Source organism: Winogradskyella sp. (assembly GCF_003712105.1).
Taxonomy (GTDB): Bacteria; Bacteroidota; Bacteroidia; order Flavobacteriales; family Flavobacteriaceae; genus Winogradskyella.
Genome location: NZ_RHLG01000003.1, coordinates 173,014 through 288,356 on the forward strand (window position 1 = coordinate 173,014; position 115,343 = coordinate 288,356).

Here is a 115,343-nt window from a genome sequence, read left to right on the forward strand (position 1 = left end):
GATTTATTAGAGTTTGTCTCTGATGCTTCACAAAATATTTTTACTATTCCATTAGGTGCTACATTAAATGGACTTGAAATTCTGAATCATAAGTTTGATGGAAACAAACAGTCAGGACAACAAGAAAAATCTAACTTAATCAATACTGCATTTAACTATTTAAATTCCCCATATTTATGGGGTGGAAAAACACCGTTTGGTATAGACTGTTCTGGTTTTACCCAAATGGTATACAAAATAAATGGATATCAACTTAAGCGAGATGCTTCTCAACAAGCGATTCAGGGTGATGCATTGAGTTTTATAGAAGAAAGTGAACCTGGAGACCTAGCGTTTTTTGATAATGCTGATGGAGATATTATCCATGTTGGAATAATCATGGAAGACAATTATATTATTCATGCACATGGGAAAGTGAGGATAGATAGGCTAGATCACAGTGGTATTTATAATGCTGATAGAAATATACATACACACAAATTAAGGGTTATAAAAAAGATTATATAAAAAAAGCGGTTTTGTATAAAAACCGCTTTTATTTTTTTAAAAAATAAAGTTTATTAATTGCCCGCTTCCATATCAGCGATTTTCTGCTTCATTTCGTTATACTTATCAGTCATGAATGCCGTACTATATATATCCCTAAGATATTTAGCCGTCTCTATCTCTGGTTTTAATTCGAAAGCTTTTTCTACATAAGGAATAGCTTTTTTATATAATTCAAGTCGTTTTGCTCTTAATTCATCGTATCTAGCATTATCAGCAGAAGACGTTCCAAGGCTATTCATTTCTTCAACCATTGCTCTATCATCGTCTAGTATCAATGCCCCAATATTTAAGTATGGCTCTGACATTTTTGGATTAACTTTAGTTGCATTTTCAAAATAATTCATAGCCATCTCACTTTCATTAATTTCCATGGCGAAAATTCCAAAATTCATAAGATTTATGGCATCACCTTTAATTAACGAATTAGCACTTTCTAATAATGGTTTTATTTTGTCCTTTTGATTTGAAGCTAAATAGGCTTTTGCTTCTGCAATTACCAATTGGGTATCTTCTGGGTTGTATTCTTTAGCTTTAGCAATAAGTTCTAAAGCCTTATCTGCTTTCTCTTGACTAGAGTAAATCAGAGCCATATATCTTAAAATCTCACCTTGTTTCGATGGTAATTTTTTATCTTTAGGTGCAATATATTGTCTTGATTTAATTGAAGCATCTCTTAAGTCTTTACTGTTAAATATCTCCTCTTCACCAGTTTCCTTATTTGTTGCAACATATTGAACGCTTTCGCCTTTATAACCCATCTCTTGTAATTGTTTATAAAACTCAAGAGATTTATCGAATTTTTGTGCATTGAGATAAGATGAGGCTGCAGCATATAAAAATAAGGTATCTGTTTTAGACAAATTATAAGCTCTGTAAAAACTATCACCAGCTGCTTCATTATTTCCCTTTTGTGCAGCAGAATATGCAGATTGAACTACAGATTGAAAAATATTATTTTTAATGGTTAAAGCATCTTTTTTATATTTTGATTTACTTAAACTCATTAAGTTTTCTATAGCTTCCAATGCACTATCTATATCTGAATTTGCAATTGCACCATTAGAGTATAAGGACTTTGCTTTAAAAAAGTAGAATTTATCCTTCGTTTTTTCATCCATATTGGCTAGAAGCGGTTCAGCCTGAGCAACCAAACTTTTTGCCTCAGAAAAATTATTATTCTTTATAGCCTTTTCTAATGCCTTTATTTCATTCTTCTGAGAAAATGAAGTATAAGCTATGAGAACTGAGCATATTAGCGTTATAAATTTTTTCATTTTTATCAATTAATTTTTAGTTATTCTAGTTTTTGTCATTGTTAGTATCAATAGCCGTGCCATCCTGGTCAAGGTCTTGATTTTCAATAGTTTTAACGTCGTCATCAGATTCATTTTCATCTTTCATGACTTTAGCAACTGCAGCTATAGAATCGCTTCCTTTAAGATTTATCAACTTAACACCTTGCGTCGCTCTACCCATAACCCTCAAATTTGCAACCTCCATTCGAATGGCAATTCCAGACTTATTGATAATCATTAAATCATCTTCGTCAGTCACATTTTTAATGGCCACTAAGTTACCTGTTTTTTCTGTAATTGATATCGTTTTAACTCCTTTACCACCACGATTAGTAATTCTATAGTCCTCTAAACTTGATCGTTTACCATAACCGTTCTCCGATACAACAAGAATATTGCTGTCCATGTCATTAACGGCTATCATTCCGATAACTTCATCCTTTGGATGCCCAAGTGTAATACCTCGAACACCTGAAGCATTACGACCCATTGGTCGTGTTTTTGCCTCTTCAAATCGAATAGCTTTACCAGATTTTAAAGCAAGCATAACTTGGCTTTCGCCTGTTGTTAATTTCGCTTCTAAAAGTTCATCATTTTCTTTTATAGTAATGGCGTTAATGCCATTTGTTCTTGGTCGTGAATATTGCTCGAGAGATGTTTTCTTTACTTGACCATTTTTAGTAGCCATGATGACATAATGATTATTAATGTATTCCTCATCTTTTAAATCTTGAGTACATATAAATGCCATTACTTTATCATCTTGCTCGATGTTGATCAGGTTTTGGATTGCTCTACCTTTTGATGTCTTACTGCCTTCAGGAATCTCATAGACGCGCATCCAGAAACATTTACCTTTTTGAGTAAAGAATAACATGTATTGATGATTAGTTCCAACAAATAAATGCTCTAAGAAATCTTCATTACGCGTAGTAGATGCTTTCTGACCAACACCTCCTCTATTTTGAGTTTTATATTCTGTAAGAGATGTACGTTTTATATAACCTGCATGAGAAATAGTAATGACTACTTTTTCGTCAGGTATCATATCTTCTATACTTAGATCTCCACCTGCATATTCAATAGTTGAACGTCTCTCATCACCATATTTAGATTTCACTTCGAGTAGCTCTTCCTTAATGATATCCATACGACGATCTTTCTTATCTAAAATATCTTTAAGGTCTTCGATAGTTTTCATTAACTCCTCATACTCAGCTCTTAGCTTATCTTGTTCAAGACCTGTAAGCTGGCGTAAACGCATTTCTACAATCGCCTTAGCTTGTATTTCGCTCAGTTTAAAGCGTTCAATTAATTTAGCACGAGCCTCATCTGCATTAGCACTCGCTCTAATTAATGCTATAACTTCGTCTATATTATCAGAGGCAATTATTAATCCTTCAAGAATATGTGCACGCTCTTCTGCTTTTCTTAACTCATATTTAGTACGTCTTACAACAACATCATGTCTGTGGTCTACAAAATGGAGTATTAAATCCTTGAGATTTAGAAGCTCTGGACGACCATTAACAAGTGCAATATTGTTAACGCTAAACGATGATTGTAATGCAGTATATTTATAAAGCTTATTTAATACTATATTAGGAATTGCATCCCGTTTTAAAACATATACAATACGCATTCCTTTTCTGTCAGACTCATCACGTATTGTAGAAATTCCGTCTATTTTCTTATCATTAACCAAATCAGCCGTCTTTTTAATCATGTCGGCTTTATTGACTTGATAAGGTATCTCGTTAACAATTATACATTCTCTTCCATTTACTTCTTCAATGTTTGCTTTTCCTCTTAGTACAATTCTACCACGTCCTGTCTCGAAGGCTTCTTTTACTCCATCATACCCATAAATAGTTCCTCCAGTCGGAAAATCTGGAGCCTTAACATATTGCATTAACTCGTCAACCTCGATAGAATTGTTATCAATATAAGCCACCGTTCCGTCAACAACTTCACTTAAATTATGTGGAGGCATATTAGTTGCCATACCTACTGCGATACCTGATGCACCATTTACTAAAAGTCCAGGAATTCTTGTAGGTAGTACCGTTGGTTCTTGAAGTGTATCATCAAAATTTAATTTATGGTCAACAGTATCCTTGTCAATATCTGCCAACATGTCTTCAGATATTTTACGCATACGTGCTTCAGTATAACGCATCGCTGCCGGACTGTCCCCGTCAATTGAGCCGAAATTTCCTTGTCCATCAATTAACATGTAACGTAAACTCCACTCCTGCGCCATACGCACCATAGTGTCATATACTGATGTATCACCATGAGGGTGATATTTACCTAAAACTTCACCAACAATTCTTGCTGATTTTTTATGAGCGGTATTAGCCCTAACTCCGAGTTCGTGCATTCCATAAAGTACGCGTCTGTGAACAGGTTTTAAACCATCTCTCACATCTGGTAATGCACGTGACACAATGACCGACATCGAGTAATCGATGTACGCAGATTTCATTTCATCTTCAATGTTGATAGGGATTAATTTTTCGCCTTCTGCCATATTTTTTATGTTAATTTTTTACTTAATTATCGTAACGTGCTAATATAACTAATTTGTTAGGTTTAATAGTACTTTACGACATACTTTTAGGTCATTTTATTAACAATTTTAAATGGTAATTTCGTTAATAAGTATCTTACTCTAAATTTTGAATTTCGAACCTTTTTTAGTCTATTCGTTAATTTAGTATTAATAAGGTACAGTTTTTGCCCTATATGTATTTGAATTTATTATTTTTAATGCTGAACGATTACAAACATGGACGATAATTTTTCCCCAAGAGTAAAAGATGTTATCGCGTACAGCAAGGAAGAAGCTTTGCGATTAGGACACGACTTTATTGGCACTGAGCATTTAATGCTTGGATTGCTAAGAGATGGTAATGGAAAAGCTATAGATATTTTAAACTCTCTTGAAGTAGATTTAAATCATCTACGTAGAAAAGTTGAAATTCTAAGCCCTGCAAACCCTAATATTCCTGTAACATCTAACGAGAAGAAAAACCTACACTTAACTAGGCAAGCAGAGCGAGCCCTAAAAACAACATTCTTAGAAGCAAAGTTGTTTCAGAGCACATCTATTAATACGGCGCATTTACTCTTGTGTATTTTGCGTAACGAAAACGATCCAACTACCAAGCTTTTGAACAAGCTTAAGGTAGATTATGATAATGTCAAAGAAGTATTTAAATCTATGATTACAAGCGAAGATGATTTCTTAGAAGAACCAAAAGCAGAATCCTATTCTGATGACGATATGAACGAATCTGAAGAACCTGAAAAGCAAAATCCTTTCAGCGGTGCATCACAAAAAGGAAATAAAAAGTCAAAAACACCTGTTCTAGATAATTTTGGTAGAGATTTGACAGTATTAGCCGAGGAAGGAAAACTCGACCCTGTGGTTGGACGTGAAGAAGAAATACAGCGCGTTTCTCAGATTCTAAGTAGACGTAAGAAAAATAACCCGCTATTAATTGGTGAGCCAGGTGTCGGTAAATCTGCCATTGCCGAAGGATTAGCCTTACGTATTGTAAAACGAAAAGTTTCACGTACACTTTTTAACAAACGTGTAGTGACTCTTGATTTAGCAAGTTTAGTAGCAGGTACAAAATATAGAGGACAGTTTGAAGAGCGCATGAAAGCGGTTATGAATGAGCTCGAAAAGAATGATGATATTATTCTATTTATAGACGAAATTCATACTATAGTCGGCGCAGGTGGCGCAACTGGAAGCTTAGACGCCTCTAACATGTTCAAGCCCGCATTAGCAAGAGGTGAAATTCAATGTATAGGCGCTACAACTTTAGATGAATACCGTCAATATATTGAAAAAGATGGTGCTCTTGAGCGTCGTTTTCAAAAGGTATTAGTACAACCTACAAGTGTTGAACAAACTATTGAGATATTAAATAATATTAAAGGTAAATACGAGGAGCATCATAACGTTGACTACACTGATGCAGCGATTGAAGCGTGTGTTAAACTTACTAATCGTTATATGACAGAACGTTTTTTACCAGACAAAGCTATTGATGCGCTGGATGAGGCTGGTTCTCGTGTTCACATTACTAATATTGATGTTCCTAAACAAATTATAGAACTTGAGCAAAAGCTAGAGGAAGTTAGAGAAACAAAAAATAGTGTTGTTAAAAAACAGAAATACGAAGAAGCTGCTAAGCTAAGAGATGATGAAAAGCGTCTTGAAAAAGACTTAGCTTTAGCCCAAGAAAAATGGGAAGACGAAACTAAATTGCATCGACAAGTTGTTACAGAAGATAATGTTGCTGATGTAATCTCTATGATGACTGGTATTCCTGTAAATAAAATTGCTCAGACTGAAATTAATAAACTTGCTGAATTACCAAACCTTATCAAAGGTCGAGTAATTGGTCAGGATGATGCCGTTAAAAAAGTAGTTAAAGCTATACAGCGAAACAGAGCTGGATTAAAAGATCCTAATAAACCAATTGGTTCGTTTATATTCTTAGGTCAAACAGGTGTTGGTAAAACACAACTTGCTAAGGTTTTGGCTAACGAGCTTTTTGATAATGATGATGCGCTCATAAGAATAGATATGAGTGAATACATGGAGAAATTTGCAATTTCAAGATTAATTGGAGCACCTCCTGGTTATGTTGGCTATGAAGAAGGTGGGCAGCTTACTGAAAAAGTACGTCGTAAGCCTTATGCCGTAATCTTGCTTGATGAGATTGAGAAAGCACATCCGGATGTATTCAATATGCTCTTACAAGTATTGGATGATGGCTATCTAACTGACAGCTTAGGTCGCAAAATTGACTTTAGAAACACCATAATAATTATGACTTCAAATATTGGAGCTCGTAAATTAAAAGATTTTGGTACAGGTGTTGGTTTTGGAACATCTGCTAAAGAATCTCAAGCCGCAGAGCATGCAAAAGGTGTTATTGAAAATGCACTTAAAAAAGCATTCGCTCCTGAATTCCTAAATAGAATTGATGACGTTGTAGTCTTTAATACTTTAGAAAAAGAAGATATCAACAAAATTATTGATATTGAACTAGTTAAGCTTGTTAAACGCATTAAAGATTTAGGTTACGAACTTAAACTTTCAGCAAAAGCGAAAGGCTATATTGCTGATAAAGGTTTTGATTCACAATACGGCGCTAGACCATTAAAACGAGCAATTCAGAAATATATAGAAGATGCATTGGCCGAAGAGATAATTAATTCCAAAATTCAAGAAGGTGATATTATCTCTATGGATTTAGATGAGAAAAATGATGTGCTAAAAATTAAAGTAAAATCACCAGAAGAAACTAAAGAATCCTAGGCATTGAATTTGTGAAAAATATAACCGCTTCGATTGAGGCGGTTTTTTTTATTCATTTTCTAAAAGGCTCACCTTAACGCCATAATCATTCAAAAACAATTCAAAATCAGTGATATTATATTTTTTAAGAAACTTGATGCTCTTTTCAATATCATCATGCAATATCTCATCTTTCTTGATAAATGGAACTTCTTTACGATACGCCTTTAAAAACAACTCTATAAATCTAGAAGACTTCATTGGCCTTCTAAACTCAATTGCTTGCGACGCGTTAAATAACTCGATAGCTATAATGCGCTCAACATTTCTTATTAAACTATAGGCCTGCGTTGCTGCATTTGCACCCATACTAACATGGTCTTCTTGCCCATTACTAGAAACAATACTATCAATACTGGCCGGTGTTGCTAATTGTTTGTTGGCACTTACAATACTTGCAGCAGTATATTGAGGAATCATAAAGCCCGAATTAAGACCAGGATTGTCTACTAAAAATGTAGGTAAACCACGCAAACCTGATACTAATTGAAATATTCGACGTTCAGAAATGTTTCCAATTTCGGCCATGGCTATTTTTAAATAATCAAAGGCTAAGGCCAAGGGCTGACCATGAAAATTGCCTGCCGAGATTATCGAGTCCTCATCTGGAAATATATTTGGATTATCTGTTACGGAGTTAATTTCTGTAATTATCGTTTTTTCTACAAAATCAATAGTATCTTTTGTTGCACCATGAACTTGGGGTATACATCTAAAGGAATAAGGATCTTGAACATGTTCTTTCTTTCTCCTTATTAACTCACTATCTTTTAAGAACTCTGTAAATCGTCTGGCCACTTTAAGCTGACCAGCATGTGGCCTAATAATATGAACCAAATCATTAAAAGGCTCTATTCTACCATCAAAAGCCTCTAAAGATATACTAGCGACAATATCAGCTAAATAGGATGTTTTGTGAGATAATAGTAAACAATACACACCATAAGCTGTCATAAATTGTGTACCGTTTAATAGCGCAAGGCCTTCTTTGGCTTCAAGCTTAATAGGTTTCCAATTAAATTTTTTTAATACTGTCGACGTATTAATCAATCGGTTTTTGTAAGTAACTTTTCCTTTACCTATTAACGGCAGCGATAAATGTGCTAAAGGTGCCAAATCACCAGAAGCTCCTAATGAACCTTGTGTATAAACAAACGGAAGGATATCATTATTAAAAAAATCTATCAATCTATTAACAGTAGAGAGTTGCACGCCACTATGACCAAAACTCAAAGATTTAATCTTGAGTAATAACATGATTTTTACAATCCGTTCTGGCACTTTATCTCCTGTACCGCAAGCATGAGACATCACCAAATTTTCTTGCAATTTGGTAAGGTCTCTATTCGATATTTTTACATTATAAAGTGAGCCAAAACCTGTGTTTATACCATAAAAAGGTTTGTCGTTTCCTGATAACTTAGAATCCAAATACTCTTTAGATCTTTTAATAGAGGAAATGACTTCGCTTGAAAGCTTAATTTGCTTGTGATTAAAGATAATGTCATTAATATCCTTTAAAGTAAGCTTTGAAGAAGATATTGTATAGAATTTAGACATTTATATATTGATTTAGTATAACGTATTGATTGCTAGTCTTCTGCCTCTTCTTGTTGAGGCTGTTCCGGTTGTCGAAATAAATCTATGAAAGCTTCTCCTAAATAATCGATCACATGCCCAGCCATCAAACTCTGGTAACCGAAATCTTCAACTGCAATATCTGCAGATCTTCCGTGTAAATAAACGCCAAATAACGCTGCTTCGATTGGAGAGTACCCTTGACATAGTAATCCAGTAATAATGCCAGTTAACACATCACCTGAGCCAGCAGTAGCTAAGCCAGGATTCCCAGTGACATTTATATATTTTTTGGCACCATACACAGTTAAAGTATTGGCGCCTTTAATAACTAGGATGACTTTATGTTCATTCGAAAACGCAGTAGCTTTCTCAAGTTTTTCAAAATCTGAAGACCACTCACCTATTAAACGCTTTAGTTCGCCTGGATGTGGCGTTATAATAGAACTTTCAGGAAGTAACTTTAATAGTTCATTATGTTTTGAAAGAATATTTATAGCATCAGCATCAATCACCAAAGGTGTAGTATTGGTTTTTAAGAATTTCTTTAATGCGGCTACACTTTCTTTTTCTGTACCTAAACCCATACCTATAGCAATAGCTGTAGGCTCAATATCAAATTCAATATTAGTTATTTTGTCTTCATTGTCGTCAGTCATAACCATAGCTTCTGGTACACTTGTCTGAAGCGGTATATAACCACATTTAGGTACATAAGCAGTTGCAAGGCCAGAACCTGAGGCCAAAACGGCATGAGTTGTTAATTTCACCGCGCCAATCTTTCCATAGCTACCACCAATAACTAAACCATGACCAAAATCGCCTTTATGAGAAAACTTGTCTCTAGGCTTATAAAGTGGCAAAACTTCATGCTTCGATATGAGCTCTACTTCTGTATCTGTAGTCATCAAGTATTCGCGGTCAATGCCAATATCTATAACTTCCCATTGAATGGTGTATTTAGCCGTATCTGGCAAGAAAAAAACAAGCTTCGGACTTTGGAAACTTAAGGTATGATTTGCATAAACTACGCCATTAGGATCATCTAGAGGTTTATCGGTATATAATCCTGACGGAATATCTATAGATAGCGTAAATGCTCTCGAACTTTTAAAATGGGCAAATAACCTCTTAATCCAATCTTCAATAGGACGATTAAGACCTATACCGAATACGGCATCAACAATAATATCATCGTGATGAATATCTGGAAAATCGGATTCACATTTTAAGAGTTGTGGCCATTTTTTAGTGACCTCTTTAACTCTATCATAGTTAGCCAAAAAACCTTTTGAGCGACTGTTGCCACAATTTACAACATACGTCTCTACATTGTAACCATGAGTAATTAAATGCCTCGCTAACACTAAGCCATCGCCACCATTATTACCTATTCCACAGAATATATGAATTGGAACTTGTGCACCTTGCATACGCATATGTAACCAATTAAATATCTGCAAACCTGCACGTTCCATCAATTCGGTTACAGGAAGTTGCTGACGATCTATCGTTATTTTATCAGCTTCGTAAATTTGAGCTCTAGAAAAAACTTTCATAAAAAAATCATTAATATAAATCACATCTTTTTAACAATTCGATAAAAATAGAAGTAAAGACGCTATTGTATTTTTTTATAGTCGTAAAAATAATACATTTGGCGAGTAATGAATACAAAAACAAGTAGACATTAAATGCTTTATGTATTGATAGTTTAAAAATTAGTTTTACTGTCAAGACAATGGCAGTAAATAGGATTAATTAAAGTATTAAGTATCAATAATGAAAGTTTTAAAGTTTGGCGGAACGTCCGTAGGTTCAGCAGCTAATATTACTCAAGTCATCTCAATCTTAGAGAAAAAATCTCAAGATACTTCAATTGTTGCTGTAGTTTCGGCAGTTGGTGGCGTCACTGATAAGCTGTTAAAAGCAGGTGACTTAGCTATAAAAAAGGATGAGGCCTATCTTCAAGTTTTTGAAGACATTCAAAATATACATATCGAATTAGTCAACACGCTAATTCTAGAAGATAACAATGAGATTATTGCGAAAATTGAATCCAAGTTATCAGAGCTTAAAAGTTTACTTGAAGGCTTATTTCTACTTAATGATCTCACTCCTAAAATTTCTGATAAGCTTGTAAGCTTCGGAGAATTGTTGTCATCATATATCATTGCTGAGTGCATGGCATCAAAGCAAATGAATGTTACAAGAAAAAACAGCCAAGAGCTTATTGTAACAAATAACAATCATGGCAATGCTCAAGTTAAAAAAGATATCACAAGAGCTAATATCAAAGCCTATTTTGATAAATCAGACGCATTAATTACCATTTTACCTGGGTTTGTGGCCAATTCTGAAGATGGTGAACAAACCACTTTAGGTCGCGGTGGTTCTGACTTTACAGCAGCTATCGTAGCAGCGGCTTTAAATGCTGAAGTATTAGAAATTTGGACAGATGTTAGCGGTATGTTTACTGCTAACCCTAAAATAGTGAAACAAGCCAAGCCTATAGAACGGCTGTCATTTCAAGAAGCATTAGAGTTATCGCATTTTGGAGCAAAAGTATTGTATCCGCCAACAGTTCAGCCAGTACTTGAAGCAAAAATTCCGATGCTTATTAAAAACACATTGCGACCTGATGATGAAGGCACACGTATTTCTAATGAATCTGAAGTATCTATAAAAAATCCTGTAAGAGGAATTACACATATTAATGATATTGCATTACTTACGCTTCAAGGGCCGAGTATGGTTGGAATTCCAGGCTTTTCAAAACGTCTTTTTGAAACCCTAGCCAGTGAAAAAATAAATGTGATTTTCATTACTCAGGCATCATCAGAGCATGCGATATGTTTCGGAATAAATTCAGAAGACGCTAAACTAGCTGAAACCATTATTAACGAAGCTTTTGAATACGAAATAACACTCAAAAAAATAGAGCCAATTGTTGTAGAAACTGGTCTTTCTATCATTGCTGTTATCGGTGACAACATGAAAAACTACCAAGGCATTAGTGGTAGAATGTTTAGAACACTTGGGAAAAATAATATCAATGTAAGAGCCATTGCACAAGGTGCTTCAGAGCGTAACATATCGGCTGTAATTAATGAAAATGATGTCAAAAAAGCATTGAATTCATTACACGAGCGCTTTTTTGAGGTAGAGGCAAAACAGCTTAACGTATTCATCGTTGGTGTTGGTAATGTTGGCGAGCGTCTAATCGACCAGATTGAACAGCAACACGAGTTTCTTAAAGAAAAGCTCCAGATAGATGTACGCATTATTGGTATGGCTAACTCACGTAAAATGGTTTTTAAGGAAGATGGTATTCCATTAGAAAATTGGCCTTCAGCATTTGATTTTGCTCAACAATCAAATCTAGAAGGATTTTTTAATAAGGTTATAGAACTCAATTTACGTAACAGTATTTTTGTAGATATTACAGCTCACGAAGTGGTTTCAGATTGGTATGCTGCTTATTTGAAAAATAGTATTTCGGTAGTTGCTTGTAATAAAATTGCATGTTCTGGACCATATGATGTTTATGAAAACCTGCACAATTTAGCTCTTAGTTATAATGCTTCATTTCTTTATGAAACCAATGTTGGCGCAGGTTTACCAATAATTAATACATTAAATAATTTAGTAGCTTCAGGTGATAAAGTCACAAGCATACAGGCTGTATTATCTGGTAGTTTAAATTTTGTCTTTAATAATTTTGGCGACCACACTAATTTCCATGATACCGTTAAGCGTGCTCAATTTGAAGGCTATACTGAACCAGACCCTAGAATTGATTTAAGTGGCATAGATGTCGCCCGAAAAATATTAATTCTTGCTCGTGAAAACGGCGGAAAAATGGAAATTGATGATATCGAAAATGAGTCATTCTTAACCAAAGCTAATCTTGAAGCCGAGACCGTTGATGATTTTTACGAGTCTTTAAAAGAAGATGAAGCACATTTTCAAGATATATATGCGTCTGCAAAAGCGAACGATTGCCAATTAAAATATGTCGCTGAGTTTAAAGACGGAAAGGCCAAGGTTGGTCTTAGAGAAATACCTATAGGTCATCCATTCTATAATCTTGAAGGCAAAGACAATATTGTAATGTTTTACACAGAGCGATACCCAGAACAACCACTTATAGTAAAAGGCGCTGGTGCTGGCGCTGATGTAACAGCATCGGGATTGTTTGCGGATATTATCAAAATTGGAAACAGATAGTATGAAAAAGTTAATTGTTTTATTACTACTCTCAAGTATTAGTCTTAATGCCCAAAAGCCAGACTATAGTCAACTTACTAAAAAGGAAAAGCTATATTTTTTAAATGGGTATGGATACATTAAATTAAAAGATGGAGATACCATTTTTGGTGTTGCAAAAAGAGTAAAAGGCAAAAGAAAACTCAATAATTTAAATTTCAAAAAAGTAGAATTTTTTCCAAGGAGCCTTAAAGTTGTTTACCCAAGAAAACTAGAAAAATATAGTTATTTGGATGAAATTCCAATTTCTGAAATAGAGATGTTTTACAAAGTTGCTGTTCCTGGAGAATATTACTACGTTAGAGAGCTTAAAAAAAACACCTTAATTCTTAATAAGGTTACAGATGGTGATGTAGTAACATACAGCAGAGATATTTATAAAAGTTCTCAGTTATTTGATGCTATTGCTGGAGGAAACCCTATTAATACACCATTTAATGGTTTTAGTAAATCCACATCAGAAATTTATTTTGAAGGCGAAAACGGTAAACTAATTGAAATTATAGGGACAGATGAATACGGGTTCACGGACAAGAAAGATATCAGAAAACATTTTATCGATTTCTTTAAGGATGAATATGAGTTAGAGGTATTAGAAAAAGTAAAACCTAGGTATAAAAAGATAATAGAATTTGTTGAAAAACATAACAAACTAAAGTCTAAAAAATAAGTAGCAGTTATGCTCGATAAAATAAAACTATTTGCGCCTGCAACAGTGGCTAATGTTTCCTGCGGTTTTGATGTGTTGGGCTTTTGCTTAGATACGGTTGGTGACGAAATGGTAGTGCATAAAACTCAAGAAAAAGGGATTCGTATTACCAAAATTGAAGGCAGTGAATTACCACTAGAAGTCGAGAAAAACGTAGCCGGTGTATCGGCATTGGCTATGTACAATGCTTTGCAACCAGATTGCGGTTTTGAGATTGAAATCTATAAAAAAATAAAACCTGGTAGTGGTATTGGCAGTAGTTCAGCAAGTGCCGCAGGTAGTGTTTTTGGCATCAATGCACTACTAGGATATCCCTTAAATAAGTCGGAGCTAACGAAATATGCCATTAAAGGAGAAGCATTGGCGAGCCAATGTGAACACGCAGATAATATAGCACCAACAATTTTTGGTGGTTTTACATTAGTGAGAAGTGTTGCACCAGTAGATATATTGCAATTGCCAACTCCTGAAGAATTATACGCTACAATTATACATCCACAAATTGAAATTAAAACGTCCGAAGCACGTGCAATTTTACCAAAAACTGTTGCTCTAGATGGTGCAATTACGCAATGGTCTAATGTAGGAAGTTTAGTGCATGCTTTGCATACTAGCGATTACGACTTACTAAATAAAGCACTTAAGGACGTTATTGTTGAGCCACATAGAAAACAATTAATCCCGCATTTTGATGCGGTTAGAACAGCTGCTTTAAGCGCTGGTGCGTTGGGTTGTGGTATATCGGGTTCAGGACCTTCTATTTTTATGTTGAGTAAAGGAAAATCAACTGCAGAAAATGTAGAAAAAGCCATCGCAGATTGCTATCAAGATACTAGCATACCCTTCAATACATTTGTTTCAAAAATTAATACTCAAGGCATTAAAGTTATCTAAATGAACTACTATTCATTACATAAAAAAGCACCGCACACAACTTTCGAAGATGCCGTTGTTAGAGGCTTGGCTCCGGATAAAGGTTTATATTTTCCGGAAGAGATTACAGCTTTACCCAAATCATTTTTTGATACAATTGAAAATAAATCTAATACTGAAATTGCTTTTGAAGCCATCAAACAATTCGTTGGTGATGACATACCAGAACATGATTTAAAGCAAATTGTTGAAGACACTTTGTGCTTTGACTTTCCTGTGGTAACGTTAAACGATTCCATATCAACATTAGAGCTTTTTCATGGACCAACCATGGCATTCAAAGATGTTGGCGCACGTTTTATGGCACGATGCCTAGGGTATTTCAATAAAAATAATTCACGAAAAGTCACAGTTTTAGTTGCTACATCTGGAGACACTGGTGGCGCTGTAGCCAATGGATTTTTGGGCGTTAAGGGTGTGGACGTTGTTATCCTCTATCCTAGCGGAAAAGTAAGTGATATACAGGAAAAGCAATTAACAACACTGGGGCAAAACATTACTGCTCTTGAAGTTGATGGTGTTTTTGATGATTGCCAAGATATGGTAAAACGTGCCTTTGTCGATGAAGAACTTACATCGCATATGCAATTGACGTCTGCAAACTCTATAAACATTGCAAGATGGTTACCACAACTCTTCTATTTTATGTTTACATACAAACAGTTGAAGAGCACATACAATGACATTACATTCTCAGTACCTAGTGGTAATTTTGGGAATATTTGCGCAGGTATGGTTGCACAGAAATTAGGCTTGCCAATTAGTCATTTTATTGCATCTAACAATGCGAATAACGTGGTTACAAATTACCTTAATACCGAAGAGTATTCGCCAAAAACTTCTGTTCAGACTATAAGTAATGCCATGGATGTTGGTAATCCAAGTAATTTTATAAGAATCCAAGAGCTTTACAATTCGGACTTTGAGACTTTAAAATCTAATTTGTCATCTTACAGTTTTAGTGATGCTGAAACCCGTGAAGCACTTTTAGAAATTTATAGCACCTATAATTACATTGCTGATCCACATGGCGCAGTTGGTTACTTGGGAGCCAAAGCGCATTTACAAGATCGACCTGACGAGCATGTAGTTTTCTTAGAAACCGCACACCCTACAAAATTTTTAGATGTAGTAGAAGATGTCATCGAGACTAAAGTTGCACTACCCGAGCAAATACAATCTGTAATTGATAAAGAAAAAATATCAATTAAAATATCAGATTATGAGTCATTCAAGGAGTTGCTGCTTCAGCGTTAAGCCATATAATGCTATTGATCGAATACTTGATTTTCATTTTCAATGTTCAAAATCAAATGTCATTAAAATGTCACCTTGAGCGCATTCGAAAGGGTTTCTAGATCCAACTATACTTATAGGTTTCGACTGCGCTCAACCTGACACATGACTTAGTTGTGTTATAATGAATGTTGAAAAGAATATTTATCCTAAACTAAGGTTACCTCCTTTATTGCTTTTTTGCCTTTCGGCTACCTTCGTACATCTCGTATTTTACCAAACGTGATTCTAGCTTAGCATTAAAGACTTTAATCTTTCGCGAAGGTCGTAATCCTACAAACTTTAAAGCTTCAAGATTTGAGGTTACTAACCAGGCATTTGTATTAGGATAACCATGCTTCAGCGTTGTGCCAATGTTTCCGTAGAACTCAGATACATTAAGATTTTCTAAACGCTCGCCATATGGTGGATTAAAGACCATATGCAATTTATCAGTTCCCGCTTTTTGAGTTTTAAAGAAATCTTCATGCTGAATATGGATAAACTCGTCTAAGTGCGCATTTTTAATATTTTCTTTGGCTTTTCGAACTGCAGAAGGCGATTTATCATAACCAATAATTTTATGATGGAAATCTCTAGTTTTCTTCAGCAATGATTCTTCTATTTTTTCAAATAAATCCACATCCCAATCTTCCCAACGCTCAAAGGCAAATTCCTTACGCATTAAATTAGGCGGAATATTACAGGCAATCATGGCTGCTTCGGCCAATATAGTTCCACTACCACACATGGGATCCATAAAATCTGTTTGGCCATCCCAACCGCTCATTAAAATAAGCCCTGCAGCTAACACCTCATTAATTGGAGCAATATTAGTGGCGATTTTATAACCGCGTCTATGCAGTGATTCGCCTGATGTATCCAAAGAAATTGTACAACGCTGGCGATCGATATGTACATTGATTTTTAAATCAGGAAAACGCAAATCTATGTCGGGACGTTTCCCTGATTGCTCTCGGTAACGGTCAACAATAGCGTCTTTGGTTTTAAGCGCTGTGTATTGTGAGTGTGTAAAAATACTATGATGCACCGTAGCATCAACAGCTAAAGAGCCTTCAGGTTTTAAATAATTTTCCCATTTAATAGCTTTTACGCCATTGTATAAATCTTGTTCTTTAGTTACACGGAACGACTTAATAGGTTTCAATATTTTAATAGCTGTGCGTAATCCGAGATTAGCCTTGTACATAAAGCCTTTATCGCCAACAAAAGTGACAACGCGCACCCCTTTTTCCACGTCCATTGCACCCATTTGTTTCAGCTCATTGGCTAAAACATCTTCAAAACCAAATAAGGTTTTGGCTACCATCTTGAAATTATTGTCCATATATCCCGTCTAACAGGTGACAAAAATACAGTATTTTTGCATAGTCGAATTCTAAAAAAAGATTCTAGTTGTAGGAAGAAATGCATATGACAAAAACCGCAGAAAAATGGTACGCTTCTTGGTTTGACACACCATACTATCATATTCTTTATAAGGATAGGGATTATACTGAAGCACAGAGCTTTATGGATAATCTTACCAACTATCTTAATTTACCAGAACACGGTAAAATTTTAGACCTTGCCTGCGGCAAAGGTAGACATTCCATTTACCTAAATACATTAGGCTACGATGTAACTGGTGTAGATTTATCTGAGCAGAGTATTGCCTATGCCAAACAGTTTGAAAACGACACATTGAAGTTCGATGTCCATGATATGACCAAACCTTATGCTGATACTTTTGATGCCGTTTTTAACCTTTTTACGAGCTTTGGTTATTTTGAAGATGACGAATGTAACCTGCGCACCATAAAAGCCATTAAAGAAGAGCTTAATGAATTTGGTTTTGGTGTTATTGATTTTTTGAATTCTGAATACATCATTGATAATTTGGTGCCCGAAAACACCAAAACTGTTGAAGGCATCAGCTTTTTACAAAAACGCCATGTCGATAATGGATACATTGTAAAAGACATTTCGTTTACTCATGATGGTAGAGATTATAACTTTCAAGAACGTGTAAAAGCATTTAATTTAAGTGATTTTGAAGCGCTTTTCGCAAAAGCTGGCGTGCATCTGTTAGATGTATTTGGCGATTATAAACTTAGAAAGTACCATCCTAAAACCTCAGAGCGTTTAATACTTATTTTTAAGTAAACAACTAACAAAGCACAAAGTGCAAAAAGATTAAAATTTCTAAATACATTTGTAGCGTTTTAATTTTGCTCAACACGTAAACCAGTTGCATGAATAAATATCTGTTTCCACTTTATGCTATTATTATTGGAGTTGCCATTGCTTTTGTAACAAAAAACAAAAAGCTAAAAAGTACCAAACTCCTACTCTCTTTTAGTGGGGCATTTTTATTAGCCTTAACCCTATTTGATTTATTACCTGAAGTGTACGAGCAACTCAACGCAAAGCGCATTGGCTTGCTAATTATGTGTGGTATACTGCTGCAGATCATTTTGGAGTTTTTCTCAAAAGGTGCAGAGCATGGCCATGTGCATGTTAATGATAAGGATAAACGTTTTCCCTGGTTATTATTTATAAGTCTTTGTATTCATAGCTTTTTAGAAGGATTTCCAATCCACCAGCATAACGATATGGTGTTTGGTGTCTTTGTACACAAAATCCCAATTGCAGCACTGCTAACAGCATTTCTATTACAATCTGGTTATACAAAAACAAAGTCACTGAGTTTTTTATTTGTTTTTGCGGCCATGACACCATTAGGTACGCTAATCTCTAACACCACCAATATATCAAGTGATTATCTACTTAGTATTAATGCCATAGTGATTGGTATTTTTCTTCATATTTCTACTACGATTTTGTTTGAAAGTAGCGAAGGTCACAAGTTTAATCTCACCAAGCTTATTGCTATTTGTTTAGGGATTTTAATAGCATACATATTGTAAATGTTTAGCAAGGAAGACAGCCGAAAATTACGTGAAGAATTCTGGATAAGCTTTGGCAAATCCTTTCCCAGAAAATGGGTGTTGTACAATACCAAGATTAAAGGATTGTCTTTTAAATTTTACTTTGATACTAAAAAAGCATTTATAGCCTTAGACTTAGAAGACGATTTAGAACAGCGCATTAACTGCTGGGAAAAATTAGTGGCGTTAAAAACCATTTTACATACGGAGTACTTACCAGATGCCATTTACGAAGAAGAATACTATTTAGACAATGGCAAAGAGATCTCAAGGATTTATGTGCCTTTAGACGGTAAAGTCTCTATCCATAACAAAAACAGCTGGCAACAGGTTATGGAATTCTTTAATGTCAACATGCTACTTTTTGAAACCTTTTTTGAGGAGTATAAGGATGTGATAAAGGCATAGTTACGCTACACATTTGTTAGAAAATGGAGTTGGATTGCGACATATACAAGAATTGTTGGGTCATGCCAAGCCAGAAACTACTATGATATACACTCAGGTAGCGCGTAAGGATTTATTAGAAATTAAGAGTCCGTTGGATACAGCTATACAGCAATTAGGTGAAATTGATAAAGAGGAACAAAAATTCCTATTATCCGACAATGAACCTTAAAAAAATGTATTTTTATCCTCATATAACGAGTTACCACACATTTGAGAAATGACTAAAAATCAACGAAAAATCTTCTATCCCACAATATTCTTTCTTGGTGCGATTTTAATGATTTTTCAAGTAGAAATTTATCGGAATACAATAATTGATTTGATTATACCATTTGGGATAGTAATAATAATCGGACTTTTAGCTTTTATACTTGATTTCAAAAAATACAAGATGACTTATGAATATAGCGGAATTGGACTATACCTATATTCAACAATAAATTATTTAATCGGATTTGGATTTATTGCCTGCTCAACTTTTATGCTTTCCAACTATTATTTTGCTGATAAAAAAGTAGAAACGCAATCATATGAAATTCTTAATCGCACCTATATTCAGGGAACTAAAAAATCTGGTTTGTCTGAAAAACAACCAGTATTTAAAATTAAATATAATAGCGATTACAAAGAATTGGTGTTCGCTTCCAAGTATTATGAAACAATGGACTATTACAATATTGTCGAATTTGATATACGAAAAGGTTTTTTTGGATTTGACATTTTAGAAAATAAAAAATTGAAATAAAAAACGTGTGGTAACAATGTATAACCGCAATTACGGCGGATTCGACTATGCTTCGACTACGCTCAGCACAGGCTAAAGCGAATCCACTCGGAATTGCGAGCGTCAGTGCTTAACCGAAAAATAGTAATTTAAAACCCGTAACTGACGGTTATACGAGACCGTTGTAACACATTTAAAAAAACCAACATTGCCTAAAATAAATAGACTGAATGGATTGCCGAATACTATAACTCAACAGTTTTTTAGTACGACTTTTTATTATAGTAAAGGATATATGGCTGATTGGGTTTTCAATGCTGCATCTGAAAAAAATGTAAGTGAATTAACAATTGACTTTTGGAATAATACAATAACACCAAATGAACTCGAAATAAAACCAATCTTAAGTCAATTACCACGATTAAAACAGACTGTGCATAAAACATTAAAGAGTCAAAGTTTTGAACCTGACTTTATATCTAAAGGCTTTATGACAGTAAAAATGGGTAAGACTGGATATCGATATTTGTATTGTAAAACCATATTAATTGACAAGAATGGAACTGAACATATTGGGAAAGAATATACGGAATCTGTTTACGAAGACGACTTTAAAGTTTTTAGTACTAAAAAACAATATTCTGAGTCTATTAAAGACAATTTTAAAACATCTAATAAAAGTATACTTGAACGAATTAAAAATCTATTCAAATAAAAAACGTGTTACAACACGGTGAATAAAACATAGCTAATAAGTGCTTAACCGAAAGGTTTGTGTATATTTAGAAAGTCCGCCAAATTTTTAATTTGGCTTTTAAAAAGAGAAAATTAAAAACAAAATATAAAAATTCGGCTCTGTGTTAATCTGAAAAGCTCGTGTCTTTTTGCACGCTACGTTTCATACACAAACCGTTGGCATTAATTAGATTAAAGAATGGAAATAACACAATTACTTGATAAACTTGAATTTGAACCAAGCGAAAAATATGAGTCTGAATCAATAGAGTTTAAGAACTATTCTTCTGAACAAGCCCTTCATAATTCTAAAGACCTAGCAGAAGAAATTTCAGCTATAGCTAATAAAAAAGGAGGTAAAATAATAGTTGGTGTAATTGATAGTTCAAATGTATCAAACCAATTATGGAACACACAATTAAATGGATTTGTACCAGTTGATTTAGATACAACAAAAGAAAGATTACAAGGAAAATTAAATCCTAGAATTCCATTGAACTTAAGTGAACATAATCATCGTTCAAAGAATTATTTGGTAATTGAGGTACCCAACATAAATCATACACTTGTATCAACAAGTTCAGGAAAAGTCTGTATTAGGCATGGAAAATCTAGTTATCCTGCACCACCTGATGAAATTGCAGAACTTGTAAAGAATTTGCAATCTTATGACTGGAGCTCGCAAGAAATTCAGGGTAACCCAAGGGATTACTTGAATGAAATTGCATTGGAAGAAGCTAAAAATGATTTATGCATTAGAAGAGAGATAGACACAGATTCTTTATCTGACGAAAACTTTCTTGAATCAATCGGAGCCACAAAAAATGGAGTTTTAAACTATGGCGGGTTGCTTTTTCTGGGAAAAGAAAACTTCATAAAAGAAATATTAGGAACTTACGAAAGTAGATTTTCTTGGAAGACTAATGATGGCCAGTTAAAAATTAATGATGTTTGGAGTGATTGTATCTGGAATACAATTATTAGAGCTAAAGAGCACTTTAGACAATGTAATTCATCGATTGTAATTGATTACAAAAAAAATGATTACAAATTATGGACATTAGATGATGTAGCATTCCATGAGGCATATTTAAATTCTATTGTCCATAGAGACTATTCTATGGATGGTATGAACATCGTTAATTTTAAGGGTAATGAAATAACAATAACAAATCCAGGAACATTTTACGGAGGAGTTAATAGTGATAACATTTCATACCATGAACCTCGACACAGAAATAAAACTCTTGCAAAAATTCTAATGGATTTTCAGTTGGTCGATAGAGCTGGTATGGGAGTCTTAAGAATGGGATTAAATTCATTGAAATACGGCAGGGAGTTTCCTGTATTTAAAGAGAATTTAGGAAATATTGAAGTTACAATGGCAGCTGAATATTTTAAAAGTGGAGTTTTTATTCTAACTCAATCTCGAATTCCTAAATGTGGTTTAACAGAACTTTATATTTTGAATAACTTATATAAGACGGGAAAAGCTGATTTAAGTGAAATCGAAACAGATTTATCCAAAATTGTCCCTAACACTTGGAAATCAATTCAAACCGCATTAAATAGAGAGGAAATGAAGACTTATCTTGTATTAAAAGGAAATAACGATGGAATATTTGTTTGTCCACATGAAATGATTCAGGATTTGTTCGAAGTCGAAAAAACGCCAAGAGCTTCTACTAATAGCCAAAAACACATAAAATTATACAAGTTTCTTAAATCATATGGTGCAGCATCAAATGAAGAGATAATGAAACATTTGGGTTTTGCATCACCTGCATCCACGTATCAATTTTTAAAAAAGTTAAAGTATGTTCAAAACACTGGTAAGAGTAGAAAAAGTAGATGGAAACTAAAAAATAACTAATGCCAACATTGGCTATAAGTAATTGCTTGTTCTTGCCTACTTCTGAAAATACTCACGGGTGCTCAGTTTGGTGTGTACTTGTGAAAATTAGTGCTAACTCACACAACTACTCATAGCCCAACCGTTGCCTTAATACCGGAAAACACACTACCTAAATGATAAATAAGTTTCTAAATGCTAAACATTGGCAATTATTTACCCTAATGTTTGGAATACCGATTTTATTGCAAATAGTGATAATGATATCAGTTTTTTCAAATACTGATTTGACTGGACCTGAACCATATGGAGTTTTGAATCTTATGAAAGTATTTCCAATTATAATGATCCTTTATGTTGGACTTTTTTTTGGCTGGTTTTGGTCAATTGGAATTGGATTACAGAAATACATTCCGACTGATATTAAAATGAAAATTAAAAAGTTTAAAATATTCTTCTTTATTCCTCTAATTTATATTCTTTTCCTAATAGCTATAATCGGAACTTCATTTTACGGAGTTTCATCTGGGAATAATGCTGTGGGTGGAATTGTTGGAAAGATGTTATTTATTGTTATACCGATGCATTTATTTTCAATGTTCTGTACTTTCTATTTATTGTATTTTACTTCAAAAACAATAAAAACGACCGAATTGGAACGGAACGTTACCTTTAGCGACTTTATTGGAGAATTTTTTATGATTTGGTTCTTTCCTATTGGAATTTGGTTTATACAACCAAGAATAAATAAAATAATTAATGAAAAAACAATAACTTAAACCCATAACTGTTGGTTATACGGGACCGTTGGTAATAATTATGAAAAACCTGTTTTTCAATATTTTTTTAGCTTTGGCAATTGTCTTACTTTCCTCATGCAAAGACAATAAAAAAAGCTCAGCCGAATTAGGGGTAAATAAACTATCTGGTCAAAAATTAGACTCAATAGCAAACCTTCTCGAAATTGTATATGTCGACGACCAACATTTGAGACAAGGTTATCAGAATATTGAAAAAGAATTCGGACGAGATTCGAAACAGATAAAAGAATTTTGGGATGAGCAGAGCAAATTAGACTCGATTAATCTTGAAAAAGTTACTGCGATTATTGAGCATTTTGGGTGGCTTGGAGCAGACGAAATTGGACAAGATGCTAATTCAGCTTTATTTCTTGTAATACAGCATTCCGATTTAAATACTCAAATGAAATATTTACCTATTTTGAAAAAAGCTACAGAAAGTGGAAAGGCATCTACAATTGACTATGCTTTACTCAAAGACCGAGTACTAATAAGGCAAGGTGAAAAACAAATTTATGGAACTCAATTAAGTTGGGATTCTGAAATGAAAGAATATTATGTAGCTTCAATGATTGAGCCCGAAAAAATTAATGACAGGCGTGCATCTGTTGGACTTGGAACAATCCAGGAATATATTGAATATTGGAATTTGGAATGGGACTTGAAAAAATATAAAAAACGGATTGAACGAATTGAAAACAAGAAAAAATAACAAACGCCAACAAGCTAAAAACACTCGGAATTGCTTATCACAGTTCCAAACCGAATAACAATTACATAAAACCCGTAACTTCGGTTATACGAGACCGTTGTGTACAATGATTAAAACTCAATGAAGCAACCATTCAAAATCTTATCTCTTTTTCTAGTAGTCTTCTTATCCTGTTCCGAGGATAAAAAACTTACTAACAACCATGAAGAACAATTTACTTCAGAGCTTACAGAATTAAGAGACTATTTTAAAATCCCAGGACTTGCAGTTTCTATTGACAAGAATGGAGAAAATGTTTATCGGAACTATTTTGGAGTAGCAGATATAGAACAATCAACCGAATTAGATGCTACAACTTTATTCCCAATTGCTTCAATAACAAAGGTGTTTTCTGGAGTTCTCATCATGAAACTTGTTGATCAACATAAGCTTTCACTTGACGACCCAATCAATAAATTCTTACCAAAACCAATACTTGGTGATTCAATTTTGGTAAAACACGTTTTATCGCATACTTCACAAGGTAATGTTGGAAAGGATTTTTATTATAGCTCTAGATTTGGACTTCTAACTAACGTAATAGAAAAAGCATCAGGAACCTCATTTGCGGAATTGATGCAAAAGGAAATACTTACACCACTAAAACTTAAAAACACATTTTTACTAAGAGACTCTACCCAAATAAAAAGGATTGCAACACCCTACATTTTGGATAATGGCACAGAAACTGGTTTCATTGATTTCGGCTATTCTACTTCGGCCGGACTTGTTTCAAATCTGGAAGATTTATCAACTTTTAATGCGGCATTGGATGGTAATGCCATTATCAATAAGGCCACAAAAGATGTAATGTTTTCGTCCTTTAAAAAAGGGTTACCATATGGATACGGGATTTTCTATCAGCAATTTAATGACTTAAATATCGTTTGGGCTTATGGTCAATACGATTGCTACTCTAGCCTATTATTAAAAATTCCTTCTGAAAATATTACGCTAACCCTTCTTGCTAATAATAGCTTATTAAGTGACCCAGCTCGACTTATCAATGGAGATGTAACATCATCATTATTAGCACTTAGTTTTCTTAAAAATTATGTATTAGAATTAAATGAAATGCCTCTACTTGAACAACCTGATGCAATCTCCAAACCGCTTTCGAGTGTCGATTTTTACAGAAAAAAAATATTGGCGCAAGCACTTGCAGAATCGTATATGGCAAGGTTTGATCCTGAAAAATTAAAAACAAGTACAAAACTATTGAATCACATTTTTGCCGAATACCCAAACTACTTGGAGTATGCGGATTTAAATGTATTGCATAATCTCTCATTTTTAAAGGATGTCGCCTTCTATATGGAACTTGGTGAGTTTAATGAGTTTGATGAACATATTGAAAAAATTGGAAAAATGCTCCTAGTCAAAGCGCCGAATAATCCTTATGTAAATTCTTATTTAGGAACATTTTATGCAAGAAACGGAAATAAAGAAAAAGCCAAATACTACTTTAACACTATCGTAAACGCTAAGAATTTTTCTAAAAACTGGTATACGAATGAAGCGCAACAATGGTTAAGTGAAAATGAATAACGATCAGTAACGACAGCTCTAATTCATTGTGGTTTTTCCTTACAGCAAAACCATAGCGCATTGCCTTTGATTTTCGATTTGTAAAATCAGTGGTAATCCGTATATATTTCTCTTCTATTTGCTATCTTAGGGACGACACTACAAACCTTCTACAGATAAATTACATAAAGAATTAAAAGTTATGATCAAAGGACTTTATGAAACCCATTTGTATGTTGAGAATTTAGAAAAATCAATTGAATTTTACACTAATGTTCTTGGTCTAAAACAATGTCGCTTTAATGCAGAACGCAGAACAGCTTTTTTCTGGATTGGAAATGACAAACAAGCTATGCTTGGGCTTTGGGAAAGACCAAAAGAAGACATCGATTTAAGACATTTTGCTTTTGAATGCGACCCCGAATGGATACTAAATGAATCTGTTGAGTTTTTAAAATCTCACAACCTAAACTTTTGGAATTTTCTACAAGACGATAATAAAAACCCTATGGTATTTTGTTGGATGCCAGCTGTTTCTATTTATTTTAGTGATCCCGATGGCCACTATCTTGAATTCATCGGAATTTTACCAGGAACAACCAAGCCTAATGAAGAAAAAAGAGTGGTTACATATGACGAATGGCTAAAACTAAAAGACAACTAAACAACATTAACTATGGATACAATTAACTGGCTTTCAATGATACTTTCCACTATAACACCTTTGGTTATAGGGGTTGCGTACTTTCATAAAAACTTATTTGGCAAAGTGCTGACAGATACAATAGGTGTTTCAGATAAAAAACCGAATACCATTGTACTTATTATTGTAGCGCTTATACTTTCATTTTTTCTGTCGTTTTTCTTATTGAATTTTAACAACAGTGGCATCAATCAAGAAGGCGATTTTGATACATTTGGTCATGGTGTATGGCATGGCGTATTTGTTGCAATAACCGTAGTGTCTCCAATTGTTTTTATTACGGGATTATTTAGTCGTCAACGCTTAAAACCATTGTTGATTATTGCTTTGTATTGGATCATAACACTGGCATTAATGGGTGGAATTATAGATGCCATGAACCATTGGGAAAATGTTTTAATCTGAAAATAATGGCAAATTGGTAGTGTTAGAATTTGAGTTTATAATTGTGGTGAATACAGAAAAGCTATTCTATGTCTAGAAAATCCTTTAAAGAATTTAATAAGAGAGGTTTCGAAATATGTACTACATCTATTGATACAATAAGAGATTGCTGATTAATGTAATTGATGTAACCTATTCATTAGCTAAATTTTAAGGATTAAATAAAATTACTACTCTATTACTATTATCAATCAAATGACGTTATAGTTTATATTGAATTTCCTACAATTTTCCTTTATTTTGTTATATTCGTTTTTCATTAAAACCAATTCAAACAAAACACAATTGCCATACCAAAGTATAATTAAGTCATTAAAATTGAACCTTGTTTCACTATGCTTTCTCGGTCTAGGATTTATAACTCATGGGCAAATTACGTTATCAAATAATGTTGGTAATGTTCCTATAGATACGGGCATGTTTTCTTGCGAAGAGGACGAAACATGGATGAAAGTATTTGACCTCTCAGAATTTGGTATTGATACTAATGAAGAATTTGTGATAACTTCTGGAGAGATTGGATTAGTAGAATCTAATCCAGGTGCAACACTACAATACCGAATATACAGTATTGACAATGATTTCCCGAATTATCCATTCTCAATATATCCACCTACCTTATTAGGTACACGTGGTATTGGAACAGCACCAACCATTAATGGCACACCACAGATCGTTCAAACTAATTTTGATGAACCTATTATTGTGCCTGCAGGTGTTGAAAAGATTCTTGTCACAGTAGAAAAGTATGCTAGTGTTAGTGATCCTGAATCTGCGTTGGTTATAATAGCCGGTACGGCACAAGACAATGGTGTATCTTACTATTATGGTTGTGATGAAAGTTTTGGCATTACACCAACCACAGAATTGCCAAATCCACAACCTGATGCAAATTTTTTCATCAACGTTACTGGAGAAGTATTTAATGAGTTTAGTACTGGAGCAACCACTCGACTTTCTCATAATACCTGTGGTGACATAGTAAAGACCAGTATTTTTTCTTGCTCGGCATCTTTTCTTTATTGGTCAAGAGCTTTTACACTGGCAGATTTTGGAATTTCTACAAATGAAGAATTTGTAATTAACTCAGGTCGAGTTGCAATAAATAATACAGGTTGGTTACCAGAAATAAATTTTAGCATTTACGCCATTGATGAAAATTTTCCCGCATCATTTTCTGAAGCTGATTTAATTGGCCGAAGTCAATATCAACGACTTAATCCTAGTATTGGCAATCATCCTCAAATTATTGAAGTTGTTTTTGATACACCAATTATAGTACCACCAAATGTAGAGCGAATTTTAGTTGAAGTGCACAAAGGTGTTGTCTCTGGCGATGCTTTAGCATTTATAGGAGGAACAACAATTGTCAATGATGTATCCTGGCAGCGAGGTTGTATTATAAATGCAACACCTGTAAATGGATTTGTTACAGCAACCGATATGGGCTATCCTGATGCCAATTTTTATATAAATGTTACTGGGAATGTAAATCATGTAAGCAATAATTTTGGCATGTCAATTTCTAATATTTGCTCGGAATTTTTAAAGGAGTTTAGTATAGATAATAGTACTAATATTAGCTCTGTAATATGGGATTTTGGTGATCCTGCTTCTGGTCTTGATAACTCTTCAACTGACCTTTCGCCTTTTCATGATTTTTCTGCGGATGGTACATATACAATTACTGCCACTGTAACGGCGTTAAACGGCAATGTTGAAATTCTCACAGAGACTATAGATGTTGTTGAACCTCCTAATGCATATGGTATTGCAAATATAACTGCGTGTGAGGATTCACCTAACTCTGGTATTTCTTCAACCTTTGATCTAAGTCATGTTGAAGCTCAAGTTCTTGGTGGTCAGACCGATAAAGTAGTCACCTATGTAGATGGTAGTGGCAATGAATATGATGTTTTACCTAATCCTTTTACAAATACGGTTAATGGAATAGAAACAATTACAGTAACGGTTGCACACGATGACAATCAATGCTGTGTCTCCGAAACTTCATTTGATTTAATTGTAAATCCACAACCTACTATTGTAAGCATTGATGATTTAACTAATTGTGATGCAAATTCTGATGGTATTGCTACTTTCGATATCAGTCATATACCTATTGAAGTAATTAATGGCCAATCTAATATTATCGTAACTCTTTTTAATAGCAATAATATTGAAATTCCAGCATCAGATTATACAAATTTTGAAAATATTGTTGCCAATCAAGATTCGATAATAGCAGTAGCAACAAATACCATAACCAATTGTAGTACCCAAGTTGATATTAACTTAATTGTAAATGCCAATCCAATTGCAAATCCAGTGCAACCACTTTTTGGTTGTGACGATAACAATGATGGAATTTCTGAATATTTCGATACATCAAACATAGAAAATCAGGTTCTTGGCAGTCAAAGCGGTTTAAGTGTTAGTTATTTTGATCAAAACGGGAACCAACTGCCAAGTCCATTACCAAATCCTTATACCAATACAACAACATTTAATGAATCTATAACAATAAGAGTTACCAATAGCATAAACTGTTTTGAGGAAACAACCTTAGTATTAGAAACGGTAACACAACCTTCAATAAATCAACCTAATAATTTATATGCTTGCGATATAGGAGATGGTTTTGCCCTATTCGACACATCAACTTTAGAAGAGCAAATAATTGGAAATCAATCCGGTCTTAATATACAATATTTTGATAGTAATAATAATCCGCTACCAAGTCCTTTACCTGCAGATTTTCAGAATACAACACCATTTTCTCAAACCATCTTAGTTAGAGTTGAAGATGCATCAAATCCTATTTGTTTTTCGGAAACATCATTCGATGTTGTGGTCAATAGATTGCCAGAAATTTCGTTGAATGAGGAATACTTTATCTGTAATCTAGAACCCTCAATAAATTTAGATGTTGCTACTGGTTTTGATAGGTACGAATGGGTTTTCGAAGATGGCACATTGGTTTCTAACACTTCCGATGCTGAGTTAATTGATGAAGGCAATTATTCACTAACTGTATACGAAAATCAGAATGGAATTGAATGTGATAATACATTTCAATTTAGGCTTATTAGATCAATATTACCACAAATTCAAGTTGTTAACTTTGGGGAACTTGGATCTAATTTTATTGAAATAATTGCAGTTGGCGATGGCAATTTTGAATATTCAATTGATGGTCTTAATTTTCAAAACAGTAATTATTTTCCTAATGTGCAAGGCGGAATTTACACAGTATTTGTTAGAGATAAATTTGGGTGCGGAAATGATTCTCAACAAGTTGTAGTTGTAGACTATCCAAAATTCTTTACTCCAAATAATGATGGAAATCATGATTATTGGCAAATTAAGGGTATTCAAAATTTACCTAATGCTATTACAAGTATTTTTGATAGGTATGGTAAATTACTTCTACAGATATCATCACATAGTCCAGGTTGGAATGGACAATATAATGGTAAACCTATGAACTCTGATGATTATTGGTTTGTAACAGACTTAGGTGATGGTCGGATTGTTTCAGGACATTTCGCTCTAAAGCGCTAAAAATTCAATGAAAATAAAGATAATGTAATAAGAAATCGCACAATAAATAATTTGCTTTTCATCCTATAGTAATCATTGTCTGACAAATAATATGTACTAAAGTATTGTCATTTTTTATGAATATTCTAAAACTACTAATTGCGATATGCAGTGTCCTTTTTCTTCTGGTTGGCTTTGATAAGTTTGTGCCATTAATGGAACCTCAGTGTTCTTTAAAAGGGCAGATTTCTCCAATTCTTTGGCGATTACTTGGCGGCCTACAACTAGCAGCTGGTATCCTTATTTGGTCTTCAAAACTAAGGAAGTATGTGGCAGGGTTCTTTATACCTGTTTTAATATTCTTTACAGCTTATCATCTCAAAGCGGATACTTACGACATTGGAGGTTCTATTTTTATGGCTATATTGTTAGGGATAATACTTTGGAATCCAGAGTTTTTAAAAGTAAAAAAGACATAGACTTGAATAATTAATTAAATCAATCATTATGAAGGTAACAGCCGAAAAAAATGAAAAAGTTGCAAATATGATATTTGCATCCATTTATCCTCTTTACTGGAATAGATTAGAGAAAAATGGCAGAACAAGAGAAGAGTTTCACCAAGTATTAGAATGGTTCACAGGTTATGATGAAGACAAATTGCAAGCACTAATAGATGAAAAGGTGACTTTTGGTACATTCTTTCAAAATGCCAAAATACATCCAAATGCACATATGATTAAAGGTGTGGTTTGTGGTTATCGTATCGAAGAAATAGAAGATGAATTTGAAGTATACAAACAATGTCGACAAATGGAAAAGCTAATTGACGAGTTGGCTAAAGGCCGCAAAATGGAGAAGATTCTACGTAAAGTATAATAATTACTTCAGTTAATAATCCCCAGAATTAAACCTTTAATCATTAGCATAGTCTTAAGAAAAAAACTAACTATGAAAACAAAGCTCCTAACCTACTTTTGTACTATTATCGTTATAACATCATGCAGCGATGACGATGCAACACTCATACCTACAAATTCACAAGACCCATTAATAGAATTAGAATTCGTAAATCCACCAATTGATCTTCAAGGTGCACAAGCGCAATTTGCTTTTAATATTCCTTATGACCAATATGACGACACTGTATTTGACGTGTTCTTACCAACGAGCTCCACGCCTACCGGTTTGGTGATTTTTATCCATGGTGGCGGTTTTACTGGTGGCGATAAAGGATTCATATACAACGCTAATTTTGAAGATGACATTGTAGAATTATTAAACACAGGCATTGCAGTAGCAACCATTAATTACAGAGTAATTGTTCCTGGAGATACTGAAGGCGTTATAAAAAGTTTAAACGACTCCAAAAGAGCGTTACAATACATAAGATATATTCATAACGAACTAAATATTGATAAAGACAAAATAGTACTATTTGGTTCTTCTGCCGGTGCTTCTACAGCGTTATGGTTAGCCACTAATGATGATTTAAGGGATCTAAATAGTGCTGATCTAATATTGCATGAAAGCAGTCGTGTCAAGGGTATTGCCCTAAATGCTACCCAATCAAGTTTGGATATCGAAACAAGATGGCTTGGTGATGTCTTTGGAGAATTTGGGACGTCATTAGATGATATTATTGAAGAATACGGAGAACAAACTGTTTATAACTTTTATGGTGTAAGTAGCCAAGAAGAATACGATACTCCAGAAATTGAAACCTATCGCCAACAAGTAGATATGCTTTCATTATTATCTTCCGATGACCCTGAAATATGGGTAACAAACACTGGTGGTCATAATAATGAGCCTATGACAACTGGCAGTTTTAATCATCACCCATTTCATGCACGAGAAATAAAGGAATTTGCAGACGCTGCCGGTGTAGCTAACGTAGCTAACTACGGAAATCCTGTATTGTTCAACAATACTGATGGTGAAGACTTTATAGCGTTTTTAATACGTAAAATCAACGAATAGCGCTAGTTTAAATTTCTTAACAGTGAATTAGCTGATAGTTTCAAGCGTTTTCATATTTTTATGATGATAACAAAATCATGAAAAAGATTTCTGTTATGATCTTAATATCGCTAATGAAAAAGACAATTTTTACACTCATTTTTAGTTGTGTGTTCATCGGAAATGTTCAGGCACAGTTTGGTCGCCGTGAGCTAAAGAAAGACTTATCAAGAGAGTATTTTGTAAAACTTATTTACCACTCAATGAACGATAGCGTTGTGGCTGGTTATGGTTTCCCAGATCCAACGTCTAGTAAACATATTGTATTTACGAAAGAACGCCCCACAGAAGAGACTACCAGAGATTGGAAACAGGTAAAGGTGAAATACGCAGAGTTGTATTACAATAAACTCATTATGCTAACGCGCGGTGTCACCCATAACGTTAAATATTCTACAGACAAAACCTTTTTGAAAGACACACTACGTGTATACTTTTTAAAAAATAAAGGTGGTGGCGTTGCTAACGGTTTACAAGCCCTACGCTATGAGAATGACAATGTTCGCCTATTTGAAGATATTTTATGGGAAGGTTATTATCCGCAAAGCGAGCTTATATATATACAAAGCAAAGCGTCTGATCCACTTAATAGCGATATCAGTTTACTAAATTATAATTCTCACAAGGGATTTAAACGCTCGGCAAAACGTGCATTTAAAGGTTGTCCTAAACTGCTTGAAAAGATTAATGAAGGCGCATATTTCCCGAAATATGGTAAACATTTACGAAACCTAGCAGATGATTATGAGTCGTTGTGTATAGAAAATTGACACTTTTCTACATTATAAATAACCTCTAAAAATGGAACTAACTAAAGACATACGAGAATATATAGATCGCAGTATACTCTGTTGGTTAGCCACGGCTTCCGAGAATGGTGTGCCTAATGTTTCTCCTAAAGAAATATTTAGTTATTACAAATCTGATAAAATTATAATTGCAAATATTGCATCTCCACAATCCTTACAGAATATAAATGTCAATAATAATATTTGTTTGAGTTTTATTGATATTCTGATACAAAAAGGGTTTCAGATTAAAGGAACGGCCAGAATTGTAAGAAACAATGATTCAGAATTCTCTTTGATGGAAAGCATTTTGACAAAGATAACACTAGGCAAATTTCCATTTACTTCTATTACTGAAATTACTATGGAAAGTGTAAAACCTATTGTTGCACCTAGGTATATACTTTACCCAGAAACAACCGAAGACGAACAAATCAAAAGTGCAAAAAAAGCTTATGGTTTCTGATTAATAAACCTATCTTATCTGATTCTTACTTAGATGCAGGATATATTATAATTACAGCAGATATAAAAAGTGCTTAATAAGATGTATATTTAAATACAAGAAACACTGATGAAAGCATACTTCTTATTACTACTGACGCTTTTAAGCATCACATCTTTTTCCCAAAACGTAGTTGAGCATTACCAGCCGCTAAAAAAAGAGATGTTAAGAATAGGAACAGGCGCAAATGACTTTATGCCATACATTCAAAGTGGTTATACTTTAATGCTTCCAGATCAAAAAGTAATTAAAGGTGTGCTCATTTTTCTTGAGGATTCTGGTTATGACAAAAAGAACAAAAGTGCAAAGCAGTTATATCCACAAGCTTCAGAAAAAGGATTTGCTGTATTGTCCGTTTCAACCGAAATTCCTTTTGACTTCTACTTTACTGAAGCATCGATGAATTCAACTCACAAGTTGATTCAAGAAGCATTTAAAACATATAATTTACCGAATGATAATGTCTTTTTATTAGGTGCTAGTTTAGTTGGTCATAGAGCGTTACAATACATTAAACACTTTAAAGATGATGCATTTCAACTTAATATAAAAGGGATAGTTATATGTAATTTTACTCTTGATTTTACAAGAAAATGGCATCAACATCAACGCGATATAAAAATCAATCGTATTAACCTTTGGGAGCCAAAATTTATAAATTATATGTTAGAAACATATCTAAAAGGCACACCCAAAACTGCTCCTGAGAATTATCATAACTTTTCACCTTACAGTTATTTTGATGAAGAGAATAGAAACATAAAAATCTATAAAGATTACGCTGTAAGAGCTTATATAGAACCTTCAATAAAATATAGACTCACTAAATATTATAGAACCTTATATGAAAATAACGCAACTGATATGGTTGGGTTTTTAGCAGAGCTGCAACTGGTAGGCAATGAAAATACAGACCTAATTGTTTTGCGACCAGAAGACAATTCATCTCAAAACAAGAATGCGCAAGCCACATGGGATGCCATTAATAAGGATGAACTGATGGATTGGATTAATCTACAGTCGCAATAAGAATCCACCGAACGTATTCTAAATAAAAAGACTAACTTTATAACTATATCTCAGTTAATCTCTCACTTTATTTAATAATTCATTAATTAGAAATGCATAAATATTATAAACTAAAATCCATTGGTATAATTGTCATAATCTCTGTTATCCTAACGGGATTTTCTTCTAATATAAAATTATTAGACACAACTCCTAAAGTACCAGAAATGGTAGAAATAAGAGGTGGCACATTTACTATGGGTCAAAATGATGGCGAAGGTGATGAAAAACCAGAACATCTTGTTGAAATAAGTGATTTTTACATCGCTAAATACGAAATTACGGTAGCAGAGTATAAAGCGTTTTGTATAGCTACAAAAAGAGAAATGCCTAAAAAACCAGAATGGGGTTGGATTGATAATCATCCGATTATAAATACATCTTGGAATGATGCAACTGCATATATAAAATGGTTGAATAAAGAAATGAATGAAACCTACAGATTACCTACGGAAGCAGAATTTGAATATGTGATACGAAATGGTGGCGAAAAAGGCGTATTTCCTTGGGGAAATGGAAATCCAACTAACGAAAACTTAGCAGATGAAGCATTTAAATCAAAAACATCACGAACTAATATTTGGGAAGGTCATAATGATGGTTTTGCTTATACAGCACCTGTTGGCTCGTACGAGCCAAATAAACTAGGTGTTTATGACATCAATGGAAATATTTGGGAATGGTGTAGCGATTGGTATGACGCATATACAAGTAAAAAAAGCAGTAACCCAAAAGGTGCAAAAATTAGCAAAAATAAAGTAGGTCGTGGCGGAAGCTATAATGCCGATCCCTGGCATTCACGTTCTGCTAGTAGAGCTTTTGTTGAGCCTACATTTAAGAGACCTGGATTCAGACTTGCAAAAGATAAATAACCATTAGAGAACATATAAAATGGCTGGATTAATTACCAAAGAAACCAATAGAAGTGTTTCTGCATTTATTGATAGCATCGATAACCAATCGAAAAGAAACGACAGCTATGCACTTCTTGAACTCATAAGTTCGGTTACTGGATACGAACCAAAAATCTGGGGTAATGAAAAAGTTCCTGATTTTTTAATTGGCTTTGGTAAATACAAATACAAGCGTAAGTCTGGTAAGGAAGAATTTGAATGGTTTAACATTGGTTTTGCCCCACGAACATCTAAATTGACGGTCTATTTAACCTTCGATATTAATCAAGAAGAAGAACTGCTCCAAAACCTTGGTAAATGCAAATGGGGAAAAGGATGTCTATATATCAATAAGCTAGCCGATGTTGATCTCAATGTTTTAAAACAACTTGTTGATAAGAGCAAAGACTCTAAATGGCATTAACATTCGAGCATTTTTACTAACTTTATTGAAACCGATATTATTTTAAATTGTACTTCAATTTAATTAATGAGCTAACTTCAATTATACTAAGACATGAAATCTTCATCCCTTACTCTCATTGTCATTGGCTTTGTACTATTTGGTTGTACCTCTAAAGAGACGATTACTAATCCTCCAGAATTGTTGCGTTTCGAAACAATCAATTATTATAAATTCCCAAAAGGTAATGACGCCAAGCCTTTTAAATACAGACTCACCTATTATTTTGATAATGGAATACCTCATCGTTGGATAGAGCTAGATTCACTTAAAAAAGTCACAACAGAATATATCTATGAGTATGATGAAAATTGGAAACATATTGGTGCTAAATATCGTGAAGATGGTGAAATGGATTATGATATTGAGAACGTAAGATTTATTGACGATAGAACACAAGTGACAGAATGGTTAGATTCTCTGGGGCAAGTATATTATACAATGACAGATTTTTTAAACGAAGATGGAAAAACCATTAGAGCAGAGTTTAAAGGTGATAAAGTACATGGCTATGATTCTACGTTATATAACTTAAATGGAGATCCAAAACGAATATTTTTCACTAATACAAAGGGTAAAGTATTCAATGATAGACATTTTGAGTACGATTCCATTAATGATAGTAGCGATTGGGTTACCCGTCGTAAAATAATGCAAGATACTGTTAGAGAAGTTCAGAGTAGAGCCTTGTTTTACAATTCAAAATTTACTGCGGCTGACAGTATTTATTATCCAAACATATTATCTACAAAAGTATGGTCGGAGAATGTTTTTAGCTTTACAGAAGATGAAAAAATCGTATTCCAAACAAAAACAAAAGACTGGAATATTCAATATGGTTTTTTAAGCAAAACACGCAGCAATCTATTTTATAAAACAGAAAAAATTAATCTCCTAGACAGTATATATAATGGAGCGATTTCGCCTTCCGGTGCTAAAATAATCTATTCAAAAAAGGAAAACGATATAGAGAATATTTGGCTTACCGTAAAAACCGGTAACAATTGGTCAACACCTATTAATCTTTCTGAGAACTCTAATATAACTGGTGGTTATTTTTATTGGTTATCTGATAACGAACTTTGCTTCTACGTAAATGATAATAATGGTGATATTGTGCAAGCACAACTCAATGAAAATGTGCTTAAAATTACAGATAGGTTTGACACATTAAATACTTTGGATGCTACTGAATTCAGTCCATATATGGACAAAGAAATGAAGTTCATCATCTTTACAAGATATTTAGAAACTGATACTTCTCAGCAGGGATTCTTTATAAGTTATAATAACGGTAGTAAAACAAAACCGAAATGGTCTTTACCAGAAAAGATAGAAGCACTACCCTACGGATGGAATGCTTATTTAGTAAACAACAACAGACAATTTTTATATACCAACGGTGAAGATATCAAGAGCATATCTGCTGAAGACCTTAATTTAAAATTATGACATATAAATCACTCTTATATATTACACTAGTACTACTGTTGCAAAACGCATTGCAGGCTCAAGATGATTCATCTAAGATTTTTGAATCCCTTAATGGCTGCTGGCAAGGCGCATTTATAAAAAACAATAGCTACCAAAAGTTTGATATTCAGTTTTTAAAAAAAGACGATGAGATGCTATCACTTCAAATAATAGAAGAATGGCATCCGCAATTTGGTGAGTTTCTTCTACCGATTGAAATCGATTCTCTTGGCAATATTAAGTTTAATACTGGTCATGGTAAAGCGATTATGCGTCTAGACCAAAAGTCACTCGAGCTAACAGGTGCATTAGAAAATACAATCCCTTTAATATATGTACATCTAAAAAAGGTTCCTAATCCTCCTGCAAAAACTTATACAACCGAAGCTGTAACCATTAAAAATGGTGAAATCGAATTATTTGGGCATTTGCATAAGCCCATGGCTGAGAGTAAAACTGCAATGATTCTTGTTGGAGGTCGCGGTTGCTATGCTGGTTCTACCAAATATGATTTATATGCTAAACTTTTAAGGTCATATGGCATATCGGTTCTGGTGTTTAATAAACGTGGTACTGGTAAATCTAATGGTGATTGTAACACTGCGACTATTACCGATCTAGCTAGTGATGTTATTGCTTGCAAAAAGTATCTTGAAAAACATAATAATAAGTTTGACAATATTGGAATTCTTGGCAGTAGTGCTGGCGGTTGGGTAATGAATAAAGCCCAAGAAGATGGCGCTGATTTTGATTTTATGATTGCTGTTGTTGGGCCATCAACATCTGTTAAAGATCAACAATTACAGTCCATGAAATATGGATTAGACTTTTATAAACTTTCAGATGAAGCTAAAAAAAGTATAACTGAATATACGAGCTTAATGTTTGATGCTAAACCAACGGTTGATAATTACGATCGTTTTAAAATATTATTAGACAAAAGCAAAAATGAAGGTTGGAATGAGCTACTTGATGATACAGATGTACCTAGTAGTTATCAAGCTATTGATAGTTTGTGGGTAAGACGACACAACTATGATCCAAAAAATGTATTACAAAACTTCAACAATCCATATTTAGCTATTTTCGGTGAAATAGATTGGATTGTACCTTACAAAGAAAATGTAAAAACACTTAAAGACTATTTCTCTAATGGTAGACAAAATCTGTTAGAGGTTATGGTTGCATATGATGCAGAACATGGTACCGAAACTAAAGGTAAATATGTAACACTAGAAGGCAATACATCTTACTGGCGTTTCTTCAGGATTTCTCCTAGTGTTCAGATTACAATTATTGACTTTCTTACAAAACATAACTTAATTTCAAAAAATGAATAATCTTAAAACATTAAAGGGTGTCGCTGTGTTATGCATAGCTTTACTAACGTCTTGCAACCAAAATAAAGGTATTAAAGCTGAAGAGGTTTCGGTTCTAGACAATATTAAAATAGAACGGATAAGAGTGTACAATGGCAACAAAGACAGTACTTCGTTATCAAGCTATATTATCAAAGAATTTGATTCATTAGGTACCGAGACAAAATCCACATATTACAATGCAGATGATTCAGTGATGATGCAATTTAATAATGAGTATACCAATGGTAACAAAACAAAAATAAATTGGATAAATAAAACCAATAAATTAGTGAGATATGTCACAATGGAATATGATGGAAATGGCAAGATTATTAAAAGTGAATCTTACAAACCATCAGGCGATTTTATTGAAGGCTATATGCACAAATGGAAAGACAACAATAAAATTGAAGAAAAAGGACCAATTACAGATTCTGTTTTTAAACCAAACTCTATTTATACTTACAATCAATACGATGAGTTTACTTCGCTTGTGGAATACGATGAAAATGATAGTCTTTATGGCACTTTTACATGGAAGTATATAAAGCTAAACCCAGATAAGGAATGGACAGAGCGTCAAATGTATTTTAATGACACGCTTGTACGTATTGAAAAACGCTATCTAACTTATCAATAAAAACCAATTGTATGTTATTAGTTATTGGTAAATTCCGCTTCAAAATTTATCATTCCTGTTTATGACATTAAACGTAGATTCAAATATTGAATTAAGAGAAATACAATTATCAGACGCTAGTATAATTTTCAACACCATTGATAACCAGAGAACGTATTTGGGAGAATGGTTGCCTTTTGTAGCAACTACAACTGGTATAAATGATATTGAAGCGTTTATTAATTCTGTTTTAAATCCAACACAAGACAAATGCGATTACACATTTACAATTAGTTACAATACCAATTTTGCCGGAATTATATCTCTAAAAGATACCGATATGCAAAACAAGAAAACCGAAATTGGGTATTGGCTTTCTCAAGATTTTCAGGGAAAAGGTATCGTGTCAAAATCTGTTGAAACATTATGCGATTTTGCCTTTAATGAAATGCACTTAAATAGAATTCAAATTAAATGTGCTGTTGAAAATGTAAAGAGTAAGCAAATTCCTGAGCGGTTAGGATTTCAATTTGAGGGCATAGAACGTGATGGTGAGTTACTTACTGGTAATAGATATACAGACTTAGCTGTTTACAGTAAACTTAGTAATGACAGATAGAATATTAGTCATATTTAAATATAAATTTTAAGTGTGATGTAACATTTTCTGATTTCTGCATCTAAAGGAAAATCAAAATTTAGAAATCATGAAAAAAATCGCATTCCTTATTGTTATAACTTTCGTCTCGTTTCAGGTCGATGCCAATACTACAGAAGCAATACATGTTGAAGTAAAGGGTTCTGGCGAACCAATTTTATTAATTCCAGGATTTACAGTACCAGGAAGTATCTGGAATCCCTTAGTAGAAAACTTAAAAAACAGGTATGAGTGCCACATCATTACTTTAGCGGGTTTCGATAATAAAGCACCTATAGAATTTCCTTGGCTACCTAAAGTAAATCAGTCTATTGAAGACTATATAAATAACAATAATCTAGAACATCTTACGGTTATTGGACATAGCCTAGGTGGAACAATAGCCACTTGGCTGGCAAGTAGAGATAATACAAAAGTGTCTAAAATAATAGTTGTTGATGGGTTACCTGCTGCAGGCGCTTTGATGATTCCAAACTTCAATCCAGATAATTTAGTTTACAATAGTCCATATAATAATCAGCAGCTAGCCATGGATAAAAGTGAATTTGAACACATGGCAACTACTATGTCAAAAAATATGAGCACTAATGAACAGGCCCAAGAAAAAATAAAACAATGGATTGTTAAAGCAGACCGTAAAACTTATGTATATGGTTATACAGATTATCTTAAATTAGACATGAGAGACGATTTGAATAAAATTACTATACCAGTTACTATAATTGCTGCAACAAACCCCTATGGTAAAGCAATGGTAACACAGACTTATAAATCACAATATTCTAATTTAAAGGAATACAATCTAATTTTTGCGGAAGATGCAGCGCATTTTATCATGTTAGACAAACCAAAATGGTTTATTGAACAAATAAATGAGATTTTATCATTACAAGAATGACCATAGAAAACGACTTTACTGAGATTTATAACAGGTACTCAGACAAAATTCTCAGACTATGCTTAGGATATGCCAATGGCGATGAAGATTTGGCTAAAGAATGGTTACAGGAAACATTCATAAAAGTTTGGAAGCATAGAAAATCATTCAAAGGACATTCTTCCATAGATACTTGGATATATAGAATTGCAGTAAATACGTGCTTAAGTGATTTACGGCAACGAAAAAAAATGATCTCAATAGATAAGGAGTTGGGAAATGCATATGAATCTGATGAACCAAAAAAAGAAACAGAATTAAAAATTAAAAAAATGTATCACTGTATCGATAAGTTGACACCCCAAAATAAAGGACTTATTCTTTTAGAATTAGAAAATATTCCACAAACAACAATAGCCCAAACCCATGGCCTTGCACATGGTACACTAAGAACACGCTTAAGCAGAATTAGAAAATCACTTTTAAAATGTATTACTAATGGAAAATAATCTATTAAACGAATTATGGGATAATCAGGGATTAGACATTAGCAAACCTGAAGCGCTAGACATCATCTCTAAAGCAAAAAAACAACGACAAGGACAATACATTGGGATAGCAGTCATGGCTACTACTGTGTTAGTATTAATAGCGTATATTATTTATGTTGGCATGAAACGATGGAATGACTTCAATTTAGGACTAACCTTAATGATTTCCAGCCTTTTATTCAGGATTATTATAGAATTTATGTCATTGCATGTTAAAGAGAAGAAGCTAATTTCATTAGATAGTAAAACATATCGTAACTATCTCAAATTACATTATAAGCGTCGCTTTTACATTCATTTTGTAGTTACGCCGTTGTGTTTTCTAGTCTATATTTTCGGAATGAGTAAACTCTTTCCATACTTTAAGTCTTATTTTTCTGAATCTGTTTACACCTATTTTTTAATCTCTGGTATACTTTCCATATTATTTATTTCAGGTATTGTAATTAAAGGTATTATTGAAGAGTTGCGCTATTTTAAAGATTTAAATAACAACTAATTAAAAATTAATTCTATCGCTGTATTGAAAGTTTTATTTTGTAATATCGACATAAGCATCACTAAATAAAATCAATACAAAATGAAATATTTTAAACTCATAATCAGAATCGCAATAGCAGTAATACTAATACAAACGTTACGCTTTAAGTTTACTGCGCATCCAGATAGTGTATACATCTTTACAGAGGTTGGCTTGGAGCCATATGGCAGAATTGGTATTGGCATTCTTGAGCTTATTGCCGGCATATTATTACTAATTCCAAGAACTGTATGGTTTGGCGCATTAATGGTCATAGGAATTATCGGAGGTGCAATTATGATGCATCTTACGCAACTTGGTATTGAGGTTAAAGGAGATGGCGGAATATTATTCTACACTGCTGTTGTTACATTTATATTAGCCCTTATTACATTATGGTTTTATCGAAAAGATATACCATTCATTAACAAGAAATAACAAAGACTAGCATCTATTTTAGTTTTTTTGATTAATTTGAAGTCTAACTTCTAAATCAATCTTAATCATGAAAGTAGGTGCTTTTTCTATTAGTCTAAGTGTTAAAGATATACACGTTTCAAAAGAGTTTTACGAGAATCTAGGATTTACAGTTTTTGCCGGAAACATAGAACACAATTATTTAATACTAAAAAATGAAGATGCTATAGTTGGTCTTTTTCAAGGTATGTTTGAAGGTAATATTATAACCTTTAATCCAGGTTGGAATCAAAATGCTGAAAACTTAGAGCAATACGATGATGTTAGGGCTATTCAGAAACATCTAAAAACTTCTGGAGTTAAATTGATTAAAGAAGCGGATGAAAACACCACAGGGCCAGAGAGTATTACTATGCTTGACCCAGATGGCAATACCATTCTTATAGATCAGCATGTTTAAGTTATATAAGCTAAAAAAAGTATCTTTAGCAAAATTGCGTTAACTTATATGCTTCAGAGAATAAAAATTCTTACTGTTTATTTTACGCTTTGTTTCCTTTTTATAGGAACCAGACCGCTAATAGCTCAAAAAAAATCTACAAAAATTGAAATTCCATGTTCTAATTACATGAGTGATCAGAACCATTACAGGGCTTTCGAAAGTGGTACTTCTAGAAATCTTTCTATGGCTAGGTCAAAGGCTCGAATTCAAGCACAAAATTTGCTAGCTAGTTTAGTTAAGTCAGATATCTCTTCACGTACTGAATTAACCGAGGATAGTTTTAATCAATCTATAGTTTCTAAAGTTCAGGAAGAATTACGCGGCATGTCTGTGGTCTGCCAGGAATTTACACAAAACGAAAAAGGTGAATATAACGCTTATATTGCTGTGGAACTTCCTAAGGAAAACTTATATAAAGACTTAGACAGCTATTTTACCAAAAAGGACAATACAATTAAAAAGGTAGTTCATAATAATGCGTCTAGTAATAATGAGAAGTTAAGAGGCTCAGATGCTGTTAGTACGACTAACACTGTACCTACCGAAATTGGGACCTATCATGCTTTATTAATTGGCATAGAGGATTACGACGATACTAAGATTACTAATCTAGATCAACCTGTAGATGATACCCAGCAATTATATGATGTTCTTACCAAAAACTATGCGTTTAATTCTAAAAACGTAGTTGTATTAAAGAACCCCTCTAAAATTGGTATTACTAACGAATTAGATAAGCTAGCTAATACATTAAATAAAAATGATAATCTTCTAATCTTCTATGCTGGTCATGGCTTTTGGGATGAAAACTTTGAGCAAGGTTATTGGTTACCATCAGATGCTAAAAAACAAATGCGTGGTTCTTACATATCTAATAGTACAATTAGAGATTACATGAAAGGTATACCATCGCAACATATTCTTTTAATTACAGATGCATGCTTCTCGGGCAGCATTTTTAAAAGTCGTGCAGCATTTTCTGATGAAGATACCGCTATAGCTCAGCTATACAATGCCCCAAGCAGAGTGGCGATAACTAGTGGTACATTAACTGAGGTTCCAGATAAAAGTGTATTTCTAGATTATTTAGTAAAGCAGCTCAAACAAAATGAGCAGCAGTATCTTTCTGCTGAGCAATTATTTTCTAAATTTAAAATTGCTGTAATGAATAATAGTCGCACTAAACAAATCCCACAATACGGTAAAGTTTATAATGCAGGTGATGAAGGTGGCGATTTTATATTTATTAAAAACTAATACTCTACCTCTGCTTTAAATGACATGAAGGTATATCATCAAAAAGTGGCAAATAGCTCCTGCTAATACGAAGAAATGCCATATCACATGATGATATGGAATTTTGTGGATTGCATAAAATACAATGCCAACAGTATAGAAAAAACCTCCAGCAAACAACCAGTATAATCCATTTGGATGTATCAAGTCTGATAAGGTAGAATAATCGAAAACAATGAGCCAGCCCATTACCAGATATAGTAATGTTGAAAACGCCTCAAAACGTCCAGTAAAAAACAGCTTTAACACTAAACCGAAGCAAGCAATTCCCCAAACCGCATAGAACAATTCCCATCCTAAACTATAAGGCAAAAGAATTAATAAAACTGGTGTATAAGTACCAGCAATAAGAAGATATATACTTACATGATCTACAATCCTAAATCTTCTTTTAAGTTTTGGGTTTAAAACAGAATGATAAAGTGTTGAAGCCAAAAATAGGATGATGATTGAAAGGCCATACACAATAACGCTGAAAAGATGCCAAGGTTTAGCCATATCTACGCGTAGTATAAGCAATACCAATCCTATAATTCCAAGTATTGCACCAATACCATGAGACCAAGCATTTAATAGCTCTTCACGTTTTGTTTGTACACTCATTGCTTATTGGCAACAGATTTAGAATTAACCCATTTATCTGTTAAGTCGTAATAGTCTATTTCAAAAGCAGGTGCTTGGCGCTCAAGAACACCATTCTGGAACGCTCTGAGTAGAATATCTTCAATAAGAAAGTCTTCTTCGACTTCGAGAGGTTCGTATTCGCGCTTTAGAGAAATATCGAACAAGCTAGCTGTATTATTAAACCAAAAGGCACGCCAACCATTGCGTAGTTCTTTTATTAATTGAAATGCTGTCTTTCCTGTTTGCCTATGAATTAATTTTATTAGTATCTGGCCTTCAGTTTTTGTGAGTTTTTTCAATTCAGCAGAGAACTCTCCTTCGATATATTTCTGAATTCGCTTGGCATATTTCTTTTTCTGACGCTTTTTAGGCAATTCATCCAAACGTTTTCTTAGTTCGGTTAAACGTTCAGAAGCCAACTTGGCATAAGGATACACCTTTTTAGTTTTTCGCTTTAATATATAATATCGAATGCGTTCATCTCTTGTAGCCAATTTCATTCTAGGCATTACCAAAACCTCTTCTAAATCAATGAAACGTCTTGGTATAGAATCGCCCTCAATAATCAAATATTTTTCCGCAATAGAATCTGTTTCAATAGGCTGTATTTGTGCCATAATGAACAACGGGAAGCAAACAAAAAGTAACGTTAATTGTCTCATAATTGTCTTAGCAACTAAAACCATTCCAAAAAGAAGATTTAGAGCTATTCAAAATTAATAATTATAGATACTATAACCTTATATTTAGTATTAATATTGTTATTTTTAAACAAATTTTTAAACAAATGGCGAAACGCAAAATAATTAATAAAAAGTCGATGGACTTTTTAGCAAAATATCTTAATAATGCATCACCTACTGGTTACGAATGGGAAGGACAAAAATTGTGGATGGATTATCTAAAGCCTTATGTCGATGAATTTATCACAGATACTTACGGTACAGCAGTAGCAGTAATTAACCCTAAAGCTAAGTATAAGGTTGTCATTGAAGGACATGCAGATGAGATTTCGTGGTATGTTAACTATATATCTGATAAAGGTTTGCTATATGTGATAAGAAATGGTGGAAGCGACCACCAAATAGCACCTAGTAAAGTTGTAAACATACATACCAAAAAAGGTATTGTAAAAGGTGTGTTTGGATGGCCAGCGATACATACGCGTAGTCGTGCAAAAGAAGTACCACCAAAGCCAGATAATATCTGTATAGACATAGGTGCAAAAAATAAGGCTGAAGTTGAAAAAATGGGCGTACATGTAGGGTGTGTCATTACATATCCTGACGAGTTTCATGTACTCAACAAAGATAAATTTGTGTGCCGTGCATTAGATAATCGTATGGGTGGCTTTATGATTGCTGAAGTAGCGCGTTTACTTCATGAAAATAAAAAAGAATTACCTTTTGGCTTATATATTACCAATTCAGTGCAGGAAGAAATTGGTTTACGTGGTGCAGAAATGATTACAGAAACCATTAAACCAAATGTGGCTATTGTAACAGACGTGACCCACGATACAACGACACCAATGATTGACCCTAAAAAACAAGGATTAGCAGAAATTGGTAAAGGTCCTGTTGTTGCTTATGCTCCTGCGGTGCAGCAAAAACTTAGAGATTTGATAACTGATACAGCTGAAGAAAAGAAAATTCCATTTCAGCGGGCTGCATTATCTAGAGCTACAGGTACAGACACCGATGCTTTTGCTTATAGTAATGGTGGTGTAGCTTCTGCGTTAATCTCATTACCGTTAAGATATATGCATACTACAGTTGAAATGGTTCACAAAGATGATGTAGAAAATGTAATACGCTTAATTTACGAAACATTGCTGAAGATCGAAGACGGCGAAACATTTAGCTATTTTAAATAAAAATTGAATTTAAAGCTATCTGTCTGATAGCTTTTTTTTATGACATACTATGCTTAAACCTGCTAAAGAATTATTTAATCTTCCCGAAGATATTGTATATCTAAATACCGCAAGCTTCTCACCTGCTTTTCAATCTGTTGAAACTGCTGGTATTGAAGCCGTAAAACGAAAAAGTAATCCACAACTAAAACCTTCTTCCGATTTATTTGAACCTGTTACCAGGTTAAGAAAGCTTTTTGCGACTATTATTGATGAGGACGATTATAATCGTGTGGTGACAATTCCTTCTGTATCTTATGGCATGGCAAACGTTGCTAACAATATTTCATTAAAAGCTAATGATGAAATTGTAATTGTTGAAGAGCAATTTCCGAGCAATTATTATGCTTGGGAAGAAATTGCTAATACTTATAACGCTAAAATTGTAACCGTAAAACAGCCTGAAGCTCCAGAAGATTGGAATGCCAATATTCTAAGCGCAATTAACCCAAAAACTGCTTTAGTCGCTATTGGACAAATACACTGGGCTAACGGAATTATTTTCGATTTAAAAGCTATCCGACAAGCGACATTAAAATACAACGCATTATTTGTAATTGATGGGAGTCAATCTATAGGTGCACTACCCTTTTCTGTTAAAGACATACAACCAGATGCCTTAGTTTGCGCTGGCTACAAATGGCTATTTGGCCCTTATGGTTGTGCTTACGCCTATTACGGGCCCTATTTTGACAATGGCAAACCAATAGAACAGAATTGGACCAATAGACTCAATAGCGAATATTTGGCTGGACTAACAAAATATGAATCCAATTATAAACCTAAAGCTAGCAGATATGCTGTAGGTGAAAGTGGCAGCTTTATTTATGTTAAAATGCAAACTGCAGCACTTAATGAGATTTCTAAAATTGATCCTATTTACTTACAAGAGTATTGCAATAGCATAAGTGAAGATAGTCTCGAAAAATTGAATGGTTTTGGTTTTGAGAGTAGTGATAAGTCTTTAAGAGCGAAGCATTTGTTTGGTATTAAAATTCCTGAGCACATTAATAAAGATGAGTTGAAAGCTAAGCTAGAAGCTAATCATATTTACTTGTCTTTTCGAGGAGACTATATGCGCGTGTCGTGCCACATATTTAATACAAAAGCAGATTTTGATGTATTGTATGATATCTTAAAGCGGAGTGTTAATGGATGAATTAATAGACATAGTTGATTCTCAAGGTAAACCAACTGGTACAATAGCTTTAAAGTCTGAAGCCCATAAAAACGGTTTGTACCATAATACCATTCATCTGTGGTTATTTACTGAAAACGGTGAAATAGTATTACAACAACGCTCCAAAAAGAAAAAGATATATCCATTATTATGGGATGTCTCAGTAGCAGGACACATCGATGCTGGTGAATCTTTTGAAACTGCTGCTATTAGAGAATGTCAAGAAGAAATCGGATTAGATTTGACCGAAAGTGAACTGATTAAAATTGGAACGCATTTACACGAATCAATTTATGATGATGGAAAGGTCAAAGATTTTGAGTTCCATCAAATCTATATTGCCAAGCTTAATAAAGAATTAAATAGTTTAAAACCCCAACCAGATGAGGTCGAAGCCTTAAAATTGGTTACTTTTAATGAGTTTGAAAATTTATTAGAGTCTAGTGAAAATAATTCGCACTTTATAGCTTCTAATACATCATATTATCAGTTTGTTTTGAATACAATTAAATCTCAGATCCAATAATGCAATTATTACTCTTAGCTGTAGCTCCTGTATTAGCCATAATCACATATATCTATGTTCAGGATAAATATGAAAAAGAGCCTATTGGCCTATTAGTAAAAAGCTTTTTGTTAGGGGCGTTTATAAGTATTCTTATCGTACTCATACTTTACGTTTTTACTGGTAATCTTATTCCGTTAACAGATAAGTTCAGTATTTGGCAGCAATTTGTTCAAGCATTTATAGTGGTTGCATTAGCCGAAGAGTTCAGTAAATATATCATTGTGCGCTACTATGCTCAACCCAAAAAAGATTTTAATGAACCCTATGATGGCATTGTGTATGCTGTTATGGTTTCCATGGGGTTTGCATGTACAGAAAATATCATGTATGTTTTAGAAGGTGGGTTTAGCACGGCTATATTACGTGCATTTACAGCTGTCCCTGCACATGCAACTTTTGGCATTCTGATGGGATATTACATGGGCAAAGCAAAGTTTTCGAATAACAAAGCCAAGTTAAATCTTACTGGACTTTTACTAGCAACCATATTCCATGGTGCTTACGATTTCTTTTTGTTTATCAACTTTATACCAGGGATATCTATTGGTGCATTTATTTCTTTGATTGTTGGTATTGTACTTTCAAGAAAAGCTATTAAAAATCATCAACGGGATTCGAAATTCAAAGACAAATAATCTTAATTTATTTTGATAGTATTAGCACTAGTAATAGAACTGCTATAACTAAGATACTTGAGAATAAGAACACAATTCGTTTTACTAATAATTTTGAATTTTCCATATAAGGAGATAAATATTTTAACTCAGACAATCTGTACACTGACCTTTTAAGAGTATATCAGCAGTATAAATATTTCTATTTTCGAAGTTTGGAATTGAGATATTAACCTCTAAGCATTCAACTTTTCCACAGTCTTTACATTCAAAATGTGGATGCACATCATTATGATGACCTGATGAACATTGATGACATTTAGCATACCATTTTAATCCATTTGTGCCTGAAAACGAATGTATTGTACCTTCATTTTCAAGACGTTCCAAAATCCTATATACTGTGGTCTTATTCATATCACCTTTAAGTTCTTCTACCAAATCAACAACAGAAAGTGCAGCATCGCGGTTCTCAAATATTGATAAAATAATACTTAAAGATTTTGTTTTTCTCTTAATACTCATAAAACAAATTTAATGCAACAAGTATGCAATAACAAATTTTATAATATATTTGCAACCAAGTTGCATTAACGATTGATAGTTGTCGTTAATAGTATTGTTAAAAATGGCGGGTATACTTAAATGTAATAGAGTTGATATTACTTATTTGGTTTTGTTAAAATTTTGCCCGCCATTATTTATTTAAAAATCATTAATGATAGCTTTAAATTCAACTTTTCGTAAGAACAATTCAGATTATATTGGAGCTATAGCAAGTACATTATGCTTAATCCATTGCTTAGCTACTCCATTTATTTTTTTAGCACATAGTTCAGTGCATCATAACCACGGACATGCGTCCCCATTATGGTGGAAAGCTTTTGATGTCGTATTTGTCTGTATTTCATTTATTGCTGTGTTTTGGTCAACGAGGCACAGTACTAATAAGAATATAAAATATGCACTTTGGGCGAGTTGGTTTGTACTATGTTTTATAATCATGAATGAACATTTTAGCATCCTAGCAATACCAGAAAGTGCAATTTATATACCAGCTATTGCTTTAGTTATTTTGCACTTATACAATAAAAAATATTGTCAATGTAATGATGAATCTTGCTGTACAAGTAAATTATAATTCTTTTAAAGATTGAATAGCTTTAATTGCATTTGTTAGTAAACAGCATTTAAAAGTAAATTGATTCCAAGGGAAATCAATTTTGAAGTGTTTAATTAAAAATTAAACGATTTGTTTTAGAAAACCCACCATAAATTATGGTGGGTTTTTATAATTAATGTTCTTCTTAATCAAGTAAACGCCTATGATAATTAATTTGTCCAAGATGATATGCAAGGTGCGATTTAAGATGTAGCAAAAAATACGCAGTGGTCATATAATCCTCAAACGGATTCCTTCTGTATTCTTTTTGTAAATCTTCGTCAGACAGTTTATTAAGTGTATTTGCAATCATTGTTTTTGTATCGTCTAACATCGCAATGATGTCATTAACTGGAACATCTTTTTGCGAAAACTCTAAATCGCGTTGTCTTATATAACCAGTATTACCTAGTGTAGCACCAATAAAATGGTTAAGATTACCTACTAAATGAAGTGCTAAATTACCTGAGCAATTACTCACAGATTTATCAACTTTCCAAATAACAGTTTCGTTATTATAAGCGTTTAATTCTTTTTTTACAGCATCTAAATCTCTGTGAAATAGTTTAATTAATGACTGAACCATGGTTAGGATTTAATTTAAGTATTGTGATATTCATAAAAGGAATTCGGTTCAATAAAAATAGCTAATATTTACAGTATTTTTGCACCATGAATAGACAAAAGCGTTCTCAAGGAGAATTTGTGATTTTAATGGCAGCACTTATGTCTATTGTAGCGCTATCTATAGACGCCGTTTTACCTGCTTTACCTGAGATAGGCGATTTTTTAAGCGTAAAAAACGCCGAAGAGACTCCCAAAATAATCACTACTATTTTTTTAGGTCTTGGTATTGGGCAACTTCTTTTTGGCCCATTATCAGATAGTTTTGGGCGTAAACCAATAGTATATGTTGGGTTTATAGTTTTTGTAATTGCTTCTATAATATGTATTACCACAAAGAATTTTGAAATGATGCTATTTGGCCGTATACTGCAGGGTATCGGCTTAGCTTCCCCAAGAACCATGTGTATCGCCATGGTTAGAGATTCTTATAGTGGCGATTATATGGCAAAAATTCTATCTATAGTCGTAATGGTATTCATTTTAGTACCAGTAGTTGCCCCAACGCTTGGACAGTTTTTAATGCAGCATTACCAGTGGAAATCTATATTTACCTTTAATCTTGTCTTTGGTGTTTTAGTCATATTATGGTTTTGGTTACGACAAACCGAAACATTAAAACCTCAATACAAAATACCTTATCGCTTATCAATTTTTAAAGATGGAACCATTGCGTTTTTCAAAATAAAACCAGCGGTAATCTACACGATACTTTCAGGGTTAATTACGGGTTCATTTATGGTGTATTTGAGTACATCACAACGCATATTTGAACGCCAATACGATATGGCTGACGAGTTTCCTTTAATTTTTGCCAGTCTAGCTATATCTGTTGGGCTTGCCACTTTTTTAAACAGTCAACTTGTTGTAAAATATGGTATGAAGCGAATTGTGCATATTTCAATGTTAAGTTTTATAATAATATCGCTTGTGTTCTTACTGCTATACAATGGAGACAAGCCAAGTATAGCAGTACTAATTGGATTTTTTGCAATTCAATTTTTTACAATCGGATTTTTGTTTGGAAATCTAAGAGCATTGGCAATGGAACCAATGGGGCATATTGCTGGCATAGGTTCTGCACTCAATGGGTTTATATCTACAGTTATGGCAGTACCCATTGCAGATTATATTGGCAAATATGTAACTGATTCAGTAACGCCTTTATTTTCTGGCTTTTTAGTTTGTGGTCTTTTGTCTCTAGCTTTATTTTACACGCTAAGAAAAAATGTACCAGTATCGGTGAATGCCTAAAAAATCTCTAAACTTCCTTTACCTTCTCTCACTATAAGTGGTTCGCTTAGAGATAAGTCTATCACTGTTGAGGCTTCGTTATCACCAAAGCCACCATCGATTACAACATCTACAATACCTTGCCACTTCTCGTAAATTAATTCAGGATCAGTAGTATATTCTAAAATATCATCATCGTCTCGTATAGATGTAGAAACAATTGGGTTATCTAATGCCGAAACTAATTCGAGAATTATATTATTATCTGGCACGCGAATACCAACAGTCTTACGCTTTTTAAAAGGGTTTGGTAAGTTTTTAGAACCTGGAAGAATAAAGGTATAAGCACCAGGTAATGCACGCTTTAATATTTTAAAGGTTGAAGAATCAATTTGCTTAACATAATCACTGAGATTACTTAAGTCTTTACATATAAAAGAAAAATTAGACTTTTCTAATTTAATTCCTTTTAGTTTGGCAATACGTTCTAAAGCTTTAATATTTGTGATATCACAGCCGAGACCATAAACTGTGTCAGTAGGATAAATTACCAAACCACCTCTTTTAAGCACATCAACAACTTTCTGAATAGCTCGAGGGTTTGGATTTTCGGGGTATATTTTTATGAATTCTGCCATATATTAAAAGTGCAATTAAAAGATTTATTTCAACATTTAAATAACCTTTATGTTAAAAAACACTTATAGTGCCTTAGTTCTGTAACATTGTATTGTAATTTTAAGTCTATAGTTATATATCAATCAATTTATTTTATGACTTCATCAATCAAAATCATCCTTTTTGCATTACTATCCATTAATGTATATGCAAATACATCAAAACCACCTATTAAATTCTTGAAGGCAGAATTTATTAATGAGAATACAACCCGAATTCCATTTAAAGTTATTGACCAACTCATAGTTGTAGAAGCTGAGTTATTAGATCAAAAAGGGAATTTTATAATAGACACAGGTTCTGAAACACTCATTTTAAATAGTGCCCATTTTAAATCTAGTAAACTATCTCAGAAAGACAGTGAACAAACATTTGGTGTGAATAGTAATATCTATGACACCAAAAGGAAGTTTTTAAAGGTATTTCACCTTAACGAGGTTAGCTTAGATAAAATTAATGCTGATGTCATTGACCTTTCGCATTTTGAAAAAGTAAAACGCATAGATCTATTAGGAATCATAGGCTTTAATGTATTGAAAGATTTTGAAATTTTTATTGACACCTATCTTAATCAGATAACCCTTTCAAAAATTGATAAACAAGGAGATAAAATATCAAAAAAGGTTTATGCAGAAAAAATAATAGACAGTGTAAATTTTAAACTTAAAAAGCATGCTATAGTCCTAGATGCCTACGTGGATAAGCATAAGGTTAAATTTGGACTTGACTCAGGTGCAGAATTCAATCAGATTAATAAGAGTTTAAATTCAAAAATTTTAAAGTATTTTTATCCTAATAAACCTGTTAAACTCTACGGTGCAAGTGGAAAAAATAAATCGATAATGGCAGGGAAATTGCACAGAGTAAAATTAAACAACGCTATATACTTTGGTCCTATGAAAACCGTATTAGCAAATCTAAATACCATGAGTGAGGCCTTTGGCACAAAACTAGATGGCATATTAGGTTTTGAGTTTTTTGCACAGAAGAGAACAATAATAAATTATAAAAAACAAAAATTATATTTCATTGATAATCCAATTATAAGACATTGAATTTTAAAACAAAACATATTGTCCTTTCTATAATACTATGTTTTATTAGCGCCATTGGGATTTCTCAAAAGCAATCCATGATGGGTTATAAAATTATTGGTAATGACATCATTTTTGTATTTGATGTTGACGACTATCCTAATATTAAAAATAATGGAGAAAGGATAAAGGATGTTTATGTAGCTGGCGAGTTTAATGATTGGGCTCCAGATAAATGGAAGATGAAAAAAACCAGTGATTCTGTTTACGAATTAAAAATGGAATTATCTGATTTTACTGATGATTTTGATTGGGAGTTTAAGTTTGTTGTTAATGGTATTCATTGGGCTGAGCCATCAGGAGATTTTAAAAATAGTGTTGAAGCTCTTAACAAATACGGAGAACCCTTAATGGTATACAACCTTAAAATGTATACTGCTTTTGCTACCAAGTATGGTAATGTAAAATTTAAACTAAAAGGCTACGAAGATGCTGATAAAGTGATTATAAGTGGCACATTTAATCGCTGGGACGAAACAGGTTTTAAAATGAATAAAACTAACTATGGCTGGGAAGTTACACTACAGCTTCGTCCTGATATATATGAGTATAAATTTATCGTTGATGGCGATTGGATAGAAGACCCAAATAATCCGTCAAAAACAAGCAATAAATTTGGTGGCTATAACTCTCTTATAGATGTGCAAAAGATAGTTAGTTTTCAACTAAGTGATTTTAAAGATGCCAAAGAAGTGGTACTTTCTGGAGATTTTAATGATTGGTCTGAAGACCTATTTAAAATGGAAAAAACCGATAAAGGCTGGATTTATAAATTAAGACTGGCTGGTGGTAAATACCATTATAAATTTATTGTCGATGGTAAATGGATAACAGATCCATATAATAGCGTCTTAGAATATGATGGCAATGGTAATATTAATTCAGTTTGCATGGTAAAATAGTTCTAATAGACTATTGCATTCCATAGGTCTTTTTTACTGCACTTATAACATCGTCATTTCCTAAGGCAATTAAAATTCCAAAATTTAGTGTATTAAATCGTCCTTTCTCAAAAAAGTTGTTTAAAGAATCTGGTGTGCTAATATCAGAGTTAACTTTATTAAAGCCGTATTCACTAAATACAGAAATATTCTTAGAAACTTCATAGGTTAAATAAAAACTTAATACTTGTAAATCACCTGTATCACTAAACTCAAAATCACCGCCAATTTTATTTCTAAATCTAACAGATCCAAACCCATAATTAATGCCTAGTTTCACCTTATTTAATGGTAAAAATTCGTAACCAAAATTAAAGGTGTGAGCCGTCGCTCTACTACTATTAAAATTTCCTATTACAGAGGTATCTTCAACATCAAAAACACTATGATTATAAGCATAGCCAACGTATAACTGTTTATATACAAACACCTTTGTTTTGAAAACAAATCCATATTCACCATCATAACCTTGTCCAATATAATTATTACCTGTAGTCATAGGTAGTTGATAACTCAGAGACCATGATACTGATTTCTGTCTAGCCTTGTTATATAGAAAGTTGAAGTTTGAAATACTATCAGTAGCTGAGCTCTTCAACTCTTCTTGTGAATAGGCTGAAGTAAAAACAAGCAGAACAACTAAAATTCTAATAAGTAAATTCAAACGCATAGTTTTCATTATTTATGTTCAATATTTGGCTCATTTCAACTCCATTATTAATGGTGTATCTAAATTCAACTTCAGAGCCTAACTGTGTTGAGAATGAACTACTAAAATCTGGATTATCATCACCTAACATGCTACCAGAAGTAGCCATATCATAACACTGGCTCGCATTTTCATTAATTACCCCATCAACAAATACTTCGGCACATTGGGATGATATATAGTTAAAGCTAAAATCAATAGTGTTTCCATCTCCACTGACACGAGTTAAATCATAGCTGAAATTGCTCAATTCAATCAAAGTCACAGTATCTAAATCAAAGATAAAATCTTGTGGTATAAAAGTTTGTGTATTAGTTGAATAGGAGTAATCAGAATAGGAATTGTCTAACTGTATAGTCACTTCAAAAGACTCGTTATATCCAAAGAGAGAGGTGATATTGAATTCGCCGTTATCATCAGTTAAGCCATCTCCAATTAAAAATGTACTGGCTGCAAATGAAGATCCGGTGGTTTTTACTTCAACTAAAGCATTTGACAAAGGATTCCCAAATTGGTCTACTACTCTACCTTGGATTATGACTCTTGTATTGTCTGCTATAATTGTATCATCACAAGATAATAATAAACAGCATAAAATTATACCACTAAATGGGACTAAAAAACGAAAGTTCATCATGCAACAGGTTTAATCACTAGATGCATGTTAAATAAAAAGGTTGCGTATTGTTTTAAGAAATCACCTCCAATTTTGCAAAACGTAGTAACAACTTCTTGACAGCACCACTTTCAAACTTTATTTCTGCTTTTAAGTCACTGCCTTTGCCTTCAATTTTCAGGACTTCTCCTCTACCAAAACGCTGATGATTAACAATATTGCCAACTGTAAGTTTACTGTCAAACAGATTAGTACTGGAGCTACTTTTTTCAATTGGTTTTAGTTTTTTAGGTGTGCTAATCTTAAAGTTCTCTGGTTTTTTTCGTTGTTCTTTTCTTTTAAAAGTTGGCGTTTGTTTTGGCTTACCAAATCGTATATTATTTGGCTCTATATCACCAAAAATGGAAGCATCAAGCATTGGGTTAAAACGTTGTTCTTCAAAAGGTGTAATAACATCAAGATATTGGTCATCTATTTCTTCGATAAAACGGCTTGGATCGGCATCTATCAATTTTCCCCAGCGATAACGCGAAATGGTATAGGTAAGATAAGCTTGCTTTTCTGCTCTCGTTAATGCTACATAAAATAAGCGGCGCTCTTCTTCAAGTTCGCTTCGCGTATTCATGCTCATGGCACTAGGAAATAAATCTTCTTCCATACCCACAATAAATACATGTGGAAACTCAAGACCCTTAGCTAAGTGTATCGTCATTAACGCCACATGGTTTGGGTCACCTTTATCTGCATCCAAATCGGTTGCAAGCGCTACATCTTCTAAAAATTCTGCAAGTGAAGCCGTACTATCTGCAATCTCTTTTTGACCTTCAACAAAATCTCGAATACCGTTCAATAGCTCCTCTATATTTTCCATTTTAGCAACACCTTCAGGTGTGCCATCTTTATTAAACTCCTTAATTAATCCTGTAACTTTAACCACATGCTCAGCTAATTCAAAAGCATCCGCATTGGTATTCATAACCTGAAAGCTTTCAATCATGGTTACAAAATCTTTGAGCTTGGTTCTTGTACCAGCATTGAGATTAATTTCAAGATGATCCATCGCCTTTATAACATCAAAAATGGATTTACCATAACCACTAGCTGCAACTATTAATTTATCGATTGTTGTTTGACCAATTCCTCTTGCAGGAAAATTAATAATACGTTTTAAAGCTTCTTCATCAGCAGGATTAATAATTAAACGTAAATATGATAAGACATCTTTAATCTCTTTACGTTGGTAGAACGATAAGCCACCATAAATACGATACTTTATATCTCGTTTTCGTAAAGCATCTTCAATGGCACGCGATTGTGCATTGGTACGATATAAAACAGCAAAATCACTATTTTTAAGTTGTTGCTGCATTTTGGCTTCAAAAATGGTACTAGCGACATAGTTGCCTTCACGCCCATCATTTTCAAGACGGTTTACCTTAATTTTTGGACCTTCTTCATTTGCAGTCCAAACAACTTTATCAAGCTTACTCTGGTTTTTATCTATTACTGAATTAGCGGCTTGAACAATATTCTTTGTAGAACGGTAATTTTGTTCTAGCCTAAAGACCTTAACGTCGTCGTAATCGCGTTGGAAATTCAGTATGTTATTAATATTCGCACCACGGAATGCATAAATACTTTGTGCATCGTCACCTACCACACAAATATTCTGAAATCTATCTGATAAAGCTCTTACAATTAAATACTGAGAGTGGTTTGTATCCTGATACTCATCTACCAATATATATCTAAAACGGTCTTGATACTTAGCCAATACATCCGGAAAACGCGTTAATAACTCATTGGTTTTGAGCAATAAATCATCAAAATCCATAGCGCCCGCCTTAAAACAACGCTCAACATATTCTTTATAAATCTCACCCATTTTTGGTCGTCTCGCAGCAGCATCAGCTTCAACAAGCTCAGGATTATTATAATAGGCCTTTACGGTAATAAGACTGTTTTTATATGATGAAATACGAGATCTAATCTGCTTGTATTTGTATATATCTTTATCAAGCTTCATTTCCTTGATTATAGATGAAATTAATCGATCAGAATCTTGAGTATCATATATGGTAAAATTACTCGGGTAACCCAAACGGTCAGCTTCAATACGTAAAATCTTAGCAAATACTGAGTGAAAAGTTCCCATCCATAGGTTTTTAGCTTCACTATCACCTACAATATCAGCAATACGGCCTTTCATTTCACGAGCCGCTTTGTTAGTAAATGTCAGTGCTAAAATGTTAAATGGGTCAACACCTTGACTCATTAAATATGCTATACGAAATGTCAACACACGTGTTTTTCCAGAACCCGCACCGGCAATAACTATCATTGGGCCATCTTTTTGCAAAGTTGGCGCAAGCTGTGCATCATTAAGTTGACTTAAATACTTGTCCAAATGAGTAATAATTTTGAGCTGTGAAATTAATGAAAGCTTTAATTTTAATGCATTGCTTTTATTAATAATTATAAACAACCAAATACTATTTCTTTACAATTTGTTACTTTCGACAATCACACCATTAATCTAGTTAACCTTAGATGAAGAAATTCTTTCTTTTTCTTTCTTTAATTTATTCTTTACATAGCTATTGTCAATCGCTTGTTCAATATCAAAAAAGAACATTATCACGAGATGATGGTTTAACTCTTGATAAGGTGAATACTATGTGTCAAGACAATGATGGTTTCTTGTGGCTCGGTGGAATTGATAATGATGTCAGAACCATAATCTCCAGTAACAAAGAATTAAGCTTATTACGTTTTGACGGTAATACATTTCATAATATAACCATACCAAACTTATCCAAATCCACAAATACTGTAGTACAATTATACAAGAGAAACGATGGTAAAATCATAATTACTTTCAATGAGGATTCCAAAGAGAAAATAATGCTTTTTGACCCATATAGCATTCAATTTGAAACGTTAAAAATAAATGCAAATTCGTTTTCTAAAGTATTTAGTTATAATGAAAAAGATTATACACTCACTCAAAACGAAAAACAATTAACCCTCAATGAAATTACAGAAAGTTTCGAGCTTAATCCTGTATTTAGTTTTTATTATAATGTACCTCAGAGATTCTCACTAGATAGCTCCACCGAACTAATTTGTAATAGCAACTATTGTCTTATTGGTGATGATAACTTCCCAATAATTATTACAGATTGGAATGGCAATATCATCAAGCAATATAGTAATGATACTTTTGGAAGAAGTAGAGATCTCAATAAAAAGAAGTTTTGGATAGCAGAGGCATTTAAATACAAAGCAAAAAACTATGTAATTATGGATTCTGAAGACCAATTGCATACTCTAAATTTTAAAGCTCTTGAGGTTAAACCTACTGCCAAGACTATAAATCTAAAGGACGCTTTAAAAACTTTTCAAGACAAAAAAGGGAACCATATTATCTTATCGGCAAAGGACAATTCAATTGTTTTTCAGAGTATAGAAGATGATTCGCTTGTTACTATGTGTACGGATAACACATTGAAGAACACAACTGTAATTGAAGCTTTTTCTAGTGATTTAGATAATGAACTTTGGCTATACTACAATGACAATCTGCATCATTATACATTTAGTAATAATTCAGTGTTTAACTACTTAAAAGAGTATGAAATTCGAGCCATTAAACAGAAAGACTCAAAAAATATAATCGTTTCGACCGAACGTAATGGTTGGTTTAACCTAAATACCCAAACCTATAAAACAAACCCTATTACAATTACAGAAGGTGGCAAAAGGTTTTTACCTTCTTCAAGAAATATTATAATCAGAGATAGTGTTATTTGGAGCCATAGCTTTGGTAATATCATAAAATTAAACCCAAAGAATAATACGACGAAGTCGTTTAGACACTACCCTATTAAAAATATAAAAACACTTAACGATAGCGTATTGGTTTATGCAACTGCAGGTTATAGTTTAATGCAATTTAATACCAATACTGAAAAGCATTCTGCACTATTGGCTACTGACAGCTTGGTGGTTTTTGATATTGTTATTAAAGACAATCTTATTTTGGGTGCTACAGATAAAGGTATTCTGAAATATGATATCAACAATAAGTCGAGTAAACTGTACAATAATCTTAAAGATAATTTTGTCTTTATGTGTACTGAAGATGACAAAGGGAATCCTTTATTTGGTACAAGAAGCGGTTATGTCTATATGTATATATCAGAAAATGAATCATTTAAAACTGTATATGAAGACGAATTAAACGCTGGTATAGCAGGTGTAATTATCGACAGAGATACTTGGTGGGTCAATACCTTTAATGGTGTAGTAGCTTTCAATACAGAAAAAAATAGCACATATAGATTTTCAGAAAAAGATGGATTTACCCATAATGAGGGTAATCGTTATAGCGCACTTAAAACTAATGAAGGTATCTTTTTTGGTACCCTAAAAGGACTGAATTTTTTTAATCCTGAAAAGTTAAAGCCTCGTGAAGATAATGCAGAGCTCACTTTAATAAAGGCCAATTTTTTCAATAAAAGCACAGGAGAATATGATGATATTTATAGTAGAGCCTTTTTAGATAATTATGAAACTATTGAATTACCGCCAGAGAATCGAGCTTTGGAATTAAACTTTGCACTTAAAAGTAACACTGGTTTAAACAACGAATATTTCTACAGGTATAGGCTTAATGATAACAAATGGATTGAGTTGAAAAACCAAAATTTTATTCAATTTCCCAATCTCGAAGCTGGTAATTATAGTTTAGAAATTGAAGCCTTAAATTTCTCGAAAGAGAAAGTAGGTACGTCCTTAATTATACCAATAAAAAGCAAAGCTTTTTTCTATAAAACGTGGTGGTTTGTTACGTCTTTAAGTCTTATCGTTATTGGTGTTTTACTCTATTTTTTAAGACAATTTCAATTACGTAAACGGCTTCAAGATCAGTTTGCATTAGATTTAATAAAATCTCAAGAAGTCGAACGTAAACGTATTGCCAGAGAATTACACGATAGTGTTAGTCAGCAATTAACATTAATTAAAAGAAAAGCCCAAAGTAGTGAACAGCTAGAAATATCGGATTTAACCAATAATACACTCGAAGAAGTACGTCATATTTCACGTGGGCTTTTTCCGCCATTACTAAAACAGCTTGGTTTTACTGAAAGTGTTGAGCAACTTGCAATAGATATTGATGAAAACAATGACCTATTTGTATCAACCGATATTGAGAACATAGACAATAACTTAACTGATGAAAATGCTTTGCACTTGTACCGTTTTGTTCAGGAGTGTATTAATAACATCTTAAAACATGCAGATGCTAAAGCATTATCTATCACTATCGAAAAAGAAAAAGATGCTATTTTAGTGTTGATTAAAGATAACGGAAAAGGGTTTGATGTCACCTCAGCTAAAAACAAAAACAGCTTAGGCTTAAAAACACTAGAAGAACGCATTAAAATCTTAAACGGAGAATTACTAATTGATAGTAAACTAACAGAAGGTACAACGACCAAAGCTAAAATTCGCTTGTCATAGCAATGAATAGAGACATAAAAATATTAGTAGCCGATGACCATCCAATGCTTTTAAAAGGGCTTAAGGACGAGTTAGTTAATAACAATTATAAGAATATCACAACTGCTTCTAATGGTGCTGAAGCTTTAGAAAAACTGGCTTCCGACACTCATGAAATTGCAATTTTAGATATTGAAATGCCTCTATTAACTGGCTTTGAAGTGATTAATAAATGTCAAGAAAAAGACCTGAATACTAAATTTATCATTCTCACTTCACACAAAGAAAGTCGCTATATTTTCAAGGCTAAGTCTCTAAATATATCTGGTTACTTACTTAAAGACGAACCGTTTTCTGAGATACAAAAATGCATTTACAAAGTGCTTGATGGTGAAAATTATTACAGTTCTACTTTTAATGATGTATTTCAATCTCAAATATCTCCAGAACTACAGAAGATAAAATTACTTTCACCTTCTGAGCGCACTATTGTAAGACTCATTGCAAACGAAAAGTCTTCAAAAGAGATTTCTGAAACTCTTCTAATATCTGTGAGAACAGTACAAAAACACCGCGCTAATATTATAAAAAAATTGAGTCTCAGTTCAGACCAAGATGCACTAACCAATTGGGTTTCGCAAAACAAAGCGCTTATTTCTTCATTATAATTACTACGTAGGCCTACGTATTTTTTGACACTCATGCGTATTGTACCAAATCACCTATGAGTATAACTTGTGCTCATAATCAACTATACATGAGTTAATATTCAAAAACTACACCCAATGAGAACAAAACTACTTCTGCTTTTTGTGTTTTTAATTTCTTTTTTCGCTTATTCTCAAACCACGTATACCTTTGATGGTTCTTCGTCCGGTAATTGGTCAGATGTAAATAACTGGTCGCCATCATATCCTGGGTCAACAATTCTAGCAGGTGATACGGTAAACTTAGATGCAAGTGTTGGTGTGGACTTATTGCTGACTAATAATGGTATTATAAATATTAATAATGGACTTAGCATTGTGGCCGGTTATGGAATTGTAAATAATAGCACTGGTGCCATAAATAACTATGGTGACTTATATGTGCAAATAACAAGTTATATTACAAACAATGGACTAATCCTAAATGAAGATTTTATGTATTTCGAAGATCTCTCTTGGATTGATCTTAATGCTACATCTACACTTATAGATAATGGAACAATAGATTTTTATACAGCAATAAACGATAATTACGTAACTAATTTTGGTACGGTTGGAGGCTCAAACAATTATATTGATCCAAGTAGTTTTTCTAACAATGGTACACTTTCACCAGGAAATCCGATTGGGGTTTATAACATTCAAACCAATGTAAATTTATTTACAAGTTCCAATTTAGATATTGAAATTGGTGGAACAACAGCCGGAACTGAATATGACCAATTACTTGGAAACCCGTTTATTAGTGGTATTGGAATTTCTGGAACTTTAAATGTCATTCTGCAAAACGGTTTTGAGCCCCAAGTGGGAGACAGTTTCACCATAATTTCTGCTGCGAGTGTAGGAGGAAACTTTACGACAACAAATCTACCTTCTTTACCAGTAGATAGGCAATGGTCCATAAATTATTTATCTAACTCTGTAGAACTCGAAGTTGAATCGACCGCAGCCACAGCATTCAATTTTGATGGTTTAGATGACTATGCTGCTGCCACAAATCCATCAATATTGGATATTACAAGTGGTACCGTAGAAATGCGTATTAAACCCGAAACTAAAGCAACACCACAAACTATTTTGGGTTATCGTAGTAGTGATGGATCAAGTACTAAGTACTTATTTAATTTATTAGGCAATCTAACTGGTATTGGCTTTTGGAATGGAGCGTCATACCAAACCATATCATACACCTTTAATCCTGGCGAGTGGTACAATATTGTCATTACGGATGATGACACAGGAAGTTCAACAGTTTATGTTAATGGAGTATCGATAGGCGCATTCCCTACAGAATTTGGAACTGCTTCTGGCTCCAACCTAAACTTATATGTAGGTGTAGATTTTCCATTAAACGAATACTTTCTAGGTGATATTGGTGATATACGTATTTGGAATACCGTTAAACCTGGAGGAACAGGTATATGTAGCAATATGCCCAATGGTAGTGATTTGTTAGCATATTATGATTTTAATCAAGGTATTGAGAACAGTGATAATTCAGCTATTACTACTATAAATGATAGCTCAGGTAATTCTAATAACCTGTCATTAATCAATACTACATTAAGCGGGTTAACAAGTAATTGGATAGACTCAGATAATGCCAGCTTTGCAGATACAGTAGCGCCGATTGCAGCGGCACAAAACATAACTGCATCTCTAGACGCCAATGGACAAATTGTAATTGACCCACTTTTAGTAGACAATGGTTCTACTGATAATTGCGGAATAGTTAGTTATACGCTGAGTCAAGACACTTTTACTTGTGATGATTTAGAGTTTGAAGGCTTTTCGAGTCAAGCTTTAGATTTAGATGGTACATTCCAATATGCCGAAATACCATTTACACCTGAGCTTAATTTACAAAATTCATGGACGCTTGAAGGTTGGATATACCCTACAGGATTTAATCCTGGCGGTGATGTCGTCATTGATAAATATTCTGGCACCTCATTCTTTGATGAGTATAGTATATTTCATTTTGGTGGTAATTATTTTGCTGAAGTAACTACCAGTGATGGAAATTTTGCTGTTAATGGTGGTCCGGTAACGCTAAACCAATGGACACATATTGCTGGTGTTTATGATCAAGTTAACGGTACATTATCAATATATATTAATGGCGTGCTTCAAAACACGGCCACTGGTATAACTGGAAGTTCTCTAAGTACAACCAACAAGACTATTTTAGGTGGAGTTGATTGGGGTAATGCAACCTTTACAGGAACTATAGACGAACTTCGTATTTGGGACAGAGCACTTACTGCTCAAGAAATTGCAGACCAACGCAGTCTAATATTAAGTAGTGATGAGGCAAATTTGGTAGGTTATTTCCGCATCGAACAAGGACCAGGAAATAATACATTATTAGATAGCTCTCCAAATAATAATACAGCAAGCTTCTTTAATCTAGATGCAAATTCAGATTGGAATACTATTAATACAGCAACAGTTTCTGGAGAAACAGGTGTACTTCCTGTTTTATTAACAGTTACAGATGCTAATGGCAATGCTGATTTAGCACCGGCTCAAATCACTATAATAGATAATGCAGGACCAAACGTTATAACACAAGATATTACCTTAAATATAGCTTGTGGAGCATCAGTTTCTATAACTGAAAACGATATCAGCAATAGCATAACAGATAATTGTCAAATTGCTTCTATATCAATAGATAATGATACTTTTGATGGTAGTATGATAGGTACAAATACAGTGACATTAACTGTAACGGATACCTCAGGCAATACGACTTCAGAAACCGCCATAGTAAATGTTGTTAACACAACCCCAATAATTTACGTAGACCAAAACGCCACAGGTAGTGGCGATGGTACTACTTGGGCAAATGCATTTAATACCATTCAAGAGGCAATACATTTAATTAATAACACCTGTACGACTGTTGATGAAATACACATTGCAGAAGGCAGCTATCTCGAAGGTTCTCAATTAAATATAAATAAGGCCATGACAATTAAAGGTAGCTATCCTTCTGGTGGTGGCATACAGGATTTCGAAAACAATCCAACCATGATTGATGGTAATGAAATACACCGTGTTATAAATGCATCTCATACTACAGGTATATTATTTTTAGAAGGTATTACCGTACAAAATGGTAGAGTGTCTGACGATGGAGGCGGTATTTATACTTCTGGAGATTTAGATTTGAATAATGTAAAGATTTTAAATAATAAAGCAGAATCTACAATTTTTTCATCTACTATCAACGTTACGACTAATGGCGGTGGTATTTATGCTAATCAAGCTAATATTACATTAAATAATAGCACCGTAAACAGTAATATGATTTCATCATTAAGTGGTGATGCCAGCCCATTTGCCTATGGTGGTGGCATTTATATTACAAATGGAGATATTACGTTGACAAATAGTACCGTAAATGATAATACGGTTTTTTGTAATAATAGTTCTTCATTTATTCCACAAAGAAGCTATTCATATGGTGGTGGAATATATTCAGTTATAGGGAATACTACATTAATTTCTTCATCTGTAAACAACAATAGTATTATCAATGACACCTACACTGTGGCTGAAGAGGTTGGTGCAGGCGCTGCAGGAATTTACAATCAACTTGGAAATACTACATTACTTAATAGTACCATTAACAATAATACTATTACTACTAATAATAGTCTAGCGTCGTCAAGTAATGCAACAGGTTGTGGCATCCGTGCAGATGTTATTGAGTTGATAAATGCTACACTTAGCAATAATACGATTACAACCCATAGCCAGAATAATGGAAGGATTGAAGGTGGCGCGATATATGTTACACAATCTATCACTATGACTAATAGCTTACTCAGCAACAATCGTATTTCTGGTCCTAGCTCTAGTTCATCAATACAGGGAGGCGCTATATTTCCTTTTAGTTTTAGCTCAGCTGTTTCTGTTTCTTCATCTAATAGTATACTTTGGAATAATGAAAAATCTACGGATAATGGCAATACCTTTAGTTCTAGTGAGTATGAAGGTAGTGGCACTTTTGCCTTTAACCACAGTTTAGTAACCAATCAAAATCCAACAGGTACAAATAACATTGATGCTACATCACCAAGTTTTGACCCATTATTTGTAGATAGTGCAAACGGAGATTTTAGACTTCAAAGTGGTTCTCCACTTATTGATGCCGGTAATGATAGTTATTTACCTCAAGATACTTTTGATGTCGATAACGACGGAGATACAACAGAGACATTACCTCTAGATTTAGATGGTGAGCTTAGAATTTCTGGTTCATTCGTTGATATGGGAGCGTATGAGTTTCAGAATACCACTTTAGGTATAGATGACATTAGTATTTCAAAATATAGTGTCTACCCTAACCCAACAAACCAAATACTCAATATTGAAGGTTTAAAGACTTCTGAGAACCTTGAAATCTATAACATATCAGGACAAAAGCTATTAACCCGAACTATTGATTTAAATAAAAATACAATTGATGTTTCACAATTATCGGCAGGTATCTATTTCCTTAAGATTACTAATGAAAGCATGAAGTTTATAAAATATTAAAAATGCTTGCTCTACTTGCGGCTCTATAATTGACACAATTGTTTCGGGGGAAACAAATTATATATTTGTTAGTGGGTCGCAAGTAAAGTAGGCAATTAACAATATTAAAATCTGTATAAAATGAAAACAAAACTACTCCTCCTTTTTATTTTATGCGTAGCAAGCATAAACGCACAGACAACTTTTACATATACTGGTACTGGTAATTGGACAGACCAAGCCAACTGGTCACCAAGCTATCCTGGAGATACAGCGTATGATAATTCTACACTCACCTTTAATATTCAGGGTGATTGTACCATTTTAATAAACTCTGGTGTTGGCACTATATCAGCAACATTAAATATTAGTGGACGGTTGTATATAAATACAAGTGTACCTTATGGATTTGCAGGTGCTAATTTGGACAATGGCACACTTGAGTTTGAAAACCTTGGTGACCTTCTTATTGGTCCGCCAGTTAGTTACACGATTACTGGTTCAGGTATTTTAAAACATAATGATCTTGCCTCTATTACAGGATTTTGTGTTATTCAGCCCGGTACTGCGACTAGTTCAGGAACAATAACTTTTGAAGGCTATTGGGATATAGATGGCGGATTTGTAGATATAGACGTATTCTCAGATACTGATTATGATCGCATTTTTGCTAATGATTTAAATATAGGTAGTAGTGTACTAACTATTATTGAACAAAATGGCTTCTTTCCTACATCATCAAATACAGAATTAGAGCCGCTAATAAGTACAGGAACTTCAGTTTTCACCTTCACAGTATTTAATTATAACGTCACTAATGGTTATCAACCGGTATATGATTATATAGCTGGTGACCCTACAGTCCGTATAACCTTTACAGATATTGAAGCACCAATTCTTAGTTGCATTGGCGACCAAAATGTTAATGCAGATTGTTCAGTTTTCTATCAACTACCTGATTACAGTTCCATCATTGGAGTATCGGATAACGATGAATTCTCAAACTTAACATTTACGCAGACTCCGCTAAATGGATTAGGAGCAACAGATGGAACAGAAGTTACTCTTACGGTTACAGATACAGGTGGAAATTCGGACTCGTGCTCATTTACGCTTAATATTACAAATCAAACATTAGCTAATGACGATGTAGACGATATTGTCAGTAGAAATATTTCTTTGTTTCCAAATCCTTCTAGTGGTCAATTTTTATTAAAAAACACCTCCGGATTAAACCTTATAAAAGCAGATCTTATCGATGTAAAAGGTGCAAAAGTCCATACAATAGACCTATCTACATATGTTGATACACATCATATAGACTTAACTGCATTAAATCCAGCTATTTACTTTTTTAAGATTTATACAGCTGATGGTGTAGCAACTAAAAAAATAATCATAGAATAGTTGTATAACATATAAGAAATCAAGACCATCCTTAAAGACATAAAGGATGGTTTTCTTTTTTTAAATATCTTAGTGAAAATTTTACAATTCCTATGAAAAAAATACTGGCACTACTCCTATTTGCTTCAATTAGCATTTCGGGACAAAACTCTATAGAAAAAGATATTATTGATATTGAAGACAAACTCATCGAATGGCGAAGAGACATTCACCAAAACCCCGAACTATCTAACCAAGAATTTAAAACTGCAGAAAAAATTGCAGCGCATTTAAGGTCTTTAGGAATAGAAGTTGAAACCGGTGTTGCTATTACCGGAGTTGTGGGTATACTTAAAGGGGATTTACCAGGAAAGGTGGTGGCTCTAAGAGCAGATATTGATGCCTTACCTGTTACAGAACGTAACGATTTACCATTTAAATCTACTGTAAAAACCACGTTTTTAGGTACAGAAACTGGTGTTATGCATGCCTGCGGCCATGATACGCATACCGCCATATTAATGGCAACTGCGGAGATATTATCAAAGCATAAAGATAAAATAAGAGGAACAGTAAAATTTATTTTTCAACCTGCTGAAGAAGGTCCACCACCAGGTGAAGAAGGCGGAGCTAAACTCATGATTAAAGAAGGTGTTTTAGAAAACCCAAAAGTTGATGCCATATTTGGATTACATATTAATGCAGGGACACCAGTCGGAACTTTAAAATACAAAAAAGGTGGTGTAATGGCATCTGTAGAGCGCTTTGTCATTGATGTTAAAGGGAAGCAAACACATGGCTCACAACCATGGTCTGGCGTTGACCCAATTCTTATTTCAGCAAAAATTATAGACGGTTTACAAACCATTATTAGTCGTGAAGCAAAACTTACCGAAGAAGCTGCTGTAATTACTGTTGGTAAAATTACTGCCGGAACACGATTTAATATTATTCCTGAAAGTGCTGAATTGATCGGAACCGTAAGAACACTAGACCCAGAAATGCGAAGTATGATTGAACGTCGCATGAAAGAAATGGTGTCTACTATAGCTAAGGCATATGGTGGTGAAGCAACCATTACATTCAGAAATCAAACGTCGATCACTTATAATGATCCGGAATTAACTGATAGAATGCTGCCTTCACTAAGAAAAGTTGCAGGTGACAAAAATGTTGTGCTAATGAAAGCTACTACTGGCGGTGAAGATTTCTCCTATTTTCAAGAAGTGGTGCCAGGGTTATACTTCTTCCTAGGCGGCATGTCTCCTGAAGACGAATCTAAAGGTGCATTTCCACATCATACTCCAGATTTTATAATAGATGAAAGCGGTATGCTACTAGGCGTAGAAGCTTTTACACAATTGGTTTTCGATTACTTGAACGAATAATATGGCATCGATACTCGAATTTTTAGGTCAAATCCCTTGGTGGCTTTGGATTATTATTGCTCTTGGATTAGTAGCATTGCGTGATGTTCTTCAGCACAGACATACTATTAGCCACAACTTCCCTATTGTTGGGCATCTACGTTATTGGTTAGAAAGTATTGGTCCAGAAATGCGTCAATATTTTGTTGCAAATAACAGAGAAGAATTACCATTTAATCGTATTGAACGAGGTTGGATCTACGCTTCGGCGAAAAAGGAAAACAATTACGAGGGTTTTGGCACAGATAGAGATATATATGCGCATCAGCATATTTTTATCAATAATGCCATGATGCCTTATAAAATTGCTGAACATCATCCTAATGCGATAGATAAGTCTTTTTTACCGTGTGCAAAAGTTATGGGTGCTTACAATAAGCGTAAGCGACCTTATCGTCCAGCATCGATTATCAATATCTCTGCAATGAGTTTTGGTTCGTTATCAGCTAAGGCTGTAGAATCCTTAAATAAAGGCGTTAAAATTGCTGGTGCTTACCACAATACTGGTGAAGGTGGTTTATCTCCTTATCATAGCAATGGTGGTGATGTGGTGTTCCATTTTGGTACTGGCTATTTTGGTGTTAGGTCTAAAGATGGCGGCTTTTCCATGGAAAAGATGGTAAAACTTGTGGAAGATAATCCATTTATAAGAGCAATAGAAGTAAAGCTTTCTCAAGGTGCAAAACCTGGAAAAGGCGGCGTGCTTCCCGGAAAAAAGATTACTAAAGAAATTGCTGAAATACGTGGTGTTGAAGTTGGGAAAACCGTTTTATCTCCACCAAATCACAAAGCATTTTCTAATGTGCCTGAGCTTGTTGATTTTATAGAGAACATTGCAAAAGCGACTGGCTTACCTGTTGGCATAAAGGCCGCAATTGGTAAGTTAGATCAATGGGAAGAATTAGCGCAAATAATGAAAACTGAAAATCGTGGACCAGATTTTATTGCTGTAGATGGTGGCGAAGGCGGCACAGGTGCAGCACCTCCCAGTTTTGCGGATCACGTATCCTTACCTTGGATTTATGGGTTTAGTGATATTTATAAACTTTTCCAAAAACATAAAATTGAAGATCGTGTCGTATGGATTGGTAGCGGAAAGCTTGGATTTCCTGCAAAAGCAGCAATGGCATTTGCTATGGGTGTCGACTGTATTAATGTGGCACGTGAAGCCATGATGAGTATTGGTTGTATCCAAGCTCAGGTTTGCCACACTAACCGCTGTCCTGCGGGTATTGCCACTCAAAACAAATGGTTGCAAAATGGTATAAATATTCCTTTAAAGTCCGAACGACTAGCACAATACTTTAGTACCTTTAAAAAGGAATTGATTGAGATTACGCATGCTGCAGGTTATGAGCATCCATGCGAGTTTAAAATGAATGATATCGAAATGAATGTTGATGACCACAATCTTACGAAAGAGTTTGATAATACATTTGGTTACAATAAAACACCTGTAGGTTTTAATGGCATGCAAGATTTGAAAGATTGTATGCACCTAGGTGGAAAAGTCAATACTGAAGCCATATCCTAATTGCACAACTCCCTAAAACAATGTATGTTTGTTAAAAACCTAATATTATGACCTCAGATACTATCCTACAACTATTTCTTAGTTTATTGCCTACACTAATTGTTGCGGCTATAGCATATTATTTTTTTAAAGGACTAGTAGATAATGAAGATAAAAGACGTCGATTTCTACTTCAAAAAAGCATGCAAAAAGAATCGCTTCCAATACGCTTACAAGCCTATGAGCGCATGGCGTTATTCTTAGAACGTATCTCACCAAACAAATTACTTATAAGAGTATCTCCAATAACCTCAAATAAAGAAAGTTACGAATCTTTACTTATATCAACAATTGAACAAGAATTTGAGCATAATTTATCACAACAAATCTATATAAGTGACAAGTGCTGGAACATTATTAATGCAGCAAAAAATGCTACTATTCAATTAATACGTAAAGCAAGTATGAGTGAAAAAACAGATACTGCTAATAAATTACGTGAAGTCGTTTTAAATGGTCTCATGGAACGTGAAGCACCAAGTAACACAGCGTTATCGTTTATTAAAAATGAAGTTAGTGAATTGTGGTAACTAGCTATGCTTTTGTTCAGCATAATCATAACCTTGTTGCCACCATTTTTCCATTAAACGCTTACTGAAAATCAAGGAATTTTCTGTTAGCGAAGTTGGCGTGTAGTATAGATTTAACTTAACATTATTAGCCTTAGCAGCCAGTTTGCCAATCTCAATATCATTACGCTCTACCTGATCTAATAAGTGCCCAAATAAATTCAGCATTAAAGAAAACGGATTCTTACCTAAAACCTTCTGCTTATCCATGTTTTCAGCTTCTAAAACAATAGCATCTACCTCGGTTGCACCACGTGCAATTGCTTCACGAATTGGAATTACACTACCTAAACCACCATCAGCATATTCATGCCCATCAACCACAGCTAAGGACATAAACGGAATATAGTTGCAAGAAATCCATATCCAATTACAAAACTCTTCGTAAGTACATTCATTGATTGACTTATACTCTACCCTATTCATAGATAGATTTGCAACAGTGACCACAACATCGTGTCTCAGTGTTTTTATCAGTTTATATTCATCTTCCGTGAAGTTCCTTCTTATATTGCGCTTAAGTGCTTTACTTTCACCAAAAGTGCGCTTTCGCTTAATAAATTGCCACAAGGAATTCACAAAGTCTATTGACACAAACTCTCTATCACCTTTTTTACGTTGTACAAATGGACTTACACTAAAAATATCATGCTGTTGCACATTAGTGAATATATCGTACAACTTGCCTAATCTACCGCATGCTAAATGCGGCACCAACAAACTTCCTGTAGATGTCCCTAAAAACATATCGTACTCACGATACTCACGCTCAATAAGATATTGTGCAACACCGCCAGCAAAAGAGCCTTTGCTTCCACCTCCAGATATGACCAATGCTCGCATGTATTAATTCTGATTTAGTTTTTCTAACATCGCTTTAGAAAATTTAACCATTCGCCAATTATGATGTTTTGTTGTTTCTCTAAGATTGTTCTGACAATTTACCTCGCAAGCGCCAATTAAATTTAAATATTCAAATGCCTTCATACGCAATTCAAAATGCTGCTGCGGATCTGTATAGCTCATTAATTCCTTCAAATATTCGTCATTCTTATCAGATTCATACTCAAGTGTATTTAAAGCTAAAACCAACCATAATAAGCGCACGTTCTTGTCATTAAACCCAATTACAGATTTTGTTTTATTGAGATATTTTGAACGCTCTAAAGGAAAATTCACCCATAAGTTATATAAGGCGCTTTCTATAGTAAGATAGGATTTATCGTCGAGCAAGATCTCATATTTACCTTTTAAAGCTTCAGGAATTTTAGTGAGGTATTGAGCAATTGCTTGTCTAACCTTCAAAGACTCATTAAATGTTTCTTTTGATACTAAATCTGGACGTTGACCAATGACCTTTATTTTAGCTTCATCTGACGCGTAGTACTTTAAATAATTACTGCATTTAGAGCTATTTGTCTCGCAGTCAACCATGATGTATTCATTAATAAAAATCGATTGTCGTTTCAATATCTCTATAGCGTCCTCAAACGGAAATGCTTTATCTACAATCCACTTTGCAACAAAATCATCCAAAGGTTTCTCGTAAAGCGTTTCAACTTCAGATATAAAATCAGAAGTTTCCACATTAGTAAATTGATGCTTGTCAAGGTAATTTTTTACAGCAGTTCTAAAAACGATGCTACCGACTTTATCTCTTAAAGCATGCAAGACCCAAGTACCACGCTGATAAAACGTTAGGCTACTGGACTTAGGATTTAAAAGCGATGTGCCATTACCAGCCAAATCTTGCCTAGCGAGCTCTTGAGCGGAATTATACAGATTAAACATGTAATAATCTTCACCAAACACTTCTTTCTCAGCTAATAAAGCATAATACGTCGCAAAACCTTCTTGCAACCAATGATGCTCGCCTGAGGTTGCTGTAACCAAATCTCCAAACCACTGATGCGCCAACTCGTGCGCATTAACATTTACATAGTTTTTATCATTAAAGCCAGTAGAATCCACCATAAACGCATCAGAAAAAATGGTAAGACTTGTATTTTCCATACCGGCATACAGAAAATCATGCACCGGTACTTGCTTGTAGTTTTGCCATGGATACGGAAAACCAATTTCGTCTTCCAGAAAATCGAACATTAGTTTGGTATAACGATAGGTAGGCTCTATTTTAAGGGAATCTTCTGGATAGTAATAATATTCTAAAGGAATACCACTTTTTGAGGTCTCCACTTTTTTATCATAATCACCAACAACCAAAGCCACAAGATAGCTTGACATTGGCTTTTTCATTTTATAATACCACCTTTTGTATTTATAAAAACTCTCAACATCTGTTAAAGCACCATTAGAAATGACCTTAAGACTATCTTTAGACAAAATTTGCAATTCAAATATAATTTTGTCATTAACATCATCTATGCTAGGCAGCCAGTTACTGGTATACTTGCCTTGACCTTGCGTCCAGATTTGTGGCCCTTTTTTTCTTTTTAAAAAGTATAGTGCTTTTTTTGGATCGACTTTGTAGTTAATAAACAATTTATATTCTTTGTCTTTAGCAAAATTGTGCTTTACCCATATTTTGTTTTCATCTTGAGTAAAATCAACCTCTATTAGCGGGCTATCCTTTAAATAGAGATCTCGCAACTTCATATTCTTAGCATCAATAAAAATCGAATCTGTCGGCTTAATAATCTTGAAGGTAATAGTTTCATAACCATATACTCGTGATGAATCAATAAAAAAAGAAATATCAGCTTCTATCTTCTTAAAATCCACATAATCCGTTTGTTGTGCCGAAACTAGGACACCACAAAAAAAGTAAAACACTAACCACAATCGCTTCATATGGTAAATCTACACAAGGACATTGCCAAAATGCAAATCTTAAGACATTTCTTTTCTAGAAAATAAGTTAAATTCGCTTTTATGAGTGTTAATCTTCAAACTCCAATAGATTATTTAAAAGGCGTTGGCACAAATCGTGCAGATTTATTGCGCTCAGAACTTGGTATCAGTACGTATCAAGATCTCATCAACTTATTCCCAAACAGATATATAGACCGTACGCGCTATTATAAAGTCAATGAATTACGGCGCGACATAGCCGAAGTCCAGGTCATTGGTACAATTATAAACTTTAAAGAAGTAGCACAAAAAAGAGGCAAACGTCTTGTTGCAGAATTTAAAGACGATACAGGAATTATGGAATTGGTATGGTTTCGTGGGCAAAAATGGATTAGAGATAGCCTTAAAATAGGTCAAAATTATGTCATTTTTGGACGCATTAATTGGTTTAACGGCAAGTTTAGCATGCCACATCCTGAAATGGAATTGCAAGCTGAGCATGAAAAAAACTTGCGCACTGCAATGCAAGCCATATACCCATCGACTGAAAAATTAACAAATAAAGGCATAACCAATAGAGTGATTTCTAAAATCATGCAACAACTTTTTTTAGAAACCAAAGGCCAGTTTTATGAAACCTTATCCGATTCTGTTATTGAAGAATTGAAACTCATTTCAAAATCTGACGCGTTATTCAATGTGCATTTTCCTAAAAATGCAGAGCTGCTTTCACGTTCAAGATTCAGGTTAAAATTTGAAGAATTATTCTACATACAATTGCAATTAATTCTGAAAAATTTAATTCATAAATCAAAAATTAAAGGTCTGGTTTTTGACAAAGTAGGTGACTATTTCAATTCGTTTTTTAAAGACCATTTACCATTTGAATTAACCAACGCACAGAAACGTGTCTTGAAAGAAATTAGAGCAGATTTAGGTAGTAATGCACAAATGAATCGGCTTTTGCAAGGCGATGTAGGTTCTGGGAAGACCATAGTTGCCTTCATGTCAATGTTAATGGGGCTTGACAACGGTTTTCAATGTTGTTTAATGGCTCCGACTGAAATTTTGTCAGTTCAGCACTATATTGGATTATCAGAATTGTGTAATAGATTGAATATCAGTATTTCATTATTAACTGGATCAACTAAAACTTCAATGCGTAAAGAAATTCATGCACATCTCGAAAATGGGCAATTACAGATACTAGTTGGCACTCATGCACTTCTCGAGGATAAGGTGAAATTCAAAAATTTAGGGCTTGCAATTATAGACGAACAACACCGTTTTGGAGTGGCGCAAAGAAGTAAATTATGGAAAAAAGGCCCATCTCAATCTTCCCAAAGGGAAGAAGCAAAACTAATACTAGATAGGTATAAAACAGCTCGTCCATCGACTTACAGTTTGATGAAAGAATTACAACAAGAAAATAAAAAAAATAGCACCAAAGCTGAGCAAATATTGTGGGAATCATTAAGAGGAAAAAAAATAGGTTATAAATTTAGGAGGCAACATATCATTGATGAGTTTATTGTTGATTTTGTTTGCTTGGAAAAAAGCCTAGTTATTGAAATAGATGGTGGCTATCATAACAGAAAAGAACAACAAGAAATTGATGAAATACGTACATTTATATTAAAAGATTTAGGTTTTACTGTAATCCGGTTTAAAAATGAGGAAGTAATAGGCGATATTGATTCAGTAATAAACACAATTTTATCTAAACTGAAAAGTTTCTCCTCTGGAGAGATTAGAGAGGCTTTACCTCCACACATACTTGTGATGACCGCTACTCCAATTCCGAGAACCTTAGCCATGTCTGTTTATGGCGACCTTGATATTTCGGTCATAGACGAATTACCTGCAGGAAGAAAACCGATTAAAACGGTCCACCGGTATGATAATAATCGTCTTAAGGTTTTTCGATTTATAAGAGACGAAATTGGCAAAGGACGACAAATCTATGTTGTGTATCCGCTTATTCAGGAAAGTGAAAAAATGGATTATAAAGATTTAATGGATGGCTTTGAGAGTATTTCGAGAGAATTTCCTATGCCTGATTATCAAATTTCGATTGTTCATGGTAAAATGAAACCCGCTGATAAAGATTATGAGATGCAACGCTTTGTTGAAGGGAAAACACAAATAATGGTAGCCACGACCGTCATAGAAGTTGGTGTTAACGTGCCTAATGCATCAGTAATGATTATAGAAAGTGCTGAACGTTTTGGATTATCGCAGCTCCATCAATTACGAGGTCGCGTTGGTCGTGGAGCTGAACAGAGCTATTGCATTTTAATGACAAGCCACAAATTGAGCAACGAGAGCAAAACACGACTTGAAACCATGGTACGCACTAATGATGGCTTTGAAATTGCAGAAGTAGATTTACGACTTCGTGGACCAGGTGATGTTATGGGAACACAGCAAAGTGGTGTTTTAAACCTTAGAATTGCTGATGTTGTAAAGGATAAGGCTATTTTACAGCAAGCTAGATACTATGCCAAACAGGTTTTAAAACTCGACCCATCATTAAGTTTACCCGAACACAAGGCTATTCTTCACACGTATAAACAGATGAGTAAGTACAAGAATATTTGGAACTATATAAGTTAGTGAACCTAAAATCCTGAAACGAGTTCAGGATGATGATAAATAAAAAAAAGGCCTAGCCACCAACCACTACTAGGCCTCCAAAACATAAAAAATTCGTGTTTTGATGATGATTAATTACTTAGAATTAAGCTCTTTTAAACCTTTTTCAATACTAGCTTTTACGCGATCGTTTGGATTTAATGACAATGCTTTGGTGTAATGTTTCTTAGCAGATTTCACGTCACCTTTAGCCTTGTAACCGTCGGCTAAGCTACTATGCCAATTCGCGTTCTTAGAATCGCTCTCAACGTTGGTTTTGAAATATTTTATAGCTCTATCGTAATCCTCTGCTCTAATCATAGCATAACCCATACGGTTTATTTGCCCAGGATTTGCAAGACCTAAAGCCTCGTCCATTGTGGTGCCAAAGCCTTCAGCATCACCTTTCTTTTGAAGTATTTGAGCCTTTATAGCTAAACCGTTGAAAGTTTTTTGACTAAAAAACTGACCATCAAGCGCCGCATTTACCCACTGTAATGCTTCGTCTAAATCACCATCGTTATTTAAAGCAAAGTTTGCTGCTTGCTCCCAATTTTGTCTTGAGAAGCCTTTTTGCCCTTTAAATTGAGAACGTATATCAGACAATACAATATCAGTAACATCTACTTCAATTTTAAAAGGAAATGCTTTTTTCTCCCATTTTAAAGCTGCTGTTGTCGAGTTTTTATCAACTGCATCAAATGAAAAGGTCAATAATTCAGTAAATGCATTATCTGCAATAACTATATCTGCAGTAAGTACATCATTTTTTGGCTCGTAGAAATAGCTTCCCCAAGCATCTTTATCTGTAGATAAAATTAGCGTAGCATTGTTAGCATCTTTTACATTAAGATGTAAACCATAAGTACCAGCAGCAACAGCTTTTCCTTGGATTTTTACATCATGCGTAAAACTAATTGTTGTGTTTTCGTTAGCACCTGCTCGCCATGGTGCTGCCTTCGATGTTCCAAATCCTAGATTTGTTAATCCGTATGGTACAAGTTTACCCCAAATCTCACGGTCGTTTACACTTGGTCTAGAATAGGTAATGGTAATATCGGTAGTTCCTACACGTTGCATTACAGATGCCATTTGGCTTCCTCGCGGTGTGTTTAGTTGCGCGTTAACAGTTATTGTAGCTAATAACAGAAATGCAAAAAGAAAAGTAAGTCGGTTTTTCATTTTATTTTGATTGTTTAATTAGTACCACCAAATTAGAATCAATAATACCAACATGCTGTTATGGAGATGTTAAAGAACTCTGTACAATTGTTAATTAACGTATTATTAAGAGAAACTCTTTTAAGGCAAACTAATGAGATTGTTTTAGTATTTTTAGTTGCGATATTGACGTGTATATAATGAACAACAATCTACTCACTAAACTTGGTCAGAAATTTACCGATGCATTTACCAAATACATGCCTAGTGCTTATGTATTTGCCTTATTATTAACACTAATTACAGGCATATGTGCACTTACACTTACCGATAGCAAACCCATTGTAGTATTAGAAGGTTGGTACAATGGCTTTTGGAACCTACTCTCGTTTGGGATGCAAATTGTATTAATCATTATTACAGCCTATTGCATTGCACAATCATCACCTGTTAAAAAGGCCATTGACAAACTGGCATTATACATAAAGACACCAACGCAAGTGTATTTAATTGTAATTGCTTTAGGCGCTTTATTGTCCTTAATAAGCTTTGGTATGGTTGTGATCACAGCCATTTTAGGTCGTGAGTTAGCATTAAAAGTAAAAGGAGTCCACTACCCTTTTTTAGTAGCTTGTGTGTACTTTTCATTTAATGGTTGGGTTTGTGGATTCTCAAGTACAATTGCTTTGCTTTTAAACACAGAGAATAATTTTTTAATTCAAGATGGAATTCTGAACGGCACTTTACCCACAAGCTTTACACTTGGATCATCATTGAACTTAATAATGATTGCACTTTTTGTAATTGTAGCACCATTAATCATTTATGTATTGATTCCAAAATCCTCCGAAGGTAAAGAATTAAGTGATTTAGTTGATGAATCAGAAATGAATGATATTTCTGTGAAAGAAGAAGCTTTATCTTACAAATTACCATTTAAAGCAATGTCTGACGCGCTTAACAATGCTGGATGGTTACAGGTTATTGTTTCATTAGCGGGAATCTCATATATAGTATATTATTTCATTAAAAATGATTTTGTGACTAGCCTTAATTTAAACATTGTAATATTTACTTTTTTAATGGCTGGTATGCTACTACACATTACACCTATGCGCTATAGTATTGCTATGAAACGTGCGAGTAGTAATATCTCTGGCATCTTGTTTCAATATCCGTTTTACGCTGGTATTATGGGTATAATGTTAGCATCAGGTTTAGGTACAAAAATTAGTGAAGCTTTAGTCACTATTGCCACGCCTGAAAATTATGCCTTTATCTCTTATCTAACTGGTGGTGTTGTTAACTTTGCCATACCATCTGCTGGTGGCGAGTTTGCTGTGATTGGACCAAGTATTATTAATATGGTACAAGAGCTTGGCACTAACCTATCCCCTAACGAAGTTACCGCCATGACAGCAAGAGCTTCAATGTCTGTGGCGTATGGTGAGAGTTTAAGTAACTTATTACAACCCTTCTTTTTACTTATTGTTTTCCCTGTAATGGGCAAAGGCATTAAAATACAAGCACGCGATGTGGTTGGCTATTTGTTTATACCTTTTGTAATTATGTTTGTATTACAAGTAATATTAGTGACGTATGTGCCGATATAAAAAAGTCTAATAATAATACTTTGCCAGAATTTACTATCTTTCACTTACGGCAGAAAAGTTAGCTAGACATTTCCTCTAACTGACTATATAACTGCCTACTAAATCAATATGAATCCCGATCAAAAAACACGCTTAAGAGACAAACTATTCCGTCACCTAGATGGCATCGTTATATGTCCAACAGCTTATACTCTAAAAAAACACGGCGTAACCGATTACCTATTACAACAAAATAACGTAGCACTAAATGAGTTGACAGAAAAATTCAACGCTAATGAAGGCTATTTAAATGTAGCTTTAAGAGGATTATGCTCTCAAGGCTGGTTAACACAACATATTGATAATAGTACGGACACCATTAGCTATGAAACCAATGCCTCGTCGGAAATTGCATTTAATTATTTTGATCTCTTTAAAGATGTTTCAGACTTAATGAAAATGTCTGAGAATTATCATCCTCGAAAGTTTGAAATCGAGCCTTTTTTGAAATTGGAAAGTATCTACAAAACATACAGAACCAATTATGGTCTCAAACTGTCAACAGAAGATTCTCGAAGACAAATTGAAGAACAAATCTTAACACATATTGAAGGTGTAATTGTTGGACCAACCCTAGTGAATTTGGGTATTACGGGTATGTTTCATAAGTACTTTATGGAAGCACGATTTAGACCTGAAGAATTCCATAAAAATCATGAAGAGTTTGACCGACTTCTAGGCATATTAACTGAGCTTGGTTGGTTCGATAAAAAAAATGGCACTTATGCCTTTACAGAAACCGGATTATTTTTTGCTAAAAGAGCATCAGCCTATGGTGTTACCGTGTCCTATATTCCTACGCTCAGAAAATTAGACGACCTCATTTTTGGAGATCCGTTAATTCTTAAAAATACAAGTGGCTCTGAAGAGCAGCACGTAGATAGAGAAATGAATATTTGGGGAAGTGGCGGAGCGCACAGCTCTTACTTTAAAGTAGTTGACAAAATTATCATTGACATTTTCAACAAGCCAATCGAAGAGCAACCACAAGGCATTCTTGATATGGGTTGTGGTAATGGTGCATTTCTTCAGCATTTGTTTTCAGTGATAGAAAATCAGACGTACAGAGGTACTATTTTAGATGAACATCCTTTGATGTTGATAGGCGTAGACTATAATGAAGCTGCTTTGAAGGTGTCAAAGGCTAACCTCATTATGGCAGACATTTGGGCAAAAATAGTTTGGGGCGATATCGGAAATCCTGATCTTTTGGCCCATGACTTAAAAGAAAAATACGATATAGCCTTAGGTGAATTACTCAACGTAAGAACTTTTTTAGACCATAATAGAATTTGGAAAGCTCCTGAAACCAAATCCTCAAGAGTAAGTACATCTTCTGGTGCATTTGCTTACCAAGGTCAACGGATTGGTAATAATTTGGTTGCTGAATCATTAAAAGAACACATAAAAAAGTGGACACCTTATGTAGAAAAGTTTGGCTTGTTGCTTATTGAGCTACACACCGTAAAACCAGAACTAGTTGCGCAAAACATAGGGAAAACTGCTGCAACTGCTTACGACTTAACGCACGGATATTCTGACCAATATATACTTGAGATAGATGAATACTTAGATGTCATTCAAGAAGCTGGTTTGGTACCGGATATGGAGCAGTTTAGAAAATTCCCTGATACTGAATTTGCCACCGTTTCTATTAGTTTACTGAAATCGAAAAGCACACATTGAAAACCAAATTTCTTATAGCACTACTCACAATTCTAACCTTGAATTCGTGCTTTGTATTCGATAATGATTCTGATAAAATTATAGGTAATTACGAAGTCTCGTGGATTGATACTCCTAAAACTCGTGCAGTTTGCGAACGATTTAGTTCCACCGGTTGTTCAGTTCTTGTTAGTGAATATGTATATGCTGTTGGTCATAACTCAGAGTTTATAATTGTGAAGCAGCACCCAACTAGCGGTTTTGAAAATAACTATGAAATCGATACAACAAAAACGAATTATTTTATCCTAGATATTAGAGAAGAAAGCAAAGTTATTGGTCCAATGACTAGATTGGATTTTGATAAAAAAGTCTTAGAATTGAATATTAGTAATATTGCATTCGACCAGATTTATCCTAAGAATTTGTGACAACCAAAACTATATTAAATGAAAAAGTTAGTAGAACCTTTACTCTATATAATAGGCTTTGCATTAATAATACAACTACTAATTAGGCTTAAGTATGCACCTCTTGTTTTACTTAGTGTTGTTGATGAAGGCATTACTATTTGGCAACGATTGTACTTATTAGGGTTAATAACGTTATGGGTAATTCTCTTTATTATGGCTATATTACTACTAAGAAACGCCACGAGGATAGGGATTAAATTCTATGATAACATCAAAAAATAGATAAAACTCAAAATAACTAAAAAACTACTCAGGCTCTCCTAAAAAGCATGGGAAGACATCATTGCTTTAATTATCAACCTCTTAAACAATTATCAAAAATTCTTCCTAAAAGTTTTTAAAAAAACATACTAATTAGTATGTTTGTGGTATGAGTAAAGCCCAAAATACCAGGTTGCATATACTTAATAAGTCCTTTGATTTAATCTATGTCAATGGATATCAAGCTACAAGCGTAGATAAAATCATTGAGACTACGCAAGTCACTAAAGGTGCATTTTATTATCATTTTAAAGATAAAGAAGACATGGGCTTAGCTATGATAGACGATGTTTTACTACCAAGACTTAATAGAATATTAATTAACCCCTTAAGCGATGAAGGTCATCCATTAGATAGGATATATAACAGTATAAAGACAAATCTTTTAACAGGGAAAGATTTTGATCCACGTTATGGATGTCCTATGAATAACTTAATACAAGAGATGAGCCCAATTAGTTCTGGCTTTAAAACAAAGCTTAAAAAAGTAATCAATCATTGGCGAGAAGCATTAATAAGTGTACTAGATGAAGCTAAAAATGCCGGTCAATTAAACTCGAATATAGAACCAAATGATGTGGCTAATTTTATTATTGTTGGCTATGAAGGCTTAAGAGCAACAGGAAAACTAGAAACTAATATGAACTTATATAAATCCTATATAAGACAATTAAAATTTTATCTCGACAACCTTAAATAATTTTTTTTAACCAAAAACATACTGATTAGTATGTTTTAAATTAATAATAACTAATAATAATTTTTAAATCAGAATTTATGGAATCAATTTTTTATCAAAACACAACCTATTGGGTCATCTTTGTTGACATCGTTGCAGCTTTAGGAACATTATGGCTGTTTAAAACAGGTAGGGCAAAACAAAGTACACTATTAACGGTAGGTATAGTTTTCATCGTATCTATCGCAGTTATGCATTGGTTATTTGGTGGTCAAAACCTTTTACCAGCTGATCTACCAGGATGGATTTTTTATATAATTATACTAGGTGGTGCTTTAACTATAGTGGCTTTACTTGACATCACTTCAAAACCCATAATGGATAATTTATCCCAAGAGCATTTACAAATTGTACAAGGATTAAGAGTCTTTGTCGGAGGTGGCTTTCTTATGGAAGGTGTGGTCAATGTCATACCAGGTTGGTTTAGCATCTTAGATGGTTACTTCCATATAGCATCGGGGTTTTTAGCTTTATTAGCTGCGATTGCTTTTTTAAAAAATTGGAAAGACAATAAAACATTATTGTGGATAGCTAATATTGTTGGTCTTACAGATATCATTGTAATAGTTACCGGAATTTGCTTCTTGGTTTGGAGTGATTTAGGACCATTTCATAATATGAATTATGTGGTTTTTGGAGCTGGCCCTATATTATTGTGGCTACATTTTAATTCAATAAAAAAGCTACTAAGCAAATGAGATTATTAATCATTCTATTGCTAAGTATTTTATGGCATACAACTATGGAAGCACAAAAAAGAGAAACATTTTTATACGATTTAGAACTCATTGAGAAGTTTAAAACTAAATCACAATGGACAGATAAGGAACATGAGATACAAAAAGCGCATGTGAACTATCTCGATAGTTTAACCAACTCAAGAAAGATCTTTTTAGCTGGTATAAAAGAGCAAGGACTAAAACATCACACGGGTTTAGTAATCTTGAATGTAAGCAATTACGAAGAGGCTTTTAAGATTGTACAAAATGACCCATCAATTAAAACAGGAATGATGGTTGGACATATAAAGAAAATAAATATTTACTTCTTAATGCCAGAATAAAGCTGATAAAACCATCAGTAAAACAATAGCGATTTGGGTGTTTACTCAAAGCGCTTTTTGTTTTAATTATATTATATTGTTATATAAAATTTAAAGCATGAAACGTTCACCAAAAGCAGATGCCATTTTTTCTCAAATTAACCAAGATACCAAACTTGGAGACCTACGAAAAATAGCTAAAGACATAAAAAAAGACCATAATTTAGCTATGGAACTTTGGTCAACCGGACATTTTTTACCACGACAATTAGCGATTCTCATCATGGACAAAAAGTTGTTAAATCAAGACGTCATTAATCAACTAGATAATGATATCCAGAATCATGGTTTTGAAGAACGCAACCATTTAATAGATTGGTTAATGGCTAACCAATTAACAAAGGATAAAAAAATAGTTACATTAATAGAATCTTGGGAAGATAGCTCGTCATCACTTCAAAGACGTGTATTTTGGTACTATCAAGCTAGATTACGTTGGATGGGAAATACCAATCATTCAAATACAGAATATCTACTCTCTTCTATCGAAAAAAACTTAATGACAGAACAGCCCGAAGTACAATGGGCTATGAATTATACTGCTGGTCAAATTGGTAAGTGGCAAGAAGAACATCGTAAAAGATGTATTTCTATTGGCGAATCTACCAAGCTATATAAAGACGAAATTGTTGCTAAAAACTGTACACCTAGCTATTTGCCTGAATTTATACGAATTGAAGTCGAAAAATTGAATAAATAAACTGTTGTTTTACACTGAAAAACAGCCAATATCATGACGCCAAACAACATAATATTCGCAGATCTATCAACATATACTCCTAAAAAGAGTATGGCGTTTTATGAGCATACTTTTAAATGGAATTACTATGAGAGTAATGACTATTATGTTGCATACCTAGGAAACACACAAGTAACAGGTTTATACGAAACACCTGATAAGTTTCAACAAATGGGAATGCCGCATTTTTGGATGATGTATATACAAGTATCAAATGTTGATGCTACCATAAGATTAGCAAAACAATTTGGAGCTATCATAGAAATGAGTTACGAGCTCATTGGTTTTGGCAAAGTTGCATTGTTACGAGACCCATTAGGTGCTGGTTTTACGATTTATGAAGGAGATAAGCTCAATAACACACGAACAAAAAACACAAAAAACACCCTTGTATGGAACGAGCTGCATGTCTCAAATGCTAATGCCGTAATTCCATTTTACGAAGGCATTTTTAATTGGAAAATCACAGAAACTCAAGATGGCTTATATCCGATTTTAAATCAAGAGCAAGAGCATATCGCTGATATTTTAGAAATCTCAAATCAATACAAAGGAAAATATGAATATTGGGTCTGTACTTTTGGAGTTGAAAGTTTAGAAACTACTAAGAATCTAATCTTAGAAAATGACGGCAACCTAATTAATCAAGAAGGCAGCAGAGCACTATTTACCGATAATTCCGGTGAAGCCTTTTTCTATATCCAAGAGGTTTAGAAAGTCTATTCTGCTAATAACTCAGCTACAAAACTTTCAAAATCGTTTTTAAACTCAATATATTTTTCACCCGTAGCTGGTCCGTTAAAACCCGTATGTATTTTACGTACGTTTCCTTTTTTATCTATAAAAATTGAAGTCGGATAAGACAAGACATGATTAAGCATTGGAAGCTTTTCTTGTGCTTTGGCTTTATCACCTGTACCATATTGAGCTAAAAGTACCGGGTATTCTATGCCTATTTTAGTTTTTAGACGCTTAATTCGGTCAAAAGCTATGGTTTCAGTCTTTGCATATTCAAAGGCTAAGGCTATAATTTCAAAATCTTTGTTGGTATTTGCCTTATAAAAATCCGTGTAGTATTTGCTTTCATCCAAGCAATTTGGACACCAAGTTCCCATAATTTGTACTACTATCACTTTATCTTTAAAACGTTCGTCGGTAAGACTCACAGGGTTTCCATCAGCATCAGGAAACGTAAAATCTATACGGTCGTAACCTTCTTTTAAATAGGTTAAACTTTCAGCATCTGGTAATTCGTAATTAGGGTTGCGTTTTGCAACAAAAGGTTCTTTCCAATGATTACCGGAATAAAACTGACCTTCCATTGTAGAGTCAGATACTTTTGCAGTAAATAAAAAAGCGTGTGCGCCATCAAAAGTAGATAGCTTCATAACATCGCCATCCATAACACCTTCTAAATAACGATAATCGCCAGTCGTAGTTCTGAATGTGCCGTAAACAAAATGGTCAACTTGAGTGAAAATACCTTTGGCAATATATTCATCTTCTTCAACACCTTGACTAAATACAGCCTCCCAAACACCTTCAACAGATTGTGTTGCTGGCACTAATTTAGGCTCTGGAAAACGCACATCGTTATTATATTCTGCTCTAAAAGGCACTACTCTATCTCGGCTTTCATTTACAAATGTTCCTGTAAGATTATCATCTTCAAAAACAGCTGCGATATAACCTTCAAATACTGGTGCTTGGATAAATACAGAATCGTTGCGGTACGTAACCTCATCTACTTCAATAATTTCTTCAGCATTAAATATGTTTAAAGTCGTTGCTGAATTTACCTCAAACAAAAAGGGTAATTCCTTATTATCCTTCAGCTCCAAAACAGCTCTATAAGTCCCATTTTTAAGGGTTTTTACTGTACTTTCATTTTTACATGACGCTAATAATAACACTAAGGTAAGTCCTAATAAATATCGCATTGAAATAGATTTTTAATAATGTTCGAAATAACAACAAATACCTTACATAAAAAAGCAAAGACTCAATTTCGTTAAGCGACAACTATTATTATCTTTGTGGCTTCATTGAATTGAGATTATGAAGATATCTTACAACTGGTTAAAGCAGTTTATAAATATAGATTGGGAAGCCGATAAAACTGGCGAATTATTGACTGACCTTGGATTAGAAATTGAAGGTATAGAAGCATACGAGTCCGTAAAAGGTGGACTTAAAGGTATTGTTGTTGGTAAAGTAATTACTTGTGAGCAACACCCAAATGCCGATCGATTAAAAGTTACTACTGTAGATATTGGTGGTGATGCGCCAGTGCAAATAGTTTGTGGAGCACCTAATGTTGCAGCTGGTCAAAAAGTTCCTGTAGCGACGATTGGTACTACACTATATACAGCTGAAGGAGAAGCTTGGAAGATTAAAAAAGGTAAAATTCGTGGTGAGGAAAGCCATGGTATGATTTGCGCTGAAGACGAACTTGGTCTTGGCGAATCGCACGATGGAATAATGGTTTTGGATTCCAAAATTAAAGTAGGCACACCTGCAGCCGATATTTTTAATATTGAGAATGATAGTGTTTTCGAAATTGGATTAACACCAAACCGCGCTGATGCTATGAGTCATTATGGCGTAGCACGTGACCTCAAAGCTGGATTACTTCAAAAAGATTTACAGCTAGAATTAATAACGCCTTCTGTTAGCTCATATCATGTTGATGCACGTTCGCTTAAAATTGATGTTGATGTTCAGGATAAAGACAAATGTCCGCGATATTGTGGTGTAACTATTAGTGGTATTAAAGTAGAACCTTCACCTAGCTGGTTACAGAATAGATTAAAGGCTATTGGATTATCGCCAATAAACAATATTGTTGATATTACTAACTATGTATTACATGAGTTAGGACAGCCTTTACATGCATTTGACGCTAATAAAGTTTCAGGTAATAAAGTAGAAGTTAAAACCTGTAAAGCAGGAACCAAGTTTACAACACTTGATGAAGTAGAACGCGAATTGCATGAAGAAGATTTAATGATCTGTGATGGCGAAAAACCAATGTGTATTGCTGGTGTTTTTGGCGGAATCCATTCAGGTGTTAGTGAAGCTACCACAAGTATCTTTTTAGAAAGTGCGTATTTCGATCCTGTAAGTGTTCGTAAAACTGCAAAACGTCACGGTCTAAACACTGATGCGTCGTTCCGATTTGAGCGTGGTATTGACCCAAACATTACAGAATATGCCTTAAAACGTGCAGCTTTACTTATAACTGAGATTGCCGGTGGTGAAATATCTAGCGATATTTCTGACACATATCCTAATAAAATAAAAGATTTTGAAGTTAGGTTAAGCTTTGATAATGCCAAAAAATTAATTGGTGAAGAAATTCCTAGAGAAACGATTAAAAGTATTCTTACATCTCTAGAGATTAAAGTTAATAATGTTACTGAAACAGGCTTAGGACTTACGGTACCAGCATACAGAAATGATGTGCAGCGAGAGGCAGATATTATTGAAGAAATCCTAAGAGTTTATGGGTACAATAATATTGGTACTACTACCAAACTTAATGCTTCAATCTCTAACTCTTCACGTTTTGAAGATTATAAATTGCAAAATGTAATTGGTAATCAATTAGTAGCTCAAGGTTTTTACGAAATTATGGCAAATTCATTAACTATTGCCAAGTATACTGAGTTAAGTGAACAGCTAAATAATGACCATAATGTCGAAATGCTTAATCCATTAAGTAACGATTTGGGTGTTATGCGTCAATCGTTATTATTCTCTGGTTTAGAAGCAATTGCACATAATATTAACCGAAAACAAAACGATTTAAAACTGTTTGAATTCGGAAAAACATACCATGCCTTCCCTGAAAATAGAGAAGAATACAAACATCTGTCTTTATTTGTTACTGGTAATACCACTAAAGAAAACTGGAAGTCTGGAGCATCTCCGAGTGATTTCTTCTTTATGAAAGGTATTATCGAAGCTATTCTAGATAGGCTAGGTTTAAATCGATTAAAATCTTCACCTATTAAAACGGATGTGTTAAGTGAAGGTATGAGTCTGTCTTTAGGAAAGAAAAAATTGGTAGACTTCGGTTTAGTAAAGAAATCCGTATTAAAGCATTTTGGTATTTCTCAGAATGTTTTGTTTGCAGATTTTAACTGGGATAATGTGTTGGAGATGGCTAAACACAATAGCATTAAGTTTAAAGCCATCCCAAAATATCCTGAAGTACGTCGTGACTTTGCGTTATTGTTAGATAAGTCTGTTGCTTTTGAAGATATCTATACTATTGCTAAACAAACAGAAAGGCAATTACTGAAAAATGTAAACCTTTTTGATGTATACGAAGGTAAAAACCTTCCTGAAGGCAAAAAGAGTTATGCTGTTAGTTTTACATTGCAAGATGAACACAAAACGCTAACTGATAAGCAAATTGACAAAATTATGTCTAAATTACAATCGAATTTTGAATCTAAACTTGGAGCTGAACTTAGATAATATTATGAACTACAGACTTATTTTATGTATCGGTATTTTTATTATAGGAATAAATAAGTCTGGCTCACAAGAGCTAACAGTAAAAAAAGATTCAGTCGTACCTATGACGGTATGGGAAATGGCAAAGTACGATACGCGCTATACTCTAAAAAGTGTTGGACATGCCTTTACAAGACCCTTACATTGGAAAGGAAAAGACTTTGCGAAGTTTGGAGGCCTAATTGGTGGTACGGTATTGCTTAGTGTTGCAGACGAACCTATTCGTGATTTTGTTCAAAATCAAAAAAGTGATTTTCCAAGAGCTGTAAGAGATTTTGGTTGGTACTTTGGTAGCCCTCAAAATTATTTCATGGCAAATGCAGGTTTGTATGGCTTTGGGCTTTTTACAAAAAATGAAAAAATACGTAAGACGAGTGTTTTAATTATTTCATCCTCAATAACGACAGGTTTAATACAAACAATTACCAAAAACGCAATTGGTCGTGCTAGACCAGATCATAGAGATGATCCTTATGCGTTTTCATCTTTTGCAAATGATGCTGGTTTTAGATCTTTCCCATCAGGGCATACGGTATTATCAGTAACTATGGCGCACTCAATTGCCAAGCAATTTGAAAACCCATGGGTAAAAGCTGGTATTTATACTATTGGAGCCATTCCTCCTATTTCGAGAATGATTGATGATGCCCATTGGTTTACGGATATCGCTTTTAGTGCTGTATTAAGTATTGTTGTTGTTGATGCTATCGATAAATTTCTATTTCAAGAAGAAGCATACGACTATCCAAAACGCCAAAAACAAATCTCTTGGAATCTTAGATTTTCAGCTAACCAAATAGGATTTGTTGGTACGTTTTAGATTGCTGTTATTTATCATTTTATTTACACTTTAACTACGCTATATTTTTTACTTTTACATTAATTAAAGAAAACACAATGGCAAATATTACATTAGGCGGAAATCCAGCAACTACAGTTGGTAATTTACCAGAGAAAGGAACAAAAGCACCAGATTTTAAATTGACCACTACAGATTTATCAGACAAAACATTAGCCGATTATTCGGGTTCTAGATTAATACTTAACATCTTTCCCAGTGTAGACACAGGTGTTTGCGCACAATCTGTAAGAACGTTTAATGAAAAAGCCAGTAGCCTAGAAAACACAAAAGTGCTTTGTATTTCTAAAGATTTACCATTTGCAATGGCACGTTTTTGTGGAGCTGAAGGTTTAGATGACGTAGTAAATCTATCAGATTATAAAACTGGAGATTTTGGTAATACATACGGCGTAGCTTTTAAGGATAGTGCTTTCGAAACCTTATTATCACGTTCTATTGTTGTTGTGGATACAGATGGGACTATAGTACATACAGAACAAGTTTCTGAAACAGGTGAAGAGCCAAACTATCAGGCAGCTCTAGACGCATTAAATTAATTTATGCCCAATCCTAAAAAAGAACCGTTTGCTGTAAATCGTCTTAAAAGTGTTGGTTATGCTTTTAAAGGTTTATTGCTTCTTATTAGGACTGAAAACAGCATTAAACTTCAACTATTTATAGCAATTGCAGTAACTATTGCTGGCTTCTATTTTAATATTTCAACAACTGAATGGCTCATTCAACTTGTAATGATAGCTCTAGTCATGAGTGTTGAAGGTGTAAATACTGCTATTGAATATATTTCAGATTTTATACATCCAGACCATCATCCAAAAATTGGCCATATTAAAGATATTGGTGCAGGTGCCGTCTTAATTGCATCTATTCTTGCCATAATTGTAGCGGGTATCATTTATATACCTAAGGTATTTACAATTTGAAAGTTATATGACAACCCAGAACTTATTAGATACCACAAATCATAGACCATGGGATATACCTAACAAGAGCTGGAAATTTTATCAAGAATGGAATAATGTACTATTTCTTCATTATCAAGTAGACTTGGCTGAGTTAAAAAAGTTTGTTCCAAAAGAATTAGAAATTGATCTTTTTAATGGCGAACCTTGGGTTTCAGTAGTTGCATTTACAATGGAGAAGATAAGACCTAAAAACTTACCTTCTTTTAAGCTTATCTCGAATTTTCACGAAATAAATATTCGCACTTACATTAAATCTAATAATAAAACAGGAGTTTATTTTTTGAGTATAGAAGGTGGAAAACGTTTATCCTGTAAAATTGCAAAGGGAGTTTCAAAACTTCCATATCGATTTTCAAAAATTATGCGGACCAACAAAAAGTATCAATCAAAAAATATAGAATATAATGACAGTCTTGATATAGAATATTTAATTGGAAAGGAGTTAAAAGAAAAAACAGATTTAGATATATGGTTAACTGAAAGATATGCACTTTTCCAAGACACAAACAAATCGATTAATGAATTTGACATCCATCATTTGGAATGGTCTATTAATGACATTAGTTTGGAAAAACTGGATTTGAGCTATCCAAGATTTAAAGATTTAATTCGCTCACAACCAGTTAAAACGCATTACTCAAAAGGAGTAAAAGTAATAGCTTGGGGGAAAGTTAAAAATATAAAAGCCAGCAATATCAATCTACATGAGTAATAATCGCTTAAAAGAGAAGACAAATCTTAGCAACGGCAATTTGATGTTAATAACCCTTTAGTATAAATACCAAAACCGCTAGGATAAACGTTACTTATTTGTATTTTTGATTGAGTTAAAAGATTTTATTTTTTAAACGATATAAGTATACTGAATTCAGTTAATGGCAAAGAAAGCAACCAAGAAAAAAGCATCAACGAAACGTAAAACAAAACGACTTTCATTTAAACTTTCAAATCAGCAAAAGCTAATATTTGGGAGTCTTCTTATCATTCTTGGTGTTTTACTATTTATATCATTCGTTTCATTTTTATTTAACGGAAAAGAAGATCAAAGTATTCTTTCTGAGTTTCCTTCAAGACAAGTTGAAGCAAAAAATTGGGCCAGCCAGTTTGGTGCCAAATTAAGTGAGTGGTTTATTCTAAAAGGTTTTGGATTACCGTCATTTATATTTTCTGGCTTGTTATTTCTTTCAGGAGTATATGTGACGCTGAACTTAAAGTTGTCAAAGCTACGTAAGCACTGGATTTGGGGAACATTAATCGTGATATGGCTATCTATTTTCTTCGGGTTTTTTACTCATAAATATGATATTCTTGGTGGTGTTATAGGTTATGAAATGAACCATTTCTTTCAAGATTATATTGGTAAAATAGGCACTGCTCTCCTACTCGCTTTTGGTTTAATTGTGTATTTGGCTATTAGATTTAATGTTACTGGAGATACATTAGTAAGCCTCTTTAAAAGAGCCAAAGAAGATATAGCTTCAGATTTTGAAACGCCTGATAACCAAACTGAAGAAGACAAAGTTGTTCCTATAGATAATAGTTTATCTGAAGAAGCAGAATCTATAAAGTCTGCTTTTGAAATTCCACTTGAAAACCTAGAGCCTACAATTGCTAATCATTCAGAAATTACAAAAGAAAGTAAGCCGAAAGTTAAAACCGAAGATGCTCCGGAAATGGAAGTCATCATTAAAGAACCTGAGCAAGAGGTTGAAATGAAGGTTGAAGTTTCTAAAGAAGAAAAATCTGAAACAGATAATCTAGCTGATAAACTTGTTGAAGACTTTGGGCAATTTGACCCAACGTTAGAGCTAAGTAATTTTCAGTTTCCAACTTTAGATTTACTTAAAAAATACGACAATGAAGGTATTTCTATAAATCAAGAGGAATTAGAAGAAAACAAAAACCGAATTGTAGAAACCCTAAACAATTATAAAATTGGTATCACAAGTATTTCTGCTACCATTGGACCAACGGTAACACTTTACGAAATTGTACCAGAAGCTGGAATTCGTATTTCAAAAATTAAAAACCTTGAAGATGATATTGCACTATCGCTATCAGCTCTTGGTATTCGAATTATAGCACCAATTCCTGGAAAAGGAACAATTGGTATTGAGGTACCTAATAAAAAGTCGACTATTGTGTCTATGCATTCTGCTATTGCATCAAAGAAGTTCCAAACTTCAGAAATGCAATTACCCATAGCATTGGGAAAAACCATTAGTAACGAAACTATGGTTGTTGACTTGGCCAAAATGCCTCATTTACTTATGGCTGGTGCTACAGGGCAAGGTAAGTCGGTAGGTTTAAATGCGGTGTTAACTTCATTACTTTACAAAAAACACCCTGCAGAAGTTAAGTTTGTATTAGTAGACCCCAAAAAAGTTGAACTCACACTTTTTAATAAAATTGAACGTCATTATTTAGCCAAACTTCCAGATAGTGAAGAAGCTATTATTACAGATAATACTAAAGTGATTAATACATTAAACTCACTTTGTATTGAAATGGATAATCGCTACGAGTTGCTTAAAAATGCATTTTGTAGAAACATAGCCGAATACAATAAGAAGTTTAAAGAACGTAAACTCAATCCTAATGATGGGCATCAATTTTTACCATACATTGTTTTAGTCGTTGACGAGTTTGCAGATTTAATAATGACTGCTGGTAAAGAAGTTGAAACTCCTATTGCACGTTTAGCACAATTGGCTCGTGCCATTGGTATACATTTAATTATAGCTACTCAACGTCCATCTGTTAATGTTATTACTGGTATTATTAAAGCAAACTTCCCTGCACGTATTGCTTTTAGAGTCACTTCAAAAATCGATTCTCGTACCATTTTAGATGGTCCTGGAGCAGACCAACTTATTGGTCGTGGAGATATGTTATATACACAAGGAAATGATTTAATACGTATACAATGTGCGTTTGTTGACACACCAGAAGTTGAACGGATAACTGAATTTATTGGGTCACAGAAAGCCTATCCGGATGCCTATTTATTACCAGAATATGTTGGCGGCGACGATGGCACAACTCTTGATATAGATATAGCAGATAGAGATAAATTGTTTAAAGAAGCTGCTGAAATTATTGTCACAGCACAACAAGGTTCTGCTTCATTGCTTCAACGTAAACTAAAGTTAGGTTACAACCGAGCAGGAAGACTTATAGATCAGTTAGAGGCAGCCGGTATTGTTGGAGGCTTCGAAGGTAGTAAAGCAAGACAAGTACTTGTGCCAGATTTATTGGCTCTTGAACAATTATTAGAAAACGAAAAAAATAACTGAATTAAACGATGAAAAAATTAGCAATTCTATTAGCCCTTTTTATAACTACTGGAATAGTTGCTCAAGACAAAGCAGAAACTTTATTAAATGAAGTAAGTGCAAAGGTGAAATCTTACGACAACATCAGTGTAAATTTTAAATACGTACTTAACAATGTGAGTGAAAATATCACTCAAGAGACTAAAGGTGATGTAGTTATCCAAGGCGAAAAGTATGTTTTAAATGTTCTTGGCGTGACAAGAATATACGATGGTAAAACCTTATATAATATTAGTCCAGAGGACGAAGAAGTTACAATTTCTTCAGAAAACACTGATGATGAAGGCACTATAACACCAAGTAAAATGTTATCATTCTACGAAGAAGGCTACAGTTACAAAATGGATATAGTTCAGAATATAAAAGGTAGAAAAATTCAATATGTAAAATTGATACCCATAGATAGTGGTGCCGAAATTAAACATGTGCTATTAGGAATCGATGCTAAAACCAAACACATTTATAATCTTATCGAAGTTGGAAAAAACGGAACTAAAACAACGTTAACCGTTAATTCTTTCAAAACAAATCAAGCTTTGCCAAAAACACTGTTTACTTTTGACGAAGCTAAATACGAAGACTACTATATCAACAAAATTGATTAAGGTTGAAAATTTTAGATAGGTATATACTGGTCACCTTCTTAAGAACATTTGTGAGCATATTTATAATATTTATGTTCATTTTTGTTTTACAAGGCCTATGGTTATATATCTCCGAGCTCGCAGGAAAAGATTTAGATTTTATTACGACGCTCAAATTCATATTCTTTTATTCACCAAAATTAATACCTCTAGTTGTACCTCTTACAGTTTTACTATCGTCCATTATGGTTTTTGGGAATTTTGCTGAAAACTATGAGTTTGCTGCAATGAAATCAACGGGTATTTCCTTGCAACGTGCCATGCGAAGTTTAAGCATATTCATAGTTGCCTTGGGGTTTGCCTGTTTTTTCTTTGCCAATAATGTAATTCCTTGGGGTGAATATAATTTTTATAACCTGAGACGAAACATTGCAAAGGTAAAACCTGCTTTAGCTATTGCAGAAGGTCAGTTTAATGATATTGGAAATATCAATATAAAAGTTGATAAAAAAAGTGGAGATCGCGGTCAATATTTAGAAAAGGTAATTATTCATCAGAAAAAATCCGTTAAACGAGGAAATTACACGGTTATCGTTGCAGAGAATGGTGAACTTAAAAGTGATGAGGATTCTAATATTCTTGAGCTTGAGCTCACAAATGGTAATTATTACGATGAGCTAGTATCTAGGGATATAAGAAAATTTAATAAGCGTAAGCCACATGCACAAAGTCAATTTAAAACATATACCATTAATATAGATTTAGGAAAACTGAATTCTATAGATATGGACGAGAAAAACACCGACGATCGTTTTTCTATGCAAGATGTAAGCGATTTAAATTATACCATAGACAGCCTATTTAAAGAGCGTGAAAAAGATTATAAAACATTATCTACTAGTTTGTATAATCGAAGTACTTATGCTAATCTTAAAACAGATATCAAAGCAGAAAACGACAGTGTATATAACACAGATTTGTTAGACATGTTTAACACCAAGTCTAAAATTCAGATTTTAGGTTTAGCGCTAAATACGGCGAATAGTACTACACAAATCATAAAGACTAACAAACGAACATTCGATGCAAAAACAGGCAATAGAAACCGACATATTTTAGCTTTACACGAAAAATATGCTTTAGGTTTTGCTTGTGTTATTCTCTTTTTTGTAGGTGCGCCACTTGGTGCTTTGATTAGAAAAGGCGGAATTGGATTGCCCATGGTAATAGCCATATTATTATTCCTTACCTATCATTTTATTGGTATTTTCTTGAAGAACAATGCCAAATCAGATGCGTTAAACCCAATATTAGCCACATGGTTGTCTACCTTAATTATGCTACCATTAAGTGTGTATTTGACGTATAGAGCTACTAATGATAGAGGATTAATAAATCTAGATGTAATTACAGTACCTTTAAAGAAACTCTTTACCTTCAAATCCAAATCCCAAATTAATGAAATTAAGAATGTTCAGTCTTACAGTTACTATAATAAACATTCAATAGAAGAGCTTATTCAAGTAGTGAAACATCAAAATGAATTTGATTTAGATAAGAAGCCAAAACAAATTGCACTTCAGCATTTATCAGATAGAGGTATTCAGTTGGTAGACATGGAAAATCAAGGTTTAGATATTCCAATAAATATAAAAATTGCTAAAACTGAATTGAAAGATTATATCGATTATTCTACAACAAGCTTAGTCACATATTCTATAGGAGCAATTACCTTAATACTTCATTTTGTATTTAAAAATAATAAACTACCAGAACTTGCAGAGATTGTAAAGACCTTAAGTTTTATTTCATTTGGAATTTTTATTCTCTATGTTATTGTTTCAACATTCTACTATACCAAATTCTACACATCTATTGGCCAAAGTAAAAAGCGTGTAAATCCATTGGTGATTCTTTTAGGGCTTCCATTCTACCCTTTCAAGTATTATTTCCTTAAAGTAAAAACCAAAGAAGACTTCCATTTAAGTTGTCTTGAGGAAATAAAATAAGCGTATCTTTGCCGATATAAATTTTAAGTCATGATAACTGAGACTGTGAGTACAAAAATTAGCCTAAATACCATCCAAGAAGCCATTGAAGACATTAAGCAAGGCAAGATAATTATAGTGGTAGATGATGAGAATAGAGAGAATGAAGGCGATTTTTTAGCTGCAGCTGAGGCTGTTACTCCAGAGATGATAAACTTCATGGCTACTCATGGTCGTGGCCTAATCTGTGCGCCATTAACTGAACAACGTTGCAAGGATTTGGAGCTTAACATGATGGTTAGTAATAATACTGACCCGATGGAAACGGCTTTTACAGTATCTGTGGATTTAAGAGGAAATGGTGTAACTACTGGTATTTCTGCTAGCGACCGTGCCAAAACCATCAAAGCCTTAGTTGATAAAAATACAAGAGCGTTTGAGTTAGCGCGTCCAGGACATATTTTTCCATTAGTTGCAAAAGAAGGCGGTGTTTTAAGACGTACCGGACATACTGAAGCTGCTATAGATTTTGCACGCTTAGCTGGTTTTGAACCTGCTGGTTGTATCGTTGAAATTATGAACGAAGACGGTACAATGGCGCGTTTACCTCAATTGGCTGAAGTTGCTAAACGTTTTAATCTTAAAATTGTATCTATTGAAGATCTTGTGGCTTATCGAATGGAGCACGACTCTTTAATTGAAAAGAAAAAAGATTTTGATATAGAAACGCGTTTTGGAAAGTTTAGGCTCCGAGCGTATGAGCAAACCACAAATCACCAAATACATCTTGCACTTACTAAAGGTAGCTGGAATGCTAACGAACCTGTACTTACAAGAGTAAATTCTACCTTAGTAAATAATGATATTTTAGGCACACTTACTAATAATGCAGATAAGAAACTTGATGATATGTTTCAAGCTATCAACAAAGTAGGAAAGGGTGCTATATTGTTTATAAATCAACGTGTGGAGTCTATGAATCTTCTGAATAGGTTAACGATTCTTAAAGAGACTCAAAAGCCAAATACGGTAACAAAAGCTCCAAACATTAAAATGGATAATAAAGACTTTGGTATCGGTGCTCAAATTCTACATGATTTAAATATCTCTAAACTCTCATTAATGACCAATAGCGAACAAAAGCCTCGTGTAGGTATGATTGGCTATGGACTAGAGATTGTCGAAACCGTAAATTATTAATTGATAACCATTTTTTTAGTGGTAGATTTTCCTTGGCTATATATTTTCAAGATATAAATTCCATTAGCTAAATTTGAAACATCTACAGATCTAAAGTTAGAAGATATAGTGTTAATCTTTTGACCAAAAGTATTGTATACCTCAACATAATCTAAATCTATATTTGATACAATCTGAATCTTATCATTTGCTGGATTAGGAAATACTCTAACTTCGCTTATGTCAAAATCATCAGTGCTAAGACTGGCATTTTGATATACTCTAACATAGTCAATAACCATATTACTTTCAGTGAATGTTGGGTCAATTGTACCTGCAAAACCACCCATTGCAACATTTAATAAAATAAACTGGTCTTCATCAAAGGGCCAGGTACTCGCATTTTTTACGGCAGGATTATAAGTATAGAAACCAACACCATCAATCATAAAAGTGATTTGATTAGGTGACCAGTTCATAGAATACACATGGAAATTATTAGCAACGTCGGTCAATGTAAATGACTGTGTATTAACCGTATTACCAGAACTTGAAGGTGTATGTATTGCACTACTAACATGATTAGTAGCTCCTAATCCATGCTCCATAACATCAAGCTCGCCACAAGCTGGCCAAGTTGTATCTCCAAATAAAGGTTGCCAATATGTACCAACCTCATTGATGTTTTTACCTAAAGTCCAAATAGCAGGCCAAGTACCATCTCCAGCAGGTAGTTTAGCTCTAACATCTATTCTTCCATAAGTGAAAGCGAACTTAGAATTCAATCTAGCCGATGTATAATCTAATGTAACACCATCTTGCTCATAGCCTAATTCTTTTTTGGCTACAATATTTAAAAATCCATCTTCAATGTAAGAGTTATCAATTCTATCTGTATAATGTTGCTGTTCACCATTAAACCATTGCCCACCATTAGGTCCAATCACTTGGTGATGCCATTTGGTGTCGTCTATTGGGTTGTTTCCTGAGCTACTATCAAACTCATCAGACCAAACCAAATCATCATAAATAACATCTAATGCGTGAGGATCTGTAGCTACCGAACCATCATTAATATCATCTATACGAAAGGCTCCAGGAATTGAACTTCCATCATCAATTCTGATTACTAATCGGCTATACGTTCCACTTCCGCCAACTGTAGAGAAATCGAACGACAAATCAGACCAATTATTTTGATTTGATGAAGCTACTGCGCTTACTTCTACATCAGCATTAGTTCCATTTTCTAAACGAACAACAATAGTATGCGAATTAGGATCGAAGGCATAAAAGCGTAGCGTAATTACATCTTCAGCATCCAAATCGATAGGACTACTTAAATCTATAAAATGTCCCTGTGAACCTGTTGAAGCGGAACGGAAAAATTCTCCTGTAAGATTGCTTGCATCAGTTGGAGAAGGCACAATAGTAAACGTACTTCCACCCCAAACACTAAAATTATCTGAACTATCCGAAAAATCAATTGGAGTTTGTTGGGATATTAATGCTAAAGAAAGACAACAAAAAAGTAGCGTAATTATATGCTTCATAGTAATTAATTTTTCCAAAAATAGATTACAAACCTATTAGACACAATTATATGACCTATACAAGAACACTACGGACGAAAAATTAACTATTTAAACATTCCTTGATTAATGTCACCATTTTAGACGCTCTAGCTTCTACTTCTGCTTCAGTCCATGACAATTTTATAAGGCAAGAAATATTACGACCAATGTAATGATCGGATTGAGAAAAATCTGTATTTGAAAGCTTATCGAGAGCATTCTTGATTTCGTTAGTCAACGGATATAATGACTTAGCTTCTTTTAAATGATGCCATTTACGGATATAGTGCCAATTATTATCATAATAATTCCAGCAGGCATCTATTCCATGTTTACCGAATGTATCTATGACTTTTCGAGCAGTTTCTAAATCAGGTAAAAAGAAATTGAGAAAAGCACAACTCTCTATTCCACCTTCGGGCACTGCTCTAAACTCAACCTCATTAATCTCAGAAAGTTTGTTTCTAATTATATCAAAGTTTTGCCTTTGGATTCTTAAAAATTCAGGAAGACGTTTTACTTGTGCTAATCCAACAGCAGCATGAAGCTCAGAAATCCTAAAATTATAACCCAGAAAAGGATGTGTTTCTGCTCCTCTATCATTTCCAATATGATCATGACCGTGATCACTATAGTGGTCTGCATTAATATAATATGCCTCATTATTGGTAATTACAGCACCACCTTCACCACAAGTTATCGTTTTTACAAAATCAAAAGAAAAACAACCTAGGTCAGCAATACTGCCAAGAGGCTTTCCTTTATAAGTACCGCCAATGGCCTGACAAGCATCTTCTATAAAAATTAAGTTATGTGCATCACAAATAGCGCTTAAAGCGTCCATATTGGCCATGCTACCACACATTTGCACAACCATTACCGCTTTTGTTTTTGATGTTATAGCAGCTTCTACAGCTTTTGGACATAGCGTTAATGTATCATCTATGTCTACTAACACAGGAATCGCCCCTAGCATCATTATAGCTTCAAAACTCGCCACAAAAGTAAACGTAGGCATAATAACCTCGTCACCAGCACCAACACCTGCTGAGGCAAGCGCTACTGAAACTGCAGCTGTACCACTTGATACCATTTGTACGTAATTAGTATTGAATGTGTGTTGTAATTCGGATTCAAGCTCTTTGGCTTTCCAATGCCCTTTACGCATCCCATCAAAGCCATAGCGCATTAAAACACCATTATCTAGAACATCATTAACACTTTGGCGCTCTGCGTCTCCAAACAATTCAAATCCTGGCATTTACTTGAGCGCTTTAAGTTGTTCAAAAAATAATGTTATATCGCTATCGCTAAACGAAGTCATCAAAGGAAGTGATTTGCCTTCTTTAGATAGAGATGCACTAATTGAAGGATAAATATTTTCAGGATTAAAAGCTCTTACAGGGCGCTTATTAATAGCGGCTTCTTCAGTACCCAAAGTATTCTTATCTACATTTAGTATAACTATATCCTTATTAAAAGTTTTCAGACCATCAGATTTAAGAATTTCGTTCTTGATTTTTCTTTCAAGTTTAGAATTTTCTCCATCATAAAAATAAATTAGCATGATGTAGTCTCCAGAGTTATAGAGTTCTAAAGCATCAATGTAATTTGTTGTGCTACTTATCTTTTGCGAAAAACTAGAAATTGTAAAAAATCCAAAAATAAGAATGCAAATAGCCTGTTTCATAACTAAAATTTTACCTAACAAATATACTATTTTGAACGTTACCCAAATGTGATTATTATAACTCAATAACGGTTTGATTCAATTGTTTTCTAACCTTTTTAAGATTAGCAAACATATCGTCTTCTGCTCTATAGCCTACTGGTAAAAGAAGTACAGATTTTAATCCATAACTTCCTAAATCTAATACTCTATCTATTTCTTGTGGCAAGAAACCTTCCATAGGACAACTATCTATCTCTTCAATAGCGCAAACAGTCATTAAGTTACCCAATGCTATATATGCTTGACGTTTAGCCCAATCTTCTTTAGTAGCTTCAGGCATATTACTTATTGTGTTTTTTAATTGCGCTTTAAATGGGTCTAAAATAGTGTCAGGAGTATTTCTTATATGCTTAACATTGGTAAAATGTTCTTCGATATCATCGGTGTCAATTTCATCTTGGATACATAATATTAATAAATGTGAAGCATCAAGCACCTGATGTTGTCCATAAGAATATTCAACTAACTGTGCCCTAACTGTCTTATCCTTTACTACAACTAGTTTTAACGTTTGGAGTCCGTATGATAATGCAGTTAAGTTAAAGGCGTTTTTTAGGAGCTCTAATTTCTCAACAGGTAATATTTTAGTCGAATCGAATTTCTTTGTTGCGTAACGCCAATTTAGCTGCTTTAAAATATCCATAGTGTTTTTTTTGCAAAGATAAGGATTGGTTTAGACACTATTAAACTAAAAAGTTTCAGCTCTAATTGAAGAATTTTTCATGGATAATACCGTATAGTTTCACAACCCTCTTACAGCTTTTTGCAAATGATATAGTCTCAAAATCAAAAAAACCACTCAAGTAAACTTGGTGGTTTTTTATCTTCAAGCCCAGCGCTTGTTTGCGGAGAAAGAGGGTTTTGAACCTTTTACTTCTTATTATTTCCAATTTTAATTAAAATACTAATTATCAATACATTGTTAAAAAGTGTTTATAACTATTTATAATTAAAATACTATTATATCATAACTTTACTGTCAACGATTCTGTCAACTTAAAGTGAAGTTATGAGAAGTACATTTAACATTAAAGAACCCAATAAAGACAAGGAATCCCTGATTTTATTTTCTGCATATTTTAAGGATGAAGGACGCAAATTTGTCTACTCTACCGGTGAAGTCATCCATCCTGATGAATGGGATTTTGAAAATAGACAACCCAAACACCTAAATGGTAGAACGGAAAAAGCCAATCAGCATAGAGGAATAAAGCGACAATTAGACCGTTATTCCAATTTTTTCTCCGACACTATTCAAAACTACAAACTCGCCAATAGAGAAATCATTATTGCTGATATTAGAGCTGATTTTAATACTGAGTTTAAAAGAACAAAATCAATAGCAAGTAAATTCTTTGAGGTTTACAATCTATTCCTTAATGATAAGAAATCTGATTATTCAGAGGATGCAAATTCCCAAACCACTATTAAACGATATGAGTATAACAGGAAATTGCTTTTCAATTTTCAGGAATACCGAAATAAGAAGATTCACTTCAACCAAATAAATAAATCATTCTACAACGACTTTATTAATTACAGTGTTAAAGTAAAAGAACATTCCTCAAACACATTAAGACGAAATGTTGGTTTGTTTAAAACATTCCTTTATTGGGCGTTAGATAATGGCTACACATTCAAAACAGATTTCCAAAAGTTCAAAGCACCTAAAGCACAGCAGACTGATGAGGTGGCATTAACCTTAGAACAAGTACAAGAAGTATTTGAATATGATTTTAGCAGAAACGAGAGATTAGAAAAAGTGAGAGACTTATTTGTTTTTGGATGTGCAACTGGTATGAGATATAGTAATTACTCTAAAGTATCTAAGAAAGATATTCAAAATGGTGTAATTAAGGTTAGAGATGAAAAGAACAATTATAAGACTTTGGAAATTCCGTTAAACGATTTTTCTATGTTTGTCTTAAAAAAATACAATTATCAACTACCTAAAATATCCAATCAAAGATTCAATGACTACATCAAAGAGGTTTTCAAAACCATTGGATATACTGATAATGTCAAAAAGACAATGAAAGTCGGAAAAGACATTATTGAGCAAATTAATCCACTATACGAGCGTATATCTTCACATACTGCGAGAAGAAGTTTTATTACTATTATGAAGAATAAAAAAATTCCGGACAAAGTAATAATGAGTTATACAGGACATAGAAGTTTAGAAGTTTTCAACAAGTATTACAAGCCAAATGATGAAGATAGAAAGGATTTTATGCAAACCGTTTGGAAAATTGAAGATGTTCAATTAAAAAAAGTTAACTAAATGAAGCAGAATATTGGTATAGAAATAAACATGAAAGACAATGAACGCATTGTTATGATTGAGCCTGAACCAAAGTTGAAAGAGTTTTTAAAAACTCAAACCGAAAAAAATCACACATACTATTTAACAAAATTTATTGGTGGAGAAAAAAACTACCAAATTGCTTACAAAGCTGTTGAAGATGCTATGGAAAAATCTTTACCAGATGATATTAAAGATAGATGCTCATATTGTAAAGGTGAAGGTGATGAAGTTGGTGATAAGGCTTGTGGTAAATACATTTTGCAAATGCAATTAACATTCATGATAGCATCTTCTGAGTTCATTAATCTGATATTTAGAAATAGATTTATTTATGATGATAAACCAAAACTTCAAAAATTAACAATTAAGTTTTTTGATTGCTTAAAATTTATTAAGAATGAAGGTAAGATGTATTTTGAATTGGATAAGATGTGTAGATATACTTTAAGCTCCGGTTTTCTTACCCTATCACAAATGTTTGCAAAATCTGATACATTAAAAAGTTATCAAATAATCAATAATACTCTAAATGATATTCATGAGAAAGAGGTACAAAATAAAGTTCTACAAAATAAAGATGAAGACTATTTAGATTTACAAAAAGAGTTCTTTGAAGGTAAATTAAGATACTACAGAGAGAAAATCTTCATCGAAGAAAAAGAACAGCCTAAAAGACTAAAGAAAAAAGGGAAGGGTAAATCCACATCTATACCTCAATACGCATTATACTATTACTACTTACAACAAAGTGGTGATTTTGGATATTTTGAAAATCATCCAAATGGTAAGTTAAGAGCAATAGATAAACTAATTGAGAAAGAAGACCTAAAAACAACCACAAAGTATTTCCAAAAAGTCTATAACAAATTAGCCCATTACGCCACAAATAGAATTGCCAAAAATCAAGTAGCAAATATTGATTTTGTTGCAAATACAATGTTAATTGGATTCCCTAAGGCTAAAAAAATCGCATTAATAGAACTGCAAGAAGCCAAAACAAAGCTTAGGTAACTATAAGAGGTAACGGTTACTTAGTGGTTACCCCTTCAAACTAAATATATGTTTGTAACAAATACAAGATAGATTTGTTATGAGCAACCCATTTGAAACAATCAATCAAAGATTGTCAAACATCGAAAGTCTACTCTTAGAGCTTAAGCATAAACCAATAGAGGAAGAGAAAGACGAAAACCTAACTGTAAAAGAAACAGCAGAACTTCTAAAAGTTTCAGAACAGTCCATTCATAATTACATAAAACGTGGGTATATCAACGCAAAAAAAGTCGGTAGAATATTACTGATTAAGCGGAGTGATATTGATGACTCATTGCAAGAAGTAAAGTCTCTTAAATACAAACGATTCTAAACTATAATCACATGTGTTCAGAAAAGTTCGGGAAGGAGGAAATCTATACATTAGTAGAAAGTAGGACAAACAAAGTAGGACAAAACAATATAATTGTTAATGGTGAAGGCTCAGACCTGAGCAAAAGAGATGCCCTAAAAGGAAGAGCAAAACGCAAAACAATTACACAAATCACGATGCTTAAACTCATTGAAGTCGCTCAGAAGGAAGGTGAGCCGGAATTGGAAAAATCATATTGGAACACCTATTACTGTCAACAAAATCTATTTACAGCTGATGGTAGACTTTACGGCAAATATTGTAAAAACAGATTTTGCACTTTATGTTGTAGTATTAGAAAAGCTAAAATGATTAATAAATATCATCCGGTTTTAAAAGAATGGAAAGAGCCATATTTCTTAACACTCACTGTAAAATCCTGTAAAGCTCAAAAACTTTCTCTTTACATAAAGAAATTCATTCAGGGATTTCAACGAATAACCGAAAAACATCGTAAACGGTATCATAGAGGAAAAGGTAAAAAACTTGTTGGTATTAGATCCTTAGAGTGTAATTTCAATCCGGTTCGAAAAACCTACAATCCTCACTTCCATGTTATCACAAAAGACAAAGAAACTGCTGAGGTACTTCTTTCAGAGTGGCTAAAATTATGGACACCAAAATTCGCCAAAAGACTCGCTCAAAATATTCAAAAAGTTGATAACTTAGAATCAGGACTCATCGAAATTATTAAGTATGGAAGCAAAATATTCACTGAACCGGATTTAAAGAATAGGAAAGATAAAAAAGATACAGCTCAGATATACGTCAAAGCCTTAAATACAATCCTCACAGCTATGAAAGGGAAACGTATATTTGACCGCTTCGGATTCAATCTTCCCAAATCAGAAAATAGTACTCAGATACCTGCCAAATTGCTCTCTGATTATAATGAATGGGAATATGATATAAATTTAGCTGATTGGATAAATACTTCAACAGGTGAAAAACTTTGTAGTTATGAGATAACTTCTCATTTAAAGTCTATTCTAGAAAATAATTTTAATTCTTATTTACGTTAGTTAGTCCTATATATTTCTCATTCCAAAACTCAATAAACATTATCAACGAAAAATTAAGCCAAAATAATTTCTGATTATAAAACGTAAATAGAGAGACGGAAACATTTAGTTAAACTTTTTCAATATATTTAATATCATGAAAATATAGTAAATGAAAGAACTACCAATAATTTATTTAGATACAAAGGTTCATAAAGGAGAATCGAAACTATTAATTAAGTTTCAGTATAATGAATACCTAATAGCATGCATAAGAAAAATAGACTCTGCGAAATGGAGTCGCTCTTTAAAATCATGGTACTTAGATGATTCATACGAAAATTTGATTTTAATCATTAATACATTTAAAAACATTACGGAAGTTGATAAAAGTAAAGTATCAAAAAGAAAAGCATTCAAAAGAGTGTTAACTGAAAACCAAAAAAATATACTCAACAACTTCTATCTATATCTAAAAGGAAAAAGATATAGTAAAAGTACTATTCAAACCTACACTTTCTTTGTGGCTGACTTCATTAACTTTCATGCAAACACAGAACTTGAAGCACTTACAAATAGAGATGTTGAACTTTTTATTGAAAAGGTATTTATCGAAAGAAATTATTCTATAAGCTCACAAAGGCAATTTATAAGCGCTTTAAAGTTATTCATTTTATTTTGTCCGACTACAAAAATCAATAGCTTAAAACTTGAGAGACCAAAGAAATCAAGAAATCTCCCAAATGTTTTATCTCAAGAAGAGGTATTAGAGATAATTAGATGCACTAAGAATATAAAACACAAAGCTATTTTAGCACTAATCTATTCATGTGGTTTAAGAATTAGCGAACTAATAAATTTGGAGTTAATTAATTTCAATATAGATAGAAAGCAATTAAGAATAATAAAAAGTAAAGGAAGGAAAGATAGATATGTAAGCTTAGCAGATAGCTTTCTTCCTCTATTATCAAATTATTATTACACATACAAACCGAAAAGATACTTTGTTGAAGGGAAAGAAGGAAATAAATACAGTGCGGAAAGTGTAAGGCAATTTTTAAGAAAAAGTACATTAAAGGCAGGGATAAAAAGAAATGTTACACCCCATACATTAAGGCATAGTTATGCTACTCATTTACTAGAAAATGGTGTAGATATAAGATATATCCAATCACTTTTGGGTCATGCAAAACCAGAAACTACAATGATTTATACTCATGTAAAACGTAAAGACTTAATGGAAATTCAGAATCCTTTAGATGTAGCATTGCAAAAATTAAATCATATCAATAAATACACACAAAAACTTTTATTATCCCCTGAAATCTAACTTTTAATCAATATATTTAGTTTTGATATAACACGTTAGCTGTAATTAAAACCAACCTATGAACCAACATTATGTTCCACGAGTTCATTTAAAGTTCTTTGCTGAAAAAGTAAAGAATGAATATTTGGTTGATGTTTATGAAAAAGAAACAAAAAGAAGGTTTAAGACAAATATTAAAAATATCTGCTCGGAAAACCATTTTTACACATTGGATGAAAATCAAACAGTAGCCAATGATGTATTAGCAATCGAAAACATATATGCAAATCATCTCGAACCTATCTATAGAACTGCTTATGATTTATTAACAGACGTTAGAATCAACAAAATTACTCATAAGCAACATAATGAAATATTGATTGGAATATTTCAAATGTATATGAGAAATCCTCGATTACTGAAAAATATGATTGTATACCATTCTCAAGAAATAGAAAAGGCTTTTGAGAATGCTAAATCGATAGGAAGTAAAGGACTAACATACTTAAATGAAGATTTTAGCTTTAGAGAATATTCATTAAATGATATTACAAATTTCATAAAAGAAAAGATTACCAAAGATTATAAAGAAAAACACATTCTTGGAACAAAAGAGATCTGTATGGCTCACATAGAAGCCAAATATGAGGTCTTGGAGATTATTGATGACGGAGAGTTCATCACAGGAGACAATCCACTAATTTATGAAGACCAAGTTACCAAAAATGAACACCCACTTTTAAAATCAAAAGAGTTTACATTACCGTTAAATAAAAAATTTGCAGTCAGAATTTTCCACGACAACACCAAAAGGTTGAATTATATTTATCGACAAAGAATACCACACGGAAATGCAGGCACAATAAACGACAGTATTTTAAAATTAAGTAACCGATTTATTATCGGAACGAATTATGCTTTTGATGAGTTGTTTAAAATCAAAAAATATTTAGACGACACTTCAATAGAATTAAAAATGGATGCAGTCAAACAAATCGTTACTAAAATTAAACCTGATAAAGAAAACATAGAACTTCATAAATTAATGAAAGTCTATCTCGACAAGTATCAAAAAGATGGATTAAGTAAAATTGAAGAATACGAATTCTTTATGAAAATAAAGAAAATGTCGGCTGAATGGAAAAAAAACAGATTAAAATAACTACAGCTAACAATGGCTATAAGTAATTGCTTGTTTTCGCCTACTTCTGAAAATCCTCGCGGATTTTCAGTTTGGTGTGTACTTGCAAAGTTAAGTACAAACCCACGCAACTACTCATAGCCTAACCGTTAGCTAACATTTGAAAATGAACAAACCGATAATAATCTTGCTTCTGATTTTAACGATAGTTGGTTGCGAAAAAAAGACTGAATCCAAAATTGATAAAATTGAGTTTCAAAATAAAACGTTCAATCTTATCTCAGAATCTGAACCAGACACACTTTTTATTGAATTTAAAGATTCAACACATCAAATATTTGGAAATTTATGGCAAGGGAAAATTCCTTGGAGAATCTCAAACTATAATGACTCAAACTTTTTAGTTCTTGACAATAGAGTAATCGGAATTAAAAAGTCAAGTGAGGGCATTTTTGATTGTACTTACATAGGATTAAGGGACAACTCGTTCGAATTGGCAGAAAGAAAACCAAAATGGAATAAAGAGCTACTAAACGGAACTTGGGTTGAAAAAGAACTATTTGAATATCACTCAAACGATAGCATTCCCAAGCCACCACCAATTGCTGCACCACCTGGATTTTCGGAAAGTGATTTACAATATCCACCTTTGTATAAAATAAATGGTGATTCCATTAATTTAGCTTACGATTATCATAAATCAAAGTCACAACTTGAAATAAATAATACAGGTGAGTTCTTAAAAATGCGTTTAGAAAATTTTGATTTAGGTCTTGGAGTAAAAGAAAGTTTCTGGAGAATAAAATTTCTGTCTGATAGTTTAATGATAATTGACAAAACCGCAGAGAATACTCTTGAATTCGGAAAAGAAACAAAATTGAATAATATTAAACTGATAAAAAAACGTTAGCTAACAACGGCTATAGTTCATTACGGCTGAAATTCCTAATCGGAATTTCGAGCCTTTTTGCTAAATTTATGGTTACGGCGGAATGATACTCGCGTACCATTCCGTAACGAAACCATAGCCAAGACCGTTAGCAGCACTTAAACGAACATTGGGAATATTTAGCTTCACAAGGAAAAAACGATTGGAATCATCACCTAAAAAGATAATAAAGCGAATGATTGACTACATTCCTGAATTCTATAAAAACCATAGACAATTTCAAAACAGTATTGAATTTTATGGAACAAATGAATTTGGGCTTGCTTTGGAAAGTCTTGTTGAACTAGCAGATGAAACCGATCACTATTTTTCAGAAGAATTCTGGACTGAATTAGGTAAAGCAGCCAATATAATGGGAATGGACAAAGTTAGTTCTTATTGTAAAAAGCAGTCGAAAAAGACTTTAGCAGGTTTGGACTACAAGTTACCTTTTGGTTGGACAACCTATAAAGTCAGTGAAAATAATTTTCAAGTACATATTTCCGAAAAGCTAAATGAGGAATGGAAAACGGAACGAAGAAAAAAAGACGGAATTGAAAAATTGCTGACTGAAAACGGAATACATTTCTCGAATAAAGGAAGAAATGGATATATCTATTTTGTAGAAAATGGAAAACTATTAGAATTTGAGTGGGAATTAGAGGTAGGTGGAATAAGATTATGGTTTGAGGCTGAAAATCATTGGTGCTTACCTGCCAAATTGGATTTAAAGAAAGAGGATAAATCAAGAATTAAACAACTGATTATTGATTGGGCTGAACGAAATAATGAGAAAATTGAATTTGACTAAAAGCAGCTGCTAACAATGGCTATAATTCATTGTGGTTTTGTGCCACATAAAAATAAAAGTATTAATCAACGGCTGATTTCTAAGCGGAATAATCCTGCGGATGATTCCACAACGAAATCATAGCCGAGACCGTTGTGCCTAATTGAAAAAATGATTGCTGATATAAATAAAGCTTGGAATTGGAAAGGATTTAATGCCATTGAAATTATTCGTACAAATGATTTCGGAAATATAATTTTCAAAACAGATAAGAACGAATATTGGAGAATCTGCCCTGAAGAAGTGACTTGTTTAAAAATAGCGGAAAATCAATCCGATTTTGAGCATTTATTGGCTGATTCAGAGTTTATTGAAGATTGGGAAATGGCAAATATTATTGAATCAGCAAAATCAGTAATAGGCGAATTACAAGCAGATGAAAAATACTGTCTTAAAATGCCAGCTCTGGTAAGCGGACAATATGAAAAATCGAATTATGGAAAAGTGCCATTCAAGGAATTAATTTTATTTTCTGGAAGTTTAGGAAAACAAACGGAAAACTTGAAAGATGGACAAAAAGTGAAATTCAAATTCAAGGAATAGAAGCATTAATGGAAGAAGTCAAACAAAAGAAAATTTTATTCAAATATCATAGCAATGTTTTGGACGAGTTGACTGTGGAAACAATGTGGGCAGAGGAAATTGACAAAGAAAATGGAATCTACAAACTGGATAACATCCCGTTTTATGGACCACTCATTGCGACTGATGATGAATTTTATGCAGAATTTGACGAATCGGAACAAATGCTGACTTATCAGAAGACAACAAAGCACTCTGGGAACTCAATTGTTTTAGTCATAATTACTCAAGACGGATTTAACAAAGAAATTATACGAGACCGATTTAAGGAATTGAATTGTACATCTGAGGGACTGAACGACTCGTATTTTTCAATGGAGATTTTAAAAGACGTAAATTATTCTGGAATCAAGAAAATTTTGTCGAAATATGAGAATGATGGAATTTTAGAATATGCCGAACCTTGTCTTTCGGAAAAACATCAAGAGGATTTAAGAAACAACTAGGCACAACAACGTATATAAAAAATACGCCACCTTTCGCTATATTTGCGTACTCACCTATTTTAAAAATAATTAATCACGGCTGAAAAAACCGTCTGCCAAAAAAGACGTACTTTTCATATACAAAACCGTTGTGTGTCATTTCCAGAACTCACGCAAACTGAATAAAAGTGAAAAAAGTACTGATTAATATACTAATGATTCTAATTCTGGTTTTGCTTTACTGTTGTAAAAGCAAAGTAGAGATAATTGAGAAAAATAATCTGGACATAATTGCTGGACAACGAATTGGAGAATACTCATTGTCAATGACAAAAAACCAACTTGATGAAATTGATGATGCTAAATTGGATACATTACACATATTCTACATCTATACATTACCGAACATTAAAATATGGTATGATTTCAAAAAAAAACGAACCGACCAAATTTGTGCTAACAATAATTATACTGGTAAATTCAAAAAGATTATTGGAATTAATGACAGTATCTTGAATTTGGAAAAAATCGATAAATATTACTATTGGGAAGATGAAGAAGTTTATCAATTTAAATCTGTAAAAGGTATAAGTTTTAATGTTCCTGATGAACAATTAGAAATTGATAAAAAAGAACAAACTATTGAATATATCTGTATTTATAGAGATTAAAAAACGCCACACAACAAGGTATAACCGCAATTACAGCGTACTGACTGTAAACGTCAGCACACTCGGAATTGCTTCCGTCAGTACCAAACCAAATAAAACGTAAATTTATCCGTAACTGACGGTTATACGAGACCGTTGTACCTAATTTAAAAAATGAATAAAATTCCATTCATACTTTTCCTTCTCATAACTGCAGTTGGGTATTCTCAACATGACCAAGAATTTGAACCAACTTTCTATTCAGAAATTGCCGAGCGAGTAGCACCTAGAAATTATTACAGCGTGAAATTTGGAAATCCAGCCGAAGTAATTGTTAATGACACAATTTTTTTGGCGAATTCTGAAACTTGGATTGAAAAAAATATCTACAGTTTTAAATCTGGAAGGGAAATGTTAGTAAAGAAATATCGAGATAATGAACTAATTGCTGACGAAATAATTGAATTAGATTCTAACAATAGAATTCTAAACTATGAAGGAAATTTAAAATATGAAGGCGGTAAATGGTATATAACTAAAGTCAAATATCAATATCAAGAAAACAAAAAGATAAAGGAAAAAATAAATGATTCTGGAGAGACTTATTTGAGATATACTGTAAAATATGACAGCCTGAAAAACCCAATTGAAATTGAGCATACAATTGTTGGACCAGACCATACTAGACTTCAAACTGTAAATTATGATTATCCAAATAGTAAGTTCATTCTAATGGACTTTAATTACCAAGGTCGATTAGAAGAAGAAATAAAAGGGAATATAAATTCGGATTATGTTCTTGAAAAAAATGAAAATGGAGACATTACCAAACTGTATTGGATTTTGACTGACAAAACAGAACCTTTTATTCACGAAATAGATTATGAATATGATGAAAAAGGGAATTGGATTAAATTAATCAAAAACGTTATAAGTCCTGATGGCACGAAAAAACCATATTACAGAACTTATAGGGAAATTAAATATAAAAACTAGGTACAACAATGGCTATAAGTAATTGCTTGGGTTGGTAAGTGCTACTCGGAAAATTCTCCGAATTTTCCTCACTTAGTGCCTTTTTGCTATCTTTAAATCCTTAAGCAACTACTCATAGCCGAACCGTTGTGGTTTATTATCTTGATATAGTATGCCCTGATAATAGAAAACTGATGGAACTAATAATTAGATAATTTCAATTAAAAATGAATGAACTGATCGGATTAAAAAACATGAAAAGTTTAGATTCGGTAGACGCTTTGAAGAAAGAACTTTTATTGTTTGATAAGATATTAATCGTTGGTTTAAAGGAGTATAATGATGTTTTTCAAAAAAATGAAATTACTTCTCAAAATGAGTTACTAGAAAATAGAGACTCATTTGCACTAAACGATTTAATTATTTTAAATAGTTACGTTGGGATGTACAACTTAGTTAACTCACCTAGCGGATGTCCCGGTTATAAGCCAAAATTTACCACAGAGGAAAGTACGTTTTTTAATCAAAACTTTGATTTTCTTCTTGAAAAAGGAAAAATCATTATTGACTATAATGAAATTAGCGATAAGAATAAACAATCTGAAGCTAATGAGAATATAACTCCTTCGCTTGAAAGGAAATTGAATGCCGATTTAAGCTACGATGTGTTGTTTAACATGTGCCTTGATCTAAAGGCAAGAATAATAGCCGCTTCTTGTGATAATAGTAAGTTTACTGCGATCCCTTATGAAACTTCTATATATTCTATAGATGAAATCACAAATACTAAGGCTGATGTTTATAGCCTATTGCTAGAAGACTTCCCTATTATTGAAACTGATCAAATAGCTTGGGAGCAAATTTTCGATTTTAAAAGTGATCCTGATGTTTATAATGCTATCTGGAGTCTTAGAAATTGGATATCGAGTATATCAAGAACAAATAGACAGCCGAATGAAATTGAAGAAGAATACAGAGATTTAAAATATCAGTATGAAAAAGCAATTAACCTGCATAAGCTAAAAAATAGTAGCAATGCATTTCAGACCACTATTCAAACTAGCGCTGAGTTAGTAGAAAATCTTGCTAAACTGAATTTCAAAAAAGCAACCGATGTATTCTTTCAATTTAGAAAACAGAAAATTGCTTTAATGGAAGTAGAACTAAAAAGTAAAGGAAATCAGCTTTCATATCTGTATAAACTGAAAACCAAGTTCAATTAAAACTAATTATCAATAAGAATAAAAAAACAAACCACAACAATGTATATAAAAAATAGGCGAAATGGCGATACTATCTAATATTTTGCTTCTAATCAAACTTTGTGTTCAACCGAAAGTTTATTGTTTAGAAATCGCCTACTTTTAATATACTGAACGTTGTGGTTAATGTCCAAAAAATCTCGTGAATGAACAAAACCGTATTTGAAATTACACAAATGGACTGTCCTTCAGAGGAGAATTTAATCCGAATGAAACTAGATGGTATTTCAAGTATTGCAAATTTGGACTTCGATATACCGAATCGTAAACTAATCGTTCATCACACTGGAGATCTTGACCTGATCGAAAGGTCAGTTCTTGAACTAAAATTAGGTGGAAAAAAAATATCTACAGAATTATCTGATCAAACAGAATTTAATGAAAAAACTGA

At 33.5% G+C, this 115,343-nt stretch carries 105 protein-coding genes and 1 pseudogene (2 of these 106 only partly in view); 85 read left to right on the top strand and 21 right to left on the bottom strand.

Annotation, left to right across the window (positions count from 1 at the left end):
* Window positions 1–507 carry the 3' portion of a C40 family peptidase gene (locus ED556_RS08680; protein WP_296322261.1) on the top strand. 243 nt of this gene lie to the left of the window's left edge, so only the last 507 of its 750 coding nucleotides appear in the window; its start codon lies beyond the left edge, outside the window; it ends in the stop codon at window positions 505–507.
* A gap of 53 nt (window positions 508–560) precedes the next feature.
* On the opposite strand, the gene ED556_RS08685 is transcribed toward ED556_RS08680, so the two are convergent.
* The gene (locus tag ED556_RS08685; protein WP_296322263.1) at window positions 561–1,823 is read right to left on the bottom strand and encodes a hypothetical protein; all 1,263 of its coding nucleotides are present in this window, start codon (window positions 1,821–1,823) and stop codon (window positions 561–563) included.
* Between the two features lie 25 nt (window positions 1,824–1,848).
* Window positions 1,849–4,377, bottom strand: a complete 2,529-nt coding sequence (gyrA, locus tag ED556_RS08690; protein WP_296322266.1) for a DNA gyrase subunit A — start codon at window positions 4,375–4,377, stop codon at window positions 1,849–1,851.
* 258 nt (window positions 4,378–4,635) lie between these two features.
* On the opposite strand from gyrA, the gene ED556_RS08695 reads away from it, so the two are divergent.
* Complete coding sequence (locus ED556_RS08695) at window positions 4,636–7,188, top strand: ATP-dependent Clp protease ATP-binding subunit (RefSeq protein ID WP_296322269.1); 2,553 nt, start codon at window positions 4,636–4,638, stop codon at window positions 7,186–7,188.
* Window positions 7,189–7,236: 48 nt separating this feature from the next.
* On the opposite strand, the gene hutH is transcribed toward ED556_RS08695, so the two are convergent.
* Together hutH and ED556_RS08705 are read right to left on the bottom strand one after the other, a co-directional pair.
* A complete protein-coding gene (gene hutH / locus ED556_RS08700; RefSeq protein WP_296322272.1) occupies window positions 7,237–8,787 on the bottom strand; it encodes a histidine ammonia-lyase in 1,551 nt (516 codons plus the stop codon).
* Window positions 8,788–8,819: 32 nt separating this feature from the next.
* Entirely contained in the window at window positions 8,820–10,364 is a 1,545-nt protein-coding gene (locus tag ED556_RS08705; protein WP_296322276.1) for an NAD(P)H-hydrate dehydratase, read from the bottom strand.
* Window positions 10,365–10,587: 223 nt separating this feature from the next.
* Between ED556_RS08705 and thrA the strand changes: the two genes are divergently transcribed.
* The 4 genes from thrA to thrC are packed head-to-tail and all read left to right on the top strand — an operon-like array spanning window position 10,588 to window position 15,973.
* Window positions 10,588–13,035, top strand: coding sequence for a bifunctional aspartate kinase/homoserine dehydrogenase I (gene thrA / locus ED556_RS08710; RefSeq protein WP_296322278.1), 2,448 nt, complete (start codon window positions 10,588–10,590; stop codon window positions 13,033–13,035).
* A gap of 1 nt (window position 13,036) precedes the next feature.
* Window positions 13,037–13,744, top strand: a complete 708-nt coding sequence (locus ED556_RS08715; protein ID WP_296322281.1) for a hypothetical protein — start codon at window positions 13,037–13,039, stop codon at window positions 13,742–13,744.
* 9 nt (window positions 13,745–13,753) lie between these two features.
* Window positions 13,754–14,677, top strand: coding sequence for a homoserine kinase (locus ED556_RS08720; protein ID WP_296322283.1), 924 nt, complete (start codon window positions 13,754–13,756; stop codon window positions 14,675–14,677).
* Complete coding sequence (thrC, locus tag ED556_RS08725) at window positions 14,678–15,973, top strand: threonine synthase (protein ID WP_296322285.1); 1,296 nt, start codon at window positions 14,678–14,680, stop codon at window positions 15,971–15,973. It begins immediately after the preceding gene.
* A 208-nt stretch (window positions 15,974–16,181) separates the two neighbouring features.
* On the opposite strand, the gene ED556_RS08730 is transcribed toward thrC, so the two are convergent.
* Window positions 16,182–17,339 carry a THUMP domain-containing protein gene (locus tag ED556_RS08730; RefSeq protein WP_296322287.1) on the bottom strand — a complete coding sequence of 386 codons (1,158 nt, stop codon included), beginning with the start codon at window positions 17,337–17,339 and terminating at the stop codon, window positions 16,182–16,184.
* Between the two features lie 86 nt (window positions 17,340–17,425).
* Here ED556_RS08730 and ED556_RS08735 point away from each other — a divergent pair, with 86 nt between their 5' ends.
* From ED556_RS08735 to ED556_RS08885, 31 genes and pseudogenes are all read left to right on the top strand, one after another.
* Window positions 17,426–18,157, top strand: coding sequence for a class I SAM-dependent methyltransferase (locus tag ED556_RS08735; RefSeq protein ID WP_296322289.1), 732 nt, complete (start codon window positions 17,426–17,428; stop codon window positions 18,155–18,157).
* 89 nt (window positions 18,158–18,246) lie between these two features.
* Entirely contained in the window at window positions 18,247–18,921 is a 675-nt protein-coding gene (locus ED556_RS08740) for a ZIP family metal transporter (RefSeq protein ID WP_296322291.1), read from the top strand.
* Window positions 18,922–19,350, top strand: coding sequence for a DUF4268 domain-containing protein (locus ED556_RS08745; RefSeq protein ID WP_296322293.1), 429 nt, complete (start codon window positions 18,922–18,924; stop codon window positions 19,348–19,350).
* A pseudogene (locus ED556_RS08750) lies at window positions 19,343–19,561 on the top strand (tyrosine-type recombinase/integrase); the annotation flags it as partial. The gene ED556_RS08745 and the pseudogene ED556_RS08750, both read left to right, overlap by 8 nt.
* Window positions 19,562–19,609: 48 nt before the next feature.
* On the top strand, window positions 19,610–20,137 hold the full coding sequence (locus tag ED556_RS08755) for a hypothetical protein (RefSeq protein ID WP_296322296.1): 528 nt from the start codon (window positions 19,610–19,612) through the stop codon (window positions 20,135–20,137).
* A 274-nt stretch (window positions 20,138–20,411) separates the two neighbouring features.
* Complete coding sequence (locus ED556_RS08760) at window positions 20,412–20,831, top strand: hypothetical protein (RefSeq protein WP_296322299.1); 420 nt, start codon at window positions 20,412–20,414, stop codon at window positions 20,829–20,831.
* A gap of 219 nt (window positions 20,832–21,050) precedes the next feature.
* On the top strand, window positions 21,051–22,724 hold the full coding sequence (locus tag ED556_RS08765) for an RNA-binding domain-containing protein (protein WP_296322302.1): 1,674 nt from the start codon (window positions 21,051–21,053) through the stop codon (window positions 22,722–22,724).
* A gap of 155 nt (window positions 22,725–22,879) precedes the next feature.
* Entirely contained in the window at window positions 22,880–23,482 is a 603-nt protein-coding gene (locus ED556_RS08770) for a hypothetical protein (RefSeq protein WP_296322304.1), read from the top strand.
* A gap of 40 nt (window positions 23,483–23,522) precedes the next feature.
* On the top strand, window positions 23,523–24,215 hold the full coding sequence (locus ED556_RS08775) for a DUF6624 domain-containing protein (RefSeq protein WP_296322307.1): 693 nt from the start codon (window positions 23,523–23,525) through the stop codon (window positions 24,213–24,215).
* A gap of 120 nt (window positions 24,216–24,335) precedes the next feature.
* Window positions 24,336–25,802 (top strand): serine hydrolase domain-containing protein, encoded by a 1,467-nt coding sequence (locus ED556_RS08780; RefSeq protein WP_296322310.1) that lies wholly within the window; start codon window positions 24,336–24,338, stop codon window positions 25,800–25,802.
* A gap of 181 nt (window positions 25,803–25,983) precedes the next feature.
* Window positions 25,984–26,445 carry a VOC family protein gene (locus tag ED556_RS08785; protein ID WP_296322313.1) on the top strand — a complete coding sequence of 154 codons (462 nt, stop codon included), beginning with the start codon at window positions 25,984–25,986 and terminating at the stop codon, window positions 26,443–26,445.
* 12 nt (window positions 26,446–26,457) lie between these two features.
* On the top strand, window positions 26,458–26,889 hold the full coding sequence (locus ED556_RS08790) for a DUF1761 domain-containing protein (RefSeq protein WP_296322316.1): 432 nt from the start codon (window positions 26,458–26,460) through the stop codon (window positions 26,887–26,889).
* A gap of 357 nt (window positions 26,890–27,246) precedes the next feature.
* The gene (locus tag ED556_RS08795) at window positions 27,247–30,492 is read left to right on the top strand and encodes a T9SS type B sorting domain-containing protein (RefSeq protein WP_296322318.1); all 3,246 of its coding nucleotides are present in this window, start codon (window positions 27,247–27,249) and stop codon (window positions 30,490–30,492) included.
* Between the two features lie 116 nt (window positions 30,493–30,608).
* Entirely contained in the window at window positions 30,609–30,950 is a 342-nt protein-coding gene (locus ED556_RS08800; RefSeq protein ID WP_296322320.1) for a hypothetical protein, read from the top strand.
* 28 nt (window positions 30,951–30,978) lie between these two features.
* Entirely contained in the window at window positions 30,979–31,350 is a 372-nt protein-coding gene (locus ED556_RS08805) for a DUF2200 domain-containing protein (protein WP_296322322.1), read from the top strand.
* A 72-nt stretch (window positions 31,351–31,422) separates the two neighbouring features.
* Window positions 31,423–32,454, top strand: coding sequence for an alpha/beta hydrolase fold domain-containing protein (locus ED556_RS08810; RefSeq protein WP_296322324.1), 1,032 nt, complete (start codon window positions 31,423–31,425; stop codon window positions 32,452–32,454).
* Between the two features lie 77 nt (window positions 32,455–32,531).
* A complete protein-coding gene (locus ED556_RS08815) occupies window positions 32,532–33,263 on the top strand; it encodes a hypothetical protein (protein ID WP_296322327.1) in 732 nt (243 codons plus the stop codon).
* Between the two features lie 31 nt (window positions 33,264–33,294).
* The gene (locus tag ED556_RS08820) at window positions 33,295–33,747 is read left to right on the top strand and encodes a pyridoxamine 5'-phosphate oxidase family protein (protein WP_296322332.1); all 453 of its coding nucleotides are present in this window, start codon (window positions 33,295–33,297) and stop codon (window positions 33,745–33,747) included.
* A 108-nt stretch (window positions 33,748–33,855) separates the two neighbouring features.
* A complete protein-coding gene (locus ED556_RS08825; protein ID WP_296322335.1) occupies window positions 33,856–34,815 on the top strand; it encodes a hypothetical protein in 960 nt (319 codons plus the stop codon).
* A 92-nt stretch (window positions 34,816–34,907) separates the two neighbouring features.
* The gene (locus tag ED556_RS08830) at window positions 34,908–35,726 is read left to right on the top strand and encodes an SUMF1/EgtB/PvdO family nonheme iron enzyme (protein ID WP_296322339.1); all 819 of its coding nucleotides are present in this window, start codon (window positions 34,908–34,910) and stop codon (window positions 35,724–35,726) included.
* A gap of 19 nt (window positions 35,727–35,745) precedes the next feature.
* Window positions 35,746–36,171, top strand: coding sequence for a DUF1801 domain-containing protein (locus ED556_RS08835; RefSeq protein ID WP_296322342.1), 426 nt, complete (start codon window positions 35,746–35,748; stop codon window positions 36,169–36,171).
* 93 nt (window positions 36,172–36,264) lie between these two features.
* Window positions 36,265–37,662 (top strand): hypothetical protein, encoded by a 1,398-nt coding sequence (locus ED556_RS08840; protein WP_296322347.1) that lies wholly within the window; start codon window positions 36,265–36,267, stop codon window positions 37,660–37,662.
* Window positions 37,659–39,023, top strand: a complete 1,365-nt coding sequence (locus ED556_RS08845) for an alpha/beta hydrolase (protein ID WP_296322350.1) — start codon at window positions 37,659–37,661, stop codon at window positions 39,021–39,023. Before ED556_RS08840 ends, ED556_RS08845 begins: the two co-directional genes overlap by 4 nt.
* Window positions 39,016–39,684 (top strand): hypothetical protein, encoded by a 669-nt coding sequence (locus ED556_RS08850; protein WP_296322353.1) that lies wholly within the window; start codon window positions 39,016–39,018, stop codon window positions 39,682–39,684. The genes ED556_RS08845 and ED556_RS08850 overlap by 8 nt, the downstream gene beginning before the upstream one ends.
* 61 nt (window positions 39,685–39,745) lie before the next feature.
* Window positions 39,746–40,282 carry a GNAT family protein gene (locus tag ED556_RS08855; protein WP_296322356.1) on the top strand — a complete coding sequence of 179 codons (537 nt, stop codon included), beginning with the start codon at window positions 39,746–39,748 and terminating at the stop codon, window positions 40,280–40,282.
* A gap of 88 nt (window positions 40,283–40,370) precedes the next feature.
* Window positions 40,371–41,219: an alpha/beta hydrolase gene (locus ED556_RS08860; RefSeq protein ID WP_296322359.1), complete on the top strand. Its 849-nt coding sequence runs from the start codon at window positions 40,371–40,373 to the stop codon at window positions 41,217–41,219.
* Window positions 41,216–41,707, top strand: coding sequence for an RNA polymerase sigma factor (locus tag ED556_RS08865; RefSeq protein ID WP_296322362.1), 492 nt, complete (start codon window positions 41,216–41,218; stop codon window positions 41,705–41,707). Before ED556_RS08860 ends, ED556_RS08865 begins: the two co-directional genes overlap by 4 nt.
* Complete coding sequence (locus ED556_RS08870; RefSeq protein ID WP_296322365.1) at window positions 41,697–42,248, top strand: hypothetical protein; 552 nt, start codon at window positions 41,697–41,699, stop codon at window positions 42,246–42,248. The genes ED556_RS08865 and ED556_RS08870 overlap by 11 nt, the downstream gene beginning before the upstream one ends.
* Before the next feature lie 81 nt (window positions 42,249–42,329).
* Window positions 42,330–42,707, top strand: a complete 378-nt coding sequence (locus ED556_RS08875) for a DoxX family protein (RefSeq protein ID WP_296322367.1) — start codon at window positions 42,330–42,332, stop codon at window positions 42,705–42,707.
* Between the two features lie 67 nt (window positions 42,708–42,774).
* On the top strand, window positions 42,775–43,146 hold the full coding sequence (locus tag ED556_RS08880) for a VOC family protein (RefSeq protein WP_296322369.1): 372 nt from the start codon (window positions 42,775–42,777) through the stop codon (window positions 43,144–43,146).
* A 48-nt stretch (window positions 43,147–43,194) separates the two neighbouring features.
* Complete coding sequence (locus ED556_RS08885; RefSeq protein WP_296322371.1) at window positions 43,195–44,445, top strand: caspase family protein; 1,251 nt, start codon at window positions 43,195–43,197, stop codon at window positions 44,443–44,445.
* A 15-nt stretch (window positions 44,446–44,460) separates the two neighbouring features.
* Here ED556_RS08885 and ED556_RS08890 read toward each other — a convergent pair whose 3' ends face one another.
* Together ED556_RS08890 and ED556_RS08895 are read right to left on the bottom strand one after the other, a co-directional pair.
* Entirely contained in the window at window positions 44,461–45,087 is a 627-nt protein-coding gene (locus ED556_RS08890) for a hemolysin III family protein (protein WP_296322373.1), read from the bottom strand.
* Window positions 45,084–45,725 (bottom strand): DUF4294 domain-containing protein, encoded by a 642-nt coding sequence (locus ED556_RS08895; RefSeq protein WP_296322376.1) that lies wholly within the window; start codon window positions 45,723–45,725, stop codon window positions 45,084–45,086. Before ED556_RS08895 ends, ED556_RS08890 begins: the two co-directional genes overlap by 4 nt.
* 170 nt (window positions 45,726–45,895) lie before the next feature.
* Here ED556_RS08895 and ED556_RS08900 point away from each other — a divergent pair, with 170 nt between their 5' ends.
* Genes ED556_RS08900 through ED556_RS08915 form a run of 4 tightly spaced genes read left to right on the top strand, consistent with a single transcriptional unit; the run spans window position 45,896 to window position 49,406 of the window.
* Window positions 45,896–46,984 carry a M42 family metallopeptidase gene (locus ED556_RS08900; protein ID WP_296322379.1) on the top strand — a complete coding sequence of 363 codons (1,089 nt, stop codon included), beginning with the start codon at window positions 45,896–45,898 and terminating at the stop codon, window positions 46,982–46,984.
* A 49-nt stretch (window positions 46,985–47,033) separates the two neighbouring features.
* A complete protein-coding gene (locus tag ED556_RS08905; protein ID WP_296322382.1) occupies window positions 47,034–48,182 on the top strand; it encodes an aminotransferase class V-fold PLP-dependent enzyme in 1,149 nt (382 codons plus the stop codon).
* Window positions 48,175–48,729, top strand: a complete 555-nt coding sequence (locus tag ED556_RS08910) for an NUDIX domain-containing protein (protein ID WP_296322385.1) — start codon at window positions 48,175–48,177, stop codon at window positions 48,727–48,729. Before ED556_RS08905 ends, ED556_RS08910 begins: the two co-directional genes overlap by 8 nt.
* Window positions 48,729–49,406 carry a PrsW family glutamic-type intramembrane protease gene (locus tag ED556_RS08915; RefSeq protein ID WP_296322388.1) on the top strand — a complete coding sequence of 226 codons (678 nt, stop codon included), beginning with the start codon at window positions 48,729–48,731 and terminating at the stop codon, window positions 49,404–49,406. The genes ED556_RS08910 and ED556_RS08915 overlap by 1 nt, the downstream gene beginning before the upstream one ends.
* Window positions 49,407–49,529: 123 nt before the next feature.
* On the opposite strand, the gene ED556_RS08920 is transcribed toward ED556_RS08915, so the two are convergent.
* Window positions 49,530–49,910: a transcriptional repressor gene (locus ED556_RS08920; RefSeq protein ID WP_296322390.1), complete on the bottom strand. Its 381-nt coding sequence runs from the start codon at window positions 49,908–49,910 to the stop codon at window positions 49,530–49,532.
* Window positions 49,911–50,103: 193 nt separating this feature from the next.
* On the opposite strand from ED556_RS08920, the gene ED556_RS08925 reads away from it, so the two are divergent.
* Window positions 50,104–50,526, top strand: a complete 423-nt coding sequence (locus tag ED556_RS08925; protein ID WP_296322394.1) for a MerC domain-containing protein — start codon at window positions 50,104–50,106, stop codon at window positions 50,524–50,526.
* A gap of 166 nt (window positions 50,527–50,692) precedes the next feature.
* Here the strand turns inward: ED556_RS08925 and ED556_RS08930 are convergent, their stop codons facing one another.
* Complete coding sequence (locus tag ED556_RS08930) at window positions 50,693–51,133, bottom strand: DinB family protein (RefSeq protein ID WP_296322396.1); 441 nt, start codon at window positions 51,131–51,133, stop codon at window positions 50,693–50,695.
* A gap of 86 nt (window positions 51,134–51,219) precedes the next feature.
* On the opposite strand from ED556_RS08930, the gene ED556_RS08935 reads away from it, so the two are divergent.
* Window positions 51,220–52,425 carry a multidrug effflux MFS transporter gene (locus tag ED556_RS08935; RefSeq protein ID WP_296322398.1) on the top strand — a complete coding sequence of 402 codons (1,206 nt, stop codon included), beginning with the start codon at window positions 51,220–51,222 and terminating at the stop codon, window positions 52,423–52,425.
* Here the strand turns inward: ED556_RS08935 and ED556_RS08940 are convergent.
* Window positions 52,422–53,042 (bottom strand): L-threonylcarbamoyladenylate synthase, encoded by a 621-nt coding sequence (locus tag ED556_RS08940; protein ID WP_296322401.1) that lies wholly within the window; start codon window positions 53,040–53,042, stop codon window positions 52,422–52,424. The two genes, ED556_RS08935 and ED556_RS08940, sit on opposite strands and share 4 nt — an antisense overlap.
* Window positions 53,043–53,177: 135 nt before the next feature.
* Between ED556_RS08940 and ED556_RS08945 the strand changes: the two genes are divergently transcribed.
* Both ED556_RS08945 and ED556_RS08950 read left to right on the top strand, forming a co-directional pair.
* On the top strand, window positions 53,178–54,137 hold the full coding sequence (locus tag ED556_RS08945) for an aspartyl protease family protein (protein WP_296322403.1): 960 nt from the start codon (window positions 53,178–53,180) through the stop codon (window positions 54,135–54,137).
* Window positions 54,138–54,217: 80 nt separating this feature from the next.
* The gene (locus ED556_RS08950) at window positions 54,218–55,078 is read left to right on the top strand and encodes a hypothetical protein (RefSeq protein ID WP_296322406.1); all 861 of its coding nucleotides are present in this window, start codon (window positions 54,218–54,220) and stop codon (window positions 55,076–55,078) included.
* 10 nt (window positions 55,079–55,088) lie between these two features.
* Here the strand turns inward: ED556_RS08950 and ED556_RS08955 are convergent, their stop codons facing one another.
* The 3 genes from ED556_RS08955 to ED556_RS08965 are packed head-to-tail and all read right to left on the bottom strand — an operon-like array spanning window position 55,089 to window position 58,849.
* Window positions 55,089–55,796, bottom strand: a complete 708-nt coding sequence (locus ED556_RS08955; protein ID WP_296322409.1) for a hypothetical protein — start codon at window positions 55,794–55,796, stop codon at window positions 55,089–55,091.
* Window positions 55,765–56,460 (bottom strand): carboxypeptidase-like regulatory domain-containing protein, encoded by a 696-nt coding sequence (locus ED556_RS08960; RefSeq protein ID WP_296322411.1) that lies wholly within the window; start codon window positions 56,458–56,460, stop codon window positions 55,765–55,767. Before ED556_RS08960 ends, ED556_RS08955 begins: the two co-directional genes overlap by 32 nt.
* Window positions 56,461–56,515: 55 nt before the next feature.
* Window positions 56,516–58,849, bottom strand: a complete 2,334-nt coding sequence (locus ED556_RS08965) for an ATP-dependent helicase (RefSeq protein WP_296322413.1) — start codon at window positions 58,847–58,849, stop codon at window positions 56,516–56,518.
* Between the two features lie 143 nt (window positions 58,850–58,992).
* Here ED556_RS08965 and ED556_RS08970 point away from each other — a divergent pair, with 143 nt between their 5' ends.
* The 7 genes from ED556_RS08970 to ED556_RS09000 all read left to right on the top strand — a co-directional run bounded on the left by ED556_RS08970 (window position 58,993) and on the right by ED556_RS09000 (window position 72,100).
* Window positions 58,993–61,968: a histidine kinase gene (locus ED556_RS08970; protein WP_296322416.1), complete on the top strand. Its 2,976-nt coding sequence runs from the start codon at window positions 58,993–58,995 to the stop codon at window positions 61,966–61,968.
* A 2-nt stretch (window positions 61,969–61,970) separates the two neighbouring features.
* A complete protein-coding gene (locus tag ED556_RS08975) occupies window positions 61,971–62,615 on the top strand; it encodes a response regulator transcription factor (RefSeq protein ID WP_296322419.1) in 645 nt (214 codons plus the stop codon).
* 117 nt (window positions 62,616–62,732) lie between these two features.
* Window positions 62,733–67,205 carry a LamG-like jellyroll fold domain-containing protein gene (locus ED556_RS08980; RefSeq protein WP_296322421.1) on the top strand — a complete coding sequence of 1,491 codons (4,473 nt, stop codon included), beginning with the start codon at window positions 62,733–62,735 and terminating at the stop codon, window positions 67,203–67,205.
* A gap of 120 nt (window positions 67,206–67,325) precedes the next feature.
* Window positions 67,326–68,591, top strand: a complete 1,266-nt coding sequence (locus ED556_RS08985; protein ID WP_296322424.1) for a T9SS type A sorting domain-containing protein — start codon at window positions 67,326–67,328, stop codon at window positions 68,589–68,591.
* A gap of 92 nt (window positions 68,592–68,683) precedes the next feature.
* Window positions 68,684–69,958, top strand: coding sequence for a M20 family metallopeptidase (locus ED556_RS08990; RefSeq protein ID WP_296322426.1), 1,275 nt, complete (start codon window positions 68,684–68,686; stop codon window positions 69,956–69,958).
* Window position 69,959: 1 nt separating this feature from the next.
* On the top strand, window positions 69,960–71,531 hold the full coding sequence (locus tag ED556_RS08995) for an FMN-binding glutamate synthase family protein (protein WP_296322429.1): 1,572 nt from the start codon (window positions 69,960–69,962) through the stop codon (window positions 71,529–71,531).
* A gap of 47 nt (window positions 71,532–71,578) precedes the next feature.
* Entirely contained in the window at window positions 71,579–72,100 is a 522-nt protein-coding gene (locus ED556_RS09000; RefSeq protein ID WP_296322431.1) for a hypothetical protein, read from the top strand.
* Here the strand turns inward: ED556_RS09000 and ED556_RS09005 are convergent, their stop codons facing one another.
* Window positions 72,101–72,982, bottom strand: a complete 882-nt coding sequence (locus ED556_RS09005) for a patatin-like phospholipase family protein (RefSeq protein WP_296322436.1) — start codon at window positions 72,980–72,982, stop codon at window positions 72,101–72,103.
* Between the two features lie 3 nt (window positions 72,983–72,985).
* Window positions 72,986–74,950 (bottom strand): M1 family metallopeptidase, encoded by a 1,965-nt coding sequence (locus ED556_RS09010; RefSeq protein WP_296322439.1) that lies wholly within the window; start codon window positions 74,948–74,950, stop codon window positions 72,986–72,988.
* 81 nt (window positions 74,951–75,031) lie between these two features.
* Between ED556_RS09010 and ED556_RS09015 the strand changes: the two genes are divergently transcribed.
* Complete coding sequence (locus ED556_RS09015) at window positions 75,032–77,566, top strand: DUF559 domain-containing protein (protein WP_296322442.1); 2,535 nt, start codon at window positions 75,032–75,034, stop codon at window positions 77,564–77,566.
* A gap of 114 nt (window positions 77,567–77,680) precedes the next feature.
* On the opposite strand, the gene ED556_RS09020 is transcribed toward ED556_RS09015, so the two are convergent.
* Complete coding sequence (locus ED556_RS09020) at window positions 77,681–78,766, bottom strand: DUF2911 domain-containing protein (RefSeq protein WP_296322445.1); 1,086 nt, start codon at window positions 78,764–78,766, stop codon at window positions 77,681–77,683.
* A gap of 179 nt (window positions 78,767–78,945) precedes the next feature.
* Between ED556_RS09020 and ED556_RS09025 the strand changes: the two genes are divergently transcribed.
* The 9 genes from ED556_RS09025 to ED556_RS09065 all read left to right on the top strand — a co-directional run bounded on the left by ED556_RS09025 (window position 78,946) and on the right by ED556_RS09065 (window position 86,090).
* Complete coding sequence (locus ED556_RS09025; RefSeq protein WP_296322448.1) at window positions 78,946–80,358, top strand: TIGR00366 family protein; 1,413 nt, start codon at window positions 78,946–78,948, stop codon at window positions 80,356–80,358.
* 108 nt (window positions 80,359–80,466) lie between these two features.
* On the top strand, window positions 80,467–82,083 hold the full coding sequence (locus tag ED556_RS09030; protein ID WP_296322451.1) for a class I SAM-dependent methyltransferase: 1,617 nt from the start codon (window positions 80,467–80,469) through the stop codon (window positions 82,081–82,083).
* Window positions 82,080–82,493, top strand: a complete 414-nt coding sequence (locus ED556_RS09035) for a DUF3997 domain-containing protein (RefSeq protein ID WP_296322454.1) — start codon at window positions 82,080–82,082, stop codon at window positions 82,491–82,493. The genes ED556_RS09030 and ED556_RS09035 overlap by 4 nt, the downstream gene beginning before the upstream one ends.
* A gap of 18 nt (window positions 82,494–82,511) precedes the next feature.
* A complete protein-coding gene (locus tag ED556_RS09040) occupies window positions 82,512–82,757 on the top strand; it encodes a hypothetical protein (protein ID WP_296322457.1) in 246 nt (81 codons plus the stop codon).
* Window positions 82,758–82,905: 148 nt separating this feature from the next.
* Window positions 82,906–83,496, top strand: coding sequence for a TetR/AcrR family transcriptional regulator (locus tag ED556_RS09045; RefSeq protein ID WP_296322460.1), 591 nt, complete (start codon window positions 82,906–82,908; stop codon window positions 83,494–83,496).
* A gap of 77 nt (window positions 83,497–83,573) precedes the next feature.
* Window positions 83,574–84,233 (top strand): hypothetical protein, encoded by a 660-nt coding sequence (locus tag ED556_RS09050; RefSeq protein ID WP_296322463.1) that lies wholly within the window; start codon window positions 83,574–83,576, stop codon window positions 84,231–84,233.
* Window positions 84,230–84,598 (top strand): YciI family protein, encoded by a 369-nt coding sequence (locus ED556_RS09055; protein WP_296322465.1) that lies wholly within the window; start codon window positions 84,230–84,232, stop codon window positions 84,596–84,598. The genes ED556_RS09050 and ED556_RS09055 overlap by 4 nt, the downstream gene beginning before the upstream one ends.
* A 97-nt stretch (window positions 84,599–84,695) precedes the next feature.
* The gene (locus ED556_RS09060) at window positions 84,696–85,337 is read left to right on the top strand and encodes a DNA alkylation repair protein (protein WP_296322468.1); all 642 of its coding nucleotides are present in this window, start codon (window positions 84,696–84,698) and stop codon (window positions 85,335–85,337) included.
* A gap of 33 nt (window positions 85,338–85,370) precedes the next feature.
* Window positions 85,371–86,090, top strand: coding sequence for a VOC family protein (locus ED556_RS09065; protein WP_296322471.1), 720 nt, complete (start codon window positions 85,371–85,373; stop codon window positions 86,088–86,090).
* Between the two features lie 5 nt (window positions 86,091–86,095).
* On the opposite strand, the gene ED556_RS09070 is transcribed toward ED556_RS09065, so the two are convergent.
* Window positions 86,096–87,316: a TlpA disulfide reductase family protein gene (locus ED556_RS09070; protein ID WP_296322474.1), complete on the bottom strand. Its 1,221-nt coding sequence runs from the start codon at window positions 87,314–87,316 to the stop codon at window positions 86,096–86,098.
* Window positions 87,317–87,434: 118 nt separating this feature from the next.
* On the opposite strand from ED556_RS09070, the gene pheT reads away from it, so the two are divergent.
* The 9 genes from pheT to ribB all read left to right on the top strand — a co-directional run bounded on the left by pheT (window position 87,435) and on the right by ribB (window position 98,831).
* A complete protein-coding gene (gene pheT / locus ED556_RS09075; protein ID WP_296322477.1) occupies window positions 87,435–89,861 on the top strand; it encodes a phenylalanine--tRNA ligase subunit beta in 2,427 nt (808 codons plus the stop codon).
* A 4-nt stretch (window positions 89,862–89,865) separates the two neighbouring features.
* Window positions 89,866–90,720 (top strand): phosphatase PAP2 family protein, encoded by an 855-nt coding sequence (locus ED556_RS09080; protein ID WP_296322480.1) that lies wholly within the window; start codon window positions 89,866–89,868, stop codon window positions 90,718–90,720.
* Window positions 90,721–90,797: 77 nt separating this feature from the next.
* Complete coding sequence (gene tpx, locus ED556_RS09085) at window positions 90,798–91,298, top strand: thiol peroxidase (protein ID WP_296322482.1); 501 nt, start codon at window positions 90,798–90,800, stop codon at window positions 91,296–91,298.
* Between the two features lie 3 nt (window positions 91,299–91,301).
* On the top strand, window positions 91,302–91,682 hold the full coding sequence (locus tag ED556_RS09090; protein ID WP_296322484.1) for a diacylglycerol kinase family protein: 381 nt from the start codon (window positions 91,302–91,304) through the stop codon (window positions 91,680–91,682).
* 7 nt (window positions 91,683–91,689) lie between these two features.
* Window positions 91,690–92,436, top strand: coding sequence for a DUF2071 domain-containing protein (locus ED556_RS09095; protein ID WP_296322487.1), 747 nt, complete (start codon window positions 91,690–91,692; stop codon window positions 92,434–92,436).
* A 163-nt stretch (window positions 92,437–92,599) separates the two neighbouring features.
* On the top strand, window positions 92,600–95,020 hold the full coding sequence (locus tag ED556_RS09100) for a DNA translocase FtsK (protein WP_296322491.1): 2,421 nt from the start codon (window positions 92,600–92,602) through the stop codon (window positions 95,018–95,020).
* A gap of 8 nt (window positions 95,021–95,028) precedes the next feature.
* Window positions 95,029–95,664 (top strand): outer membrane lipoprotein carrier protein LolA, encoded by a 636-nt coding sequence (locus ED556_RS09105; protein ID WP_296322494.1) that lies wholly within the window; start codon window positions 95,029–95,031, stop codon window positions 95,662–95,664.
* Between the two features lie 2 nt (window positions 95,665–95,666).
* A complete protein-coding gene (locus ED556_RS09110; protein ID WP_296322497.1) occupies window positions 95,667–97,652 on the top strand; it encodes an LptF/LptG family permease in 1,986 nt (661 codons plus the stop codon).
* Between the two features lie 30 nt (window positions 97,653–97,682).
* Complete coding sequence (ribB, locus tag ED556_RS09115) at window positions 97,683–98,831, top strand: 3,4-dihydroxy-2-butanone-4-phosphate synthase (protein WP_296322502.1); 1,149 nt, start codon at window positions 97,683–97,685, stop codon at window positions 98,829–98,831.
* Here ribB and ED556_RS09120 read toward each other — a convergent pair.
* From ED556_RS09120 to ED556_RS09135, 4 genes are all read right to left on the bottom strand, one after another.
* On the bottom strand, window positions 98,828–100,363 hold the full coding sequence (locus ED556_RS09120; RefSeq protein ID WP_296322504.1) for a family 16 glycosylhydrolase: 1,536 nt from the start codon (window positions 100,361–100,363) through the stop codon (window positions 98,828–98,830). The genes ribB and ED556_RS09120 overlap by 4 nt on opposite strands.
* Window positions 100,364–100,445: 82 nt before the next feature.
* Entirely contained in the window at window positions 100,446–101,645 is a 1,200-nt protein-coding gene (locus ED556_RS09125) for a DegT/DnrJ/EryC1/StrS family aminotransferase (protein ID WP_296322507.1), read from the bottom strand.
* Window positions 101,646–102,074: a hypothetical protein gene (locus tag ED556_RS09130; protein WP_296322509.1), complete on the bottom strand. Its 429-nt coding sequence runs from the start codon at window positions 102,072–102,074 to the stop codon at window positions 101,646–101,648. It lies immediately after the preceding gene.
* Between the two features lie 55 nt (window positions 102,075–102,129).
* A complete protein-coding gene (locus ED556_RS09135) occupies window positions 102,130–102,759 on the bottom strand; it encodes an NAD(P)H-dependent oxidoreductase (RefSeq protein ID WP_296322514.1) in 630 nt (209 codons plus the stop codon).
* 366 nt (window positions 102,760–103,125) lie between these two features.
* On the opposite strand from ED556_RS09135, the gene ED556_RS09140 reads away from it, so the two are divergent.
* The 14 genes from ED556_RS09140 to ED556_RS09205 all read left to right on the top strand — a co-directional run.
* Window positions 103,126–104,400 (top strand): tyrosine-type recombinase/integrase, encoded by a 1,275-nt coding sequence (locus ED556_RS09140; RefSeq protein WP_296322517.1) that lies wholly within the window; start codon window positions 103,126–103,128, stop codon window positions 104,398–104,400.
* The gene (locus tag ED556_RS09145; RefSeq protein ID WP_296322519.1) at window positions 104,401–105,435 is read left to right on the top strand and encodes a hypothetical protein; all 1,035 of its coding nucleotides are present in this window, start codon (window positions 104,401–104,403) and stop codon (window positions 105,433–105,435) included.
* A gap of 79 nt (window positions 105,436–105,514) precedes the next feature.
* Entirely contained in the window at window positions 105,515–105,790 is a 276-nt protein-coding gene (locus ED556_RS09150) for a helix-turn-helix domain-containing protein (RefSeq protein WP_296322521.1), read from the top strand.
* Between the two features lie 11 nt (window positions 105,791–105,801).
* Window positions 105,802–106,851: a protein rep gene (locus ED556_RS09155; RefSeq protein WP_296322524.1), complete on the top strand. Its 1,050-nt coding sequence runs from the start codon at window positions 105,802–105,804 to the stop codon at window positions 106,849–106,851.
* 151 nt (window positions 106,852–107,002) lie between these two features.
* A complete protein-coding gene (locus tag ED556_RS09160) occupies window positions 107,003–108,160 on the top strand; it encodes a site-specific integrase (protein ID WP_296322527.1) in 1,158 nt (385 codons plus the stop codon).
* Between the two features lie 58 nt (window positions 108,161–108,218).
* A complete protein-coding gene (locus tag ED556_RS09165) occupies window positions 108,219–109,301 on the top strand; it encodes a DUF4238 domain-containing protein (protein ID WP_296322530.1) in 1,083 nt (360 codons plus the stop codon).
* Window positions 109,302–109,446: 145 nt separating this feature from the next.
* A complete protein-coding gene (locus tag ED556_RS09170; protein ID WP_296322533.1) occupies window positions 109,447–110,190 on the top strand; it encodes a hypothetical protein in 744 nt (247 codons plus the stop codon).
* 181 nt (window positions 110,191–110,371) lie between these two features.
* Window positions 110,372–111,019: a hypothetical protein gene (locus tag ED556_RS09175; protein ID WP_296322535.1), complete on the top strand. Its 648-nt coding sequence runs from the start codon at window positions 110,372–110,374 to the stop codon at window positions 111,017–111,019.
* Between the two features lie 150 nt (window positions 111,020–111,169).
* Complete coding sequence (locus ED556_RS09180) at window positions 111,170–111,601, top strand: T6SS immunity protein Tdi1 domain-containing protein (RefSeq protein WP_296322537.1); 432 nt, start codon at window positions 111,170–111,172, stop codon at window positions 111,599–111,601.
* Between the two features lie 83 nt (window positions 111,602–111,684).
* The gene (locus ED556_RS09185) at window positions 111,685–112,086 is read left to right on the top strand and encodes a DUF4265 domain-containing protein (protein WP_296322540.1); all 402 of its coding nucleotides are present in this window, start codon (window positions 111,685–111,687) and stop codon (window positions 112,084–112,086) included.
* A 305-nt stretch (window positions 112,087–112,391) separates the two neighbouring features.
* Window positions 112,392–112,736: a hypothetical protein gene (locus tag ED556_RS09190; protein ID WP_296322544.1), complete on the top strand. Its 345-nt coding sequence runs from the start codon at window positions 112,392–112,394 to the stop codon at window positions 112,734–112,736.
* 153 nt (window positions 112,737–112,889) lie between these two features.
* A complete protein-coding gene (locus tag ED556_RS09195; RefSeq protein ID WP_296322547.1) occupies window positions 112,890–113,711 on the top strand; it encodes a hypothetical protein in 822 nt (273 codons plus the stop codon).
* 233 nt (window positions 113,712–113,944) lie between these two features.
* Window positions 113,945–114,913: a hypothetical protein gene (locus tag ED556_RS09200; protein ID WP_296322550.1), complete on the top strand. Its 969-nt coding sequence runs from the start codon at window positions 113,945–113,947 to the stop codon at window positions 114,911–114,913.
* A 185-nt stretch (window positions 114,914–115,098) separates the two neighbouring features.
* Window positions 115,099–115,343, top strand: the 5' portion of a protein-coding gene (locus ED556_RS09205; RefSeq protein WP_296322553.1) for a cation transporter. Its footprint extends 550 nt past the window's final position; the window shows 245 of its 795 coding nt (coding positions 1–245); its start codon is at window positions 115,099–115,101; its stop codon lies beyond the right edge, outside the window.

What these genes read in the sequence shown, in the direction of transcription:
- ED556_RS08685 (WP_296322263.1), bottom strand. Translation starts at nt 1,823, where the DNA reads ATGAAAAAATTTATAACGCTAATATGCTCAGTTCTCATAGCTTATACT.
- gyrA (WP_296322266.1), bottom strand. Translation starts at nt 4,377, where the DNA reads ATGGCAGAAGGCGAAAAATTAATCCCTATCAACATTGAAGATGAAATG.
- ED556_RS08695 (WP_296322269.1), top strand. Translation starts at nt 4,636, where the DNA reads ATGGACGATAATTTTTCCCCAAGAGTAAAAGATGTTATCGCGTACAGC.
- hutH (WP_296322272.1), bottom strand. Translation starts at nt 8,787, where the DNA reads ATGTCTAAATTCTATACAATATCTTCTTCAAAGCTTACTTTAAAGGAT.
- ED556_RS08705 (WP_296322276.1), bottom strand. Translation starts at nt 10,364, where the DNA reads ATGAAAGTTTTTTCTAGAGCTCAAATTTACGAAGCTGATAAAATAACG.
- thrA (WP_296322278.1), top strand. Translation starts at nt 10,588, where the DNA reads ATGAAAGTTTTAAAGTTTGGCGGAACGTCCGTAGGTTCAGCAGCTAAT.
- ED556_RS08715 (WP_296322281.1), top strand. Translation starts at nt 13,037, where the DNA reads ATGAAAAAGTTAATTGTTTTATTACTACTCTCAAGTATTAGTCTTAAT.
- ED556_RS08720 (WP_296322283.1), top strand. Translation starts at nt 13,754, where the DNA reads ATGCTCGATAAAATAAAACTATTTGCGCCTGCAACAGTGGCTAATGTT.
- thrC (WP_296322285.1), top strand. Translation starts at nt 14,678, where the DNA reads ATGAACTACTATTCATTACATAAAAAAGCACCGCACACAACTTTCGAA.
- ED556_RS08730 (WP_296322287.1), bottom strand. Translation starts at nt 17,339, where the DNA reads ATGGACAATAATTTCAAGATGGTAGCCAAAACCTTATTTGGTTTTGAA.
- ED556_RS08735 (WP_296322289.1), top strand. Translation starts at nt 17,426, where the DNA reads ATGACAAAAACCGCAGAAAAATGGTACGCTTCTTGGTTTGACACACCA.
- ED556_RS08740 (WP_296322291.1), top strand. Translation starts at nt 18,247, where the DNA reads ATGAATAAATATCTGTTTCCACTTTATGCTATTATTATTGGAGTTGCC.
- ED556_RS08745 (WP_296322293.1), top strand. Translation starts at nt 18,922, where the DNA reads ATGTTTAGCAAGGAAGACAGCCGAAAATTACGTGAAGAATTCTGGATA.
- ED556_RS08755 (WP_296322296.1), top strand. Translation starts at nt 19,610, where the DNA reads ATGACTAAAAATCAACGAAAAATCTTCTATCCCACAATATTCTTTCTT.
- ED556_RS08760 (WP_296322299.1), top strand. Translation starts at nt 20,412, where the DNA reads ATGGCTGATTGGGTTTTCAATGCTGCATCTGAAAAAAATGTAAGTGAA.
- ED556_RS08765 (WP_296322302.1), top strand. Translation starts at nt 21,051, where the DNA reads ATGGAAATAACACAATTACTTGATAAACTTGAATTTGAACCAAGCGAA.
- ED556_RS08770 (WP_296322304.1), top strand. Translation starts at nt 22,880, where the DNA reads ATGATAAATAAGTTTCTAAATGCTAAACATTGGCAATTATTTACCCTA.
- ED556_RS08775 (WP_296322307.1), top strand. Translation starts at nt 23,523, where the DNA reads ATGAAAAACCTGTTTTTCAATATTTTTTTAGCTTTGGCAATTGTCTTA.
- ED556_RS08780 (WP_296322310.1), top strand. Translation starts at nt 24,336, where the DNA reads ATGAAGCAACCATTCAAAATCTTATCTCTTTTTCTAGTAGTCTTCTTA.
- ED556_RS08785 (WP_296322313.1), top strand. Translation starts at nt 25,984, where the DNA reads ATGATCAAAGGACTTTATGAAACCCATTTGTATGTTGAGAATTTAGAA.
- ED556_RS08790 (WP_296322316.1), top strand. Translation starts at nt 26,458, where the DNA reads ATGGATACAATTAACTGGCTTTCAATGATACTTTCCACTATAACACCT.
- ED556_RS08800 (WP_296322320.1), top strand. Translation starts at nt 30,609, where the DNA reads ATGAATATTCTAAAACTACTAATTGCGATATGCAGTGTCCTTTTTCTT.
- ED556_RS08805 (WP_296322322.1), top strand. Translation starts at nt 30,979, where the DNA reads ATGAAGGTAACAGCCGAAAAAAATGAAAAAGTTGCAAATATGATATTT.
- ED556_RS08810 (WP_296322324.1), top strand. Translation starts at nt 31,423, where the DNA reads ATGAAAACAAAGCTCCTAACCTACTTTTGTACTATTATCGTTATAACA.
- ED556_RS08815 (WP_296322327.1), top strand. Translation starts at nt 32,532, where the DNA reads ATGAAAAAGATTTCTGTTATGATCTTAATATCGCTAATGAAAAAGACA.
- ED556_RS08820 (WP_296322332.1), top strand. Translation starts at nt 33,295, where the DNA reads ATGGAACTAACTAAAGACATACGAGAATATATAGATCGCAGTATACTC.
- ED556_RS08825 (WP_296322335.1), top strand. Translation starts at nt 33,856, where the DNA reads ATGAAAGCATACTTCTTATTACTACTGACGCTTTTAAGCATCACATCT.
- ED556_RS08830 (WP_296322339.1), top strand. Translation starts at nt 34,908, where the DNA reads ATGCATAAATATTATAAACTAAAATCCATTGGTATAATTGTCATAATC.
- ED556_RS08835 (WP_296322342.1), top strand. Translation starts at nt 35,746, where the DNA reads ATGGCTGGATTAATTACCAAAGAAACCAATAGAAGTGTTTCTGCATTT.
- ED556_RS08840 (WP_296322347.1), top strand. Translation starts at nt 36,265, where the DNA reads ATGAAATCTTCATCCCTTACTCTCATTGTCATTGGCTTTGTACTATTT.
- ED556_RS08845 (WP_296322350.1), top strand. Translation starts at nt 37,659, where the DNA reads ATGACATATAAATCACTCTTATATATTACACTAGTACTACTGTTGCAA.
- ED556_RS08850 (WP_296322353.1), top strand. Translation starts at nt 39,016, where the DNA reads ATGAATAATCTTAAAACATTAAAGGGTGTCGCTGTGTTATGCATAGCT.
- ED556_RS08855 (WP_296322356.1), top strand. Translation starts at nt 39,746, where the DNA reads ATGACATTAAACGTAGATTCAAATATTGAATTAAGAGAAATACAATTA.
- ED556_RS08860 (WP_296322359.1), top strand. Translation starts at nt 40,371, where the DNA reads ATGAAAAAAATCGCATTCCTTATTGTTATAACTTTCGTCTCGTTTCAG.
- ED556_RS08865 (WP_296322362.1), top strand. Translation starts at nt 41,216, where the DNA reads ATGACCATAGAAAACGACTTTACTGAGATTTATAACAGGTACTCAGAC.
- ED556_RS08870 (WP_296322365.1), top strand. Translation starts at nt 41,697, where the DNA reads ATGGAAAATAATCTATTAAACGAATTATGGGATAATCAGGGATTAGAC.
- ED556_RS08875 (WP_296322367.1), top strand. Translation starts at nt 42,330, where the DNA reads ATGAAATATTTTAAACTCATAATCAGAATCGCAATAGCAGTAATACTA.
- ED556_RS08880 (WP_296322369.1), top strand. Translation starts at nt 42,775, where the DNA reads ATGAAAGTAGGTGCTTTTTCTATTAGTCTAAGTGTTAAAGATATACAC.
- ED556_RS08885 (WP_296322371.1), top strand. Translation starts at nt 43,195, where the DNA reads ATGCTTCAGAGAATAAAAATTCTTACTGTTTATTTTACGCTTTGTTTC.
- ED556_RS08890 (WP_296322373.1), bottom strand. Translation starts at nt 45,087, where the DNA reads ATGAGTGTACAAACAAAACGTGAAGAGCTATTAAATGCTTGGTCTCAT.
- ED556_RS08895 (WP_296322376.1), bottom strand. Translation starts at nt 45,725, where the DNA reads ATGGCACAAATACAGCCTATTGAAACAGATTCTATTGCGGAAAAATAT.
- ED556_RS08900 (WP_296322379.1), top strand. Translation starts at nt 45,896, where the DNA reads ATGGCGAAACGCAAAATAATTAATAAAAAGTCGATGGACTTTTTAGCA.
- ED556_RS08905 (WP_296322382.1), top strand. Translation starts at nt 47,034, where the DNA reads ATGCTTAAACCTGCTAAAGAATTATTTAATCTTCCCGAAGATATTGTA.
- ED556_RS08910 (WP_296322385.1), top strand. Translation starts at nt 48,175, where the DNA reads ATGGATGAATTAATAGACATAGTTGATTCTCAAGGTAAACCAACTGGT.
- ED556_RS08915 (WP_296322388.1), top strand. Translation starts at nt 48,729, where the DNA reads ATGCAATTATTACTCTTAGCTGTAGCTCCTGTATTAGCCATAATCACA.
- ED556_RS08920 (WP_296322390.1), bottom strand. Translation starts at nt 49,910, where the DNA reads ATGAGTATTAAGAGAAAAACAAAATCTTTAAGTATTATTTTATCAATA.
- ED556_RS08925 (WP_296322394.1), top strand. Translation starts at nt 50,104, where the DNA reads ATGATAGCTTTAAATTCAACTTTTCGTAAGAACAATTCAGATTATATT.
- ED556_RS08930 (WP_296322396.1), bottom strand. Translation starts at nt 51,133, where the DNA reads ATGGTTCAGTCATTAATTAAACTATTTCACAGAGATTTAGATGCTGTA.
- ED556_RS08935 (WP_296322398.1), top strand. Translation starts at nt 51,220, where the DNA reads ATGAATAGACAAAAGCGTTCTCAAGGAGAATTTGTGATTTTAATGGCA.
- ED556_RS08940 (WP_296322401.1), bottom strand. Translation starts at nt 53,042, where the DNA reads ATGGCAGAATTCATAAAAATATACCCCGAAAATCCAAACCCTCGAGCT.
- ED556_RS08945 (WP_296322403.1), top strand. Translation starts at nt 53,178, where the DNA reads ATGACTTCATCAATCAAAATCATCCTTTTTGCATTACTATCCATTAAT.
- ED556_RS08950 (WP_296322406.1), top strand. Translation starts at nt 54,218, where the DNA reads ATGGGTTATAAAATTATTGGTAATGACATCATTTTTGTATTTGATGTT.
- ED556_RS08955 (WP_296322409.1), bottom strand. Translation starts at nt 55,796, where the DNA reads ATGAAAACTATGCGTTTGAATTTACTTATTAGAATTTTAGTTGTTCTG.
- ED556_RS08960 (WP_296322411.1), bottom strand. Translation starts at nt 56,460, where the DNA reads ATGAACTTTCGTTTTTTAGTCCCATTTAGTGGTATAATTTTATGCTGT.
- ED556_RS08970 (WP_296322416.1), top strand. Translation starts at nt 58,993, where the DNA reads ATGAAGAAATTCTTTCTTTTTCTTTCTTTAATTTATTCTTTACATAGC.
- ED556_RS08975 (WP_296322419.1), top strand. Translation starts at nt 61,971, where the DNA reads ATGAATAGAGACATAAAAATATTAGTAGCCGATGACCATCCAATGCTT.
- ED556_RS08980 (WP_296322421.1), top strand. Translation starts at nt 62,733, where the DNA reads ATGAGAACAAAACTACTTCTGCTTTTTGTGTTTTTAATTTCTTTTTTC.
- ED556_RS08985 (WP_296322424.1), top strand. Translation starts at nt 67,326, where the DNA reads ATGAAAACAAAACTACTCCTCCTTTTTATTTTATGCGTAGCAAGCATA.
- ED556_RS08990 (WP_296322426.1), top strand. Translation starts at nt 68,684, where the DNA reads ATGAAAAAAATACTGGCACTACTCCTATTTGCTTCAATTAGCATTTCG.
- ED556_RS08995 (WP_296322429.1), top strand. Translation starts at nt 69,960, where the DNA reads ATGGCATCGATACTCGAATTTTTAGGTCAAATCCCTTGGTGGCTTTGG.
- ED556_RS09000 (WP_296322431.1), top strand. Translation starts at nt 71,579, where the DNA reads ATGACCTCAGATACTATCCTACAACTATTTCTTAGTTTATTGCCTACA.
- ED556_RS09005 (WP_296322436.1), bottom strand. Translation starts at nt 72,982, where the DNA reads ATGCGAGCATTGGTCATATCTGGAGGTGGAAGCAAAGGCTCTTTTGCT.
- ED556_RS09010 (WP_296322439.1), bottom strand. Translation starts at nt 74,950, where the DNA reads ATGAAGCGATTGTGGTTAGTGTTTTACTTTTTTTGTGGTGTCCTAGTT.
- ED556_RS09015 (WP_296322442.1), top strand. Translation starts at nt 75,032, where the DNA reads ATGAGTGTTAATCTTCAAACTCCAATAGATTATTTAAAAGGCGTTGGC.
- ED556_RS09020 (WP_296322445.1), bottom strand. Translation starts at nt 78,766, where the DNA reads ATGAAAAACCGACTTACTTTTCTTTTTGCATTTCTGTTATTAGCTACA.
- ED556_RS09025 (WP_296322448.1), top strand. Translation starts at nt 78,946, where the DNA reads ATGAACAACAATCTACTCACTAAACTTGGTCAGAAATTTACCGATGCA.
- ED556_RS09030 (WP_296322451.1), top strand. Translation starts at nt 80,467, where the DNA reads ATGAATCCCGATCAAAAAACACGCTTAAGAGACAAACTATTCCGTCAC.
- ED556_RS09040 (WP_296322457.1), top strand. Translation starts at nt 82,512, where the DNA reads ATGAAAAAGTTAGTAGAACCTTTACTCTATATAATAGGCTTTGCATTA.
- ED556_RS09045 (WP_296322460.1), top strand. Translation starts at nt 82,906, where the DNA reads ATGAGTAAAGCCCAAAATACCAGGTTGCATATACTTAATAAGTCCTTT.
- ED556_RS09050 (WP_296322463.1), top strand. Translation starts at nt 83,574, where the DNA reads ATGGAATCAATTTTTTATCAAAACACAACCTATTGGGTCATCTTTGTT.
- ED556_RS09055 (WP_296322465.1), top strand. Translation starts at nt 84,230, where the DNA reads ATGAGATTATTAATCATTCTATTGCTAAGTATTTTATGGCATACAACT.
- ED556_RS09060 (WP_296322468.1), top strand. Translation starts at nt 84,696, where the DNA reads ATGAAACGTTCACCAAAAGCAGATGCCATTTTTTCTCAAATTAACCAA.
- ED556_RS09065 (WP_296322471.1), top strand. Translation starts at nt 85,371, where the DNA reads ATGACGCCAAACAACATAATATTCGCAGATCTATCAACATATACTCCT.
- ED556_RS09070 (WP_296322474.1), bottom strand. Translation starts at nt 87,316, where the DNA reads ATGCGATATTTATTAGGACTTACCTTAGTGTTATTATTAGCGTCATGT.
- pheT (WP_296322477.1), top strand. Translation starts at nt 87,435, where the DNA reads ATGAAGATATCTTACAACTGGTTAAAGCAGTTTATAAATATAGATTGG.
- ED556_RS09080 (WP_296322480.1), top strand. Translation starts at nt 89,866, where the DNA reads ATGAACTACAGACTTATTTTATGTATCGGTATTTTTATTATAGGAATA.
- tpx (WP_296322482.1), top strand. Translation starts at nt 90,798, where the DNA reads ATGGCAAATATTACATTAGGCGGAAATCCAGCAACTACAGTTGGTAAT.
- ED556_RS09090 (WP_296322484.1), top strand. Translation starts at nt 91,302, where the DNA reads ATGCCCAATCCTAAAAAAGAACCGTTTGCTGTAAATCGTCTTAAAAGT.
- ED556_RS09095 (WP_296322487.1), top strand. Translation starts at nt 91,690, where the DNA reads ATGACAACCCAGAACTTATTAGATACCACAAATCATAGACCATGGGAT.
- ED556_RS09100 (WP_296322491.1), top strand. Translation starts at nt 92,600, where the DNA reads ATGGCAAAGAAAGCAACCAAGAAAAAAGCATCAACGAAACGTAAAACA.
- ED556_RS09105 (WP_296322494.1), top strand. Translation starts at nt 95,029, where the DNA reads ATGAAAAAATTAGCAATTCTATTAGCCCTTTTTATAACTACTGGAATA.
- ribB (WP_296322502.1), top strand. Translation starts at nt 97,683, where the DNA reads ATGATAACTGAGACTGTGAGTACAAAAATTAGCCTAAATACCATCCAA.
- ED556_RS09120 (WP_296322504.1), bottom strand. Translation starts at nt 100,363, where the DNA reads ATGAAGCATATAATTACGCTACTTTTTTGTTGTCTTTCTTTAGCATTA.
- ED556_RS09125 (WP_296322507.1), bottom strand. Translation starts at nt 101,645, where the DNA reads ATGCCAGGATTTGAATTGTTTGGAGACGCAGAGCGCCAAAGTGTTAAT.
- ED556_RS09130 (WP_296322509.1), bottom strand. Translation starts at nt 102,074, where the DNA reads ATGAAACAGGCTATTTGCATTCTTATTTTTGGATTTTTTACAATTTCT.
- ED556_RS09135 (WP_296322514.1), bottom strand. Translation starts at nt 102,759, where the DNA reads ATGGATATTTTAAAGCAGCTAAATTGGCGTTACGCAACAAAGAAATTC.
- ED556_RS09140 (WP_296322517.1), top strand. Translation starts at nt 103,126, where the DNA reads ATGAGAAGTACATTTAACATTAAAGAACCCAATAAAGACAAGGAATCC.
- ED556_RS09145 (WP_296322519.1), top strand. Translation starts at nt 104,401, where the DNA reads ATGAAGCAGAATATTGGTATAGAAATAAACATGAAAGACAATGAACGC.
- ED556_RS09150 (WP_296322521.1), top strand. Translation starts at nt 105,515, where the DNA reads ATGAGCAACCCATTTGAAACAATCAATCAAAGATTGTCAAACATCGAA.
- ED556_RS09155 (WP_296322524.1), top strand. Translation starts at nt 105,802, where the DNA reads ATGTGTTCAGAAAAGTTCGGGAAGGAGGAAATCTATACATTAGTAGAA.
- ED556_RS09160 (WP_296322527.1), top strand. Translation starts at nt 107,003, where the DNA reads ATGAAAGAACTACCAATAATTTATTTAGATACAAAGGTTCATAAAGGA.
- ED556_RS09165 (WP_296322530.1), top strand. Translation starts at nt 108,219, where the DNA reads ATGAACCAACATTATGTTCCACGAGTTCATTTAAAGTTCTTTGCTGAA.
- ED556_RS09170 (WP_296322533.1), top strand. Translation starts at nt 109,447, where the DNA reads ATGAACAAACCGATAATAATCTTGCTTCTGATTTTAACGATAGTTGGT.
- ED556_RS09180 (WP_296322537.1), top strand. Translation starts at nt 111,170, where the DNA reads ATGATTGCTGATATAAATAAAGCTTGGAATTGGAAAGGATTTAATGCC.
- ED556_RS09185 (WP_296322540.1), top strand. Translation starts at nt 111,685, where the DNA reads ATGTGGGCAGAGGAAATTGACAAAGAAAATGGAATCTACAAACTGGAT.
- ED556_RS09190 (WP_296322544.1), top strand. Translation starts at nt 112,392, where the DNA reads ATGACAAAAAACCAACTTGATGAAATTGATGATGCTAAATTGGATACA.
- ED556_RS09195 (WP_296322547.1), top strand. Translation starts at nt 112,890, where the DNA reads ATGAATAAAATTCCATTCATACTTTTCCTTCTCATAACTGCAGTTGGG.
- ED556_RS09200 (WP_296322550.1), top strand. Translation starts at nt 113,945, where the DNA reads ATGAAAAGTTTAGATTCGGTAGACGCTTTGAAGAAAGAACTTTTATTG.